The following is a 108,580-nucleotide window of genomic DNA, read 5'->3' as shown; positions in this document are numbered from 1 at the left end:
AAGAGCGGGAACTGGCCTTCGCCGCCGCCGGTCTGCCCGCCTCGATCAGCGATCTCCTGGGCGACGACGTCCTGACCTTCCTGCGGCGGGCCGACCGCCATTCCCTGGGTGCGGTGCCCCTCGAAGAGGTGGCACAGGCCATCCGGGAGCCGATCGAGGGCACCGGGCGCTCGATCGCGGAGGCCGACTGCCGCACCGCGGCGGAGGCCACGAACGGTTATCCGTTTCTGATTCAGCTTGTCGGATACCACATTTGGCGGCAGAACCGGACCGCGGCGGTGGTCTCCACCGGCGATGTCACCGTGGGTGTCGCCGCGGCACGCCGCCGGATCGGATCGTTGGTCCTCGAGCCGAGCCTCGCGGGGATCTCCGACGTCGACCGGAGTTTCCTGGTCGCGATGTCGCAGGACGACGGCCCGAGCCGGATCGGCCAGATCGCCGTCCGACTCGGCGTGGACGGCACCTATGCCAGCCAGTACCGGTTGCGGCTGATCGACGCCGAGCTGGTCGCGTCGGTCGGTCACGGGATGCTCGACTTCACCATGCCGTACCTGCGCGAGTACTTGCGCGAGCACGCCGCCGCGCTCGGGCTGCCGAGGCATTCCTGAACTCTGAGGTCGCGCCGCCAGCGGATCCATCGGTGCGCCCGAGGGCGCCGTGTGGAATGAACAACGCACGAATGCCGACGAACGTGCAGGTGAACCGCTGCGTCGGAATCTTGGCCGGCGGAGATGTTGGACATGCGACCGAGTGGCGCCGGGGCCGCGTACTCCGGTATACCTCTGCGAACAGGGTGACCGGTTTGCTCTCTCAGCACGGCGTGACCGGGACCCCCTGGCCACATGAGGGTCCGACGCCCCTTGTCCCGGCCCGGCGCTCCATTCCCGGGCTCGGAGCAACGACGGGCTCGGAAGAAACGGAAAGGGAATCGGCAGTGGCACCCGCAGGAACCGCACCGCTACCGGCCTACCAGACCCCGACTGCCGGGGTGGGGTGGCAGGAGCGGGCCGCGTGCCGCGGACTCGACGTGTCGGTGTTCTTCTCCCCGGACACCGAACGCGGCCGGGCCCGGGCCCGGCGCGAACTCCGGGCCCAGCAGATCTGCCATAACTGCCCGGTGCTCGCCGCGTGCCGTGACCATGCCCTGGCGACGGGTGAGCCGTACGGAACCTGGGGCGGGATGACCGAAACCGAGCGCAGGCGGCATGCCCGCCGCCGCGGTGGTCGCGAACGCCGATCGCTGCCACCGCGGCGACCGGCATCCGACGGTGCCGAACGCGAGTGGGCATCCGCCCGGTAGCGGACGCGGCACCGATCCTCGGATGCACCACGGGCGCCGGGCCGGCGGCCTCCCCGTGCCCTGCTGGAGGCACCCACCATCTGCGTAGGGTGTTGGATCGGCTCCGGGCGCACATCACCGGAGGCGGTGGTGGTCGGCTTCCACGCGGCTGGATGGGGCGGCCTTGCCGTCGCACCGTCTGTTGCCATGCGTCCTCGAGCCGCGCCGTAGCCGTCGTCGTCGATCATGTTCGGCGGGCCGGCACCACCGGGTGAGCGGTGGCGGTGGTCGTGGGCCGAGCAGCGCCTGGCCCGCGCGCAGAATACGGCGAGTTCCGCCGCGCACCACCCAGGCAGGGCGGTTCGGCACCCCCATCTCGGTCCTCACCCGTGGTGAGGTCGGTGTTCGTTCACTGCGTCGGATCGTTGCGACCACGGAGTCGGTCCCGGAAGTCGTGCAGCCGGACCACCGCCGAGGGCTCGGGGTCGACGAACAACAGACTCTCGTCCCGCAGGATCCGGGCGGCGACACGATCGCACCGATAGGCGAACACGGCGATGTGTTCGGACGCGGTGACGTCCTCCATCAGCCGCAGGGGAAGGCGCGCGATGCGGTAGCCGAGTCTGATCGCGTTCAGCGGTAGCGACCTCATCGTCGTCATTGCACGATGCTAGGCCGGCGCCCACACCAGTGGGCGAATCCACCCGCCGATGGTCGCCGGACCCGCTGTCGGCCACTGAGCTCGGCGGGGTTACCTGATACTTCCAGTACTGTCATCAGATCCGGACCGACGAAGAACGCGAGGAGTGAATCTGTGGCACGCAAGGTCGTGGTGGAGCTGGTCGACGACATCGACGGCACCGTGTTCGGTGACGACGGCGAGAGCATCCACTACGCCGTCGACGGCGTCGAGTACGTGATCGACCTGAAGGACGAGCACGCGAGGGAGCTCCGCGAGACGTTCGAGTACTACATCGCCCACTCCACCCGGGTCGGCGGCCGCAAACACCGCGCGGACCGGTCGGCTGCCCCTGCTGCGCGGCGGTCGTCGGACGAGACGAAGAAGATCCGGGCCTGGGCGCGCGGGCAGGGCTACGAACTGTCTTCGCGTGGCCGTATCCCCGCCGAGATCGAGCAGGCCTTCCGCGACGCCCACTGACCACGGGTGACCCGTCCTCGGGGTCGTTCACCGTCGGCGAACACACCGGCTGCGGAATACTCGCGCAGGGATCCGCTGTGGAACAGGCCGATGGTGGCGCGCATACCCCGGGTACCGCACCGGAACAGTCGCCGCGAGCGACCCACGCGCTGCACGTCGTGAAGATCAGGCGGTGGTGACGATCCGAATCTCGGGATCGGTACCGCCGGTGCGGATCCGGTAGTGCGGACAGCCGACCACCTGGTGGGGCACTCGGATCGGCTGCCGGTCGGTATAGAGGTAGAGCCGGTAGGCCAGTTGCCCGTCCCGGTGCTCGCCGGTGTCCGGGTCGACGGCGCCGAGGAAATACCCCTGCCCGGCGTCGGCATCGGCGAAGATCGCCCGCGCCCACTCGCCCGGTTCGGCGACCGGGAGATGCCGCGGCAGGCCCGTGGCGGTGTCGACGCTGTGCACGAGCACGGTGACCACGAACCCCGAGACCGCCGGAGCCCACGGTGCGGCCGCCACCTCGAACACCGTCAGCGAGGTGTGGATCCGCAGTGCGACGTTCGTACCGGTCCGGGCCGGGGTGGTGATGACATGCGGGCGCGCCGAGGGCGCCAGTGTGGTCAGTAACGGCAGCGTCTGGTGGTTGTTGGGGATGTCGCCGGAGGGAGCGGACACCAGCACAAGGCTACAAGTTCACCCGTTCACGGTGTCCCGCGCGATCACCCGCACGGCGGCAACAGCCCGTGCTCGTGGACACGAATGCCCACAAGCTGTGTGTGCTGCGCTGATTCTCAGGCCGGGTAGGCGGCCGCGGCCGGGAGATCAGGGCTTGGCGCTGATTGTCTCCGAGACCACCGGCCTGTCGGCTCTCCGCGAGGGGGAGGTCTCCGGGCTGCTGTGTGGCCTTCGCCCCGAACCGGGCTGCGACTGAGGACCGACAGGTACTTCGAACGCATGTTCGAAGTACGTGTTACGCTCTCCATTGCGGGGCGGGTGGAGGCCGAGCGCCTCGGGAAGCATCCGCCCCGCGCCAACTCGAGTGCCGAGGTGAGACCGATGGACAGTGTGATGCGCAAGGCCGACGAACTCGATCGCTTGGTGGGCGAGTTGGTGAACCTGGATGAGCAGCGCGTGTGTATCGGCACGAAGCTCGTCGATCTCGAGCACTATTTCCGCAAGGCCGGCTACCCCGAGTTGTCGCGGCGTGCGCTCGATGCCTTCATGACGCGGTACCTGGGACGAGTCCTCGAGCTCGCCGACGGGATGCGCGAATAAGGGTGGACCCCGCCCACGTTGGCCTGACCGCGGAACGTAGCCGCACGAAGTTCGTGTCGGTCGTGGTGTGTACTGTTGGCGCCGTTCCGGGGATCCCCCCCAAACTGGTTCTCGGAACCCCCGCCCCGGCGTCACCCCCCGACGTCGGGGCACCTTAATGCCCGGACCTTGGGGTTGGACGCCACACCGGCGACGACGCAGTTCGTGCAGCGGCGAGGGCCGGTGTCCCTGCCGTGCCGGGCGCTCCGGACGCTCTGACACCCGCGTCAGGTGCGATGCCCGATCCCCGTCAGCGGATCCCCTGTCGGACATGAACGTCCCGCGTCATCCGCCGGATCCACTACGTGACGATTGTTTCTGATGGGGTTGTGTCGACTGCGGGGTGTGGTCGTCGAGCTCGAGGGCGACCGCGCGCGTGAGGGCGTCCTCGGCGGGGAGCGCGGCCTGCTCGGCGGGCGAGAGATCGTAGCGGGAGACGGCGATCGGCTGGGTGGTGCCGGCCAGTGCGTACCGGACGACGGACTCGTTCTTGTCCGCCACCAGCAGCATCCCGACCGTGGGCTGGTGCTGCGGCCTGCGCAGCCGGTCCTCGACGAGGGCGACATAGAAGCCGAGCTGGCCGGCGTCGCGTGGGTCGAACTTCGTGGTCTTGAGTTCGATGACCACGTACCGGAGTTGCTCGACGTGAAAGAAGAGTAAGTCGACAAAATATTCATCGCCCTCGACATCGAAGTGGACCTGGCGGCCCACGAACGCGAACCCGGGGCCCAGCTCGCGAAGGGTGTCGATGATGCGCTCGACGAGCCGATCCTCGAGTTGCCGCTCGGCGGCATCGCCGTCGATGGCGAGGAACTCGAGCGTGAACGGATCCTTGGTGATCTGCTGAGCGAGCTCGGAGTCGGTGCGCTCGAGCGCGTGCGGGAAGTTGGAGGGGGCTGCACCCTCGCGCAGGTGCAGTCGGGTCTTGATCTGGTGTGCCAGCACGGGACGACTCCAGCCGTGTGCGATGTCCTTGGCGCTGTACCAGTCGCGTAACTCGGCGTCGTCGAGCTTCTCGAGCAACTCGATGACATGCCCCCAGGGCAATTGGTCAACGGGTCGTTGACCGATTGCCTCCTGGTCGGGCCACGCCTCGGCGAACCTCCGCATGTACTTGAGGTTGGCCGGTGAGAAACCCTTCGCATTGGGGAATTCTGTGCGCAGATCCGCGGAGAGCCGGGACAGGACCTTGCTGCCCCACGGTGCTGTCTTCTGTCGCTCGATGATCGTCGCCCCGATCTGCCAGTAGAGCCTGAGCAGTTCGGTGTTCACTCGGCGCTGGGCGATGTAGCGCGCCTCGTGCACGAGCCGCTTGATGCTCTCGAGCGTGGCGGCGTAGTCGGTAGGGACGGGGGAGGACATTCCTCGAGGCTAATGGAATCGGCTGACCCTGCTGGTATCGCGGGGATGCGACCCAGCTGCAGAATCTGGGCCACTGACCAGGGCCGTTCGAGGATCGATGACCGGTCGCGCTGGCTAGCGGATCGAGGACAGTCTGGCTACCCGTATCGGCGGTACCGCTGGCCGTTGCCCTGCTCGCGTGAAAGCCGACGATCGCGTGTCGTCGACCCATTCGAGTGACGCGCATTCGGGAGATGGGGGGAACCGGCGATCCGACCGGAGCCCAGGGCGCAGAGTTCAGCGCGCAAATCTGCGTGCAACACTGCGCGTAATCAAGCGTGTGATCGTGCGTGTATCGACTAGTCTGGGTCCAGCGGCGGCCGGCACCATGCGCGGCGGCCAAGGTGAGCGGGCAGAGGAGTGGGGTATGGCGCAGGTCGGAAGACGCGGCGGTAACTCGTCGCGGCCGAGCGGCGGGGGCCGAACGTCGAAGCCGCGCACCGATGCCCGAACCTCGGGCGGTCCCGTCGCCGCGGCGCCCACCGATGCGTTGACGTCGAAGCTCGAGTCCCGCAGGGGGCCGGTGAAGGTGCAGCTGAACACCTGGGTGTTGGCGTCGACGGAGGCCCGGTTGAAGTGGCTGGTGAAAAACCGAGGGTTCACGGTCACCAGCGTCGTCGATGTGGCGCTGCAGGAGTTGCTGGACCGTTACGACGTCCCGGCGGCCGATCCCGATGGCCGGATCCGGGAGCAGTGAACCGATGAGCCGTCCGTGGGAGCAGATCGCCCTGTTCGACCTGCACCAGCCCTCCGCCCCGAATCCTGCCACCGACGATGCCGCCGAGGTCGACGCGGAGGACACCGCCGCGGAAGAGTCGCCGACACTTACTGCTGCCGCGGAATCGCCGACATCCACCGCTGAGGCGGAACCGGCGGAATCGCCGACACCGACCGTTGCCGCAGAACCATCGGCTGCGCCCGAACCCGAGGCGACGGCACCGAGCCGGCCGGTGTGGGAGTCGCTACCGGTCGGTGTCGAGGCGGATGAGCACGCGGTGATCGTGACCGCCGACGGGACGTATACGCCGTCGGGGCGGGAGTTGACCGGCCCGGTCGATTCGGTCGAAAAGCTCGACAAACTGATTCGCTGGGCCGCCCTGAAACCGCTGGGTACCCCACCGCAGGTGTGGATCGTCAACCAGGGCGCGTGCGAGGTGTTGGGGTGGGTGATCGACCCCGGCGACGAGGACGACTTCAAGGACACGGAGGCGCTGCGAACCCGCGCCGCCACCGACCTGACCGCGGTCCTGCAGGCCACCCTGACACCGATGCTGAACGCGGGCTGGGAGCTGCGCGGCGATCCGGGGCACGTGGTGCACCTGTCCCGGACGATCGGCAAGTTCACCTCGATGGTCGATGTGGTGCTCGAGCCATACATGTGGACATACTGGAACAAGGACTTCGGCTGGAACAACCGTCTCGGCGACATGGGGATCCTCGGTTCACCCACCGCCGGAACGTATCTCCCCGACGACGACCTGCCCGCGGCCCGTGAACTCGGGCGCCGGTTGGCCTGGTGCGCGAAACACCTCGGCGTACTCCCCGGGCCGACACCGGCGCGGACCGGCGCCGCGATCGTCGACAAGATCAAGCGCGAACGCACCCGGACGGGCAAGGGCCTGGCGGTGGCGACCGCCGGACCGGTGCCGCCGCTGGACGGGGCCCCGCGCGGGGACCTCGAACCCGCGGCCGGGTGGACCCGAATGCCCGACGAACAGGATCTGGAGGGGGCGTGCCGGTTGGTGTCCATCGACCAACGCGCCGCCTACCTGGCGTCGGCCGGGATGCTGGAATTCGGGTACGGGCAACCCACCCACCTGACCGGCCACGCGGCGGCCGCGGCGGCGGTGGGGGAAAAAGGGGCCCCGTTCGGGCTGTGGCGGATCACCCTCCCGGCCGCGCAGACGCTGTCGCTGCCCGAGAAACTGCCGCCCCCGCACCCGCACATGCTCACCGATCAGCCGGTGCAGACCTGGGTCACCACGGTCAGCCTCGACGGGCTTAGGGAGCCGGTCGCGGATGGGGGGATCGGCGCCGACCTCGACGACCTGGACATCACGGAGGCGTGGGTGTTTCCGGAGCAGGGCCGGGTGTTGGACAAGTGGGCGAAAATTTTGCGTGAGGCCCGGAAGGTGTCGGTGGATACCGGGGATGCGGCGACGAAATTGTTCGTCGGGTCCTGCTACAAGGGGTACATCGGGCGGATGGTGAACCCGGACATGTGGACCGCGACCCGGATGGCCCATCATCACCAACCTGTGTGGCGGGCGGCGATCATCGCGCATTGCCGGTGGCGCGGGCGGCGGGTGGCGATGCGGATCGCCCGCGAACACGGCCGGTGGCCGATCCGGACGGTCACCGACTCCTGGGTGTACCTGCTCGCCGACGGGGAGGACCTCGCGGATGAGAGTGCGGCGTTGGGGAAGATGTCGGTGGAGAAGGACACCCCCCTCACCGACCCACTGCTGTCCGCACTGGCGTCGGCGGAGGATGTGCACGAGGTGAAACTGGCGATCAATGCGGCGTTCGCCGACGACGACTTCGCCGACGACGACTTCGCCGACGACGACTTCGCCGACGACGACGACAACACCGAGGACGGGGAGGGGGTGCTCTGATGGCACAGCATCTTCCGCGGCCGCGCACCACGAAGCTGCCGCAGCAGGCGGTCGGTCTGGACGGCCTCAAGGTCTCCGTTGCCGACGCCGCGACCAGCGGTGTCGAAAAATCCAAACAGGTCAAGTCTGGGGGCCTGGCCGGGCTGACCAGCAAGGTGTCGGTCACACAACTACGGAAGGAACTCGGGAACGAGGGCCTGCGGCAGGCGGCGATCGACGCCGGCCGCACCCCACCGTCGGCGCGCACGTTGCGGCGGTGGGCGCAGCAGGGCCGCATCCCGCACGCGGATGTGCTCGAGCGAGCCCAACGCCGTGCGGCGATCGAACGCCTCGGTGGCGTCGATGCGGTGGCCGCGATGATCGGGCGGTCCCGCTCCGCGGTGTCCCGGTACCGGTCGGGGGAAACCAGCGAGTTGCGGGCCGACGCGAGCAAGAAACTGAAATCCGTGAAGGCGCAGGACATCATGAAAAGGGCCGGGGTGCTGCGGCCGGACGGCACCCCGAAACGGGCGGTGATCCGGGTCCGGGGCGGTGTGATGGTCCGCAACGGCGCCGACGAGGGCTACGACTACCGGGTCCGGACCCTGGATTTCGCGAACTCCGACACCCCGTTCAGCACAGATGAGTCCCGCGAACTCGCCGCCGCACTCGCGAACGATGATCACGCCCGGGTCGTGGCGTTGCTGGAGCGGCACGCCACCCTCGACTACCCGGAGAACAAGGGTTTCGACAGGTACAGCGACCAGTTCGGGTTCCACTTCGACCACATCGATTCGGTCCACATCGACTGGATCTGACAATCCGCCGCCTACCTCGGCCGAGCGTAGGCAGCAATCGACAAGACCGAATCGACAAGATCGCTTCAGCGGCACGGTGCTCTCACCGCGAGTGTGCGCACTGGCACTGCCTACCGGGGCCCTCACCGTTCGCCATATGGAGTGCGAGTGTCAATCTGCCCGTGGGTCAACGTCGGTGGGTGAATATTCCGCCGGATGTGCGGAATAGTCGTGGCACCCGTGGACCCGGGCTGGGGAGCCCAAGAACTGCGCGCGGAAGCCTCTAATCGTCTGGCAGTGCGTTGGCTCGCCACTTCGTCACTGCTGGGTAGAGCCATTGGCCTACCTGCTCACCGTTTGCGGTTAACACAGTTCACGGGGCCGAAGGCGTCGCCATGCTCTTCATTGATTGGTACGGATCGCTAACTACGCATACATAACGCCGATTGTCGCGTCGTGGTGCTTCCCTCCGGCGGTCCCTCGGCGGCGCCGCATCCTTCGGAGGACTCGGATCACGCGGTGTTGGGCTTACTTCCGCCTAGCTTCGCGGTGACAGTCTCGGCAGCGGTGACGGCCGCCGGCAGATCTCGGCAACCGGAGCACCATGCGACGGCGCGGGCCGAAAGGGATGATCGTCGACGAGCATGCACCGGTGCGGCGGGCCGACGAGAAGATTCTCCTCGTCGGCGTCGGTGCCGCGGCGTACCTACTCGCCGACGACACGACGGCGGTGCCTGCCGCCTTCCTCCGTCGGCGGAGCTGCCCAGCAAATCACCTACCCGGGCGACGACTGCGGCGCGTGCCGGCGCCGCCCGTCGGGTACGCACTCCGGGTGATGTCAGCCGGTGCGATCGAATGGGGCACCCGTCCGCTGCACCGCGTGGGGTGCTCTCGCGTCGATCCGGTGCGACCGCACCGGCGCCGGCGAGATTCCCGGCCGGCAGCGACGCCGACCTCGACGCTGCGCAGGAGCGGTTCGGTCCTGTTGACTCGGCCGCTCGGGCCGACCTCAAACCCCAGTTTCGAGACGCTCGCCGGGAGAGGAGCGAGTCGCCGACCGGTGGCAGCCGCGGTGGCGATCCCGTAGCGAGTTCTCGACCGAAGCGTCGGTCCCGGGGTCAAGTCCCGTCCCGGACGAGATTACGGAGGGTCCCGACAGCGGTGTCGCCAGATCCGAAGCATTCGCCTCTGGCGTCGTTCGGGGGCGCATGTGAAGGCCCGCTATCGGCGGCGGGTCGGGCAGATCAATATCGGCGTGCGGCGTTGAAAGGCATCAAATCCGACGGTGCGCGCTCGACCGGCTCACCCGCGGTGGGCGCGTGGACGACCATGGCGTGCCCTCGAAGAGGCCGACATGTTCGTCGCCGTAGCACAGAACGAGCACCTGGCTGCAGCTCACCTCGGGCAACGGGAGTACCACCCTTCACCTGTTCGTAGGTGGTCTGCGGGACGGCGACGCCCGCCTGTTGGTGCGATCATTCGACCAGGCCCGAGCAGTCGAAGGCATTCGGCCCGGCGGCCCCATGTCGGGGCCCCGATCTTGGTCTCCGCGGCAGCGAGGGCGTGCCGCCCATGGGTGGAGGGAGTCGGGGGTGATTCCGGCGGCCGTCGCCGGCTCCTTGATCTGTTTCGGGCGAGCGCTCACATAAGGAATATTGTCCGCCCTCACCCGCTCGTGTCCTTTCTCATCGACTTGGCCGCCGGAGAAGGTCTGTTCTCGGGGTTCTGCTCGCCTGTGTTGGAGTGTTGCGTGCGGCGCGGTTTGCTGATGTGCACCATACGATCGCTCGGGGTGATGTGAACGTTGTCGACGCGTCCGAGTCGGAGTCTGTCACCGTCTGCGGCGGTTGACCGCCATGCCGCCGAGCGCGCCGTATCCGATCTGGCGGCCCGGGGAACGGGAAGGCGTCCTCGGTGTCCGCGGCGGTTTGGCCGCCGTGGTCGTCGTCGGAGGGGAGGGCTGGCCTCGGACCGGGCTGCCTGATCCATGCGTCCGACAACCAGGCTTGCGAACACCTGCACGCCCCGATCCCGCTGAACCAGCAAGTTGACAACACCCCGGCGATCTCGCTGGCCTGCACGACGGCGACGTCACTCTCCCTAGATCGGACGGGGTCCGCTGTTCGAATTGGAGTCATGCGGCACCCCACGAAGAACGAGCGCGGACCAGAATGTCGTAGCCTCAAGGTGATGACAATCTCAGCCCGGCGACACGGTCGGCCATCGCCGCCGGCCTCGCTCGAATCGTGTTGTCCATCTGGGACGGCAGGCCGGGCGATGCATCGAACCTTGACACATCCACGCCCACAGAACAATGGGAGTATCCATGAACGCACACGACTTTCCCGTCAAGACCGCTGACGGCGCAATCGAATACCTGAGCAAGTACAAGGGCCAGCTCTTGCTGATCGTCAACGTCGCGAGCAAGTGCGGATTGACCCCGCAGTATGAGGGGCTCGAGGCCCTGCACCGCGACAACAAGGACCGCCTGCAGGTCGTCGGATTCCCGTGCAACCAGTTCGGCGACCAGGAACCGGGCGATGACGCCGAGATCCAGCAGTTCTGTAGCGCCACCTACAATGTCACGTTCCCGGTATTCAGCAAGGTCGAGGTCAACGGCGACGACGCGGACCCGCTGTTCGAGTACCTGCGCGCGGAGGCACCTGGTGACTTCGGGCCGGACAGCGGTTTCTTGTACGAGCATGTCAGCAAGACCCGCCCCCAGTCGATCGGCACCGACGAGGTCAAGTGGAACTTCACGAAGTTCCTTGTCGACCGCGAGGGGGAGGTGGTGCGCCGCTTCGAACCGACCGTCACCCCCGAGCAGATCGCCGAGGAACTGGCCGAACTTCTCTAGCGGCCTACGCGGTCGATTGGGTCGCAGTGGTTCCGAGCCGCGAGGATCTCGTCGGCGGTCTCGACCCGGCCGTAGGTCGTGGATTCTCGTTCCAGGCACGAATGTCCGTGTTGAGGTGCGCACCGAGCGGTGGGCCAAATGCCGGGTCTTGATGGTTGTTCGGAGTCCCGCTTCGAAGTCCCCGTTTCACCACTCGCGGCGCCTGATCGAAGCTCGGTGGCCGGCCGTCTGCGCTGACTTTGCGCTTGCGGTCGGCCCCGTGATCGGACCTCGCGGGAATCACCGCGGGAACCTTCTGTCCTTCGGCGGCGGTCGTCGCACAAAGACCGTCACCGAAGGCGTCATCCCGGCCGCTGTTCGATTCGCTGCTCACCGCGCACCAGGGGTGTCACGTTGTCCGAGAAGGGGTCCGCAGAGACCCTGAGCTGAACCGGTGAAGTCGCGGGCCGTCCATGTACTCCCTCGCTTCGTCCGGCTGTGGGCCGGTGGTGCGCACTGCCGAGACCCTCACAGAGGTGCTGGAAGGGCGCGGCCATGTCCTCCATGTTGATCCCGCAAGGCGGTGGAGTTTGGCGATTTGCGTCGACCATCTCGGGCAGTGTCTATTCACCGTCATCCGAGATAGTTGTCGCTCCGCAGGAGAGCGCGTTGCTCTCCGGTAACCATCTCGAGCGAGGACATCTGGTGGTGTGATGTCCTCGCTCGGTGTTTCTGTCGGAATTCCACTTCTGTTGCTGCATGCACCGCGGTTCGGGTCGATCGAGTTGGTCGTCGCGTAGCGTCGCATTGTTCAGCGGGACGGAGCATGTTGCGGGATCTGCAGCAGCGTTCCGACACGAACGCAGAGCAGACGTCCCGCCGGAGCCCGGTCGACCTCGTTGGAGCGGTGGCAGGAGCGATACTCTGCGACAACTTGTTTGAGCGAGGACATGTCCCTGTCCGCGATATCTGGTTGGCGTCGTCCGAGATTGCTGTCGCATCCCGGCTCCGCGCCCTTGTGGGTGGGTTCGGAGTTGTGACCCGTCTCTCTGGATGAGTGCGCTCCTCAATGGGGGCAGCGCGTGTGGATCACCGGGTGGCGGGCATCTGTTCGATGGCCGGTGCGCGGAGGTCGTGGACGCTAGCCCTCGTCCGCGAGCCATCCCCGGACGCGCCAGCGTTGGCGACCGACTGAATGAAGCCGCGTGGATGCCCCGGCGGACGGGGATAGCAGTCGGCATTTCCTCGCCGGACTCACCACCTTCCGGATGAACGGGTATGCGGGGTCGATTTGGCAACCGATCTGGCGGACGGACACCCACGGCCCCGGCATGGTGGCCTCGGCCTCGCTCCTCTCGAATCAACGCACCTGCCGGCGCGAGGGTTCCCGAAGTCCGAAGGAAATCCGAACTGCTCGCCGCAGGGCGTCCCGCCGGTGACCCGTACTGCCTCGCATCCGGAGTCTCCGAGCCCGACAGCAGGTTCAGGAGAGTGGATTCTCCGGCGCCGTTCTCGCCGACGAGGCCCACCACCTCCCCTCGGCGGATTTGGACCTCACATCATCGAGTGCAACGAGGATGTCGTAAACCGTTGTCGATCGTCGTTCTTGAAGGATGGTGGCGGAATTCGTCACGTCGTGAGCCCAAGGGCCTTGAAGGTACCGAGTGCACCGCTCTTCGTCTCGGCCTTTTCTCGGACCGGGCCATATGGATCGTTGATGCGGTTGGCCCAATCCATGTTGATGGTCTCGATCTCGCCCGCGTCGAGCGCTGTTTGATAAGACTCGGGCCACGCGAAGTCGGCAGGTCGCTCGGCCTTGTTGACACCCGGCTTTGAGCCCCAGTCGAAGTTCTCGACATCGGCGACCTCAAACTTATGGGGGAACTCCCACTTGTCGCCTTGGAGGTGCCGCGACATCTTCGTGACGTCATAAGGAAACGGACTGTCCGGGCTTGTCAGTTTCAGCAACTCCTCCGCCGCGGCCGGCGTATCAACAATAAGACTGTCGTAGTTGAGGAAGGACTCGAGCGGATTGAACTCGACACCATGGGCTTGGTCGTAGATCCTCGCTGCCGCGTAGGCTCCTGCGACCGCGATTACCCCTGCCGCAGTTCCGACCAGACGGTCTTCCTTCAGCATTGCCTCGAGGAATGCGGGGTCGCCGTCGGCACCCATCAGCAGTGCTCGCGTGTTGCGCGTGGCCTTGAGAGCCGCCAATGCACCGATGGCGATGCCGTCGCTCAGGGTGATGATGAAGTCCACGTCGGGATACGTCGGAAGCAGGGCGGACAATTCGGATTGAGCCTTGGTGGTGTCCCAGTCGGTATACGCAGTTGCAACGACCTTGACGTCCGGATAATTGCTGAGAGCCTGCTTCACCCCGAACATACGGGCCTCGGATGAAAGGCCGCCCTTGACACCGCCGAGCACGATAGCAGTTCCCCTGCCGCCGCCCCGTTTCAATAGCAAGTCGGCCATAACGTATGCCTCTTCGGCAAAGGATGTTCCCATCGTGCCGAGGAAGTATCCGTTGTAGCGGGGGTCGTGCGGACTCGTCCAGGTGGGCCGGTTACCCAGGCTCAGGTAGGAGATCTTCTGGCGGGCAAGTGTCGATGCATACATGGGCACCGCGCCATCGGCCACGAGGAACGAGAGGACGCCGGTCGCTCGGAGTGCGCCGAAGAGCTCTGGCTGCGACATCATCTTCTGCTGGTCTCCGTCATATGATGTCGACTTGTACTCCCCGCCCAATTGCATGAGGCCTTCGCGAAACCCCCTCCCCGCGCCCTCCAGCGCCAAGAGGTTCGAGATATAATGCATCATTCCGATGATTTTGGAATCCTCACCGGAGGCGGCGGGAGCGCACGCCGTCAGGGATCCGAAAGCTCCGAGCAGCCCTAGAACGGCCCCTCCCTTGAGTACGCTCCTTCTTGAAGTCATTGGTGACGCAGCAGAATCGACGATCATGGCACCTCTGTTCGACAGTCTTCACGTTGAGTAAATTCGATTTCTGACGGTCGCCGGTTCGCGCCGGCGGCGAGTCCGTCAACGGATTGGGTTCCACGGCGCTCGAGCGTCTGACGCTCGGGTACGAAACGCTTCATCGCTTCACGGACCTTCTTCCCATGGGGCCGCTTCGGACGGCTCGTGGTTTTCACCCTTCGCCTGCTCGACCTCGTATAACTTCCGCGCCGATCAACCGGGCATCCGGCGTGTCGTTCCCAAGCTTTGGATGGGGCAGTAGATGCCATGGTCAGCACGAAGCTTGAGCTTTCCCCAGCAGGGGAGCGAAGGCCCGAGTTTTCAACTGGTCTCGAACTTGGCTCGGGACGGCGACGACCGCACGGTCAATCCGTCGCGTTGCCGGTGTTCGAGGCGGATCTCCAACCGCTCAGTTCCGTTTCCGCTCCATATGTCGTGCTCCGGGGGTTCTGGACAGGCCACGGTTGCTAGGTTGAGATGTCCCGGGTTAGAGACAGGAGTTTGCGGGCACGCTCGGCAACGGGGAGGTCGACGAATTCTCCACCGGGGAGGCTGACCGCGGATCCGCCCGCCTTCTCGAATGCGACGAGTACCTCTCGCGCCCAGTGGAGCTCGTCGTCGCGCGGGCTGAACGCTTCGTGGATGACCGGCAGCTGGGCGGGGTGAATCGCGGACTTGCCGAAGAAGCCCAGCGAACGGCTCAGGGAGGCTTGCCGGCTGAGTCCGTCGTTGTCGCGGATGTGGGGGTAGACGCTGTCGATCGGTGGGGCGATTCCCGCGGCGCGGGAGGCGACGACGAGGTGGGACCGCACATACTGCAGCGGGGCATCTCCGTCGCCGGTGCCGAGGTCCTTTTGCAGATCGATCCCGCCCAGTGCGAGGTGCGTGACGCTGGGTTCGGCGGCGATCGAGAAGGCATTAGCGATGCCCTTCGCGCTTTCGATGGCGCAGATCAACGGTTTTCCGGGCGCGTGGTCGGCTACCCATCGAACGTCCTCGGCCGACTCGACCTTGGGGACGCGGATTCCGTGAGCGTGCTCGCTGACGGCGGTGAGGTCCTCGCGGGCGAGTTCGCTGTGCGGGGCGTTGATCCGTACCCAGGCCGTGCGGACGGCGAGGATGGCGGCGACGTTCGTTCGCGCCCGGGACTTGTGGTCCGGTGGGACCGCGTCTTCGAGATCGAGAATGACGACGTCGGCGCCGGCGTCGAAGACCTTGGTGAGCAGTTTCTCGTTGTGGCCGGGGGCGAACAGGTAGCTGCGTTCCACTAGACGACTCCCTTTTCGATCAGTGCTTCCAGTCGATCCTGGTCGACTCCGAGGGCGTCCCGGTAGAACTGCTGGTTGTCCTGGCCGAGTCGGCGACCGGGGAACTTGATGGCCCCGGGGGTTCCGAGCATGCGGAGCATGAGATTCTGCATTTTCACCGGGCCGAGGTCCTCGTCGTCAATGGTGGTGATGGCGTCGCGGGCGATGACGTGCACGTCGTTCATGAGTTGTTCGACGTCGTAGATGGGGGCGAGTGCGGCGCCGACTCTGTCGAATTCGGCAGTGACCTCGTCCAGTGGGCGGTCGGCGATCCATTTCGCGACGGCCTCGTCGAGGAGGTCGCCGTTGCGACTGCGTTCACCGGCGGAGGCGAACCAAGATTGTTCGATGATGTCCGGTCGGCCGACTAGGTGCATGACTCTTTCGGCGATGGAGGTAGCGCTGGCGGAGATCGCGACCCAGCGTCCATCCTTGGTGAGATAGGTGTTGCGGGGGGCGTTGTTGGGTGAACGGTTGCCGTTTCGGCCGGCGATGGTACCGAGTTGGTCGAAGGCGGTGGGACCGGGGCCGAGGATCCCGATCAGTGGTTCGAGGAGCGAGAGGTCGATGACCTGCCCCTTGCCCTTGCCCTCGGGTGAGTTGCGGTGAAGCAGCGCCGTCGCTACACCGAATGCGCCGGCGATGCCCGCGACACCGTCGGCGAGACCGAACGGTGGCAACGTCGGCGGGCCGCTTTCCTCCCCGGTTTGGTGGGCGAATCCGCTCATCGCCTCGGCCAGGGTACCGAATGCACGCCGTGCGGCATAGGGGCCGGACTGTCCGAATCCGGTGACCCGCAACATGATAAGCCCCGGGTTGAGGGAGTGCAGTCGGTCGGGGGACAGCCCCCACTTCTCGATCACACCGGGCCGGAAGTTCTCCACGAGCACGTCGGCGTCGACGACGAGGTCGCGAAGGATCTGCTGTCCCTCCGCTGTGCTGAGGTTGAGGGTGATGCACTTCTTGTTGCGTGAGATGACCTTCCACCACAGTCCGTGGCCGTTCTTGTGCGCCCCATGTGTTCGGGCGGGATCGCCGGAGGGGTGTTCGATCTTGATCACCTCCGCCCCGAAATCGCCGAGCAGCATGGCGGTGATCGGTGCGGCGTACACGGTACTGATGTCGAGGACGCGGATGCCGTGCAACGGTCCCCTGGTGTGCGCGGCCGTGCCGGTCTTGCCGTCGCTCGATTGTGCAGCTGCATTGTCTGGATACGCACTCATGGATAGTCCTATGGGTTAGGAACGTGACGGGATAACGTGTGCCGAGACCGTTTTCGTGGACGGAATGAGGTGCCCCTGACTCCGGTGATGTGATCGCTCGCATGAGCGGGATGCGTCGACGTCGATCGTGAAAGACCGGAATCCCCGCCGGGTGGATGATCCGGTATTTGGTGAAGCCGAGGGAAGGCCGGAAGTCGGCCTGGGACGGGACCGCGATGTCGATCGAATCTCGACGATCGAAGGGGAACGTCGTTCACACCATGAAGACGAGGCGCTCGACAGACATCTCCCGGACCGCGTGTTCGGGGCCTTCTTTGCCGAATCCGCTGTCCTTCTGTCCGCCGAAGGGCATGCCATCCGAGCGTGTGCTGGAGGTTCCGTTGATGACCACGCCGCCGACCTGCAGGTTCAGGGCGACCTTCCGGGTGATGTCGAGCGAGTCGGTGAAGACGCCGGCTTGCAGGCCGTATCGGCCCGCGTTGACACGGGCGATGGCATCGTCGATTGAGTCGAAGGTCGTGATTCCCACGACCGGTCCGAACGCCTCCTCACGGGTGATCGGCATACCGTCGCGCACGCCGCCGAGGACTACGGGCTCGATCAGGGTGCCGGTACGGCCTCCGCCGGTGAGCGGTTGGGCACCGGCGGCCACCGACGCCTCGATGAGCCGGGTGACGTGGTCCGCCGCCTCGGTCGAGATCACGGGGCCGAAGTCGGGGTCCGAGCTCCACGGATCACCGGTGACGAGCGACTTCGTGCGACGGACGATCTCCGTCGTCAACTCGTCGGCCAGCGAAGTGTGCGCGTAGACGATCTGGACCGAAGTGCAAACCTGTCCGGCCTTGCGGAACGATCCGCGAACGATCTGCTCTGCGGCGTGGGCGACGTCCGCGCCTTCGCAGACGAGGGTAGGGGAAATGCTGCCCAACTCCAGCGAGACCGGCCGGACGCCGGTGGCGGACTTGACTACGGTGCCCACCGCGGTCGAGCCTGTGAACGTCGTGAAGCCGATCTCCTCGCGAGTGAGCAGCGCATGACCCGCGGTCTCGCCGCGGCCGTGGGCGATCTGTAGTCGACCCCGTGGTACGCCCGCGTCGTGTAGCGCAGAGACCAGATGCTCAGCCGTCAGTGGGGTCAGCTCTGCGGGTTTCAGGATCACGGCGTTCCCCGCGGCGAGCGCCGGTCCGATCTTGTGGCATGGAGTATTCAACGGGGCGTTGAACGGCGTCACCGCCAGGACGACGCCGATGGGCACTCGGACGGTGAGGGCCAGGCTATTCGCGAAGGCGGCATTGGCGGCGACAGGCACGATCGCACCCGTGATTCGGATTGCCTCCTCTGCGCAGAGCGACAGGGTCGACATAGCTCGAGAGAACTCGTTTTCCACATCGCGTCGGGTGTAACCGGTCTCGCGGATCATCGTTTCGAGGATATGTTCCTTGCGCTGCTGGAGCAGTTCCACGGCTCGACGAAGCGACCTCTCGCGCTGGTCGGGAGCCCAGGGCACCTCTGCCGCCGCAACTGCTGTGCGGACGATGGTGTCGACCTCGGCGCCGGAGACGGTCTGCCTTTCGGCGATGATTTCGCCTGTCCACTTGTCCAGGACAGTAATTCGCTCGCTGGCGAGCTGCAATCCACCCGTGTTGGTCGTGGTTTCGGTGATGGTCATCGGGCTACCTCGTGCTCGTGGGTACGTGATGTGCTGGGTCTGACGTCGATGCGGCTGTGCTCCCAGCCGGTGCGACGCCACGTAATGGCCTCGCCGGGACGACGCCGGTGACTTCCCGTCGTGATGGGCCGGCTCGGTGGCAGCTCATGCCCTGGTGAGGTGTGGCGATTGCCAGGGGGAATCATCGGTTTCGAGTCCGCTGTTTCGGTGTGAGTCCTCCCATGTTCGATGTGTTGCGTTGGCAGCGACGGCGTGGTCACGGTACTGGCCGCGAACGGGCCGGCGGTTCGACCGGCGTCCGGCTCAGTGGCGTACAACAATGCGACGTCCCAGGATCGGCAGGCAGCATGGTGCTGCCGGTCCCAGGATTCGGCCACAGGCCTGGGCAACGTCAAGGGGTTTTCGCGTTGCATCGATTCGGATCGATGCGGCGACGGTCGGCGAGCGGCGAGTGCTGTGCAAATAGTGCTTCAATCTACGGCTGTCCGGACCGCCGCCGCAGGCCACGCGTGACCATTCATGGGTGGTGGATCAGGTTGCGCGTCGGCGGGTTGGGATGACGTGCAGACCCGCGCCGGCCAGTGTGTTAGACCTGTTCACGGTGTTGCAGGCTGGATGGTGGTCATGCTCGCGTGGCCGCTGCCTCGGCTGACCCGTAGCCCGCAATCCGGCCGAAGACGGAACCGTTCGTGAGTCCGGAGCCGCCGGGGTAGTTGAAGTAGAAGATACCGCCAACCAACTCTCCGGCGGCGTAGAGACCCGGGACCGGGTTCATGTCGGTGTCGAGGACCTGGGCGTCGGTGTTGATCCGTAGGCCACCGAAGGTGAAGGTGATGCCACAGGTGACCTGGTAGGCCTCGAAAGGGCCCTCGTCGAGAGTGTTGGCCCAGTTGGTCTTGTTCACGTGCAGACCGCGGGTCCCACGGCCGTCCTTGACATTTGGATCGAACGGCGTCTCGGTGTCGATCGATGCGTTGTACGCCCGGACTTCCTCGAGCAGGCCCACCGGGTCGACGCCCTCGAGCTTCTCCGCGAGCGCCTCGAGCGTCGGTGCCGTGACCTTGGTTGCCTGGCGAATCTTGTACTCGTCGCGCAGCAGGTGCGTCACCTTCTGGTCAAAAATTTGCCACGCAAACTGGGCCGGCTGCTCGAGAATTCGGCGGCCGTACTTTGCATAGGTGTAATTGCGGAAGTCCGCACCTTCGTCGACGAAGCGACGTCCCTGGGCGTTGACCATAATGCCGAAGGGGTAGCTGTGCTTCTGGAATCCGTCACCGACGGCGAGATCACCGAACTCGGGGGCGTTGCGGTCCCAGCCGACGGCATGGCAGCCCGACCAGTTGCCGGTGGGGCTGGCACCGACATCGAGGGCCATGCGGTGGCCATCGCCGGTGTTGCACATCGTTCCGCGTACCTTGGCCAGGTCCCAGGACGGCCCAAGGTACCGGGTCCGCCACTCGGTATTGGCCTGGAAGCCGCCGCTGGCCAGGACGACTGCGTCGGCCTGTTCCTCACGGGTGCAGCCGTTCTGGTTGACAACCACACCGGTGACACCGTCATCGCCGTGCAGCAGAGAGACGGCACGGGCGCCGTATTCGATCTTCACCCCATCGCGCTCGGCCGCCTTGGTGAGATAGTCGACCAGCCCCGGGCCGCCGCCGTTGACCTCGACGGTAAGACCGCCCCAGAACTTGAACTTTCCGTCGACCTTGAACGCCTGGCGGCCGTAGATGGGCATGAAGCGCACGCCCTTCTCTTTCATCCAGGACAGCGTCGGGTAGCTCTGTTCCACGAGGAGGCCGGCCAGGTCTGGATCGGTGCGGTACTCAGTGACACGAGCAATGTCGTCGAGGAATGCCTCGGCCGGGTAGGCGCCGAAGTCGGTGTTCGCAACCTCCTCGTCGGTGAGATCGGGCATGAGCTGCCGCAGGTCCTCCACGCCGTTGTAGGCGACGCGCATCGCTCCCGCCGTGAACGCGGTGTTGCCTCCTCGTCGCTCCCGGTCGGCGCGCTCGAGAACGAGGACCTCCGCACCTCGTTCCCGCGCAGCCAATGCTGCGCACAGCGCGGCATTGCCGGCGCCCACAACGATCACGCGACTTCCTGACACGGATCCCACCTCATCTCATCGTTAACTTTGGTATACGACTGTATACCGAGGTGTCCAGGATGGCAAGACCTTGTTCGTTCCAGGGGAATTCGCCTCCGCGAACTCGCCGCTCGTCGCCGGATGGGGGCGGGTCGGCGACGACGCGGGCCGGCCGCGTAGGCGGGCCGAATGTGCCGCACCGTGCCGGACGGTCTCGTAGGGGACGATCCCGCCGCGGACCAGTATGAGTTCATCGACCTCGCCGCAAGCTCGGCGGGAAGCGGTCGAACGGCCGCACTCGCACCGCGCGATGCTTCCCGCGGATACCTGTAGCCGGTGTACGACGGCGAGAACGCCCACGGAGCGCTCCCGGTGACCTCACGGCCTGTCCCGCCGATCCTCCCAGCGGTCACGTTCACCTGAGTTGGCAACGCCTTCTTGCGGGTTGAGGAACGATCTGTCCGCGCGCGCGGAGGGCCCGGTACACGGTCGAGCGCGAGGGCGCGGGGTGATCCCCTGCGCTTCGAGCCGCCACACGATCGCGGTAGGGCCCTTGTCGAGGCCCTCGTCGGCGAGCTCCTGGTGGGCTCACGCGATTCCTCCGGGGCCTGGGCTGAGGTGCTCGAGCCGGGCAGGATTGATCGAGTGGTGAACGCGGCGGCGCCTTCGGCGCGAAACCTTGCCCACCAGGGTGGGGGAAGGTGTTGCGGGAGATACCCTGATCCCGGCGCAGGCGGGACGCGTTCAGCGGTATCCGCCTGCGGACCCGGCGACCGTGGCCATGATGTCCGGATTCATCGAAACCCTGTTCCGTCCATGCCCGACTGTCACGGGAACGGTCGCCGGTGTCCTCGATGCCCCGAGGCATCAACTGCCCTGCACGTCCCGAACTCGGACATGGACACCCTCGCCGGTGGTGCGATAGGCACGCCGGCCGCAGCACCTCGAGGTGTGCCATAGTATACGCTGGGATGCTACTGGAGTGGGCGCCGCCGAGGTGTGCCGATCTCTGCTGGCAGTGATGGGGAGGTAATGGACATGCAGGCACCGAACCGCCCTTCGCTGTACGACGAGATGCTGCGCGATATCACCACGGGGGAGTTCAGCGATGGGGAGCGTCTGGTCGAGCTGGCCCTTGCCGAGCGATACGGCGTCAGTCGCACTCCCGTGCGAGAGGCGTTGCGCAAGCTCGAGCAGGAAGGGCTCGCAGTCCGCGGTTCCCGCGGACTGGAAGTGAAAAGGCAGAGCTTGCAGGATCTGTTGGAGATTTTCCAGGTACGTGTGCCGCTGGAGAGCGTTGCTGCCGAGATCGCCGCAGCTCGCCACGATACCCGTGACGAGATCACGCTGCGCCGCATCCTGGCCCGCATGCACGAGCTGGGCGACGACAGCGTCTCGGAGCAGGCAGCAGAAAATCTCCGGCTGCACGGCGCGATATGGAACGCAACTCACAACAGCGCGCTGATCGACACGCTGGAGCGACTGACCTCTCAGCTCGGACGCTATCCGCTCAGTACATACGGATACCCGGGCCGTTGGCAGGACGCACTCGCGGAGCATGAAGCTCTGATCGAGGCCATCCTCGCCGGTCGAGCGGAGCAGGCGGGAGAGCTGGCGCGCACCCACATGCAGGAAGCGCGAGACACCCGCATCGCCATGTGGCCCGGTGATTGATCCGGCGTCTGCAGTGGGGAGGCGGCACACGTCCGTTCGGGACGGATGCTGTCGCAGATGAGTCCCCTCCGACGTTTGTCGCTTGCTCGGCTGGACCTCGGCTCATCCCGGCAGGGCCGGTGAGTGTCTGGACTCGGGGCATCTCCGACTCCGGAACTGCCGCAGCCCACCGAGTCTCGTCGTTCCCGCCGTTCGGGACCCCTGAAACGATCGAGAGCCCGCCCGGCGAGCCGCACGCGGAGCTGGAGATCGTGCGCACACGTCAGATCAGCCGCCCGCGGCGACCCGTCGCTGCCCCAATGTCGCGACGGTTGCGACGAACACTCGAGCGTGGCCGCATCACGTGCCCCCGTGATCATTCGGGAAGCGGCGCAGAATGTTGCCCGGCTCCCTGACGGCACTCCCCCGGGGGCGGAGATCTGTTGACCGGCCCGGGTTCGGATAGGTGCGGATACCGCGTCCTTCGTTGCGAGATGCGAATCCTGTTCGAGCGTATGCGGGTCGGGCAGGGGAAAATCTACGGTATGGCGAGCCCGCGAGGACGGACCGGTGTGCGCCACCCCCCCGGGGTTCCCGCGCTGCCGGCACTACCGCCGAGGCGGGACGAGCCGGTGGCCGTCCAGATCCTTGACACCTCCGGTACGGAACGGTATACAATGGGATGCAATCGAGTGCCGCGGTTTCCCGCGGTCATCATCTACGGAGGTCCCACGTGCGTGATGGAGTAGTGAAGGTTGGCGAACCCACCACCGTCGTCGAGTGTCTCCGCTCATCGACGCTGCTTTTTCCCGATGAACCCTTCCTCGACTTCGGCGGTGAAACGTACACGTACCGCGACGTGGATAAACTGTCGACCGATCTCGCGCGGGGACTCCAGGCGCAGGGCGTCGGGTCGGGGGACACGGTGGCCGCGGTTCTTGCCAACAACGTGTACGCCGTGGCCCTTTGGCTGGGAGCCAACAAGATCGGCGCGATCTATGTGCCCATCAATACCGCTCTCAAAGGCGATCTCCTGGCACACGTCGTCGAGGACTCGACCGCGCGGGTGGTCGTCTCCGACGCGCGATTCTCAGCCAATGTGGCGGAGGTCGTTCTCGGGGCCGGCCGTGAAGTCGTCCACTTCGTTCACGATGATCCGGATGCGCCGACATACGGTGCTCGCCCGATCGAGGACCTGCTCACGGAGGCGGGGCCGGAACCGGTCGTCCCGGCCGGTCCGGGGGACCTGAGCTGCATCATCTACACCAGCGGCACAACAGGCGTCTCCAAGGGTTGCATGGTCAGCCATGACTACGTCCTCCACGTGGCACGCCGTAGCAGCGAAGCGATCGACCAGACGCGAAACGATGTCATGTTCACTTCGTTGCCGCTGTTCCACCTCAACGCACTGGCGATCAACGTGCTCGCGACGATGCGCCTCGGCGCGAAGGTTGCCATTGCCGAGAAATTCTCCTTGTCCGGCTTCTGGAAGGAGATCCAGCGGTCGGGTGCCACCACCACGAGCCTGCTGGGGGCGATGATCCCGCTCGTGGCCAACGCCCCGGACTCGCCGGAGAGTCTCGCATGCCATGGGCAACTGCGGAGCGTCGCGGGCGCGCCCTGGACCGGCGACGACATCGCGAAGTTCAAACAACGGTTCGGAGTGCAGCAGGCCGGCTCGAACCGTTACGGGCTGACCGAGGCATGGGGTGTGACGGCCCGACAGAAAGGCGACCCCGATCACCCCGTCGGCTCGTCGGGACGGCGCCAGGGCGACTTCGACGTCCGCATTTTCAACGACGAGGGCCTCGAGGTCCCGGCGGGCGTCGTGGGCGAGATCGTCATCCGACCTGGCAAGCCGCACATCATGTTCGAGGGTTACTGGCGACGACCGGTAGAGACGCTCGACGTATTTCGTGGCCTGTGGTTCCACACCGGTGACTTGGGCTATTTCGACGACGACGGCTATCTCTGGTTCAGCGATCGCAAGAAGGACTACATCCGTCGGCGGGGCGAGAACATCTCGAGCTACGAAGTCGAGGCGGTGTTCCGCAAGCATCCCGACGCCCTCGACGTCGCGGTCGTCGGCGTCCCATCCCCATTGTCGGAGGAGGACGTCAAATTGTGTGTTGTACCCAATCCGGGGGCGGATGTGAGTCCCGCAGCCGCGGAGGCGCTGTGCGCCTGGTCGTTCGATCGGCTGCCGTTCTTCGCAGTCCCTCGATACATCGAATTCGTAGACGAGCTGCCGCGGACGGCGACGGGAAAGATCCAGAAATACAGGCTCCGCGAAAGGCACTCCACCCACGCAGTGTGGGATCGGGAGGCGGTCGGAATCGCGGTTCCCCGATGAGCCGCGCGGTGATCCTCGGCATCGGTCAAACGCCTCTGGCGAGGACCTCGGAATTGACGGACGAGGAGCTGATGCTCGACGCGATCGTCGAAGCAATCAACGATGCCGGTCTCGAGAAGGCGGACATCGACGGCCTCGCGATCGGCACCATGACACTCAAGGACGACTCACCGGCCATCGCGGAGCACTTCGGTATGGAGCTCAACTGGTCGATGAAGTCCGACTTCGGCGGCGCATCGGGCCTGATCAGTCTTTTCCGGGCGAAGGAGTCGATCGAGGCCGGCTCGGTCCGGGCCGTGGTCACCGTAGCGGGTGGCAACCGGGCCGACATGCCTTGGCTGCAGCATGACGCCAGTGCGCCCCCCAACGACTACGCCCACCGAAGCTGGATTCTGCCCTACGGCTACGGCGGTGCCAACACCTTCTTCGGGCTCATCCAGCAGCGCTACATGCATGAGTACGACATCACCTTGGAGCAGTTGGGGAAGATCTCGAGCACCTTCCGCAGCCATGCGCAGCTGAACGACGCCGCCCTCCTACGCGAGCCGCTGTCCGTGGAGGACTACGTCAACGGCCGGCTCGTCTCCGACCCGATCCGCTTCAACGACTGCGTCATGAGGTGTGCGGGTGCCGCCGCCGTCGTGATCGGCGTCGAGGAACTCGCTGCACGGTCGGATCACCGGCCGGTGCACATCGGTCCCTACGCCGAACGCATCAGCCACCAGGCGTCGAAGCAGACCGCCGACCGCATCGAAACAGGCTTCGTCACCATCGCCGACAAGATCTTCGAGCGCTACGGCCGGGACCGGATGGACTTCCTGCAACTCTACGACGACTATCCGATCGCGATCGTCAAGACTCTCGAGGACCTCGGGTTTGCTCCCCGCGGACGAGGCGGGAAGTTCATCGAGGAGCACGACATCTCGATCAACGGCGATCTGCCCATCAACACCGGTGGCGGCTTGCTGTCGGTGGGTCAGGCCGCGATCGGAGGCGGCTTCGTCCCCATCCTCGAGGCCGTCGAGCAGTTACGCGGCGAAGCCGGCCGTCGTCAGCTCGCCAAGGCCGACGTCGGCCTGGTGACCGGCATCGGTCTGCTGGCCTACGGCGGAAACCTCGCTGTCACGTCAGGGGCCATCTTCGGAAAGGAGCCGCTGTGACCGGACGACCATTCCCCACACCTGTCCACTGGGACAAGGAGTTCTGGGACCGTGCCCGGGACGGGGTGCTCACGGCGCAGGAGTGCCTCGACTGTGGCCGGCTGCAGCACTACCCCCGGCCCGGATGCGCCAATTGCTGGAGCAGGAACCGCCGCTGGCGTGAGCTCTCCGGGCGTGGACGCATCTACTCGTTCACTGTCGTCAGGCAGCCCGTGCACCCGGCCTTCACCGACGAGGCTCCCTACCCGCTCGTGGACGTCGAGTTGGAGGAGGGAGTTCGCATGCTCTCCGTCCTGAGGGGGACCCCCCTCGACCAGCTCTCCATCGGGATGCCGGTGGCGGTCGAGTTCGGCCCGGAGGTCGACGGGATCAGGCTTCCGTACTTCCGGACGGCAAGCTGAGCTCGTCGACCTTCCGGACCAGCCCACACCTTCGGTGTACATTTGCATACAATTGGACTCATAGATTGGCGGACCAGTATGACTGTCCTCGACGCTTCGCGCTCCCTCCTGTCGCCCGACCTGATTGCCGACCCGTTCCCCTTCTACAAGGAATTGCAGGAGCAGGACCCGGTGCACTGGAGCGGGCGGCATCGCGCCTGGCTCGTCACCAAGTACGAGGACGTACGTACAGCGTTCAACGACCCGAGGCTGTCGGTGAACCGTATCGGGCCGTACTTCGACCGCCGAGTGCCCGAGGAGGACAAGGAGCGGCTGAGAGAGGCGTTCGCCATTCTCGAGAGCTGGCTGGTCTTCACCGATGCCCCGGTGCATACCCGGCTTCGCGGCATCGTGCAGACAGCGTTCACGCCGCGGACGGTCGCCCGGCAATCGGAGGCCATCGCGAGCATCGTCGCCGACGCGGCGCGCAACCTGCGGCGCAACGCCCACATCGGCACGGTGGACGTCGTGCGCCACTTCGCTCGTCCCATCTCCGCGACCGTGATGGCGCACATGCTCAACATCGACCCGGCGCACAATGATCGGATCGACCGCTGGACCGACGATCTGGCCGTGTTCATGGGCGGAGACGTGGATGCGACCGACCGCAACGAGCGCGTGGCGGGCGCCGTCTCCGAGATGCTCCGGTTCCTCGAAGAGACCATCGAGAACTATTCAGGCGACGCCGAGAGCAGCGTCATCGGCGGGCTGATCGCCGCGGAGAACGAGGGAGAGAAGCTCACCAAGCACGAGCTCCTGGCCACCTGCGTCCTCCTCCTGTTCGGGGGTTACCGCACCACGGCATGCTCGATCACCAATGCCCTGAACCTCATCCTCCGCCACCCGGACATCCGCCAGCGCCTCGTCGACGATCCCGAACTGGTCAAGCCCGCCGTCGACGAGTTCATGAGGTATGAGGGACACGCACGCATCGTGCCCCGTTTTGCGACCGCCGACATCGAACTTCGGGACAGGACCATCCGAGCCGGCGAACGCGTCCTGCTGGTGACCGCGGCGGCCAACCGTGATCCGGACCAGTTCCCGAACCCGGACGAGATCGTGATCGACCGGAAACCGAACGCGCACCTGACGCTCGGTAGCGGTATCCACTACTGCCTGGGGGGGCCGCTTTCGCGCGCCGAGCAGCAAAGCGCCATCCGTACCTTCCTCACGGAATTCCCGCGGGCCCGACTGCACTCGAACGGCCCCGTGGACTGGGAGGTTCGCATGTTGACCCGCACACCTCAGTCGCTGCTGGTAGACCTCGGTTGAGGACCGAGCCCGGAGAGGGGAGTCACGATGAGTGAACCTGTGGCCGACAGTGCAGGCCACTGCATCCTGATCGATACGGAAATCTGTGTTGGTTCGACGTTGTGCGTCCAACTCGCGCCTGACACATTCGTGCTCGACGCACGGGGAAAGTCGCAGGTGATCCCGACCGGTGTGCCGGACGACGAAACGATGGACGACGTGATCGGCTCGTGTCCCACCCAGGCCATCGGTCTTGTCGAGGGAGCGAACCCCCGGCGGATCGAGCATTGACGAGCGCGTAGCCGTGCCTTCTTCCGACGGTTTGCAATTCGCGAACCTCCGGGCCGATAGCGGCAGCAGCGGCCCGTCGCTGTGAGAGACCGGCGGCAAATGCCCCACGACCTGGGGCGATTCCGGAGCGAGGACCTCCCCCGCGCGATGTTCTCATCGGCAGGAGTCCGCGGAGGGGATCGTGAAGGAGCAGTGACGGGGCTTGCGGACCTCCGGGAACAGGGGAGTCCGGAGAACCTCCGCCCCATCCCACGGCTGCTCGCGTCAGGTGATCGAGCGGCACGCCGAGGATCGTCACCGAGGGAATCGTCCGAGAAGGGCTCACGGCACACCCATCCGGCCGAGTCCGCGCGTCGGTGGGACGTGCGATGTCTATGTCCCACAGGTGATCTTCCGCGACGATCGCCGGTACGCAGCACCCGGTACACGTTGGCGCAGCCGGCTTTCTCCTGGGTGCAGTTACTGACGCAGCCCGTGGCCGATCAGGTGCGCTGACCACTACTCGTGGCGAATCATAATGCTCTTTTCGAAGATTCGAGTCCTGCGATCGGTTTCGTGGCATACGAGGCCACACTGGGAGTTGCCGTCCGTTGACGGATTGGGCGGAATTCGGTCCGTCGCGGTCGTGATTACGTCCTCGAAGAGTGAGCCGCACCATTGACCTGTTCCTTCGAGACGGACAAGCGCCACGAACAGAGCTGTGATCCTCGGCGAGAGGAGAGTTGCCGCCTGCTGCGGAAAGGCTTGAGACTGTGTCCGTTACGAGGGTTCACATCACGCCTCCGACCTCGAAAACATGATTGGGTGCTACCCTCGCCGCCCGCGCGGGACGGCTGGCCACCGACTCCGCCGCGCCCAGCGCTCGTTCGGTCGGGTTGCGCCGCCACGTTCGAACAAAAGCCCTCGCCACCGCGAAAACTATTGCATTGCATACAACGGTATGTAACGATATGCACAGGCCGAGTGATTGAGAACACACACGCCGCTGGTTGCAGAGCCGGGCGAGCTCTCGCGATGAGGCAGCGGGAAGGCCTCCTGTCACCCGAAAGCAAAGGACATCGACATGAAACCGTTCCTGAAGGCCGTCATCGACTGGGTCGAGGGGATCGACCGGGCGGCGAAGGCGACCGACGACCCCCACCATCGCGCCATCCTCGAAAACTACAAGACGCATGTGGCACTGGAGTTCTCGGGACGTATCGCGGACCTGCTGGGGGAGGGCCTGACCATCCAGGAACCGGTGTACCAGACCAAGCTCGACGGCAGTTCCGAGCGTATGACCCACGACGGGCATGCCGCGGTTGTCGACTTCTACCAGAAGATCAACGACACCACCGTCCTGACGAACCAGGACGAGAAGCTGGCGGTGGCGGACTGGGGCTTCGTCTCGCAGAACACCTGGAACATGTTCACGACAGGCAGGCACCTCATCGAGCAGGGGATCGAGGTCGAGGACCCCGACGCCACCTACCGCGTCCATCGACCTCTCCTGATGCTGTGGAACTACACCGAGGATGCCAAGCTGATCGGCGAGGAGGTCTACGAGATCGATGCTCCCAAGATCGAGAAGATCGACGCCTCGGAGGCTCCCACCTGGGCTGAGATTCGAGACGCAATGAAGCCGTTCCTTCCTGAGAACCAGTCCCTGTTGGTCTAACGACGAAGAAGTGGTGGACCGCCTCGCCTACGGTGCGACCCACCACCTTTCGGCCGCACCGGCCCACCGGGAGAAGGAGACTCACGTGAACAGGTACATCGAAAAGCAGGTCCGGTTCTTCGAGGAGATCGACGAGCAGATCGCATCCACGATGGATCCCCGCCACCAGGCGATCCTACGGACGTACATGTGGCACGCGGCATTCGAGCTGTGCGGTGAAGTGGACAGCCTTTTCGCGCCCGACATGATGGTCGACAATCCGGTCTACAAGATCCTCGGGCTCGGCACGGACACCTTGCAGGTCCACCGCGGCAAGGAATCGGTGCGAAAGCGCTTCTACGAAAACCTGAACGAGGCGATCGTCCTGGCCTACGACGAGACGAGAGCGGTCGCCGACTGGGGGCTGGCGTTCTTCTGCACTGTGGGCACTGTCGTCACCGCGCAGCAGCTCGCCGCCACAGGTCACGCCGTGGACGACCCGACGGCGACCTACCTCATCGAGCACTTCTGCGGCGAGCGCTGGCCGTTCGACGACAGAGCGCGGCTCGTCGGGGAAGAGGTGTACCAGATCGGAGATCCGGTCATCTCCAAGCTGGCACCTGAGGACGTGTTCACCGTCGAGGAACGCAACGCTGCGGTGCGGCGCTTCCTGCCGACTGCGAGTGCCCTGTCTTCCTGAGCCCCTCACGTTTGCCCCAGTCGGCGCCGCTCTCGGATCACGAGGGCGGCGCTGGTCTTTGCCGGAGGCCAACTGCCACTGAACCATTGACTGTGTACAACGGGATGCTAACGTGTACATAAGTGTGAGGCGAGTCACCGATGGGGCCTCACCGATGACATATCAGGCTGACCTACCAGCCACCGCAAGGGAACCGATCACCCGGGCCCGCGCTCAATTCGAATTGAGGTTTATCCCATGCCCAGTCTCGTTCCTACTCACGGGCCCAGCGGGCGGGTCGTGTTCGGGGCCCGCCCGGCCGAGCTTGACACCGGTGGCCTCCGCATTGGGGCTCACGCCGGGACCAGGGCCGTCGGGTCCTTCCAGAAGTGCGGACTCACGTCGTGAGTGGGGAGGATCTCGTGGTGCCCCCCGCCGTCCGAGCAGTGGGCCTGGGAAAGCGGTACGGAAATTTTGCCGCCCTCGACGACATCAGCCTGGAGATCCGTCGCGGCGAGGTGATCGGGCTCGTCGGCGAGAATGGCGCCGGGAAATCCACGCTGCTCAGCCTGCTGTCCGGGTCGGAACAGCCCGATGCAGGGCAGGTGGAGATCAGCGGTGCCCCGGTACGGCTGAACAGCTACGTCGAGGCCAACCGCCACGGCGTTTTTCGCGCGCAGCAGGACCAGGGCCTGCTTCCCAATCTCACCGTCGCGGAGAACCTGTTTTTCGGTCACGAGGGTCGGCTGAGCCGGTTCGGGTTGCTCGACCGCCGCGCCATCCGAGCGCTCACCGAGGAAGCGATCGTCAACGACCCTTACCTGAACGGGGAGGTGTCGGCAGATAGCAAGGTGGGCTCGCTTCCCCTGAACCTTCGTCAGTTGGTGGAGATCAGCAGGTGCTTCGCCGTCGCGCGGCTGCTGGGTATCGACCATCCCGTCGTGTTTCTCGACGAGACGACGGCGTCACTCAACTTCGACGAGGTCAATGAGCTCTTCGAGTACATCAACTCGAGGCGGGGGTCGGCGTCCTTCGTCTTTGTGTCGCACCGGATTCAGGAGGTTCTCGAACTGTGCGATCGGCTGTATGTCCTCAAGGACGGGCGGCTGGTCAGTGAGCACTCGTCCTCGAAGGTCACGGAGAGCCAGATCCACCACGCAATGGTCGGCCGAGAGCAGGAGTACACGTACGGACTGACCGAGGATCGGCAGCCACCGACCGACGAAGTGGTGCTGGAACTCGACGGTCTGACCTCCGCTACCGGCGTCCAAGACGTGCATCTCAGCCTCCGTTCCGGCGAAGTGGTGTGTGTCGGGGGGGTGACCGGGTCCGGCAAGTCCGAGCTGGCCCGCGCCGTGGCGGGGGACCTGCCGATCACCGGCGGGCACCTGTACGTGCGAGGTCGCAGGATCGCCCGCTCGGGCGCTCGGTCGCGCCGGGGCAGTGTGGCGTACGGCCCCCTCGACCGGCACGGCGAAGGCGTCGTGCTCGGCCACTCCGTCTCGTGGAACGTCACGATGGGTTCGCTGCACCGGCTCCGCTCGCGTTTCAGTCGTTGGATCGACAAGCAGAGGGAGTCGGATTTCGTCACCGCGGCAATCGAGGATTATTCGATCGCAACGACGACCCCGCGCAAGCTGGTCGGTCAGCTCAGTGGCGGCAATCAGCAGAAGGTGATGATCGCTCGAATCGCGAGCGACGAGTCACCCGTCCTCGTGGTCGACAACCCGACGCGCGGGGTCGACGGCCGCTCCCGGGAGGACATCTACCGGATCCTCAGGTCCGAGGCGGGCAAGGGGAAGGCAGTCCTGATCGTCAGTGACGACCTTCGGGAAATCATCGGCATGGGCGACCGCATCCTCGTCATGAAGGACGGCGCTGTCGCTCATGAGTGGAACTGCTCGCTCGGACGACCGTCCGAGGCCGAGCTCGTGTCAAGGATGGTGTGAAATGAGCAGCAGCACGCAGGACGTCCAGACGGCCCTCGGCCCAGATCCTTCGCCGCCCCCCGTGGCAGGTCCGCCGACGCCGTCGGCGACGCGGGAGGTCTCCCGGGCGTGGCATCACCGAGTGACGGGGGAACTGGCACGGAAAGTTGTGCCGTACCTTCTGATCGTCGGCCTCGTGATCTACTTCGGGCTGTCGACACCGTTGTTCCTCATGGAGGACAACGGCCTACAGATTTTGCGGGCGTCCTCGGTGCTGATGGTCATCGCCGCCGGGGCCACGCTCATCATCGTCGCCGGAAGCGTCGATCTCTCGGTGGGAGCCACGGCAGCGCTCGCCGGTACCGTCGCGGTGGACACGATGACCGATGGCGGTAATGCAGGAATCCTGGCCGCCCTCGGTACCGGCCTCCTGTGTGGAGCGATCAACGGGTTCCTGGTGGCCTACGCCAAGCTGCCTTCGTTCCTGACGACCCTGGGGACGTTGTTCATCTTCGATGGAATCGCTCTGAAGAGCACAGGGGGAGCTGCGATCCCGCTCGTGCACGAGCGATTGGACGAGGCGGTGAACGGCTCTTCGGTGGGATCGGTGCCCAACATCATCTGGTGGGCAATTGCTGTGCTGGTACTCATGTGCGTGGTGGCCTACAAGACACCGTTCGGGCGGCACGTCTATGCCATCGGTGGCAACGAGCGCGTTGCAGCCCTGGCCGGCATCCATGTGCAGCGCTCGAAGTTCCTCCTGTTCACGGTCTCCGGCCTCTGCGCCGGCGTCGCCGGGCTCATGCTGGTGGCGCAGGGGGGCGGGTCGTCACCGGGGATGGGTGACTCCTTCCTGCTCAACAGCATCGCGGCGATCGTGATGGGAGGTACGGCGCTCAGTGGTGGCGTCGGCGGTCCCGCCAGAACGGTCCTCGGTGTCCTCACTCTCGGCATCGTGGCCAACGGGATGACGCTGACCCAGGTCGACCCGAACTTCCAGACGGTGATTTTCGGAGTCATCGTGCTCTTCGCCGTCGCAGTCAACGTGCGTCGTTCCGAGAACGCCATCATCAAGTAAGCGAAGGCGTCGACAAGGGCGGGGGGAACTGTGACGACCGCGTATCGGCCGTGAGGTGGGCATCGGCATCGGCATCGGCATCGGCATCGGTCGGGCGCGGCTGGGATTCACTGCGCCCCTGTTCTGTTCGCAGGGCGAGAGACGTCGCCGACGCGGCGGCCGCCCATTGGGTCGCCGCCAACCCGCCCTGCCCTACCCCTCGTCGCGGCGCCCCGGACGGTGACGTGAGCTGAACCCGGCCTAGATGCCGTTGAATCCCAATCCCACCTTGACTGCATTCATTCGAATGCTAATGTATACCGTCTATGACGTTCGTCACGCCACGCTCCCTGCACATTGAGCGAGTGCTGAATAGCCGTTCGCCCGAGACCGATTCGAGGTTCACTGATGTTCGATCTGCCCGCCGTACACGACCTGAGTCGCCGCAACCTGCTCAAAGGGATGCTGGCGGTGGGGGCCGTCGGAACCTTGGGTGGCCTCACGGCCTGTGGGGACACCGCCAGCCCCGGTGAGAACGGGGGCGGCACAACGGGAATGATGCACTACATCGCCAACGTTCTCGCGCTCGAGTCGGCCTCACGCGGGCTCCAGGAGGGTATGAAGCAGTTGGGCGGCGAGTTCAAGTCCACCTCGTTCGACGGTGACCAGCAGAAGATGATGTCGCAGCCGCAGCTGTTCCGAAGTCTCGGCGTCACCGGCGTGCTCTCCGCGCTCGTCGCGGACGGTTCCCTCGGCCAGTACGCGGCAACCCTGAGCAAACAGAAGATCTCCTACCTCAACATCGGTAACCGGCCTCAGTGGTCGAGCCCGGCCGACCCGCGCTTCGACGGCTACTTCCTCGGCACAATGGGGGCCTCCTTCGCCGAGGAGACCTATGTGATGGCAAACCTTCTCTTCCGGCGCGGCGGCGGTAGGGGCAAGGCCATCCTTCTGGGCGGGGTGAAGGGAGGCCTCTCCTCAGATGCGAGGATGTTCGGCGTCCTCGAAGCCCTCAAGAAGTACCCCGACATCCAAGTCGTCGCGACCACCTACGCCGACTGGGATACCACCAAGGCACAGTCGGAGATCGCCGCGCTCCTGCCGGCGTACCCGGACGTCGACTACGTCGTCTCGATGAACGACGGCATGGCGCTCGGCGCGCTGGCAGCCCTCAAGGCGGCGCGGAACACGCGCGCGCTGCTGATGGGCGCCGACGGTGACCCGACCTTTCTGGATGCGATGGCCACGGAGGAGCGCCTGGTCGGCACGGCCGCCGGTGTCCTGACAGCCGTCGGGGCTTTCGCCGCAGCGAAGATCTACGACGCCGCCCACGGGGTGAAGTTCAATCCCCTCGAGAGCTTTCTCAACTACGACAGTCTCGTGATCGACACACCTGCGGCTGCGCAAGCACTCCTGGAGATCACGAGCCCGGACAGCCCGTTCCCTTTCGATGCCCGCAAGATGTCACGCCATCTCCAAGGCGACAACTGGGAGTTGCAGCACAAGTTCCAGGTGGCCGACGTGGAGAGCTTCGACTGGGGTTCGAAGCCTGGCGTCAACGCCGCCCCGCGGCCCAACGGGTTCGAATGGTCTGCCGACTACCAGGCCGCGCTCGACGCCGGCGGCATCAAGACACTCAACGACGACTGGACCAATCGGCTCAACGACCCCTACGCCGGGGTTCGTGCCAAGGCGGAAACCAAGACCGGAGTGCAGGGCACGTTCGAGGTCCTCGGGCTGACCGTCTGACCGGCACCGCCGACCACAGGGAGAAACCGATGACTCATGACTCCATCGTCGTCGGCACCGGAGCTGCTGGGTCAGGGCCGTCGAGGCGTGCGGCGCGTCGTCGACATGAACAGCACTGATGACGAGCGTGCGGCCTACATCACCTCCAACATTCGTAGAGGTGTGCGCGCGAGTGCCGCAACGGCGTTCCTCCGTCCGGCGCTCCAGAGGCCGAACGTGGCGCGGCCTGATGTCGTTCGGGGGCTACAACCTCGCGATGATGTACAGGTCCGACCCCGAGTCCCTGCGACCGGACACCCAGAGCTTCTTCACCCCATCTCCACCTCGGGCGTGAACGCGACGACCGGCCGAATGGCGGTCGACAAGACGCCGGGGGCCATGTTCCTGACCTATCCGATGTATCCGACCAGCTCGGGATCGATCCCCTTCACAGGACCAGCGGTCGACGATGTTCCGCGGATCGAACCCCACTTCCTCGCGACCGACCACGACCGTCGGCTGATCACCCGTGGAGTGGCCAAGGCACGCGAAGTGCTGCGAACCGAGCCCTTCGCCACCCATGTAGAGGCCGAGATCGCGCCGGGCCCTGATGCGGCAGCCGACGCCGACATCGTCGAGTACGCGATCAACAACGGTGGCAGCGGTACCACACCCTCGGGACGTGTGCCATCGGCCCCGACGACGCCGACGTGGTGGACGGCCGCCTCAGGGTCCGCCATGTTCAGGGACTTCGCGTCGTCGTCGCCTCTGTGTTCCCGCAAATGCCGTCAGGCAACAACAACGCCCCCACGTAGGCGATGGCATGGATCGCCGCCGAATTCATCCTCGCCAACAACCGGTGAGCCGGAAACACAACCCATGAGAGGAGACGCCCATGAACGCCATGATCTTTCGGGGTCCCAAACAGATCACCCTCGAGAACGTACCCGACCCGGCACTCGGTCCGGATGACGTCCTCGTCCGCCCGCTGGCAGTGTCATTCTGCTTCTCGGAGCTTGCACATGTACCACGGACTCTGGGGCCAGGAAATTGCCGGCACCATCCTCGGCCATGAGGGCGCAGGTGTGATCGAAGCAGTCGGCGCCGAGGTTGAGGGGCACTCGGTGGCCGACACCGTGGTGTACGACCCGACGCTCGGCTGTGGATGCTGCAACTTCTGCACCGGGGGTCTGCGCCGCGCCTGCTTCGACGGGCCTCCCGGCTACGGATTCGGGCTCTTCGCTGACCTGTTCGCAGCACCCGCCTACCGCTGGCGGCCGGTGCCTGACGGGCTGAGCCCCTCGGCGACCGCCAACATCGAGCCCTTCTCGGTGGGCACCCGCCACATGCGGCACTCCGGCGTTGCCGCGGGCGACAACGTCGTGTTCTTCGGAGCCGATGATTACGCGGGCAGCGCGCTGCAGTGGGCGGCCGCCTCTGCGTTGGGCAAGATCGTCGTGGTGGAGCGAACCGCGTCCGCCGCGAATTCGCGGAGTCGCGCGGTGTGGACCTGGTCCTCGACCCCTCCTGTGAGGACGTGCCCTCGGCTGTGAATGAGCTCATGCCGTGCGGCGCCGACGTGTCCTTCGTCTCTGTCGAGGAGTACATCCCCCAGGCACTCCGATACCTCGGTGACGCTTCGCGCGCCACGCGCCTGCAGGGCCGCCTCAGCATCACACGTTGCTACAACGGTGCCATCTTCGAGGATTTCCCCGGCATGGAGTTCTGGATCAAGGAGCAGACGCTCAAGGGCTCCGGCCTGGCGTGGGCCGACGAGAACTGGCGCGGGGGACAGGCCCGCGGCGACTTCCAGGCGACCATGGACGCCGCGATCCAGGGACAGATCGACATGGAAAGGGGGCTGTCGACCTTCGCCTGGGATGAGCTCGATCAAACCCGACTCGACGAGATCCTCAACGCCTTGCCGCACGAGATCTACAAGGCCCAGGTGACGTTCAGCAGCTAACGCCTCTGACTCGGCAATGCGCCGCCGGTCCCACTGGCGCATCTGGGGTAAGAATCGCACCGGCACCCCAACAATCGGGTACGACCACGGACTCGACGCCCGCGACGTTCCTCGCCTGTGCCCACTATCGGGTCGAGCCTTTCGTTCCCTCGGCCACCGGCGACAGACCTGGACAAGCGACCGGGTGGCGCCGAGGTCGGGTTCTCCGCTATATCTAACAAACAGGATAGTCGGTTTTGTTATCGGTAAACGAGGCGTACCCGATACCCGTCACCATGGAAAGGCTTCCTGGCGTGCGGATCCGTTCCGACGGCTCTCATGCTTCGGGAACGGAAGGAACCGCAGTGCTGCCCGTAGGACCCGCATCGCCGCCCGCCGAGGAGATCACCCCCGGTGCCGAGGACTGGCGGGAGGACGCCGCGTGCCGCGGCATCGAATCGTCGGTGTTCTTCTCCCCGGACGGGGAACGCGGTCAGGCCCGGGCCCGACGCGAAGCGCGTGCCCAGCGGATCTGCCAGGACGGCCCCGTCCTCAGCCGGTGCCGCGACCACGCCCTGGCCGCGGGCGAACCCTACGGAATCTGGGGCGGCATGACCGAAACCGACCGCAGGCGGCACGCCCACCGGCTACGCCGTGCCTAGCACCGGCTACGCCGCGGCACGCTCGACCGGCGTCCGCCGGCACCGGCGACGCGGCTCCCTGGTGACTATTCGGGACGAGCGCGGAAGCCCGGCGTCCGGCTTCCGGGGGGTGCCCGATGATGATGCGTATGCGGATGAAGTTTCACGAGCAGCTCGACGACCTGACCGACCGGCTGGCGTCGATGTGCCATCTGGCCGGGGAGGCCATCGAGGTGGCCACCGACGCCCTCGTGCGGGCCGACCTCCCGCAGGCGGAGCGGGTGTTCGACCTCAGCGAGCAGATCGAGCAGTTACACGGTCCGTGCGAGGAGCAGGCGCTGGCGCTGCTGGCGTTGCAGGCCCCGGTCGCCCGGGACCTGCGCCAGGTCGTCACCGGGGTGCATCTGGTGTCGGATCTGAGCCGAATGGGCGGGCTGGCGCAACACATCGCCGAGAGCGTGCGCCGCCGGCACCCCGACCACGTCACCTCCGGGGAGGCGGAGGAATTGCTCGCCCGGATGGGGCGGGTGGCGGGCGAGTTGGCCAGAGGCGCCGAACAGGTCCTCCGCACGCATGATCCCGAGCTGGCCGCGGAGCTCGGCAGACGCGACGACGAGCTCGACGACCTGCACCGACGACTGCTCACCCTGATCCAGGACCCGGCCTGGACCGGCAGCATCACCGCCGCGGTCGATGTCACCCTGCTCGGGCGCTTCTATGAACGCTTCGGCGACCACACCGTCGTCGTCGGACGCCGGGTGATCTTCCTCGTCACCGGCGACCAGCTGAGTCCATAGACGGACACACACTCGGGAGGCTCGGTGGTGCAAGTCCGCCGGCGGGGCGCCCCACGGTGGACACCCGAGATGCCCGGCCCGCCGCCCCCTCGTCGGCAGCAGCACCGGTGACGAGTCGATGCGCGGCATTGCGGTGGGCCGCGGGGCGCGCGTAGATTGAGATTCGCGGATCGAGAGAGTCATCGGTAACGGTGAAAAACTCGAGAAGCAGAGATCCGGCCGAGAATGTGAAAGCATTCCCGGCCGAACCCCTGTCTGGGGCATGTCCTGTCACTTCTCGGTGTCAGACACCCAGGTGCCGGGATAGCCAGGAGCAGTACGGACAGCCCGCGCCGTCCAACGGGTACCCGCAGCCGGGTACACCGCGACCGCAGGGGCGGGATGACACTGCCGCGCCCCGAACTACGGTCCCCCGCCGGTTGGCTCCGGGATGGCCGCCCCGGGAAGTCGGCAACAGCCCGTCGTGCCGGGACCCGGGAACCAGTGGAACCCGCAGCAATTTCCGTCTGGTGAGGACAATGCCGGACGGATCGCACTGATCGGTCCGGGCACTAGGCTGATGCCTCGGGGTGGAGAACCCCGTTATCGGAGGAGTTTCGGTTGTCGGTGAATCATCTCGATGGTGAACCCGTTGCGCTCGAGACGGGTCGGGTGTTCGACCAGGCCCGAGCCGAGGCAGCGGTCCGCGAACTGCTGATCGCCATCGGTGAGAACCCCGACCGTCCCGGACTGATCGATACACCGGCCCGCGTCGCGCGCTCCTACCGCGAGGTGTTCGCCGGTCTCTACACCGACCCGGACGACGTCCTGAGCACGACGTTCGACGAGGCGCACCAGGAACTCGTCCTCGTCCGCGACATACCGCTGTACTCCACGTGTGAGCACCACCTGGTGTCGTTCCACGGGGTCGCCCACGTCGGCTACATTCCCGGCTCCACGGGTCGGATCACCGGGCTGTCGAAGATCGCCCGGGTCGTCGACCTCTACGCAAAACGCCCGCAGGTCCAGGAGCGGCTGACCAGTCAGATCGCCGACGCCGTGATGCGCAAGCTCGACCCGCGCGGCGCGATCGTCGTGATCGAGGCCGAACACCTGTGCATGGCGATGCGCGGAATCCGCAAGCCGGGGGCGAGCACGACCACGTCGGCGGTCCGGGGACTTCTGCAGTCCAGTGCCGCCGCGCGCGCCGAGGCTCTGGACCTCATCCTGCGCACGTGACCATGCTCGAGTTGCCGAAGCCCGGGCGCACCGTCGTCTTGGGTGTACCGAACGTGACCACCGACTCGTTCTCCGACGGCGGCCGCTTCCTCGACCGGGACGCGGTGTCGACGTCGTCGACGTCGGCGGGAGTCGGCACCGCGCATGAGGGTGGATGCTCGTTTGACACCGTGAGCCGGCCGGGGGCGGCGGCGATCGGGGGAACTGGTTAGGGTGCGCGTCGTCATGTTGGTCGGGTGCTCGGGGTGCTGGTGGCGTCGATTGAGCGGACCGCGTATCCGCGGTTCAAGCGGTTGGTCTCGGCTCGGGAGCTGACAGAGGCATTCACGCCGACTGCCGACGAGGCCGGGTGGGCGCGGGGGCGTACGCAGACCGAGCGGAATCTGCTCGGGTTGATTGTGCTACTCGAGTGTTACCAGCGTCTGGGGTATTTCCCGAAACTGGTCGACGTTCCCGTCGCGGTGGTCGATCACATTCGTGGCGGGTTGGAGTTGGCCGAGGATGTCACGGCCGCGTATCGGACGCTTGGCGCCACCGCGAGTTCATGCGAGGGCGGCTCGGGGTGGTGTACGAGCCGATGAGGGTGCGGCAGGTGGCCGACACGGCGATCCGAAAGGCGAGCGACCTGGTCCTCGAGGACGGCCGCCCGGTCCTCAAGCGCCGCAAGGGCGCCGACCGGAGCCCGACCGGATCGGTGGGTGCCGCAGCGCGGCGCAATGCACCTCGCGGCTGGTCTCGAAACCGCCCGGCAGATCATCCTCCGGGTTGCTCCACCCGGCCGCGCCCTCGACGTAGATCTCGCGGCGACCCAACGCATCCCGCAACGCGACACACACAGCTCGCACGGAATCCGTTCCGTACGACCACCTCGGCCCGCGCCGGCGTAGCGGTGCAGCAGCTCGAGCGCCTGCATAACCGGCCGGTAGGCGGTGGTGTTGCAGCGAAACGTCAACGCCGCCGAAAACGGTGGCAGCACCCGACGGTAGTGATTGGATTGCGACCCGCGCAGCACGGTGTGCTTGGGACTCCCGGTCAGGTCGAGACGACGACCAGCTTCAGGCTGGTCATTTCCTCGAGGGCGTATCCCGGTCCCTCCCGGCCGATCCCGCTGTCACGAATACCGCCGTACGGTAGCTGGTCGAGCCGGAAGTTCGAGGACTTGTTCACCAGGACAGTCCCTGCGACGAGTCTCTCGGTCGCCTGGGCGGCTACCTGCAGGGAGCTTGTGAAGACCGCCGACTGCAGTCCGTAGTCGGTCGAGTTCGCCCGCTCGAAAGCCTCGTCGAGGCTTGTGTAGGTGCTGACGTACACCACGGGGGCAAAGACCTCGTCTGCGTCGAGGGCACAGTGGGTGCCGTGGGACCGGATCACCGTCGGCGTGATCACGGGGCCTTCCCGCCGGCCCCCGACAAGCACCTCTGCTCCCTGCTCGACGGCGTCTTGGATCATCCGCTCGACCCGTTCTCCCGAGGCCAGATTCACCACCGGTCCGACGTCGGTGGCGGGGTCGAGGGGGTCCCCGATGGTCAGCCCCGCGACCGCGGCACAGAGGGTGGGTATGAACTGGTCGGCGACGGCCTCGTGCACGAGAATGCGCTGGACCGAGTTGCAGCTCTGGCCGGCGTTGCGGAAACCTCCGACGACGAGTTCCTGCACCGCCTGTGCCAGGTCGGCGTCACTGTGCACGATGTTGGGCGAGTTTCCGCCCAGCTCGAGTGTCACGGGTTTCAGCGGCGCCTGCCGGGCCAGGGCCTCACCTGCCGCGACGCCCCCGGTGAATGTCACCAGCGCGATCCGACGGTCCCCCGCCAGGGCAAGCGCGGTCTGCGCGCCTCCGGGCATCACGTTGACAGCGGCCGGAGGGAACCCGGCCTCCGCCATCAGCTCGGCGAGCATGAACGAGGTCAGAGGAGCGGCGGGCGACGGCTTGAGCACCAAGGAGTTCCCTCCGGCCAGCGCCGGCCCGAGCTTGTGCAGGCTCAGGTTGAGGGGCGCATTGAAGGGCGTTATCGCTGCCACCACACCGACCGGCACCCGACGTACGACGGCCCGGATATGCTCCCCACCGGGAATCTGGTCGGGGATCGGCGAGTGAACGGTCATCGACTCGACCGCGGCCGCCGACAGGCGCAGCGTCCAGACACCGCGATCCGCTTCCCGGCGGGTATCTCTGATCACTTTCCCTGTCTGCCGGGTGATCGTTCGCGCGAACTCCTCCGCGCGCGCCTCGAGCATATCGGCGGCCGTACGCAGGAGCTCGGCCCGGCGATGGACAGGCAGCGCCGCTACCTGGCACTGTGCCTCGACAGATGACTCCAGGAGCTTGCTGAAATCCTCCTCCGAGGTCGGGCAAACGCGTGCCACCGGCTGCTCCGACACCGGACCCACCAGAGGCTCGCACCTGCTCTCGTCGACGTGGTAGCTGCCACCGATAAGCGGTCCTACCAGGGGAAGACCGCGCTCGTCGGTGTTCATGCGTCCACGCGCGAGAGGATCGCGCGTCGCAGCTCGCCGGAACCGAACGCCGGCGCAACTCTCTCCCACCATTCCGTGTTGCGAATGGCGAGCCACTCGGGGGAATCGATTAGCTCCGGCGCGGCAATGTCCCACACGTTGAGGAACGAGGTCGCAGACGTGATCGACTCGTAGCCCGCGACCGCCTGGACACCGGCCATGCCGCACTGACGCACGAAGTGTTCCTCGTCGAGCCAGCGCCGAAACTCCGCTACCCACTCCTCGGACGGTGACAATTGGACGACGAAAAGGTGCGCCGAAGGTCTGGCCGAGGTTGGTCCGACGGCCGACCGGCGGGTTCCGCTGGTCGGGCGCGTCGCCAGACCCCGAGCCGAGGCGGCCTCGGACAGGGCCTTGATCCCGGACTCGACGATCTGGGGGTCTCCGGCACCGCGCGCGCCTTGAGTGGGGTACAGAAAGAGCCTGCTCTCGTCGCCGGCGACGTCGTGGTAGTGATGGACCCCGGAGCGGAGTAGGTCACCGGCTGCACCGGCAGCGTGCGTTGCGGCCTCGTCGATGATCGCCGCGGCGGTGGCAGCGTCCAGCGCTGGCCGGACGGCGACCTCCACGATGTCGACTCGGGTGTCTTGCTGATGTGACATTTGCGATGCCTCCTGGTAATCAGCGGAACGTGGGCGCGGGCGCGGGCAGCGGTGGCAGGTCCCACGATCCCGCGGTCGGAGCCACGACGCTCGCGTCCACGCGGACGTCGAGCACAACGGGTCGCTGCAGCGCCAGCGCTTCCTCTACCCGGCCGGCGAAGTCCTGAGCGCGCTCCACCCGGAGACCGACCGCTCCCATCGATTCCGCCATCGCGGCGTAGTCCGGGCTCGTCGGTTCGCCCGTCCGGGCGTCCTTGAACCTCGTGGCGATCTCACGGTCCGCCCCGAAGAATCCTTTCTGCTGGCCGTAGATGGCCCCGTAGGCGAGGTCGTTCCAGACGACCCACACGACCGGCAACCCGTACTCGACCGCGGTTGCGACCGCGTTGGCGTGCATGAGGAAGCCTCCGTCGCCGCACACGGTCAGGACCCTGCGGTCCGGGGCGGCGAACTGCGCGCCGAGTGCGCCGGCGACACCGAACCCCATCGCAGCGAAGCCCCACGCCTGAAGGAAGCGGCCATTCTTCGGCGGTTGGAAGTTCTGCACCATCCAGTTGTGGTGTTGCCCCACGTCGGCGAGGACGTGAGCGTCGTCGGGGACCACCCGGTTCAGCTGTGCCACCAGAAAGTCGGGGCGGATAGGGGTCGAGGCGTCGCGCCGACCTGCTTCGAGGTGCGACTCCCAGCGCCGCCTCCAGGCATGGGCCTGGTCGCGCCAGGGCGCGGTGCGTGTCCGCACATCCTGAGCTTTGTCGTCCAACGCCTCGTCGATCTGCGCCAGTACCGCCGGGATCGAACCGATCACCGGCACGTCCGGCACGAAGTTCCTGCCGATCTCCTGCGGGTCGATCTCCACGTGAATGAGCTTGCTGCGCGCCATGTCGTAGGTCATCCCGGGGATCCACGAACTTGTGGAGCGGTCGTCGAAGCGGGTGCCCAACGCGAGGATGACGTCACCCTCTCTGGCCGCCGAGTTGGACGCGAACGTGCCGTTTCGGCCGGTCGGCCCGAGACACAGCTCGTGGTCTTCCGGGAGTGCGCCCTTCGCGATCGGTGTCGTGAGCACCGGGATACCGAACTTTTCGGCGAAACGCCGCAGCTGGTCCTCGGCGCGCGCCAGCAGGACGCCGTTTCCGGCGACGATGACCGGGCGCTCCGCCCCTAGCAGGAGCTCGCACGCTTGGGCGATGCGGGCCACGTCGCCCGCACCGCCGAACTGGGACTGCGCGAGCCATTCCTGCCGGGGCGGTGTGACGGCGTCGGTCTCCTCGACGAAGACGTCCAAGGGCACGTCGATGTGGACGGGTCCGGGGCGACCGGCCATTGTGAGCGCGTACGCCTGCTGCATGATGAGCGGCAGCATCTCCGGCCGATAGGCCTGGAAGGTTCGCTTGACGTAGGGCCGCATGACGTTGCTGAAGTCACCCTGGAAGTACCGCCCGGACTCCTGGAACGGGCCCCGGTTGAACTGCGAGGTCGGCACGTTGCCCGTGATGGCAAGGAACGCGGAAGAGTCCTGGAAGGCGGACGCCACAGACATCGCCAGGTTCACCGATCCGGGGCCGCACGAGGTGTACGTCGCGACGGGACGGCCGGCCACCCGGTAGTAGGCGTCCGCCATGAACCCCGCGACCCTCTCGTCGTGGGTGGTGATCGTGGTGAACTCGTCCTGTCTGTCGTACGCCGCGTCGAGGAGGCCCAGGATCCCGTGGCCGCAGACGCCGAACATGTACGGAACCTTTTCGCGGATCAGGTAGTCGAGGATGATCTCCGCGCCCTTGGTCATGACATTCTCTTTCTTTTGGTGAATGAACTGTCTTCGCGCCTCATGCGCTGAGAACCTCCTTGAGCGCGGGGCCGGGCCCCTCGAAGTCGGACCGAGTCCTGATGAACTTTTTCGAGAGCGCGCGTCGGACCTGAGCGAAATCCGCGGCCCGCCCCAGACAGTCGGCGGCGACCAGCACGTCATTGCGGAAGTGCAGCACGGTGAAGCTGGTCCCGTCCTCGTCGCCCAGCACGAGCAGATCGTCCGCGGTGTCCGAGATCCCTACGGTCTGGAGCTTCAAAGCTCCCTGGTCCGACCAGAACCATGGCACCTCGCGTCCCGCCTCAGGCAGGTCGAGCAGGGTCCTGGCGGCGGCCTTTCCCTGAACGTTGGCGTTGTGCACCGAGCCGATATGCTGGTTCCCAGGGCCGACTGGGTTGAAGGAGTGCACGGTGCAGTCGCCGGCCGCCACCACGCGGCCGTCACTCGTCGCAGCCCTCTCGTCCACCACCACACCGCCGCTCACAGCCAGTCCCATCTGCCGCGCGAGCGAGGTGTTCGGGATGATCCCGACGCCGACGAGGACGACGTCGGCGGGAAGGACCGTTCCGTCGTCGAGATGGACGCCAAGACGGCCACCTGGCCGCCTGCCGAACCGCTCGACGCAGGAGTCGAACAGGAAGCGCACGCCTGCTTCCTGGTGGTGACGGGTGATCGCACGGGAGACCACCGGCGAGACGGATCGCGCCACCACGCGGTCGGACGCCTCCACAATGGTGACGTCGATGCCTGCCGAACAGGCGAGAGCGGCCGCCTCGAGTCCCACGAAACCTGCACCGACGACGACGAGACGATGCGCGCTCGACAACGCTTCCCCGAACGCCGTGGCGTCGCCGATTGTCCTCATGTAGTGAACCTCGGGAGCGTCGGCGCCGGGGACGCCGATGCGGCGGACGGTGGATCCCGTCGCGAGTGCCAGTCGGTCGAACTCGACCACCCGTCCGTCGCTCAGGCGGGCCTGGCCCGCGCCCAGCTCGACCCGGGTGACGGCCACACTCGTCATCAGGTCGATCTTCTGCTCGTCGAAGAACTCCGACCGCCGCAGCCACAGGTGGTCGTGTCCGGTGTCCGGGCGCAGCAGGCTCTTGGACAGCGGAGGTCGGCTGTAGGGCAGGCAGGGCTCGTCCCCGACCATGGTGATCGGCCCTGTGTGTCCCAGAGAGCGGAGTGAGCTGGCGATCTCGGTTCCGGCCTGCCCGGTGCCGACGACGAGGATGCGGTCCATGTCACTGCTCCAGGGGCAGGTGGACGACGAGGCCGTCGAGCTGGTCGGTCAACCGGATTTGGCACGACAGTCTGCTGTACTCGCGCCGGTCCGCCATGGTGCCTTCGAGCATGTCGTCCTCCTCTGCCGACGCGGGCCCGCTCACCTGGTGCCGCCACCCTTCGTCGACGTAGACGTGGCAGCTGGCGCACGCCAGAGAACCGCCGCAGTCGCCGACTATGCCGTCGACCGTGTTGTCGAGTGCGGTCTCCATGACCGAGCGACCGACCTGGGTATCGACGGTGGTCTTCACGCCGGCGGCGTCGACGAAGGTGATGGACGGCATGGGTCCTCCTCGGGTTGGTGGTGGGCTGGGGGAACGTCAGATCATCAACATGCCGCCGTTGACGTCCAACGTGGCGCCGGTGGTGAAACCTGCGGCCTCCGAGGCGAGGTAGGCGACTGCGGCAGCAATCTCCGCGGGTCGACCGAATCGCCCGACGGGAAGCCGCCGGCGGTAGTCGTCATTGAGGGCGGTGTCCGACTCTGCGGCCATGAGAGACTCCACCCTTCCCGGAGCGATCGCGTTGACGGTGATGCCGAACTCCGCGTTTTCGATGGCCAGGGACCTCGTCAAGCCGAGCAGGCCCGCTTTCGAGGCCGCATAGTGGGTCCCGGGCACCTTGCTGGCCGTCCGGGCGGCCATGGAGGAGATGTTGACGATGCGCCCCCACCCTTCGGCCCTCATCTGCGGAAGCGCCCACTGGCACAGGCGAAAAGGCGCCGTGAGGTTGATCGTGAACACCTGCTCCCATTCGTCGCCTGAGATCTCGGTCGAGGGCAAAGCGAAACCGTTCACCTTGGGAGAGATCGCAGCGTTGTTGACGAGGACGGCGAGCGTCCCCAGCGTACGAACGGCCTTCGACAGCTCCCCGGGAAGCTCGACGTCGGCGACGGACCGTGGGACGGCGGCCATGCGTTCGTGCGCGTTCTCCATCTCGGTGAGGGTGGGGGCGTCCACGTCCACGGCGACGACCCCGTACCCGTCGTCGAGCAGGCGCTCGCTGATTGCTCGGCCCATCCCGTTCGCGGCCCCTGTGACCACGGCGACAGGGGTCTTCTCTGGCTTCGTCAGCATCGCACTCCTTCTGTATACAAATGGATACCACAGGCTTCGATTGGACTCAAGCGGTGCGCTCAATCGAGGCGTCAAGCGTGCCGATCAATGTATACAGTAGTATACTGATGCGAAGTGGGGGGCAAGTCGAATGCGTCTACGGTCCTGGCCGACCGTCAAATTCCCGTGCCTGGCCAGTGCTCCGCAGGGATGGGACCGCCGGCCTGACGGGCCACCCAGTGGACAGCCGCAGCGCCCGACCGTCGTGGTGATCGGGCGGTTTTCCGGGCCTTGGATCGGTGACCAACTAGCCGCTATGGAGGAACCCCTCCACGATTGTCGGAGGAAGCTCACTTGCAGTACTCCACTCCACTCCGGTGAGGTGTTGCCTGAGTCCACGCTCGAGCTAGTTGGCATCCTGCGCCGCTGAGGCGATCACATGGGCGAGTTCGGTCGGCTTGGTGAGCATGGCGCCGTGGCCGCAATCGATCTCCACGGCCTGGGTGGTGTGGGTGGCGAATTCACGCTGCAGCGCGGGCGAGAACGACTTGTCTTGGAGGGTGATCACGTAGGTGGACGGATGTTGCTGCCAGCCGAGCCTGGTGACCGGCTCGGCGAGGGTGGCCACTGCGTGCGGGCCGAGGGCGTCGAGGGTGGGGGATGCGTCTTCGTCGGTGGCGTCGTTGAACAGGTTGGCCTTGGCGCCGTCGCGGGTAAGGGTGGCGGTGCCGTCGTCCCCTGCCTTCATCGCGCTACCGAGGTCGCCGGGTTCGGGATCCCGGGCGAGCAGGGTGCTCACCGACTCGCCTTGCCCGGGGAGGGCGGCGCACACGTAGACGAGTGCGGCGACGTCGTCATTGTCGGCCGATGCTTCGGTGATGACGACGCCGGCGTAGGAGTGCCCTACCAGCACGGCCGGTGCATCCATGCCTTTGAGGGCGTCGCGGACGGCCTGGGCATCGGCGGCGAGGGTCGCGCCCGGGGCGCGGCTGGGCAGGTTGATCGCGGTCGCGGGCACACCGAGTGCGTCGAGTTCGGCAATCACCCGGTCCCAGATCCAGGCTCCGGTGAAGGCTCCGTGTACCAGTAGTACCGGTGTGGTCATCAGGTGGTCCCTTTCTGTGGAGTGATACTCCGCGTATATCTCGATGGCCTGCTCGTCGGCAGATCCGGACCAAATCCAGTGCGGTATCGGCACGTTGATACCGCGCGCTGTTGCGGTGCACGCATTCGAGCGCAGACCTACCCGGCGACCTGTTCGGCGCCGGGCAGGTCGCGATTCCCGCGTTCCTGCGTTCCGGCGTTCAGGGAGCTTGACCGACCCCGTTCCCCCTCGCGGGTCGGGAAAACGGGGTTCCGACAAGCAGTTTCCTTTTGATCCGCTCGACCACGCTCCAAATCCAGTGTTCGAGACGTGGTGTCGTGCCCGCAGGGTGAGAAATCCCGAAAGGTCCACGACTGCAAGGGTCTCGATGCGGTACCGCCGAGCCGCTCATCGACCGGACGGTGCCGGCGCGGTGTCCATCGCCACCCCCGGAGTGCAACGACCGTATCGGTCTGGCCGACGGGGTGACAACCCCCGCGGTAGGCGTGGGGTAAGACCCCACCCCGATGGCATCCCAGGGAGGACGGCTTCCTACTGCCAACGAATTCATACAGAGGACACCGTGCCGGCGAGCCGGTTCAGCTGGCGAACGTGAACTGCGCCTTGTAGATCTCGTGCGGCAGGGCGTTGAGGATCTCCTCGAGTTGCTTCTGCGAGTCGATTTCGTCCCAGGAGAACTTGGTCAGGCCACGTTCCATGTCGAGGTGACCCTTTACGGCACCATCCATCGTCGCCTGGAAGTCGCCACGGGCCTGACCGCCGCGCCAGTTCTCATCGGCCCATGCGATCCCGGCTCCGGTGAGCGTCTGCTCCTTGGCCCAGAACTCCATCCCCGGAAAGTCTTCGAAGATCGCGCCATTATAGGCCCGGATGATGTTCAGCCGGCCCTGGAGGCGAACCGAGCGCGATGCATCGCCGAGATAGCGGTAGGCGTGGGGGATGTATTCCTCGGCGGACACGAACGCCGCGTCGGCGCCGAAGGGCATGATCTCGCGGACTGCCGCCGGTACGTTCTCCTTGGACGGGTCGATGACACGGTCCACACCGAGAGACATCGCGTAGTCCTGCCGGATCTTGGTGGGCTCGACCACCGCGATCTTGCCCAGTCCCGACGCCGCGGCCCACTGAAGTGCGCTGCCCGCGTAGTCGTCGAGCCCGAAGAAGACGACGTTGTCGCCTGTGGTGATGCCGGAGTGACGCATGTGTCGGGTGCCGACGGAGAAGGGTTCGATGTTCGCGGTGCCCGAGACGGTCAGTTCCGCGGGAACCGGGCGCCAGCGATATGCCGGCGCGGCGAAAAGGTCCGCGAACAACCCGAAGGGCTGACCGGCGGGTCCGGTGAAGCACGCTCGGCGAAGACCGCCGTTGCACAGGTCACAGCAGCCGCATCCGAGCGTCGGGTCGTAGACGGCCTTGTCGCCGACCGACCAGCCCTCGACGTTCGATCCGATCGCTTGCACGACACCGACGCCCTCGTGTCCGAGGGTGCATCCGGCGAGCTCGTGCCCCCACAGGCCGTGGTACATGTGCAGTTCCGAGAAGCAGAAGGACACCGCCAGCGGTCGGACCAGGACGTCGTCCGGTCCTACCTCGGGTTCGGGGATGTTCTCGATGGTGACCTGTTTGGGGCCGCGGAAGATCATGGCTTTCATGGATTTCTCCTTATGTACCGAGGTTGTGATGTACCGAGGTTGTGGGTCGAGGAACCGTCACCGGTTGTCTTCGGCGATGAGTTCGGCCGCGATCCAGGCCATGGCCTGGGTCGGGGCGTTGTTGTTGCCGGACGGCATGGCGGGAAAGACGGAGGCGTCGACGACCCGCAGGCCGGTGGTGCCGCGCACCCGAAGGCGGCCGTCGACCACGTCGTCGTCGTCGGGGCCGATCGCACAGGTGCCCAGCGTGTGGTAGCCGGTGCCACCGTTGTTGATGGCGTAGTCCGCGATGTCGGCGTCGTCGGTGAGCGTGGGGCCGGGAGCGACTTCGGCCTCGAGGTAATCGGCAAACGGCTTTGTCGCGGCGATCTCGCGTGCTTTGGCGACCGCCTTGGCCATCAGCTGCCGGTCGTGCTCGGTGGCAAGGAAGTTCGGGATGATCCGTGGGGTGTCGGTCACCGCGGGGCCGGTGATGTGGATGGAGCCGGCGCTGGTCGGGAACATGGGGAAGGTGAGGAACATGCCCCCGGAGAACTTGTCGACCACCATCCGCCCGGTGGTGGGGTTGACCCCAGAGGTTGAGATAGGGGTAAAGAAACTCTGGGTGTCCGGCCCGGGCGATGCGGGGTCGGACTTGTACATGGCGACGAGGTTGTAGCCGCCGTACGAGATGACGCCGTCGCGGGTGAACAGGTACTTGAACCCGGTCCACAGCTGCTTGACGGCGCTGTTGATCTGCTGGTTGAAGCCGGCGGTCCCCTTGAGTCGGAACTGCAGCAGGATGCCGCGATGCTCGCGGAGGTTCTCGCCCACCTTCGGGCTCTCGACGAGCACGGGCACTCCGGCGGCCCGGAGTACCTCCGGGGCGCCGATGCCGCTGCGTTCGAGGAGCAGAGGGCTTTCCAGCGAGCCCGCGCACACGAGCACTTCTTTGTTCGCCGTGAAGGAGACCTTCCGGCCTCTGCTGTTCGCTTCGACACCCGAGGCCCGGGTCCCGGTGAACGTGATCCGGGCTACCTCGGTGCGGTCCAATACGGTGACGTTCTTGCGGCGACGCGCGCCGCGCAGGAAGGCGCGCGCGGCGCTCACCCGGGTTCCTCGCTTGACGTTCGACGTGACGTAACCGACGCGGTCGTCGCCGGTGCTGTTCATGTCCTCGGTGTAGGAGACGCCGAGCCGGCCGAGCGACATCACCAGTGCGTCGCTGACCTCCTCCCGCGGCTTGGCCACCGTGATGTCGACCGGCCCGTACCCGCCCCGGACGGTGCTGCCACCGAGTTCGTGCTTTTCCAGCGCCCGGAACGCGTCGAGGAAGCGCTGCCAGTTCCAGCCCTTGTTCCCGGCCTCTTCCCACGCGTCGTAGGCTGGCGCCCAGCCACGGTTCCACACCAAGCCGTTGACCGTCGTCGAACCACCGATGATGCTTCCTCGATGCCACGTGTCGACGTTGCCGTCTCCGTAGGGCTCGGTCTGGAAGAACTTCGAGAACTTGCGGTTATTCATCGTGAAGTAGAAGCCCTTGGGCACCAGGTGGATCGGGTTCCGATCAGACCCGCCCGCCTCGAGAACGAGGACCGTCTTGTGTGGGTCCCGGCTGAGCCGCTCAGCCAGCACTGATCCCGCCGCTCCGCTCCCCACGATGATGTAGTCGAAATTGTTCATGCCGTGTCCTTTACGAAAGTGCTGTGACGAAAGTGATTCGGGGTGTGTGCAGGTGTGCGGCCCCCGTGCCCGTCGAGTGCCGAGGCCGACGGTTCCGCTGCCGCGGTCTCGGCTGCATGGGCGGGCACTGTCCACGATGACGGGGGCGCCGACGGAGTCAGGTATCGGATTGCCCATAACTAAGGCTGGCGCACAAACCAATCCAGAATTCTCGGTGTGGTCGGTGCCCCCCGCCCGACCGGCGGGGGCACACGATGGCCCTGTTCCGCTTGAGATTCGCGACAAACGAACGCTGCGATGGCCACACGGCCGCGATCAGGCCGATGATCTGGAATGCGCCCGCCTAGGCGGAAGGCGTTCCGATACCGTTGCGGTGGCCGGCGGGAATCCATGGTGGAGGAGGCGTAGGCGACCGAGACGGTGAGCACGGCGGCCGTCGGAGCGGTGATCGGCGCGAGCGCGATCGGATGGCACCCGGCATGGTCACCGGTTCCTGTCGTCGGGCGTGCAAGCATGGGTGGCGGCACGCGGGCCGCACCGGGGTCAGCGCGGCCGGAACGGCCGCACGACCTCGGCCACCTCGTCGGCCGTCACGACCTCCTCCGGGGAGAGCTTGGTCACCTTCGGCAGCGCGGCCTCGTAGAGGTTTTCGCCGATCAGTCGGCCCTGCGAGTCGTAGTCCCAGAACATGCACAGTGGCCGGGTGACGGCGTAGTGGGCGGCGGGGTCGTCGACCTCGGTGCCCAGCTCGATGAGCTTCTCGCCCTCGATCGTCAGCTTGATCGTGTTGAACGCGGCGAAGCCCCAGTCGGCCACCGCCAGGCGTTCGTCGGCCATGGTGATGACGCCGTCGTTGAGCCGACCGTAGAAGCCGCGCACCGCATCCGCGCCGTCGATGACCACGGCCTCGTCGGCGCCGTCGAGACGTGCCCGGTACACCGGGTGCTCGATCGTCCGATCGGTGGCGAGCAGCTCGTCGAGGTCGCCGGTGAGCTCGAAGGCGGCGTGGTGCAGGTAGTTGTACAGGATGCCCTTGCGGCGTGGGTCCTGCTCGGTGTCGGCGGCCTTCTGGATGTTGGCCAGCCAGTCGTGGGTTTCTTGCAGGAACTTCTTCATCGAGCTTCCTCTCGGGTGATGGGTGAGGTGAAAGGGGATCGCGGCAAATGTTGATATTGAACTAGGCGATTAAAATTCTACATTAGCCCCATGTGATTTCTAGCACAAGGCAAATGGAGTGGTCAAGTAGATGCCGGCGAGTGTCGGTGACTGGAGATTTCTGTGGATGATGTTGTGCGACAATTGACCACAGGGGTCGGTTTGATTGATCGGCCCGCGCCGGAATTGACGGAGAGGCTGTGATGAGTCAGCAGCAGGGGGAGTCGGGCGACACCGCATCGGAGCGTCGGTTGCCGATCGGGCAGAAGGTGATGCGGCCTCGGCAGCAGGTCGAGGAGCAGATCGCGCAGTGGATCCTGTCCGGCCAGCTAGTCGGGGGCGAGCGCCTTCCGACGGAGTCCGAGCTCACCCGGCAGTTCGGGGTCAGCCGGAACACGGTTCGGGAGGCCCTGCGGAGTTTGGTGACCCGGGGCCTGATCACCAAGGTTCCCGGTGCGGGCGGTGGAAGCTTCGTCCGCAATGTCGACACCCGGTCGTTGGGCCGCTCGGTGTCCGACTCGTTGCAGAACCTGCTGAGCCTGGGGCGGATCGATTTCGAGGAGCTGTCGCTGGTACGGCAGCATCTCGAGGTCCCCGCCGTCCGGGGCGCCGCGGCCAATCGCAGCGACGGTGACCTCGAGAGGCTGGTCGAGATCATGGAGCGTCAGCGGGCGGCCGCTGTCGATGATCCTCAGGTGCCCGAACTCGACGTGCAGTTCCACTCGGCGATCGCCGATGCCTCCGGGAATCGGGTGCTGGCCTCGTTCATCGCTGCGCTGCACCAGCACACCGAACCCGTGCGGTATCTCGACATGTCGCCGGAGGTGGGCCGGATGGGGGTGCGCCAGCACCAGGCGATCGTAGATGCGATCACCGATCGCGATGCCGATGCCGGCGAGAAGGCCATCGTCGACCACTTGAGCTACCTGCGTGAGCACATCATGGCCCACCGCGAGCTGGGGCTGGGGGACGGCGGCCGCTGAAGCCGGCCGCCGCCCTCCCTGTAACGAGCTAGCTAGTCCGGGACTAGTCCATGACTAGTCCCGCGTCACTACCAGGCCCGCCTTCTCCCGGTCCCAGGTGGTGTCGGTGACGCCGGTTGCACGGAGCAGGAACTTCTGCACCTTGCCGGTCGGCGTGCGGGGCAGATCGGCGACGATCTCGATGTATCGCGGAACAGCGTAATGGGGCATGGTGTCCGCACACCATCGGAACACCTCCTCCGGGTGTAGCGTCGCTCCCTCGACAGGAATGACGCAGATCTTCACCTCGTCCTCACTGAGCTCGGAGGAGACCGGGTGTGCGGCGACGTCGTGGACCGCCGGGTGTGCTCGCACGGCCATCTCGACCTCCATGCTGGAGATGTTCTCGCCGTGCCTGCGGATGTAGTCCTTCTTGCGGTCGGCGAACCACAGGTACCCGTCCTCGTCGATGCGGCCGCAGTCGCCGGTGTGGAACCACAGGTTCCGGAATGCGTCGAGCGTGGCCTCGGGACGCTGCCAGTAGCCGTCGAACATGATATTCGGATGCAGGGGCCGCACAACGATTTCCCCGACCTCGCCGGGGGGGAGCTCGCGGTCGTTGTCGTCGAAGATCCGTACGTCGAAGTTGTCGTTGCGGCGGCCCGAGGAACCTGCCGGCGGCGGCGGCCCGTCCCCGTATCGGTAGCTGGTGACAGCGAACGCCTCGGTCATCGAATAGCGTTGCGAGCCGACCATTTCCACGCCGAACCGTTCGCGGAAGATCTGCTGGGTGTCACCCGGCCACGGCTGTCCGGCGATGTAGCGTAACTGCCCGCGGCAGGCGAGCGAGTCCGGGCTGTCGGGGGCTTTGGCGAGCAGTGGGATCATCCCGCCGAGCAGGCTGGTGCTGCGGGCCCGACTGTTGCGAATGTCGCGCCAGAACCCGGACAGGCTGAACCGGGGTGCGATCGTGATCTTCGACTTGGCGCCGACTGTGGCGAGCACGTTGATGATGGCCGCGTTGAGGTGGAACAGCGGCAGGCAGGTGTACGACGGTTCCGCGGAGTGCCGATCGCTCACGCCCAGTTCCTGGCGGGCGATGTGCACGGCGTAGTTGTGGCTGATCATGCAGCCCTTGGAGACACCGGTCGTCCCGCTGGTGTAGATGATCGTGGTGAGATCGCGGGGGGTGTTCGGATCGTCGAGCGGTGCGTCCGAATGGTCGAGGAGTTGCTCGATGGTGACCGGCGTCCCGGGCAGATCCGTGCGCGATCCGGCACCGACTACGACGATGTGATCGAGGTGCTGCAGTCCCGCGCCGAGGGCGTTGAGTCTGGCGGCGTAGTGCGCCTCCACCAGCAACACCCTGGCCCGCGAATCGTCGAGGACGTGCCGGAGGAACTCGCCCTTGAGCGCGGTGTTCACCGGGACGTTGATGGCACCGGTCTTGTTCGCCGCAATCCATCCCGCCACGGCGTAGATGGTGTTGTCGAGCATCGTCGCGACGGTGTCGCCGCGCCCGATGCCGAGCGTGCTCATCCCGCGTGCGAGCCGGTTCGTCAGCCGGTCGAATTCCCCGTAGGTGTAGCTCTCGCCGGCGGTGAAGTCGACGAAGACCTGCTCGCTCGCCTCCTCGGCGGCCTCGGCAAACCACTGGGTGACCGTTGCGGACCCCGCCTGATCCCATGATGCGCTAGCGCTCACTGATGTGTTCCCTTCGGTTCTTCTCTTGCGGCTCGCGGAGGACAGCCGGTCGATCGCCGCGGACTGGGCAGCAGTCCATAGCGTGGTCGACGGGCGGGTCTGGATCGTCTGATCGCGGCCGGGGCGTCGACGGTGATCGTCGGCGCGGTGTGTGTTTGTGACATGGCAGGGTCGGCTGCCTCTCCTAGTGCTGGGCCATTCGGACGTCGAGCCGAGCCAGTGCCCGGTTCGTCAGGAGCTTCTCCCATTGTCGGTCGGGACCGGCGGGTGTGACCGCCGGAAATTCGGAGAGGAAGGACCGGAGGGCGGACGCGATCTCGATTCGGGCCAGCGGCGCGCCGAGACAGTAGTGCATGCCCATGCCGAACCCGAGGTGCTGGTTCGGGTGCCGCCTGATGTCGAGGCGGTCGGGATCGGTGAACTGACGGGGATCGCGGTTGGCCGCGGCCAGCACGAGAAAGACCCGTTCGCCGGGCCGGATCGTCTTGCCGTGCAGTTCGAATTCCTCGGCGGCCCACCGGATGGCGATGCGCGCGTGGCCTTCGAACCGCATGAATTCTTCGACTGCAGCCGGCAACAGGCTGAGGTCCGCCTGCAACTGCTGATGCAGCGCCGGATTGCCCAGGAGCTGGTTGATGGCGTTCGCCGTCGAGCAGGCCGTGGTCCGGTAGCCGGCGAAGATCATCAGGATGCAGGTGGCAACGATCTCCTGGCGGGTGAGCCGGTCTCCGTCCGCCTCGGCGGCCAGCAGGGCCCCGACCACATCGGTCTGATCGCCGTCGTAGTTGTTGAGCACATCGGCGATATGGGCCGCCATGTTGGACACTCCGCGGTGGACCTTGCTGTTGCGTTCGGGATCGTCCACAGCACCCCCCATGAACAGCGACAGATCCGTCGTCCACGCGTCGATCAGGTGACTGTCCACGTCGTCGAGGTGCACCATCCGGGCCATCACCGTCGCCGGAAGCGGGCGCGCGTAGTCGGACACCAGATCGACCGTCTCGCCGCGGCGGAGCTTGGCCACCGCGTTCTCGGTGAGCGTCTTGGTGATCTGCTCCACGCCGTCGGCCTGCTTGGCCACCACGGCCGGTGTGAATGCCGCCTGGATGATCTTGCGCAGTCGTGTGTGGTGCGGCGGGTCGCGGAAGGGGAGGAACGACTCCATCAGCGAGAACGTATCGTGGAACGTCACCTGTTCCTCGGCGCTGAGCCGACGCTGGATGTACGGCCGGATCCGGTCCACCGACAGCCGAGGATCGCGCAGCCCGGCCTTGACGTCGTCGTAGCGGGTGAGGAACCAGGCCCGGTGCCGGGTGTTCCAGTGGACCGGGTCCTGCTCACGCAACGCGTTGAAGTAGGGGAACGGGTCCTGATTGATCTCCGGGTCGAGCACGGAGAAGTTTTCCTTGATAATCATCGAAATTACTGACCTTTCGTTCAGGGACTGGGGGTTGCTCAGGGTGCGAACCGCAGGAGTGCGGGAATATCGGCGCACCCACGCAGGGCGTCGTTGAGATGTGTGCAGGTGGCGGCCCCGCGGAGTTCCTTGCTCACATGCGGGCGAAGATCCGCCAGGGGGGTGCCCTCGATCCGGGCGGCGCTGCGGGCCGCGACCGGGCACTCCAGCCACGGCAGCACCTGTGGTGTCGCCTCGCAGCGGCGGATCACGTGTTCGGTATCGATCTCGAGTGAGATGCGGTATTCGTGGATCACGGTCTCCTCGCCGTCGGCGCGGAGGTAGGAGTCGCGGAACAGCACGTCGGCCGTGCAGGGCGGCCCGGGGTGAACGTCGATGCGGCGGGCTCGCCGCATCGCGTGCGGTGGCAGTGGATCCATCCGGTGCCAGCCGTTCGGATCGTCCGTCGCCAGGGGCGGCGCGAGGGGGCCGGTGACCAGCGGGGGTGCCCCGGACACGGCGATCTCCGTCATGATCGTTCCGCCGCTGACGAAGCCTGCGCAAATGTCGGGCACCAGGTCCGGGCGGGCGGCGGGAACCGGCGAGGGCAGACCGAGGTCGTGCGAATGCAGACGGTGCGCGAGGCCGGATATCAAGGTCACGCCCGGGAAGTCATCGAGCAGCAGGTGCAACCTGTTGTCCGCCGCGATCAGATCCGGCGCGACCTCGTTAAGCCTACGGCGAAAGCCGGAGCTGACGCGCGCACCGACGAGCCGCGCGAGCTCGGACCGGGCCGGCTCGGTGGACACGTCGGTCAACTCCCATCCGTGATGGAAATCGATGACCGCCCGACACGAGCTTTCGGACGAACGTCCGGTGGCTGAGTCGCCGAGCGTGATCAGGTCCCGCGCCCGCCCGAGCACGACCAGCGGCCCGTCGACGCCCTCGGGGCGCAGCAGGTCGAGGGTGGCGGTCCGGCGCAGCGAACCCGGCGTGCGTGGTGGTGTGCCCCGTGTCGGTCGGTGCAGTCCGTGCCGTGGGTGCAGGGCATTCGACATCTGCGCTCCCTTCCTCGTTTTGCTACTGGCGTCGCGCCGCCCGCTAATTGTAGAATATTTATCATCTTGTTCAAGAGGGAACCTCAGGCTGCTTTGATCTGAAGGTGCGAATCCCAAAGCGAAGACACCACTGGACCGTGAGTTGGGGATAGATATGACGAAACTTTCGCCACCCCTGCCGGAACTGAACGTCGACAACACGGCGTTCTGGACCGGAGGGAGTGCGGGTGAGCTGCTGATCAACAGGTGTGACGGCTGCGATCTCTGGATTCATCCACCGGTGCCCACCTGCCGTCGGTGTGGGAACGACGACGTCGTCGCCCGGCCGGTGACCGGTTCCGGCGAGGTGCTGACCTGCACGGTCAACCACCAGGAGTGGCTGCCGGGCATGGTGTTGCCCTACATTCTCGCCATTGTCGAACTGGACGAGCAGAAGGACCTTCGGCTGACCACTCGGCTGGTCGACTGCGACCCGGACGAGGTCGGGATCGGGATGCGCGTGCGCGTGACCTTCGAGCAGCGCGAAGATGTCTGGCTACCGCTCTTCCGGCCGGAGGCGGCCCGATGAAGCCCATCGCCGCCGTCACCGGCGCGGCCATCAGTCAGGTGGGAAGGCGCCTGGGGCGTTCCCCGATCGCGCTCACCGTGGAAGCGGTCCGACGCGCGGTGGACGATGCCGGCCTTCAACTGTCCGATATCGACGGCATCGCAACCTATCCGGGCGCCGGGGGGAAACCCTTTCCCGGGCACAACGGGGCGTCCATCGCCGAGTTGCGGCATGCACTGGGTCTGAAGGTCTCCTGGTTCTGCGGGGCCGGTGAGACGCCCGGGCAGCTGGGTGCGCTCTTCGACGCCGTCGGCGCCATCGCAGCAGGTCTCGCCGATCACGTGCTGGTCTACCGCTCGCTGTGGGAATCCACGGCGCAGACGCCGCAGCGACGCGCGTCCGTCGCCGGCACCGACGGAGGCAGGGCCAGTGGCGTACACCAGTGGACCGCCCCGTTCGGCGCCATGTCCGCGGTGAACCTGAGCGCGATGTTCGCGGCACGCCACTTTCACCAGTACGGCACAACTCGCGAGCAGCTCGCCCAGATCGCGCTCAACGGCCGCGCCAACGCGGCCAACACGGACTATGGCGTCTACCAGTCCCCGTTGACGCTCGACGACTATCTGTCCGCCCGGGTGATCTCCACGCCACTGTGCCTGTACGACTGCGACGCGCCCATCGACGGCGCCACCGCCGTGATCGTCTCCCGCGCCTCGGTGGCACGACAGCTTCGGCGCGACCCGCTCTACATCGAGTCACTCGGCAGCGCGTTCCACGGATCGGGGTACTGGGACCAGTTCGACGACCTCACGAGCATGGCCGCCCGGGATGCGAGCGAGATGCTCTGGCAACGTTCGGATTTCACCCCCAAGGATGTGCAGATCGCGGAACTCTACGACGGATTCAGCATCTTCACCCTCATCTGGTTGGAGGCGCTCGGCTTCTGCGGCAAGGGCGAAGCCGGCCAGTTCGTCGAGGGGGGCAAGCGGATCGCGCTGGACGGGGACCTGCCCGTGAACACCGGTGGCGGGCAGCTATCCGGCGGCAGGCTGCACGGATACGGCCTGCTGTACCAGGCCTGCCGACAACTCTGGGGACAGGCCGGACGAACGCAGGTGGCCGGGGACCCCAAGGTCGCGGTCGTCGGGGTGGGTGGGGGTCCGCTCGGTGGGGCCATGCTCCTGGCGAAGGACTGAGTGCGGCCCTCGCACCATCGACAACAGAAACTCTGTGAGCAGTGAGGACAACATCATGAAATTGCACTACATCGAAGACAACGGGCAAGAACACATCGTCGATGCCGAACTCGGGACGACGGTGATGTCCACCGCGGTCACCAACGGCATTCCCGGCATCGACGCGCAGTGCGGCGGCTCCCTGTCCTGCGCGAGCTGCCACGTCTACGTCGAAGCCCCGTGGCAGGACAATCTCGCGCCTGCGGGCGACGAGGAGTCGGAGATGCTCGAGTCCGCCGCCGCCGAGGTCCGGCCCAACAGCCGGCTGTCCTGCCAGCTGGAGCTGGGCCCGGACCTCGACGGCCTGACCGTTCGCATCCCGGAGACCCAGTGGTGACCGGCGGAGTGCTCGTTGTCGGCGCCTCGCACGCCGGCGTGCAGCTCGCGTCCACGCTCCGGGAGAACGGGTACAGCGGACCGGTCACCGTGGTGGGGGCCGAGCCGCACGCACCGTACCAACGCCCACCGCTGTCGAAAGCGTTCCTCAAGGGGCGGATCAGCGCGGACGCACTCGTCCTGCGCACCCCGGACTACTACCGCGACAAGGACATCACCGTCGCCACGGGCACGAGGATCGTGGACGTCGACCTCGATCGCGGACGAGCACGCGCCGACACCGGCGTCGAGTTCGCATTCGACAAGCTCGCGCTGACCACCGGGGCACGGGTCCGCAGACCACGGGTGCCGGGCGCGGATCTGCCGGGGGTGCACTACCTGCAAAGCCTCACCGACGCCCGGGCGCTGGCCGACCGACTGCCGCAGACGGACCGCGTCGTCATCGTCGGTGGCGGGTTCATCGGATTGGAGGCCGCAGCGACCGCCCGCACCTGGGCCTCCTCCGTGGTCGTGGTGGAGGCCCAGGACCGGCTGGCGGCCCGAGCCGTCGATCCCATCGTGTCCGGCTTCCTACTCGACGCTCACCGGCGGCGTGGCACGGATGTTCGGCTCGGCCGAACGGTAGTCGAGATCGACGGGTCGAACGACGGCGTCACCGGAGTCCTCCTCGACAACGGTGAACGGGTACCGGCCGACCTGGTACTGGTCGGGATCGGTGTGCAGCCGCGCACCGAACTCGCTGAACTCCTCGGGATCGAGATTCGGCAGCAGGCGATCGTGGTCGACCGGCACCATCGGACGAGCGAGGACCGGGTCGTGGCCGCCGGCGACTGCACCCTCGCACCGAACCCACTGCGACCGGATCAGCTCGTCCGGCTCGAGTCCGTGCAGAACGCCGTCGACCAGGCCCGTACCGCGGCCGCCACCCTGATGGACAGGGACGAGCCCTACTGCTCCGTCCCGTGGTTCTGGTCCGATCAGGGCGACGTGAAACTCCAGATGGCAGGTCTGAGCGACGGCCACGACGAGGTCGTCGTGCGTGGGTCCCAGACCGATGAGCGGTTCTCGGTCCTGTACTACCGGGCCGGCCGACTGGTCGCCGGTACATCGGTCAATTGCGCCCCCGACTACATCGCGGTTCGAAAGGCGCTGTCGGACGGTGCCACGATCCGCCCCGACAGCGCCCGCGACACCAGCATCCCTCTGAAGCGACTGATCGAACAGTAAGAGACCGCCGGCCTCGGAACGGCTCACGGCTGCGCATCTTCCATCACCGCCTCAACGACTGATCCCGATTCTACTAAGGACAAGAGACTATGAACGTCGAGCATGAAGGCCCCCTGTACGGGCTGCGGGTGGTCGACTTGACCACCTCGTACGCCGGCCCCACCGCCGCGATGTACCTCGCCGACCTCGGCGCCACGGTCATCAAGGTCGAGCGACCGGGGCACGGCGACGACACCCGCGGCTGGGGGCCGCCGTTCGTCGACGGGACCTCCGCCTGGTTCGCCTCGGCGAACCGCAACAAGAAGTCGCTGGTACTCGACCTGCGCTCCGACGAGGGACGCGAGGTGCTGCTACGGCTGCTCGACACCGCCGACGTGTTCCTCCAGAACATGAACCCCGCCAAGCTGGTACGTATGGGCATCGACGGCGAGACCCTCCGTGCACGCAACCCCCGCCTGATCTACTGCGCCATGTCCGGATTCGGACTGGACGGCCCGGACAGCGACCTGCCCGGTTACGACCTTGTCGCCCAGGCGCGCTCGGGACTGATGTCGGTCACCGGCGAGGCAGGGCGCAGCCCCCAGCGCGTCTCGACCGCCCTGTCCGACGTGGCGACCGGAATGTGCGCCGCGATCGCGATCAACGCCGCAGCGGTCCGTCAGGCCCGCACCGGCGAGGGCGAGATCATCGACGTCTCGCTGCTCGACACCGACCTGGCGCTGATGGCGCCGCGCATCGCCGCCTTCCATGCCGGCGAACCGAAACCGGCGCCCAGCGGTGGAACCGACTCGGTGCTCGCGGTGTACCAGCCCTTCGCGGCCGCCGACCGGAGCATCGTGATCGCGATCGGCAACGACGCGATGTGGCAACGCTTCTGCGCCGCCGTCGAGCTTCCCGAACTCGCAGCGGACCCGGCTCTCGCCGACAACGCCGGCCGCCGCGCGCACAGGGCACAGATCACCGGGCTCATCGCGCAGCGGCTGGCGACCCGGACCGCCGCCCACTGGCTCCGGATTCTCGGCGAGGTCGACGTGCCGGCCTCGCTCGTGCAGACGCTGTCCGAGGTCGTGAAGGACCCGCAGGTCGTCGCCCGCGGGACGCTGATGCCGGTCCCCGACTCCGCGGACGAGCTGGTCACCGTGCACAGCCCGTTCCGGCTCGCCTCGGTCACCCCCCGCAACGAGCGTTTCCCCGACCTCGGCGCTCACACCCGTGAGGTACTGCTCGGAATCGGCTACAGCCACGACGACGTGACCGCCCTACTCGCTACCGGTGCGGTAGCCGAGACGGTACCGGCCACACGTGCGGAGGCAGTCTCGTGAGTGTGCTGGACATTGAGCGCGCGGGCGCGGTGACGACGCTGACGATCAATCGGCCCGAGGCGTTCAACGCGCTGAACACCGACGTGATCGCTGCGCTGGTGAACGCCGTGACCGACGCCGCCACCGACCCGGCCGTGCGGGCCGTCGTATTGACCGGCACCGGCGAGAAGGCCTTCAGTGCCGGCGCGGACCTGAAAGAACTGGCCGGGATGGGCCCGGATCGGGCCCGGGAGGTGATGAGCTCCGGTCAGCGAGCCTTCCGCATCCTCGAGCAGGCGCCGGTGCCGATCATCGCCGCCGTCAACGGACTCGCACTCGGCGGTGGATTCGAACTGGCACTCGCCTCGACGTTTCCGGTGCTGTCGACGAAAGCGTCTCTGGGGCTGCCCGAGTCCGGGCTGGGGCTCATTCCCGGATACGGCGGCACCCAGCGTCTCCCGCGCGCCGTGGGGCAGCGGGTCGCCACGCACCTGATGCTCACCGGCACCCGACTCGACGCGGAGCGGGCCTACACACTCGGACTGACCCCGGTCCCACTGGTTGCACCCGAAGCTTTGATGGCCACCGCGACCGGTATCGCCGAAAAGATCGCAGAACAAGGCCCGCTGGCAGTGCGGTCAATTCTGCATGCGCTCGAGGTCGGGCGGGACGCACCGCTCGACGCCGGGCTCGGGGTGGAGACCGGGCTGGCGGCCCTCGCCGTGGCGGGCGAAGAATCGACGGAGGGTATCGGGGCTTTCCTCGAACGCCGACCGGCGACGTTCACCAACGTTCAGGGGCACCGATGATTTTCGAACCCAACGAGATCGACACCGACCCCAAGGCGTACCTGTCGCTGCACGACCTGCTCGACGAGCCGGCCGCGGACGCTGCTCTCACCGACCGCGAGCGGCAGGTGCGTGCGCAGACCCGTGACCTCGTGGCCCGCGAGGTCGCCCCCCGCGCAGCAGAGTTGGATGCGACACACGAGTTCGCCCACGAGAGCGTGCAGGCGCTCGCGGCGGCCGGGCTGTGCGGTCTGGTCTTCCCCGAACACCTCGGTGGCAGCGGGGACACCAACGTCACCTATGCGGTGGCGATGGAGGAGATCACCGCCGGCTGTGCGGCGACCAGCCTGGTGTTCATGACCCAGATGCACGCCGCGTACCCGATACTCATCGCGGGCAGCGACGAATTACAGCGCCGCTACATTCCCGGTCTGCTCGACGGGTCGCGGTACGGCTCGCTGGGTATCACCGAACCGGACGCGGGTTCGGACGTGTCCAGCCTGACCACCACGGCCACCCCGACCGACACCGGGTGGTCGCTGAGCGGGCAGAAGACGTTCATCACCACCGGCGACCGCGCCGACGTGATCATCTGCTTCGCCACCGTGGACCGTACCCGGGGACGGGACGGCATCACCGCCTTCGTCGTCGAGGGCGGCTGGGACGGTGTCGAACGCGGTCAGCCGTTCCACAAGATGGGGATGCACGGTTCCAGCACGGCCGAACTGTTCTTCGATCGCGCCGCGATCCCGCGGAGCAACCTCCTCGGCGAGGAAGGCCGCGGTTGGTCGGTGGTGATGAGCTCGGTGGTCAAGTCCCGGATCAGTGCCGCCGCGCAGGGTGTCGGACTAGCGCGGGCGGCGTACGCTCGGACCCTCGCCGCCCTGACCTGGCTGCACGGCAGCCGGCTCCCCGACGAGCAGACGTTCGCGCTCGCGGACCTGCGCGATGAAGGAGCTGGCATGACATCACTGAACGGCAAGGTCGCGATCGTGACCGGTGCCGGCCGCGGACTCGGCCGATCCATGGCGAAGGCCCTCGCGGACGCGGGCGCCGCGGTGACCGTGGCGTCCCGCACGTCCGCCGAGCTCGACAGTTTCGTCGACGAGGTCAAGGAGGCCGGCGGACAAGCGCTGGCCTGCCCGACCGACATCACCGACGAGGCCTCGGTGCAGCGGATGGTCGACGCGACGGTGGAAACGTTCGGCCGGGTCGACATCCTGGTCAACAACTCCGGGATCGTCGCGTCCACCCCGCTCGTCGACCAGTCCGCGGACGAGTGGGACGGGGTGATCGCGACGAACCTGCGCGGCACCTACCTCGCCACCCGCGCGGTCGGCAGGCACCTTATCGCGCAGGGGTCGGGCAAGGTCGTCAACATCGCGTCGAACTTCGCCCTGCAGGGTGTCGCCGATCACGCCGCGTACTCGGCGTCCAAGGCGGGTGTCATCGCGTTCACCCGTTCGATGTCGATCGAGTGGGCCCGCAACGATATTCAGGTCAACGCCATCGCGCCCGGCTATTTCGCGACCCCGCTGAACGCGGAACTACGCGACGACTCGGACGCCATGGCGAAGGTCGTTCGGGCCATCCCCGCCCGCAGGATGGGCGAACCCGACGAGCTCAAGCCGTGGCTGCTGCTCCTCGCCGGCAGCGACTCGAACTTCATGACCGGCGAGGTCATCGTCATCGACGGCGGCCAGAGCGTCCGCTGACAACGCTTCAGGAGATCCAGTGAGCAACGACAGCAAGACCGTCGCCGTCCTCGGTGCCGGCACGATGGGATCGGGAATCGCGACCGTGATGGCGCGCGCCGGGCACCGGACGATCCTCTTCGACATCAATGAGACCAATCTGAAGCGCGGAATCGACACCGTGCACGGATTTTTCGACAAGAGCGTCAAGCTGGGCAAGCTCGATGCGAGCGCCGGCCAGGCCGCCAAGGATGCCCTCTCGGGTGCCACCGACCTCGCCGACCTGGCGCCGTGCGACGTGATCGTCGAGGCCGTGTTCGAGGACCTGAAACTGAAGAAGGACATCTTCGGCAGGCTCGACGACATCGTGTCGCAGTCGACCCTCTTCCACACCAACACCTCGACACTGTCGGTGACCGGCATCGCCTCCGGCTCCCGTCTGCCGGAACGTGTGGTGGGTACGCACTACTGCAACCCGGCGCCGCTGATGAAGCTCGTCGAGGTCGCCGACGGCAGGCACACCGCGGACTGGGCACACAAGGCGACGATCGAGTTCCTCGGTTCGCTGGGCAAGACCAGCGTGGTCACCAAAGACCGCCCCGGGTTCATCGTCAACCGCTTCCTGATTCCCTGGGAGAACTCGTGCATCCGTGCGCTGGAAGCCGGCGTGGGAACGAAGGAGTCGATTGACGCCGCCGTGCTGGGATCGCTCGGGCACCCGATGGGCCCCTTCCGGCTCCTCGACATCGTGGGCATGGATATCCATCAGCAGGTCGCCACGCGCCTCTACGAGCAGTTGCGCGACCCGAAGTTCTTCCCCCCGCCGATGGTCGAGCGGATGGTCGCCGCGGGCGATCTGGGACGCAAGACCGGCCGCGGATTCTACGAGTACGACGACACCCGACTCTTCGGGTCCTGAGGAGCAACCATGAGTGAGTCCACCACCGACTTCCGCACGATCGGCCTCCTCGGCTTCGGCACCATGGGCGCCGGTGTCGCGCAGGTGTTCGCAGCATCGGGCCGAGACGTCATCGTCCTCGAAACCGACCAGGCACGGATCGACGCCGGCCTGGCCGCCGTCGGCGCCTTCCTCGCCGGGGGCATCGTCCGCGGCAAGGTCACCGACGAGGAGAAGGTCGCCATCCTGGCCCGGATCACCGGCACGACCGCAGCCACCGACCTGTCCACGGTCGACGTCGTGCTCGAGTCCGTCACCGAAAACGCCGAGGTGAAGAAGGCACTGCTGGCCGAGGTCGCCGGTGTGGTCGGAGAGCAGACCCCGATCCTCACCAACACCTCCGCGCTGTCAGTCACCGATCTCGCCGCGGCACTGCCGAATCCCGGCCGTGTGGCCGGGCTGCACTTCTTCAACCCCGCCCCCGTGCAGGCGACGGTCGAGGTCGTCCGCGCCCTGCAGACCGACGACGTGCTCGTCGACCGGCTCGTTGCGCTCGTCGACACCCTCGAGGGCAAGGTTCCGGTCGTGGTCGCGGACCGCCCCGGCTTCCTCGTCAACGCGCTGCTACTGCCCTACCTCAACGACGTCATCCAGGAGTTCGACGACGGCCTGGCCACCGCCGAGGACATCGACGTGGCACTCGAATTGGGCCTGGGCTACAAGACCGGTCCGCTGAAGATGCTCGACTCCATCGGCCTCGACGTACATCTGCACGCCACCCAGGCGGCGTACGACGCGACTGTGGACTCGCGGTACGCGCCGCCGCCGCTGCTTCGTCAGATGGTGGCGGCCGGACGACTCGGCACCAAGAACGGACACGGCTTCCGCACCGCTGCGGCAACTCAGGAGAGCAACTGACATGACCTACAACGACATCCTCACCACCATCGACGGCCCGGTTCTGACCATCACGCTCAACCGGCCGGACGCGGGTAACAAGTTCCGTCACCAGACCTGCCTCGAACTGTTCGACGCGCTGCAGAAATTCCGCCTCGACCCGCAGCTGCGCGCGGCGGTACTGACCGGCGCCGGGGAGAAATTCTTCTGCATCGGCGGGGAGCACGACCCGGTCACCTCCCTCGACCAGTCCCAGGTGCTGCCGATCATCGACGTCTACCAGGCGATCGACACCATCCCGAAGCCGATCATCGCCGCTGTCAACGGTTTCGCGGTCGGCGGCGGCAACGTCCTGCACACCGTCTGTGACCTGACCATCGCCGCCGACAACGCCGTGTTCCGACAGGTCGGCCCCATGGTGGGCAGCTTCGACGCCGGATACGGCAGCTGGTACCTCGAGGACACCATCGGCCGCAAACGCGCCAAGGAAATGTGGTACCTCAACAAGAAGTACACCGCGGAGCAGGCCCGCGAGATGGGCCTGGTCAACGAGGTCGTGCCTGCCGGCGAGCTCCAGGCTCGCGCGGTCGAGGTCGCACGCGAGATCACCACCCGCAGCCCGCTCGCCATCGGCGGCATGAAGGGTGCCTTCTCGGCCCGGCACAACGGTGTCTCCGGTCAGGCCCGAATGGCCCACGACCAGCAGCTCACCTTGTACCTGCAGACCCGGGAGGCCCACGAGGTCAGCGCCGCGTTCGGTGAGCGGCGTCAGCCCAAGCCCGAAAGCTTCTGGTCATGAGCTGGTCCAAAGGCTGGTGGGGTCCCGCACTCGGTGGAGACGAGCAGGATGTGCGGGCCATGCTCGACTCCTTCGTCGCCGCACACGAACTCGTCCTCGAGGACGACCCCGCAACGGTGGCGGGTTTGGTCGCAGAACTCGCCGAGCTCGGGATCTGGACCGTGGGCACGGCAGAATCCGCCGGCGGCGGCGGTGCTGGACGGGAGCTGTCGGTGGTCGCGCTCGAGCGGCTCGGCCGCGCCTGGCCGGCGTTGGGATGGGCGTCGGTGCAGGCACATACGGCAGTCGACGTCCTCGCGGGCGATGACCGCTTCACCGATCTCGTCGCCCGAGTCCATGCCGGTTCGGCCGCGGTCGCGGTCGTCGACGCCGGCTCGCCCCACGTACGCCTGGCATGGAGTGGCGACACGCTGACCGGCTCCATCGACCGCGCGGACGCCGCCGCCGAGGATCCCCATGTCCTGGTGCTGGTCGACGACGACGCTGCGGTGTTGGTGGCGCCCACGGCCCTGACCGCCACGCCGCTGCGCCGGACCGGACTGGGTGGCGCCTTCACTCGGTCGCTGGAGGTCCAGGCCACCGGTGGTGATGTCCACGAGCTGAAGTCAGTCGATGTCCCCTCGGCCCGGGCGCGGCTGCGCATCGGGGCCGCCGCGGTCGCGGCCGGTATCGCCGGGGCGGCCGCCGATGACGCTGCGGACTATGCGTCCGGCCGGCGTCAGTTCGGCGCCGCGCTCACGGCGATCCCCACTGTGCGACAGTCACTTCTCGGGCAGGCCACCCGCTCCGTGACCAGCTTGGGTGCGGTACTGGCCGCCGCCGACGACGCCGTGCAGACCCTTGCCGTCGTCCGCGAGGCGTGCGACGGCGCGATCGATGTCGCGGCCGCAGCCCTCCAGTCACATGGAGGCTACGGCTACCTCGACGAGTACGGCGCCGAGCGGCGCCTGCGCGACGCGGTCTCGTTGCGTGCCGCGGTAGACACCCAGAGCGCCGCCGTCGCCGCCGGGCGCACGCTCGTGGGCCTCGCGCCCGTCCCCACGGCTCTCCGGAAGGACGCGTCATGACCACACCCACACACGCACCACTGGCCGATGTCCTGGACGGCCAGTACACGCCCATCGACGACGAGACCGCCGCCGCGTGGCGGGCCGCCGGGTGGTGGGAGGGGCGGTCGATCCGGTCTCTGCTCACCGAGGCCGCCCAGACACACCCGGACCGAGTCGCGCTGGTCGGCTACCGGAGCGGTGGCGAACGGGTCAGCCGCACGTACCGGGAGTTCGACCGCAACGCCCACCACGCCGCCAGCATCTTCGCCTCACTCGGCGTCGGTGTCGGTGATGCCGTCGTGCTGATGCTACCGAACTGGGTGGAATACCCCGAAATGGTGTTCGGGATCAACGAGATCGGCGCCATCTACGCCGGTATCCCGGTCGCCTACGGGGAGAAGCAGGCGGCGGCGATCCTGCGGCGCAGCAAGGCCAAGGTGCTGGTGATTCCGCGCCGCTGGCGCAGCAACGACAACCTCGAGCTCACCCGAACCCTTCGGGCGGAGATCCCCACGCTCGAGCACGTCATCGTCCTCGACGAGGACCGATCGGCCCTGCTCGAGGGTGAGTCGTTGTGGTCCAGCCACGCCGCCGTCCCGACACGGGAGTTCCCGGAGCCGGACCCGAGCCGGGTCTGCTACCTCGGCTTCACCTCGGGCACCACCGGCGAGCCGAAGGGTGCCATGCACAGCCACGACACGCTGATCTACGCGGTCCGGAGGCAGGCCGAGCACGTCGGACCGAAGGTGTACGGCGATCCGATGGTCCAGCTCGTCGCCTCTCCGGTCGGCCACCACACCGGGTTCGTCTGGGGCATCGTGTTCACAGTCCTTCGGGTCGGCACCGCGGTGCACGTGGATCGGTGGGAACCCACCTGGGGCGCCCAGGTCATCCGGGACGAGGGGATCACCACGTTCTTCGGCGCCCCGACCTTCCTCCAGGACATGCTGCGTACGGACCTGGTCGGGGACCCGGACTGCCCGCTCGAGTGCCTGGTGATCGCAGGATCATCCGTGCCGCGCAATCTGCCGGCCCAGGCTCAGGACGCGCTCGGTGCCTACATCTGTCCCGCCTGGGGCATGACCGAATGCAGCATCATGATCTCCTGCACTCCGGACGAGCCCGAGTCGATCCAGCACACCGACGGCTCGGTCTTCGACGGCTCGCACGTCCGGGTCGTCGACGACGACGGCAACGACCTGCCGACCGGCGAGGTCGGCGACCTGCTGATACGCAGCCCCGGCGCGATCTACGGTTACTACGACCGGCCCGACGCCACCGCGAACTCCTTCCTGCCGGGCCTGTGGTTCAAGACCGGGGACCGCGCAAGTGTCGACGCACACGGCTGGGTCTCGCTGCGCGGACGCACCAAGGACATCATCATCCGTGGTGGTGAAAACATTCCCGTTACCGACGTCGAGTCGGTCATCTTCGATCATCCCGACGTGGTCAACGCCGCCGTCGTCGGCCTTCTCGACGACAGGCTGGGAGAGCGGGTATGCGCCGTCCTGGTCGTCAAGCCCGACCGCCCGGAGCTGACCGTGGACACCCTCGCGGAGTACCTGCTCTCGCAGGGGTTGTCCAAGCACTACCTACCGGAGCGGGTCGTGAATCTTCCCGAACTGCCGATGACACCGAGCGGCAAGATTCAGAAGTTCAAACTGCGGGAGATGATCGCGTGAGCAACCAGCCCCTGCCCCTCGCGGGTGTCAAGGTTCTCGACCTCTCCACACTTTTGCCGGGGCCACTGGCCACCCTGATGCTCGCCGACGCCGGCGCCGACGTGGTCAAGCTCGAACGGCCCGGCCGCGGCGACGAGATGCGCACGTACGAACCGAAGTTCGGTGAGGCCAGCGCCAACTACGCCGTCCTCAACCGCGGAAAACGCGCCTACGCGGTCGACTTCAAGGACCCCGACCAGCGCGACCGCGTCCTCGAGCTCGCCGCCGGGGCCGACGTGGTGATGGAGCAGTTCCGGCCCGGCGTGGCCGACCGGCTCGGCCTCGGATACGAGGCGATGAAGGCGGTCAACCCGCACGTGGTGTACTGCTCGATCACCGGGTACGGTCCCACCGGCCCCCACGCGGCGCGTGCCGGCCATGACCTCAACTACCTCGCGGAGTCCGGCCTGCTCGGCGTCGTCACCGATTCGACCGGCTCACCCCCGTTGCCGGTGACGGTACTTGCGGACATCGCCGCCGGCACATATCCGGCGGTGGTCAACATCCTGCTCGCACTGCGTCAGGCCGAGCGCACCGGCGAAGGCAGTCACCTCCAGGTGTCGATGGCGCACAACCTGCAGATGCTCGGCTACGGCTACTTCGCCACCCATCAGGCCGGCGGGGCCTGGCCGAGGCCGGGCGCCGAGCAGCTCACCGGTGGCAGCCCGCGATACCACATTTATCCGACCTCGGATGGTCGGCACATCGCCTGTGCCGCACTGGAACAAAAGTTCTGGGATCGACTGGTGGACCTGGTGGACCTGGACGAGAAGTTTCACGACGATGCCGGGCAGGAGCAGGCGGCTATTGCCGCTCTGGAGTCCGTCTTCGCGGCGCGTCCCGCATCGCACTGGCGAGATCTGTTGGATGGCGAAGACGTCTGCACCGTGGTCGTCGCCACCTGGGAGGAAGCGGTGGACGCCGGTCTGGTGGAGGTCGCCGGTCCGGATCAGGTGTCCCAGCCCGGCCATCCCGACCAGTCGTTCTCGACCTTCACCAGTCCGGTCGACCCCGCGCTGCGCAGGGTCGGCGGCACGGTCCCCTACCCCACTCTCGCTGCTCTGCCCGACGGCTCGCCCTGGGCCTGAGACACCTGCACTCGAAAGGAACACACACATGCGCGCTGCACTCGTCAAGGAGTTCGGCCCACCGTCCACGCTGGTGGTCGAGGAGGTCGCCGACCTGGTTCCCGGACCCGGTGAGGTGGTGATCGAGGTCGGCGCCGTCAGCATCAACTTCCCGGACATTCTCGTGGTGGAGGGCACGTATCAGAACTTGCCGCCGCGACCATTCAGCCCGGGCAAGGAAGCAGCAGGCCGGGTGATCGCAGTCGGCGAGGGCGTCGACCGCATCGCTGTCGGTCAGCGGGTCCTGACCCTGGTCGAGTACGGCGGATACGCCGAGCAATTGGTGGTGCCCGAGGAACTCGTAATGGAGCTACCGGACAGCGTCGGCTACGAACAGGCGGCGGCCGCCGGACTGGTCTACTCCACCGCACACTTTGGTCTGCTTCGTCGGGGCCAGCTCAGGCCGGGCGAGACCGTGCTCGTCACCGGAGCGGGTGGCGGTGTCGGGTCGGCCGGTGTGCAGCTCGCGAAAGCATATGGTGCTCGGGTCATCGCCCTCGCCCAGGATGACGCCAAGGGCGAACTCGCCCGTCGCCAGGGCGCCGACGTCATCCTCACCTCCAGCCCGGACACGTTGCGTGACGACCTGTTCGCCGCCACCGACGGCAAGGGCGTCGACGTGGTACTGGAAATGCTCGGCGGCGACTACCTCACCCAGATCATCCGCGCCACCGCGTGGGAGGGCCGGATCGTCATCGTCGGCTTCGCCTCCGGCGGGCAGAATCCGATCAAGCCCGGCCACATCCTGGTCAAGAGCATCAGCGTGGTCGGTCTGCAGAGCAGCGACTACCGCGATCGCGACCCCGCCCTGATGCGCGCGAGCATGGCCGAGATCATCGACCTGTTCGCCCGAGGCAAGCTCGACGCGGCCGTCGACACCACCTTCCCGCTCGACAAGATCGGCGACGCATTGCAGTACCTCAAGGACGGCAAGGTCAAGGGTAAGGTCGTCGTCACCACCGGGCTCGGCTGATGCGTCCGTGGTTCGACGACCCGACCGTCGGGCGTTCATGGCGCAGCCCGTCGCGCACGGTCACCGAAGCCGACGTCGGTGACTTCGCCGGCCTCACCGGCGACCACTTTCCGCTGCACACCAGCGAGGAATACGCGAAAGGCACACAGTTCGGTACCCGGATAGCCCACGGACTGCTCGGACTCACCTTTGCTCAGAGACTGATATGGGCCCGCACCGGGGAACTCGATGATTCGATGATCGCATTCCTCGGTGTTCGGGATCGGCAGTTCCTGGCACCGATCCACTTTCGTGACACCATCCGCGTCGACTACGAGGTGATCGATCAACGCGCCTCGGCGTCGAAACCGGACAGCGGCATCGTCGATTTCCAGGTGCAAGTGTCGAACCAGCACGATGACGTCATTCAGCAGGGTGTGAACTCCCTACTTGTTGCGAAGGAGACAAAGTGAGCTCGGCGTATCTGTATGCCGCTGCCCGTACGCCATTCGGCCGCTTCGGTGGAGCATTGGCCAGCGCTCGGCCGGATGACCTTGCTGCGGTCGCGCTGTCGGCCGTGCTGGGTAACGCGTCCACGCTCGATCCGGCGGAGATCAGCGACGTGGTGTGGGGGAACGCGAACGGTGCGGGGGAGGAGAACCGCAACGTCGGCCGGATGGCCGTGCTGCTGGCGGGGCTGCCGACAAGTGTGCCGGGCGACAACGGTGAACCGCCTGTGTGGATCGTCGCTGGATGCGGCGATGATCGGCTCCCGGACGATCGAGTCCGGCGACGCGGCCGTGGTCGTGGCCGGGGGAGTGGAGTCGATGACCCGGGCGCCATGGGTGCTGCCGAAGCCCTCGCGTGCGTTCCCGGCAGGGGATGCAGCGGCGGTGTCGACCACGTTGGGGTGGCGGCTGGTGAATCCGAAGATGCCCGCCGAATGGACGACGTCGCTGGGCGAGTGCAACGAAATACTGGCGGACCGATTCGCGATCTCGCGCGAGCGGCAGGACGAGTTCGCGGTCCGCTCGCACCGAAACGCCGACGCCGCGTGGAACGCGGGCCGATACGACGATTGGGTGGTTTCGGTGCCCGGTGTCGATCTCGCCCGGGACGAGGGGATCCGACCCGAGTCAACGGTCGAGAAACTGGCCGCGTTGAAGCCGTCGTTCCGAGAGATGGGGACGATCACCGCAGGCAACGCCAGCCCACTCAACGATGGTGCGGCCGCGGTGATCCTCGGTGACGAGGGGGCGGCGGACCGGATCGGGGTCACACCATTGGCGCGGATCGCGGATCGCGGGTCGGGGTGCGTTCGCGCTGGATCCGCAGGACTTCGGGTTCGCACCGGTCGAAGCCGCCAACACCGCGCTGTCGCGGGGGTGTGGGCTGGGCGGATGTGGAAGCGGTCGAACTCAACGAGGCGTTCGCGGTTCAGTCTCTGGCCTGTGTCGATGCGTGGAAGATCAATCCGGACATTGTCAACACCTGGGGTGGAGCGATCGCGATCGGACACCCGCTGGGCCCGTCCGGTGCCCGGATCCTCGGCACCCTCGCCCACCGACTGGTCGCAGATAGGCAGCGGTGGGGAATAGCCGCCATCTGCATCGGCGTCGGCCAAGCGTTGGCCGTCGTCCTCGAAAACGTCTCATCCTGATCGGAGAATCATGAATCTGCCCAACAAAATTGGTGTCTACGGCGGAGGCCGGATGGGTGCGGGAATCGCGCACGCATTCCTGCTCACCGGGGGCGAGGTGACGGTGATCGAGGCCGACGCTGCGGCCGCCGCGGCAGCGGGTCAGCGAGTCGGTGAAAGCCTCGCGAAGGCAGCCGAGCGCGGCAAACTCGCCGAGCCGCTCGAACAGGTCGCCAAGCGGCTCACGGCTACCACCGATCCGGCGGCGTTGTCCGCATGCGGTCTTGTGGTGGAGGCGGTTCCGGAGATCGTCGAGCTCAAGATGCAGGTCCTGGCCCGCATCGAAGAGTCCGCCCCGGAAGCAGTGTTGGCCACCAACACCAGCTCGTTGTCGGTCGACCAGCTGGCGTCCAAACTGGTCCGGCCTGAACGGTTCCTGGGATTGCACTTCTTCAACCCCGTACCCGCCAGTGAACTGGTCGAGATCGTCATCGGCGCGAAAACGGCGTCAGGACTGGTGTCGGAGGCGCAGAAGTGGGTCGAGGCGCTGGGGAAGACCGCAATCACGGTCACCGACTCGCCCGGTTTCGCGTCGTCGCGGCTGGGGGTCGCGATCGCGCTCGAGGCGATGCGGATGCTCGAGGACGGGGTCGCCTCCGCTGAGGACATCGACACCGCGATGACCTTGGGATACAAGCACCCGATGGGCCCGTTGCGGACCACGGACGTCGTCGGTCTCGACGTGCGACTGGCGATCGCCGAACACCTCGCCCGCGAAGTGGGTGAACGGTTCGAACCGCCGACGATCCTGCGGGAGAAGATCGCCGCCGGTCACCTCGGCCGCAAAACCGGGCAGGGTTTCTACACCTGGTGACTGCCAGTGCGAGGCGACCATCGGTGCGTCGTGCACTTACCGCACTTCCGCAACGGTTCTCGGGGCAGTTCGATCTACGGTGCGGTGAAGGCTGAGGCGTGCCGAAGCGACACGCACATGTGCGAATGCTCGGGTGTGATCGGATCTTCCACCAGCGGGGGGCCTCCAAAGTTGGGCGCCCCGAGCTGTCGCAACTTCGGGAAGTATTGCCGCAATGGCCCATTGGTATTCCACATAGTTCCGCACTGCCAGGGTGTATGCGGATCGCAGATGTAGATGTCGGGGCTGGTAGCCGTGATCTGGATGTGTTTTGCCATGCCCTGGGCCCAGGTTGGTGAGCGTCGTAGGGCTCGCGGCAACCCGGTCCATGTCGCTGTCGCCGTCTTTTGACCGACCACCGCTATCGGCATGCATCGGATTCGGATGCGAGGGTGGCGGGGTTGAGTGGTCTCCGAGCGCAGTCGGACGCAGCAGACGATGGGGTTCGAGCGCGTAACGCGATGAGTTCCTCGTGCAGGATGGCCGGGTCGGGGACGGCGATCGACTGCAGCCTTTTCATCGCACGGGTGCGTGCGATGACCGGGGGCATACTCCGGCGTGGACGGCGTGGATCGTGCGCCGTGATTCGGGTCAGGTGTTTTGCGCTTGCTCCGCGACCCAGGCCGCGATCTGGGCTCGGGCCGTCGACCGGTCATTCAGTGGGAAGGCGCCGGGCGCATTCGTCGGGGAATCGGTAACGGGGGCAGCGCGAACGCACCCGTCTGCTCCGCCCCGGGCACGGCACACTGTGTGCATGCTGCACCTGCGGATCCTGTCACCGACCACACTGTCCGACGACGTGATCGACATCCTCGAACACGATCCCGCGGTGAGCGGGCTCGCCAGGATGAAGGGAGCCTCGCTCCGCCCACCGGGCGACGTCATCCTCGCCGACGTCGCCCGAGAAGCCGTGAACGACGTCGTCGACCGGCTCCGCGGCATCGGGTTGCATCGCGTGGGCAGCATCGAGATCGAACCGGTCCGCGCCTGGCTCTCCCGCAGCGGATTCGAGGCCGAACTGGCCACCCCCGGCAGCAGCGCCGACAGCGTGGTGTGGGCCGACGTCGCCCAACGCTCCTACGACGAGACCGAACTCAACTGGACCTACCTGAGTTTCATGACACTGGCCACCGTGATCGCCGGCATCGCCATCGTCGTCGACTCGCAGATCCTGGTCATCGGCGCGATGGTCCTGGGCCCGGAGTTCGGGGCGATCGCCGCCCTCGGCGTTGCCCTGGTGCGCCGGCGATTCGTGCTGTTGACGATCGCCGTCCGCACCCTCCTGATCGGCTTCACCGTCGCGATCGTCATCACCACCGTCCTGGCACTGGCGGGGCGGGCGCTGGGATGGATCACCCTCGACGACGTGATCGGGCCGCGGCCCGGCACCGCCTTCATCTACACCCCCGACAAATGGTCGTTCATCGTGGCTGTCATCGCCGCGGCTGCCGGCGTGCTCTCCCTGACCTCCGCCAAGGCCGGTGGATTGACCGGCGTGTTCATCTCGGTCACCACCGTCCCCGCCGCGGGCAACATCGCGCTCGGGGCGGCGTTCGGAGTCGGCTCGGCGATCTGGGGCAGTACCCTGCAGCTGCTGGTGAACCTGTCCGGGATGGCCCTGGCCGGATGGGCCACGCTCAGTCTGCAGCAGGCGGTGTGGTCACGGATCTCGGTGCGCCGCGCCAAGGCCCTCACCCGCCCCCACCGCATGCTCTAACCCACCACCCGCCCCGCCCGGACTTCCTCGTGTCCGTTGACACAACCCCGCGCCGGCACAGCGCCGCCGTCGAGTGACCTTCGCCAACAGCGGATCCCACACGAGGGTATGATCCGTGAGGGCCATGGCAGGTCGCGAAACGACTGTGGCGCAACATGAAAGACGACCACGTGGCCGGTCTGCCGTCATGGCTTTCCGGCACCGCACGAACTCCGAGGCGTGTTTCGTGACCGACCCCTGGGGAATACCGCGGGCTCGCCGCGCGAGCCGGTGTTATCTGGACCCGATCGTCATGCCGAGGTGAGTGTCCAGTCGCGGCGTTCGGTGAGGACGCGGTGCAGGTGCTGGGTCCAGCGGCGGCGTTCGTCGCTACTGCGGTCGTGGGTAATCGTGATTCGCCGGGTCCATCTTTCGGGTAGCCCGCGGTCGTGGATGGCCAGTTCGATGACCACCCGAAGAGCGGGGTCGGGTGCCCCGGTCACCACGATGCGGCCCGGTTCGCCGCCCATCTCCATCCGGGCGCCGAGCACCGCGGCGACCACTTCGGCGACTTCGAGCACGGACTGTGCCCCGACCACGTCGAGGTGGTCGACTCCGGTCATCTCGGTCCTCCACTTCCGTGCCGGCGGGCCCGGAAGAATCACCGGCGCCGTGGACCGCATCACATCACGCAAGTCGCTCGGCGGTTCGGGTGGCACCGGCGGCACGTGCATGACCAGGCTGGATTGGTCAGTGGTGCGGCGGGTGCACGCGAGGCGCAATCCTATCGGTCTTTATAAAGGGACTTCTTATAAAGGCTGATAATGTCTGATGAATGGATCCCGTCCTCAACCCGTTCAAACCCGGTGCCGGTCTGCGCCCGCCCATCCTCGCCGGTCGCGACACCCTGTTCGGGGACTTCGACATCGTCCGCCGGCGGATCACCGAACTGGGGGAGGGGGACCGCAGCTGGATCCTCACCGGACTGCGCGGGGTCGGCAAGACCGTGTTGATCGGGGAACTCGCGCGCACCGCGATCAACGGGGGCTGGATCGTCGCCAAGCTGGAGGTCCGCAAGGGGCATTCCATGGCCGAGGAGCTCGCCACCACACTCGCCACCAGCCTGCGGGGTGCGACGCGGCGATTCGACCCACACAAGCTCACCCAACTGTTGGGCGTGTTCACCTCGTTCACGGTGTCGCTGAACGTGGGTGTGGTCACCCTCGGCGTCGATATCGACCCGGCTGCCGGATTCGCCGACACCGGCCGGTTGTCCACCGACCTGACCGACCTGTTCGTCGTTCTCGGTGAGACCGTGCGTGAGCTGGGTATCGGGGCGCTCATCCTGATCGACGAGCTGCAGGAGGCCACGGCCGAGGAGATGGCGGCGGTCAGCACCGCCCTCCATCAGATCAGTCAGACCTCGCCGGTGTTGCCGCTGTTCCTGGTCGGCGCGGGCCTGCCGTCGCTGCCGTCGCAGTTGGCCACCGCCAACAGTTACGCCGAGCGGCTGTACCAGTTCCGGGCCTTGTCGACCCTGAGCGAGCCGGACTCGCGGGCGGCGCTCGTGCAACCGGTCATCGAGCGGGACGCAGAATGGGACGAGGCGGCACTGCGGCTGGCGCTGGACGCAGCCAACGGCTACCCCTATTTCCTGCAGGAGGTGGGGAAAGCGGTGTGGAACAACGCCTTGGGTTCGGTCTTCACCGTCGAGGACGCGCAGGTCGGCACCGACATCGCGCGGCAGGAAGTCAATGCCGGTCTCTACCAGTCGCGGTGGGACCGTGCGACACCGGCGCAAAAGGACCTGCTGCGGGCCCTGGCGGAGGAAGGCGACGGCGAGGGTGTCGTCGTCCGGGACCTGGCACGGGCGATGGGCAAGCCCAGCGCGTCGGCGCTGTCCGTGCCGCGCGACGAACTAATCAAAAAGGGCCTCGTGTACGCGCCCGAACGCGGAGTCCTCGCGTTCACGGTTCCGGGTTTCCACCAGTTCATCGGCGACCAGGACTGAGCTGATCGCTCGATGCGGCCGCGGCGCGCCGCAGCACACCCCCCGGCGAGTGCGGGCCGGCAACCCGTCGGTGCCGGAACCGGTGAACGCGAGGGGCGCCGATGCCCCGTCACGCCGAACGTGGCCCGCAGCGTGCAGCCCGCTGGTTCGCGCGGGTTGTGGTGCGGTCCTTCATCTCCGGGGTGACCTCGTCATCCGGCGACTCGGCTCGACGTGGAGCTAGCCTGAACTTTTCGTGCAGGAGCGCGGATCAGGGTGGGTAGATAAGCGAAAGTGCCTGTCCTGCACGGCATAATGGGACTTCTCTACGGTTCCACAATGCCAACGGGAAGGCACTTCGCAGGTGAAGAGTACCGCAGCGGGTTCACGGGTGAAAGTATCGGCCGACGGACGGGGTGTGGTGTCGCATGCCGGTGTGGGGATGCTGCGGGAAATGGCGGACCTGACTGGGCTGTCCGCGCAGGTCACGGCGGTGCTGGCCGATACCTACCGCGGGCAATGGGCGCATGCCCCGGGTGCGGTGTTCGCCGACCTGGCCGCCGCGGTCGCCGACGGTGCCGACTGTGTGGACGTTGCCGCACGTGGTTGTGGTGGCCGCGAGCATGTGTTCGGTCCGTCGGCGTCGACGACCACGATGTGGCGGCTGGTCGACGAGCGGATCGATGCCGCGCACCTGCCCGGGATCCGCGCCGCGCGTGCCCGGGCCCGGGAGCGGGCGTGGGCGGCAGGGGCCGCTCCGAAGGCGGAGTGGCTGCGGATCGACATCGATGCCACCATCACCCTCGACCATTCCGATAACAAGGACAACGCGGCCGCGACCTGGAAGAAGACCTACGGATTCCACCCGCTGCTGGCCTTCCTGGACCGCCCCGACATCGCCGGCGGTGAGGCGCCCACCGGGTTGCTCCGACCGGGGAACGCCGGCAGCAACACCGCCGCCGACCATGTCACCGTCCTCGGCTGGGCACTGGACTCGCTGCCACCGGCGTATCGGCCCGATCCGACCGACCCTGCCGGGCAGAAGATTCTGGTGCGCAGCGACTCGGCCGGGGCGACCCACGGATTCGCCGACGCCTGCCGAACCGCGGGGGTGGGGTTTTCCTTCGGCTTCGCCGTCGACGACCGTGTCCGCGCTGCCACCGAAACACTCAACGCGAAGGCCACCTGGGTGCCGGCGATCGACTCCGACGGCGAGGTCCGCGACGGAGCCTGGGTCGCCGAGGCCACCGATCTGGTCGATCTCGACGCCTGGCCGGAGGGAACCCGGTTGGTGCTGCGCAAGGAACGCCCGCACCCGGGGGCGCAGCTACGGTTCACCGATTCCGACGGGCACCGGATCACCGCGTTCATCACCGACACGCCGAAAGGAGTGGTGCCCGGTGGACTGGCCGGACTCGAACTGCGGCATCGGCAGCACGCCCGGGTCGAGGACCGGATCCGGCAGGCCAAGGCGACCGGGCTGCGGAATCTGCCGTGTCAGCGATTCGACGCGAACGCCGCCTGGCTCGAGACCGTCCTGGCCGCCACCGACCTGGTTGCCTGGGCGAAGCTGATCGGCTTCGGCGACCACCCGGATCTGGCCCGCTGCGAGATCGACACCTTCCGCTACCGGGTGCTGCACGTCGCGGCCCGCATCACCCGCGGCGCCCGGGCGGTCCGGGTTCGGATCGATTCGAGTTGGCAATGGGCCCAGGCCATTGCCGCAGCGTGGTATCGCATCCGGACCGCTTTCACCTGACCCGGACCCCGTCCCCACGACACGAAAGGCAACCCCGGCCGGTGGAACCGGGCGCCCACCAGAGCGATATCGGGCACCCACCCACACTCACACACCGAAATCAGTCTCACACCATCACATCCCAGCCGAAATCCACGCCTCAGGCACACGGCACGAAAAATTGAGGCTAACTACGCATACATAACGCCGATTGTCGCGTCGTGGTGCTTCCCTCCGGCGATCCCTCGGCGGCGCCGCATCCTTCGGAGGACTCGGATCACGCGGTGTTGGGCTTACTTCCGCCTAGCTTCGCAGTGACAGTCTCGGCAGCGGTCAGCAAACGATCTCGGTACAGTTCGACCTTCGCGCCGGATAATTGATTGGGAAGCTGATAGAGACTCAATAGGAGCTCCGGCTGAGCGTCTACACCGAATATCGGTGCACTGATGATTCGGACATCGTATGTGGCAGCAGGGACGACCTCGGCCGGTTCATATCCTTCGAGGCTGAGCGCACGGGCAGCTGCGGTGACCTCCCCTGCCAGATCGCCCGTAGCGCCGGTCAGCGGAAGCCGAGCAACAGCCCCTTCGAATCGCACCTGTGCGTCGCTGCGAAGCACGAGCGACCAGCCACGGTCACGGACGCGGGAGGTTGCTTGCATGAGTAGGTCTCGATTGAGTGCCTGTCCGCCGCGTCCGATCCACTTGTCGAATTCGCGTCCTTCGGTCCACGCCATCAGTGGCAGTGCGAGCGGCGGTACGAAGGGCATCCGTTGACCGAGCCGGATGTGTGGTGACGTCGGGAGAGTGCTTGCCATGCTGCTCCCTACCAGGACCAATTGGTCCCTAATCGCGACGGAGGCGCAGCATTCGACACCCAGATCGCGGGCGACGGCTTCCATCTCGGGACGTGCCTGATCAACGATGCTGAGGGGGCGTAGCAGGTCAGCCTCTCCGGGGGCGGTGAGAGACGTCGACGAGAAGCAGCCGTAGCCGCCCTGGAAGAAGATGAGCGGTGAGGTCGCATCGTCGACCTCGAGTGATGCGACACGACCTATGACCAGGAAATGGTCACCGGCCTCATGGATGGTATCGATCACGCAGTCGATCCACGCGATGGAGTCGTGGATACGCGGATTGCCGTGCTGTGTCGGTGTCCAGTCAATCGACGCGAACTTGTCAGAACCCTTCAGTGCCAGACTTCGGCAGATGTCCTGCTGGCCGGCGCCGAGCACGTTCACACAGAAACGGCCGCTTTCGCGAATCTTTGGGAAGGTACTGGAGCTCTTGTCCGGAAGGAAGGCGACCAACGCTGGATCGAGCGAGACCGACGTGAAGGAGCCGACGGCCATCCCGACCGGTAGTCCTGCCGAATCGGTCGAGGTAATTGCCACGACGCCGGTCGGGAAGTGGCCGAGCACGGTGCGAAAATGCCCCGGGTCGATCACTGTGCTGGTCTCGGTGAGTGTCATCGGGTCGTCCTTCTCGGCGTCAGGGCATAGGTGCCTGTTCGTCCTTGGTGATCGCTGGTACGGCTCGGGCCGTTTGAGCGGTGCCTTCACCGAACTCCGAGCGCCGCCCGACCACCCGGTCCGCCAGAGGTGGAACTGCGTATGTCTACGTTGCGGTCGCGCATGTGACGTGCGTCGCTCTCCAGAGATGGTCGCACCGATCGCAAGGCGCGTCAACTCTAACGTTGAAGTTGATCTACGAGAATGTTGACAATAGAGATGGCATTCGCAAGTTGGTGGATGCTATGTGACATGCTGAGATGTCCGCATTGGAGGACGTGGCGAGACGGAATTGAAAGGACCGGGCGTCTACATTAATGTCAAATTGTCGATGGGAACGCTCCGCAGTTCGGCAGAGTTGGGATAATCCGTCGCCGAGCTTGCGGCGGCGGACCCGTATAGGCAGGACCCTGTGACGGTCCAGTTGCGCCGCGGCCGGTCTCGGACGTGATCAACGTCGAACTCGACCGGGCTACTACAACCCCCGGGCGTCACTGACATACTCGACAGCACCACAGGCGAAGCCGACAAATCCTCGCTGAACTGGTAGTTCCTTCCGGCAGCCCGGCGCCAATTTATCGCCGTGCGTCTCTGCCTACGCACTCGGGCAAAACTTGATCTCCCCGGGCGTGACCACGTTGACTTCATACTGGTCGACAAGGGAACTGGCGAATGGTGGTCGAACAGCCACCGGGTCACCGGCCGGGCTCACCTCGTTCGAGAAGATCCGTACCCTGTCCGGTCTGCAGGGTTGCTCGATGCAGACGACACGATCGTGCTTGTGGGGCCGCGACTGCAGTCGTATTGTCATCGCCGCCTTTCACATGTCCCACACCTCGCTCGCGGTGAGCGCCGACGATCGATGAACAGCAGCAGCACCTCACGCGAGCTTGCGTCGACGCGAGCACACCATTTTGGTCAGCGGACGGCAGCGAAGCCGCCGTCCACAGGTAGTAACTGGCCGGTGATGAAGTGCGAAGCATCGCTTGCCAGGAATACTAGAACCGGTGCAAGGTCTCTCTCTGCGTTGCCGAATGTTCCTCCGAGAGGAATATCTTTGCGTAGCTGTTCCTGGTATGCCGCGAGCTCATCCGCTCCTAGCGAGCTGGTGTACTTGTCGAACATTGGTGTATTGACATAGGGGAGAACGGCATTGACTCGGATTCCCGACGGGCCCCATTCTCGTGCAACTGTCCGAGTCCACGTGTGTACGGCACCCTTCGACGAGCCATATGTGGAGTTGGAGAGTTCGCCGGTGAAACCGGACATCGATCCGAAGTTGATGATTGCGCCGGTGCCGGAATCCTTCATGATCCGGAAGGCCGATTGGTTTGTGTGGATTGTGCCGAGTACGTTTACGCGGTAGATGCTGTCGAAAAGTTCGTCGGTTATGTCCTCGGCCATTGCGGATCGCTGGAGGCCCGCGATGTTGACGAGGACGTCGACACCGCCGAGGTCTTGTGCCGCGTTGCGGAATAGTGAGTCTGTGGAGGGCCCGTCGGTGATGTCAAGTCTATTGAATGTTGCGGTTCCCGGCCCGGTCTCGGTGGCTTCTCTGGCGACTGTGTTTCCGTCCTTTTCGTTCAGGTCGAAGGAGTAGACCTTGGCGCCTTCGGATACGTAGGACTTGACTATTGCGGCACCGATGCCCTGAGCGCCGCCGGTCACCAGAATTCGCTTGCCTTCGAGTAGCATTTGATACTTCTTTCGCTTTTGTGGGTTGGGGTGTACGCCTGCATACGGGGTGTGGTCAGGGAACGGCGAGGACGAGCTTGCCGGTCACGTCTCGGGTGTTGACTGGCCGGTTGTTCAGGTCCTCGGTCATGTCCAACCTGTCTGCAATCGTTGGGCGAGTTCGATCGACGAATGCGTCACAGTTCGAGTTCTTCGCGGTGTTGATTTCGCTGCGTTCCTCGAATAGTCAACAGAGCAACGGCACTGATGGCTGCACAACCGAGGGTGTAGTAGGCGGCAGAGAGGGGATCGCCGGTCGCGGAGGCCAACCATGTGATGATGTACGGTGCAGTGCCGCCGAAGATTGCTACGGACAGTGCGTAGGTCACCGAGACCCCGGTTGCACGATTGCGAGTGCGGAAACGCTCGGACAAGAACGCCGGCATGGGTCCTCCGACGACGCCGATCAGAATTCCTGCGATGATGAGCGCCACCAGGCCTCCACCGAATCCCAGCTTCAGCATGTAGTACAGCGGGTAGGACAGCACAACCACGGCAATGGAGCCGAACAGCAGGACCGGTCGTCGACCGATTCGGTCGGACACGGCGCCGAACAGAGGCATCGTCAGCCCCGCAATCAGTCCAGTCACCAGCGCCAGGAAGTACGAGCGCTCGAACGACATGTTGTAGCTGGTGGACAGAAAGGTGGGCATGCCGACCATGAACGTGTTTCCGACTGCGTTGTAGACCACCACTACGCCCAGGGTGGTCAGCAGGTATGTCAGCGGACGGCGTCCTGCATTTGCCGGTGAGGGGAGTTCCCCGGTCTCGGCCTCGACTTTGACCTGCTTGAAGTGCGGCGTCTCGTCGACCTTCAATCGCAGATACAACACAACGATCCCCATGGGGGCTGCCAGCAGAAATCCGATCCGCCAGCCCCAGGAAGCCATTGCATCCTCCGAGAGGAGGACCGCGAGCAATGTGGCAACTCCACCACCGAGAACGAAGCCCAGCGTCGTTCCCACGAAAGTCCAGGATCCGTATACGCCGCGCTTGTTCGCAGGTGCGGACTCGACCATCAGCGATACTGCACCACCCATTTCACCGCCCGCGGAGATGCCTTGAGCGATTCGGCACAGCGTCAGAAGCAATGGTGCGAGCACCCCGATTGCTTCGTGCGTAGGTAGGAGGCCGATACAGGTCGTCGCAACGGACATCAGGGCGATGATGAGCGCCAAGACTGGCTTGCGCCCGATTCGGTCGGTCATCCGCCCGAAGATGAGTGCACCGATGGGGCGGAGGAAGAACGCCAGAGCGAAGAGCAGGAACGTCGAGAGAATAGAGGCCGTCGGGTTCTCGGAGGGAAAGAACAACGGTGCGATGATCGGAGCCATGTAGGCGTAGATGGCAAACTCGTACCATTCGACGAGATTTCCAAGGGAGCCTGCTACCAGCGCTTTTCGTGACTTGCTGACATCCAGCACCAGTTCGGTACCTGGGGTTGAACTCGTGGTGTTCGACATGGATTCGTCCGTTTCAGGATGTGCTCCACCCATCCGGCGAGGTGGATGCAGCAGGGAAGACTGGTTGCTGTGACTCGAGCCACATCAACGTCAACGTGAATGTTGCCTTCGTCGGCGCCGAATGTCAACGCGTACGTGGAAATAATGGCAAGAATCAACTTCGACGTTGACAAATTCGCGTGCCTCCTGCCACGATAAGAGAGCGACTCGTCAACGCTCGCGTTGAAGGGTGAGAGTGATCTGGGCGAGGAGCGCTTGCCTCCGGTAGCCACATCGACACGAGAGGTACTCGAATGAAGACAGTGCAAGGTGAGTTCACGGGCCCGAATGGCGCAACCGAGGTGGGCTTCAATCCAGACAGGCTGACCGAAGCCGAGGTCCGAACGGCTGTTGGCCGCGCAAACATTCCCTCGCTGCTGATGGTCGTATTCCAAACCACCGGGGACGAGAAGTGGCTCGAGGAACCGTACCGACCCACCCGAGGTAAGGGCCTCGGCGATCACGACTCCGGCGGTCTTGACGAGGCGGTGCAGAACGAGATTCGCGAAGCTGCTGTCTCCGCCATACTCGACCTGCAGAACGGCGCCCGACCGGCCATCGAGGCGCCGTCCCCCGAGCTCACCGTACGCATGATGAGCGTGTGCATGGGTGAACCCGTCGGTGCGGAGTACGGACCGATGCTCTCGCTCGAGCTGGCTCGCCGGGCGGCCCCGGAGTCGCCGCATCTTGCCCTCGATCCGATCGACGCCCCGGAAGGCTTCTCGGTCATCGTCATCGGCACGGGCGTCGCCGGCATCGCCGCCGCTCAGCAGCTCGAAGAGATGGGGCTGAACTACGTCATCCTGGAGAAGCAGCCCGAGGCAGGCGGGAACTGGTGGCAGAACACTTATCCCGGCGCCGGCGTCGACACGCCCAGCCACCTGTACTCGTTCTCGTTCGCCAAGAATGATTGGACTACGCATTTCGAGCTCCGTAACGAGCTTCAGGGCTACTTTGCTCGGGTCCTGAAGGACCTGGGCGCGGGAGAACGTGTGCGGTACGGAACCGAGGTGCGATCGGCGACCTACGACGAATCTGCAGCCCAGTGGACCGTCGAGGTGCGAAACCCGGACGGTTCTTCCTCGACCTTGCGGTCCGATGTGGTGATCAGCGCCGTGGGCGTGTTGAATCGACCGAAGAAGCCCACCCTTCCTGGCATGGACCAATTCGAGGGGATCAGCTTCCATTCCGCCGACTGGCCGGAGAACCTCGAACTCGACGGCAAGCGCGTCGCGATCGTCGGAACGGGCGCGAGCTCGATGCAGATTGCCCCGGCGATTGCCGATCAGGTAGCGCAACTGACGATCTTCCAGCGTTCGCCCCAGTGGGTGGCTCCGTTCGAGAAGTTCAGGATGCCTATCCCCATGGAGCTGCGGCGGCTCATGCAGACGTGCCCGATCTATCACAGCTGGTACTGGATTCGACTGTTCTGGCAGTTCGGCGACAAGGTCATCGAATCGTTGCGAGTCGATCCGGAATGGGATCACCCCGAGCGTTCGGTGAACGCCCGCAATGACGCGCACAGGGAGTACTTCACCCGGTACATCACAGCACAGGTCGGTGACCGGGAAGACCTGCTCGACAAGGTCATGCCGGACTACCCCCCGTTCGGAAAGCGCATTCTGCTCGACAACGGCTGGTACTCGACCCTTCGGAAGGACAACGTCGACTTGATCGACAGGTCCGTCGCGGGTGTGCGGGCAGAGGGGTTGGTCGACGATCAGGGCACCCAAACCGACGTCGATGTGATCGTGTGGGCTACCGGGTTCGAGGCCGCACGGTTCGTCAGCTCGATGGATGTGCGCGGCGTCGGTGGACTCTCGCTCCGCGAGGCCTGGACCGATGACGACCCCAAGGCATATTTAGGTGTGTCCGTACCCGATTTTCCAAACTTTTTCATGCTGGGCGGGCCGAACTCGTTCCCCGGCAGCGGTAGCTTCATGTTCTTCATGGAGGTCCAGATGCGGTACATCCGAGGCCTTCTCACCGAGATGTTCCGCAACGGAATCAAAGCGCTCGACGCAACACCCGAGGCGAACCGTGAGTACAACGAGCTCGTCGACTCGACGCATGCTCGAACCGTCTGGACCCACCGCGGAATGTCGACCTATTACCGCAACTCAAAGGGGAGGGTGGTATTCGTGATGCCGTTCTTGAACGTCGAATACTGGCAGATGACCCAGCGCCCCGACCTGGAGAACTACACCGCACGCTAATTCACCCACGAATAATGCCCCGGCGCCGTACACGGTGCCGGGGCACTGTTCGTCGGAGGAAGGACCTAGTCTTGGACGTGTGTCGAAGGTGGTTCGGCTGTGGGTTTTCGATCAAGCGGGTTGTGTCGCTGCCGTTGAATGAGCGAGGTCTCCGGTATCTGGGGTTTAGCGACCAAGAAAAGGACCTGAATATCGGACACCTCGTACCCAGCGAAGCGGTGCCGGGCCGGCCGGGGACACTGTGGACGCCAGTGTGGACTCGACCATCGCGAGGGGCCCACCAGCACGCGGCCGGCGCCCGCTGGGATCCCGACTCGCAGTTTGAGCCGCCCGGCGGGGTCGAGACCGAGCCTGCCGACCATGCGTTGGGGCGCTCCCGCGATGGGTGGACCACCAAGACGCATCTGGCCTGCGAGCAGGGTCGAAAACCATGGTCGATCATCGGTCTCCGCAGGTCAGCGTGCTGACAGTCCGCAGATCACCGCGGTTGTCGAAGCGATCAGCGTGCCAGGGTCCGGTCCTGGGCGGTCCCGGAATCGGCCGGACTGCGTTCTCGCGGACAAGGCCTACAGCAGCGCCGCGAACCGCACCTACCTGCGCACACGTGGGATCTGCGCGACCATCCCGGCCAAGGCCGACCAGGCCGCCAACCAGAAGAGGAAGGGCTCGTCCGGTTGGCGGCCAACAGCATTCGACGTCGAGTGCTACAAGCAGCGCCATGCAGTCGAGTGTGGCATCAACCAACTCGAGTAGAACCAGATACAAGCGTGCGGTTCGCTACACCTGAGGCGCCGCTACCACGTATCGATTCGCCGGCGCACGCTGGACGGGCGGTCCGGCCGCGGCGTGCTGATCACCGAGACGATCCAAGATCTGGTCGTTACTGGATCGATGACGTCGTCGATCTCGAAAACCGACGCAGCATTGATCGCCTTACCCTGCTGTTCGTACTGCTCGAGGTGAGCTCGGTAGGCCTGGTCCCGTTCGTCGTCGTCCTCGATGGCGTCGAGCTCACGGCGGAAACCGAGCTTCACGGCGCCTTCCGGCCCCATCGCACCGAGTTCACCGGTCGGCCATGCCACGATCGCGTCGGGAACACGAAAACTGCCCCCGGCCATCGCCTGGCCTCCGAGTCCGTACGCCTTACGCACGATCACGGTGCAGAACGGCACCGTGAGTGATGGCGCGATGACGAACAGGCGGCTGACGTGCCGCACCGATGCCGTTTGTTCCGCGTCGGGTCCGACGAGGAAGCCCGCCGTGTCGCAGAGCGACACGATCGGTATCGCGTAGGCCTCGCAAAGCTGCAGGAAGCGCGCCATTTTGTCTGCTTCGGCGCTTCCGATGGTCCCACCGGCACGGCTTCCGTCGTTGGCAACCACGCCTGTGGGCTGCCCTTCGATCCGTACCAGTGCAGTGATGATTCCCGGTGCGAAGTCGCGGCGCAGCTCCAGCACGGAGTCTTCGTCTGCGATTGTGTCGACGACGGTGCGCATATCGAAGGGGCGGCTGCGACGTTCTGGCACGACGTGCCGCAGCTGCCGCTGATCGGGTGCGCTCCAGGTTGTCGTGGACCGACGAAAATAGCCCAAGTAGCGTCGTGCGACGGCTACTGCTTCGGCCTCGTCATCGACGAGCACGTCGATGACACCGTTGGGGCCCTGAACTGATACGGGCCCGATCTCGTCCGCGCCGAAGGATCCGAGACCACCCCCCTCGATCATCGCAGGACCGCCGAGGCCGATGGTCGAGTCTTGTGTGGCGATGACGAGATCACAGGCTCCGACCAGGGCCGCGTTGCCTGCGAAGCATCGTCCTGACGCGATCCCGACTGTCGGCACGACCCCGTTGAGGCGGCCGAGTGCGACGAACGTTCCCAGATCCATCCGTGTTGCGCGAGACATGTCGTCTGTGTCGCCTGGCCTGCCGCCGCCACCCTCGGCGAACACGACGACGGGGGTTCCTCGTCGGCCGGCGAGGTCGAACATCCGCTCGGCCTTCTTGTGGCTCTGGAGGCCTTGCGTCCCAGCCAGCACGGTGTAGTCGTAGGCCAATGCTGCAGTCGGATAGGCGTCGACAGTTCCGAAGCCGGCGACGAGACCGTCTGCAGGTGTGGAGCCTTCGAGTTCAGCAAGTGATTTACGGCGGCGCTGTGCAGCGACCACGAGCGATCCGTACTCGTGGAACGGTTCGGGATCGAACAGGTCCTGCAGGTTCTCCCTGGCGGTGCGCTTGCCTCGATCGTGGCGACGTTCGACGGCGCCTGCGCGGGCTTGGTCGAGGGTTCGTCGGTGTCGAGCCAGGATGTCGTCGAGGTCGGATCGCGTGGCGGTGAGGTCGATCCGGTCGATCACAGACGCTTCCTCGGGCTGATGTCTGTCCGGTTCGATGACGGCGAGCAGTGTTCGGGCTGAGACCGACTGGCCGATCTCCACGTCGACTGCGATGACGGACCCGGTAACGGGCGAGCGTACGTCGGTTTCCATTTTCATCGCTTCGATGGTGACCAGGACGTCGCCGCGCTCGACGGTGGAACCTGCTTTCACCGACAGCGCGACGACGGTACCGGTCAGTGGAGTCCGAACGTCGATCGATGCCTCATCCGACACCGCCTCGCTTGCCGGGGCTTCCGTCACCAGGTGGTCGTCGATCGTCCGTGTCGTGGTTCGACCGCAGCGAAACGCGTCGCTGCCGAGGAACCATTGGAGTGTGGAGATATCGGTGTCGAGGTCATCGAGACGAACCTCGTCGAGGGATGATTTCAACTTTGCAGCGGCAGTGGCGAAATCACCGTCATGCCGGTGAACTATCACCTTTGCGAGCAAGGGGTCGTAACCGGTGCCGACCCGCATTCCGGGATGCAGGTGGGACTCGACTCGAAGGTGCGGTCCGGTGGGAAAACGCACTTCCTTCAGTCGGTCCGAACCATCTGGTCTGGGTCCTCCGGTGATCCTGGCCTCGATTGCGATGCCACGGGGGGTACCGAGGGCGCCGGGGGTGAGGTTCAGGTCCGGGAGAGTCCGGTAGTGCGCAAGGTCGAGTTGCAGACCCACCAGGTCCAGGCCGGTGATTTGTTCGGTGATGCCGTGCTCGACCTGCAGCCGGGGGTTGGCCTCGATGAAATACCACTGATCGGGGTCATCGGCGTCGACGAGGAATTCGAACGTCGCTAAGCCTCGCAGTGATACTGCGGAGGCGAGTGACAACGCAGCGGTGAACAGTGCCTCGCGGGTGGTGTCGGGTAAGAACTGCGCCGGCGCGATCTCGACCATCTTCTGGTGGCGACGCTGTCCAGTGCAGTCGCGGTCGAACAGGTGCATGGGGAATTTGCTACCGTCGCCGGCCACCTGAACTTCGATATGGCGGGCACGCGGGAGATATGCCTCGACGTAGACGTCGGGAATGCCGAAGCTACGTTCGGCTTCTGAACGGCACCTGTCGATGGCTTGATCGAGTTTCTCGAGATCGTCGACTATGCGCATGCCGCGCCCGCCGCCACCGGCGGCGGCCTTGACTATGACCGCGGTCGCGCCCAGGGACTCGGCGAAGTCGCGGGCCGCTGTCTTGGTGGTCGGGCCAGCTGTGGCGGGCAGCACCGGAACCGCGCATCGGGTGGCCAGTGCCCGGGTGGTGGACTTGTCCCCGAGAAGGCGCAGGGTCGGACCGTCCGGGCCCACGAACGTCAGCCCGGCCGCGGCGCATGCTTCGGCGAGCTCCGCACTTTCGCTGAGGAACCCGTACCCGGGGTGCACGATCGCTGCCCGGGTCGACGACGCCGCACTGCAGATGTTCGCCACGTCCAGATACGCCGACGGTCCGACGCCCGGGATCGGAATCGACTCGTCGGCACGCGTCACATGCGGAGAATCAGGCTCGTCCTCGCTGTACACGGCAACGGTGCGCAGACCTCGTGCGGCGGCAGTGCGCATGATGCGGAGCGCAACCTCGCCGCGATTGGCGATCAGCAACCCCGTCATGCGGGGGTGTCGGTGGCGGCGAAGCCGCCGTAACCGCCTTGGAAGAAGATCAGGGGAGATTCCGGGGTGTCGAGTTCGAGATGATGGACCCGTCCCACGACGATGTAGTGGTCGCCGGCGTGGTGCACGGCGTCGATCTCGCAGTCGATCCACGCCAGGGAACCCAGGATACGAGGCGTTCCCGACGGTGTCGGTGTCCAATCGACGTCTGCGAACTTGTCGTCGCCTTTTCGGGACAAACTGTGGCACACGTGCTGTTGATCGTCCCCGAGCACGTTCGCGCAGAATCTCTGCGCCGCAAGAATCTTGGGGAAGGTCGTCGACGACTTGTCGGGGAGGAAGGCCACGAGTGGGGGTTCCAGCGAGACGGAGGTGAACGATCCCACCGCCATGCCGACCGGTCGACCGTCGGAGGCGATTGCTGTCACCGCTACCACCCCTGTGGGGAGATGACCCAAGATGTTGCGGAACAGTCCTGGGTCGATAACCCGATCGTCGTCGACTACCAACGATCCCTCTGCCACTCCCGGGGTCCGGGTGCCGGTCATTTGATCGTCAACCCGGCGTCGACGGGCAGCATCACGCCGGTGACGTATCTGGATTCATCGGATACCAGCCAGGCCACGGCATTGCTGATCTCCTCGGGTTCGAGGATCTCGATCGGCAGCAGGTTGCTGATCGAGTTACCCATGTTGGCCGGATCTGCCAATGCCCCCGCCAACGCGGTGTTTCCCACCACCATCGGTGTGCTCACCCCGGTCGGGTGTACCGAGTTGACTCGAATGTTGTGCTCGGCCAGCAGCACGGCGTACTGGCGCATCAGACCCACCACCCCGTGCTTACTTGCGGTGTAGCCGATGCCCGCACCGGAGCTTCCCCCGACAGCTTTGATTCCGGCCGTCGAACTCGTCATCACGATCGATCCACCGCGTCCCTGCGCGATCATGCGTTCCCGCGCGACCTCGACGGTATTGAAGACTCCGACCAGATTGACGCCGATCACGTCCGCAAAGACTGCATCGCGATCCGGTTCGTGCGCTTGCTGCGGGGCGATGCCTGCGTTGGCCACCACGATGTCGACTCCGCCGAGCTCCGTGGCACCTTCATCGAGTGCGGCCGAGAGTGCCTTCTTGTCGCGCACGTCAGCTGTTCGGGCCACGATGCGGCGATCAAGTTTTTCCACGAGCGCGACTGTCTCGGCAAGATCGTCCTCCGTTGCCAGTGAATACGGCACCGAGTCGATCGAGCGGCAGATATCGACGGCAATGATGTCAGCGCCCTCCTCGGCGAGCCGTACCGCGTGGCTGCGGCCCTGTCCGCGGGCCGCGCCGGTGATGAATGCAACCTTGCCTTCTAGCGTGCCGCTCATACGGAATCTTCCTTTCGAAATGGACCGGGCCGGGCATTGACGAGGCATGGCGCCCAGCCCGAAATTCTGGGGCGTCTCACGACTCCACCTGCGACGGACAGCCGTCGACGAGTGCCACCGCTCGGCTGTGCCGGATGCCACACCGAACTGTGACGTGCATCGCTCTCTCGAAGCCTGCCTTCACACGGCAATTCTGTCAACTCAATCGTTGATTTGATCCACAGACGCGTAGATTGCAACACTGTGTGCACGGACATTGGAGGTTGACATCTGTGGCACGGCGCATAATGATCGGACCAGCGATCTACACCGACGTTGATCGCGGCGCGTGCGGGCGACAACGGATGCGCACAACCAGTTTCGTCCCGAAGGAGTGCAGATGACCGACATCGAGACCAGGGTGCGACGGCTCGAAGATCGCGCCGAGCTTCAGGACCTCGCGGTTCGATACTTCTTGGCGTCCGACTTCGACGACTTCGACGCCATCGCCGACGCCTTCGCGCCCGAGGGGACCTTTTCCGCGGGAGGTTTCCCCGGTGCGACCGGCGGAAGCGGGATCGCCGACATGATTCGGCAAGCGCGAACGGCGTTCGGCACCACGATCCACACGCCGCACTACGTGCTGGTCGAGTTCGTCGACGACGATCATGCCACCGGCCTCGTCGGTGCCCATCTCGAAATCGCGACGGGCGGCACGACCGTGTTCGGTGCCGTGCGCTACGAAGACGAGTATATCCGAGTGGATGGCCGCTGGCGATTCGCTTCGCGCAACATGCGTACCGTCCACGTGGGCCCCTGGGACGACGTCGCATCGTCGTTGACCACGGAGTTGCCGGTCCGTTGGCCTGGTGCCGACGCCGCACCGTCCGACTATCCCGTCAACGCCTGACCCTCGCGGCGCGTCCGCACCCGAGGTGCAGTCGACTGCGGGGAGCCGCCCGCAAGTAATTCCGACGTCGCCGGAAATCTACGACGACGTTGACAAATCAAACCGGAGGGTCCAGTTCGTCGGATCGAACCGGGCCATACAAGTCGCATTGAAGGAGATCCTGATGACTGCCACCCGCGAGGTGTCCACCCGCGAGCTCACCGAGCTCGTCGAAAAGGGAAAGATCGAACGGGTTCTGTTCGATTACGCCTACAACCTGGACATGAACCTTCCTGATCAGCTCGCCGAGCTGTTCACGGAGGACTGCTACGTCGCCTACGGGCCCGACTTCGGCGCCGAAGGACGCGCTGCCTACCGCGAGACACTCGACGGCATCGGCACCTTCTTCACCGCCACCAGCCACCACGTGTCGAACGTCGTCGTCGACTTCTCCGAGGATCTGACCTCGGCCAAGGTCCGTTCGGTCCTCTACGCATGGCATCGGTACACCAAGGAAGGCAAGGCTGACGGCTACTTCTTCGGCCAGTACCACGACGACTTCGTGTACGACGACGAGAACGGCTGGCGCTTCGCGCGGCGGGAACTGCGTGCGTCCGGTGTCGTCGACTTCCACGTCAAGAAGCAGATTCCGATCGGACGGGCATGACAGCGGTCGCCGAGACCAAACCGGACGCTCAGTTCGAGAACCTGCGGATCGAGCATCGGGGCCCCATCAGTTGGATCGTCCTGAACCGACCGGACAAGGCCAATTCGCTATCGAATGAGCTGCTGGACGAGTTCAGTGCGGCGTTGGCCGCGCTGGCCACCTCCGGAGGTCCGGTCATCGGAATCCGCGGCGCCGGCAAGGGCTTCTCGGCCGGCTACGACATCGGTCAGGTCGGTAAAGTGGTAGCGGATCCGGATCCCGTGGCCGACCGAGAGCGTTTGGCTCGCAACGTCAACCGATTCCTCGCGATCTGGGATCATCCGAAACCGGTGATCGCCGCCGTACACGGCTACTGCATCGCAGGAGCCACCCAGATGTGCGTGTTCACCGATGTCACCTTCGTGGCACGCACCGCGAAGATCGGTGAGCCGGCGATCCCGCTCGGTGGTGGGTACATCGCCCCCCTGTGGGCCCCCCTGGTCGGCCCCAAGCGGGCCAAGGAACTGGCATTCGTGCCTGGCAATTCGATCGACGGCACGACAGCGGTCGAGTGGGGCTGGGCCAATCACGCCGTGGACGAGCAAGACCTGATCGGCGAAGTCGAAGCACTTGCTGCTCGCATGGCACGCACGCCGTCGGACATTCTGCGGATCAAGAAGCTGTCCATCAACAAGACGATGGAAGCAATGGGCGTGCGCACCGCGGCCCAGGGCGGCGCGGAAATGGATGCCCTGCTCCATCTGTCGCCGTCGGTGGCCGAGGTTCGCAGGTTCGTGGCCGAGGTGGGCCTGAAGGGCGCTATCGCTGCCTACCGCGAACCCGTGGAACTGACCGATCAACCTGTGGCAGAAAAGTACTGAGGAAGGACTTACCGTGAGCAGCGGAATCTTATTCGAGCTGGACAATCACGTCGCACGAGTGACGCTCGATCGCCCCAAGGCACTGAACTCCATCGATCCCGAGATGGACGCGGCGCTGTTCGAGGCATGGACCGAGATCAACTCGAATCCCGACATCTGGGTCGCCGTGCTCGGAGCGACGGGGGAGAAGGCCTTCTGTGCCGGCGCCAACGTCAGCGGAGGGACGGAAGGCGATGGCCGCAGGATGGCGCTCGGCGGTGGACTCACCGGCGTCGGTGGGCCCATGCTGACTCTTCGTAAGCCTCTGGTCGCGGCCGTTCAGGGCTACGCGATCGGCGGCGGTTTCGAACTCGCCATGTGCGCCGACATCATCGTCGCGGCGGACAACGCCCAGTTCGGTATTCCCGAGACCAAGGTGGGCATCATCGGCGAGGCCGGCATCATGCACCGTGCGATTCGGCAGCTGCCGCATCACATCGCGATGGCCTTGATTCTCACCGGCGAGCGCATCGATGCCCAGCAAGCCGAGCGTTATGGCCTCGTCAACGAGGTCGTGCCGTTCGAGAAGCTGCTCGAAACTGCGACGTCGTGGGCAGAGCGAATCGCCTCGGCGTCGCCCCTCGCCGTTCAGGCGGCGAAGGACGCTGTTCTGTCGCGCGCGGGTTGGCCGCTCGACGTCGCGCTGGCAACCCGGTACGAGCCGATCGAGGCCTACGCGACCAGTGCGGACAGGCTCGAAGGCAGGGCAGCCTTCGCCGAGAAGCGTGCAGCGCAATGGACGGGGCGCTGACAGTACCTTCGTGAGGTGCGCTGGGTCGGGATGATCGTTTCCCGGCCCAGCGCACAGTCAGGTCTTCGTCCTCGCGCCCTCCAAGAACAACGCGCAGAAAGCCTCGGTGGTCTGCTTGGCATCCACGTTGCGCATCCCGGGTTTGAGCCACCGATGTGTCCACTTCACCATCCCGAACAGCGACTTCGCCATCAGCTGCACCGGTACCTCGCCACGCAGGGTGCCCTCGTCGACGCCCTGTTGCAGGGTGTCGAGGACAAGTGTTTCGAAGCGTTTGGTCTTACGGGCCATCTCTTTGCCCCAAGAAGTTGCGTCCAGCTGCAACTGAGTCATGTCCTCCTGGATGTACACGTGGACGAAGGGATAGTTCTGGCCGTATGAGTTCATCTGTTGCTCGACGAGGCGGCGCAGCTTTCCGGTTGCGTCGTCGTCGCTGACGATGATGCCCTCGGCAACCGCGATGTTCTCATCGAGAACATCAACCAAGATGTAGTGGAAAAAGCCTGAAACAGCCCCGTCTTGCTCGCGAAGTAGTAATAGATCGACGCCCTGTCGGTCTCGAACCGCTCGGCAATCTCGTGGAGCGTTATCCCTTCGAAGCCCTTCTCCTTGAAGACATCGGCTGCGGTCCGCAACAGTTCCTGGCACTTGGCCTGATAGTTGGGGCTGCTGTCGTACTGAGCCCTGCGACGGCGTCGGCTCATGCCACTGGTGGCTGCGGTCGAAGTAGGCATTGTCGAACTATACGCCGCGGATCGCAGTGACTGATCAACATTGTCGTAGATTCCCGCGCGGATCGAATTGTTCAGGTGAAGAGAAGTTCCCGAGTAGTAGTTGTCGTTCGAACGCGGCCATCCGTTGCGATCGGCGAGGTCGACCCACGGCGGCAATGCCGCACATCGGTCTCGAACCTGTCGGGGGGCCGCAGGCGAGATCTCACTGCCGAGTACCGGTCGACGCAGAGCAATCTGCTGCATCGGTCATCTACAACAAGAGTAAGGAGTTCCTCGAGCCGGCATCGACAAAAATCAACTCCAACGTTGACAGCGGGACGTGGGTCGCTTAACGTTGACATCAACACGACCCTCTGCGCGCAGCACGCGAAGTCTGTGCCATGCATTCAGAATTCGGCAGCGCAATCGCTGACGACGACCGACAATTGAGGACGACATGACTGACTTCGGCGACTGGTGCACCGTCACTCCGCTCGGCGACCTGTTGGTGCGTGGAGCACACGCACATCCCGACCGCGACTTGATCGTATTTCCCGACGAGCGTTTCACCTACGCCGAAGTACTCGAGCGTGCCGTCGCGATTGCACGCGGGCTGTTGGCCATGGGAGTCCAGTCCGGGGACCATGTCGCGCTCCTGGCACCGAACGGTATCGAATTCGTCGAGGGATTCTTCGGATCGGCCTTGATCGGGGCAGTCGTCGTACCGCTCAATGCGCGGCACAAGGCCAAGGAACTGGGCTATATCATCGAGAACGCGGATATCACCGCGCTACTGACAGTGTCCAGCCCCGACGCCTACGTCGATTTCGTTCAGGTGCTGCACGAAGCGCTACCGTCGTTGACGACGACTGCCGGCGGCGACCTCGACCTACCCGAAGCGCCGCGTCTGCGGCGTGCGCTACTACTCAAGGGCGGGGACCAGCTCGGATTCACTTCCAGGGCGGACCTGGATACGGCAGCGGCGACCGTTGACCCGTCGATCGTCCATCGACATCGCCGACGGGTCAGGACACGGGATATCGCCGCGATCCTGTACACATCGGGGACGACCGCCCACCCCCGTGGATGCATGCTCACCCACGAATCGATGACGCGCGGCCCGGTGGAGCGCGCGACCGGGCGCCTGTCGGCGGGAGAGCGCCACATCAGCTGGGCCGGCGGACCACTGTTCCACATCGCTGCGCTGGCCCCCCTGATCGGCGCGATCGGTGCCGGGGGAACGTTCCTGACCGATACGTTCTTCGAACCTGGTCGCGCCATCGAGCTGATCAGGGCCGAGCGGCCGACCTGCGTCTGGCCCTGGTTCCCCGGACCGATGCAGATGATGATGTCGCACCCGGATTTCGACGCGGCCCAGTTCGACTCGATCCGGTACCTGTTCCTGATCGGCCCACGGGTCCTCATCGAACAGGTTCAGAATCTGTTCCCGGCGGCCGAACTGATGGCCGCATGCGGAATGACGGAAACGACCGGAATCTATGCGCTCAGCGAGCCGGACGAGTCGTTCGAGGATCGAAGCGGTGCACAAGGTAAGGCCGTGCCGGGCGTTGAGATTCGTATCGTCGATCCATTCGACGGTGCGGAGCAGCCGGTGGGGGTTCCCGGTGAGATCTTGATCCGAGGGTATTGCGTGACCGAGGGGTACTACAAGGATCCCGTAAAGACCGCCGAGTCGATCGATTCGGACGGCTGGTTGCGGACCGGGGACCTCTACAGTCGTACCGAGTCGGGGTGCCTGGTGTTCCACGGACGGCTCAAGGACATGCTCAAGGTCGGTGGCGAGAACGTCGCGGCCATCGAAGTCGAGTCGTTCCTCTGTGAGCATCCTGCGGTGTTGACTGCCGCTGTGATCGGCCGCCCGGACGACCGGCTCGACGAAGTGCCGGTGGCCTTCGTCGAGGTCCGAGAAGGCCATCAGCTCACAGAAGCCGAGTTGATCGAATTCTGTGACGGCAGGATCGGCCGGTACAAGGTTCCCCGCGCGGTCTTCTTCGTCGAGGCGGGGGCGTGGCCGATGTCGGCGACGAAGATCAACAAGCGAGGGCTCAAAACACAACTGGCGACGCCGGCTAAGTCAATGAGTACAGCCGGATGAGTTCCGTGACAGTCGGATTCGACACCCAAGATCTTCGTGTGTTGGCGGAAGAGATTTTGGAAGGAGTTCAGGATGGAGCCGGCCTCGATGAGCAAACTCGTGTGCTCACACATATCGCGGTTCGCGCGGTAGCAACGACGATGGATGTCGCGGGTACCGGCCGCTACATCGAGGAAGCTCTGGACCTGGGCCTCGACGCTGCACAAATTCAGGAAGCGTTGACGGTGGTATCGGGACTCGGGGTGCACACACTGTTCGAGTCGTCCAGACAGCTGTCGAGTGCCGTTCGCCGCAGAAACGGCGGCGAAGACGCACCGCTCGATCAGACGCAGCAGAACCTGTGGGATCGCCACATCGGCACCGACCCGTACTGGCAGCGCATGGAAGCCGAGCTTCCGGGCTTCTTCGACGCACTGCTCAGGATGTCACCGGAAACGTTCGTGGCGTTCTTCGACTACTGCGCGGTGCCGTGGAAGAGTCGGGCACTGCGGGCGGTGACGAAGGAATTGATCTCTCTGGCTGCCGATTCCACTCCAACCCACCGATACAAGCCCGGGTTCCTGCTGCACCTGAGAAACGCGCTCGACCTCGGCGCCGGTGCCCGCAGTATCCGTGAGGTTCTCGAAATCTCGGCGGCCGCTCCCGAGCACCGCGGCGTCGGCTGACCGTAGCCGTCTTTGCTCCCGCGGGTCGACACGAAAGGCACTACCGCTGCCGCGAACCGAGTGTTTCACTCCAGTCGGGCTCAGGTCGCTGCCGCGAGTGAGGCTGCCACTTGGGAGCGGCGGGCTACTCCCAACTTGCGGAGCATGTGCGCGACGTGCCCCTCGACGGTTCTGACGGACAGGACGAGCCGGTCCGCGATCTCCCTGTTGGTGAGTCCGTGTGCCACGTATTGTGCAATGTCCATCTCCCGGGGTGAGAGTCCGACCACCGGATGTGACGACGTCGACGGGCTGTCGTCGGGCTCCTCGTCCAGGGCATAAGCGATGAGTTCGGCTATCGACAGTGTCGACCCGCGACGACGCGCTGCCATGTAGACCTCGTCTCCGAGCGAAGTCCGCGCACGGGATTCGTACACCTCTCTCCGTTCGACCCAGTGCCGGGATCCGTAGAGCTGCATGCCGAACGATTCCCACATCGACGATGCTGCACCGAGAAGTACGGCGGCGCGTTCCCCGGAGCCTGCCGCGGCTTCTGCCCAGGCGAAAAGGTCGGTGACCAAGGTTGCTCCGACCGTGTCGTCGAAGGCGCGGTTGAGCGCGAGGGCGTTCATTGCGTGAGTGATGGCCCCGTCGTGGCGTCCGCGAACCAGCTCTACCAATCCCAATCCGTACACCGCGTACGACAACATCCATTTCTCTCCGGTAGCCGATGCCTGCGCGTAAACGAACTCGAAGTTCTCGGCAGCGCGTTCGGTCTCGCCGCGCGAGCTGCAGAGCATTCCCATCTCGATGTGAGCCGTCCACATCAGATCGGTAATGCCGGGGAGACGCTCGTATAGTGCCAACGCGTCCGACAGGTGGCGTTCGCCGGCCTCGAAATTACCGCCGAGGTAGGTGTTGAGGCCTTGCGTCTGCAGGGCGAATGCCAGTGTCGCATCGTCACCGAGTTCGCGTGCGCATCGCGCGGCAGCAGCGAGCGCTCGGGCCGCCTGGACTCTCTCGCCCTGCATCGTCTGCAGCAATCCCAATGTCGCGTTGAGCTGAGCTACGACATCATCGGCCGTGTCGTCGTGACCGAGGAACTCGGTCACCCACATCCGGTGTTCTCGTACCGAAAATGCCGACGACCACAGGAACCAGGTTGCGACGAGGCTCGACGCGAGGTGCAGCGTCTCGTGATTCCGGTCGCTCAGCGCAGTCTGTAATGCCGACCGCAAGTTGGCGCGGTTCTCGCGAAGCCGGGCGCTCACACGCTCCTGCTCGGCCCCCGTCCATGATCGGCGGGCGGTGCGCACCAGTTCAGCGCACCAACGCACGTGTGCCACCCGTAGCTCGGCCTTCTCGCCATCGGACAGTTTACCGGCACCGAAGTGCCGAATCGTTTCCAGCATCTTGAACCGGACGCCTCCCTCGCCGGTGGTGCGCTGTAGCACCGACTTGCCGATCAGACCGGTGATCGTATCCAAGATACTCGCGGCGTCGACAGGACCACCGGCACAGACACTTTCGGCCGCGGCGAGGTCGAATCCTTCGGAGAACACGGACAATCGAGCCCAGAGCACCTGCTCCTGCGCAGTGCAGAGATCGTAACTCCACTCGACCGTCGCATGCAGACTTCGATGTCTACTCGGCCCGCCGCGGTTACCCGTTATCAACAACGCCAGCCGGTCGTCGAGACGTTCCGCCAGATCTTCTACGGACAGCGCGGTCAAGCGAGCACAAGCCAGTTCGATAGCCAGCGGCATACCGTCCAGTTGTGTGCACACCCGGCGGGCAGCGTCCCGACTCGAATCCGTGATGAAGAATCCGGACAAGGCGGCCGAGGCGCGGCTCTCGAACAACTCGATGGCCGGACCCGGCCTGTCCGGGTCACGGTGGTCGGTCATGGACAGTGGATCGAGGACGAGCACGTGCTCTTCGGGAATCGACAGCACTTCACGACTGGTGGCCAGAATCTTCACATGTTCGGTGTTCCGCAACAGAAGCGAGATCAACTCGGCGCACGCGCTGACGAGATGCTCGCAATTATCCAGCACCAGCAACAGGTGCTTATAGCGGATCGATTCGAGGAGCGATTCGGTTGCACTTCGTTCCGGTGCATCTCGCTCGTCGAACCCCAGGGCGTCCAGAATCGTCTGGGGGAGCAGAGTCTCGCTCCGCAGGGACGCCAGCTCCACGAAGCGGACTCCATCGGAAAATGCCCGACGGTACGTAGCTGCCGCCTCTGCCGCGAGTCTGGTCTTGCCGATACCACCGGGGCCGGCGACAGTGATGAGTCGGCTGTCGCCGAGTAGTACCCGGATTTTGTCCAGGTCTTCGCTGCGACCGACGAAACTCGTCGAGAAGAGTGGAATATCGGTCCCAGTGGACGTGCGGATGCTCGATGTGCTGCTGCCGGTCGTTCGTGAACGCTCCTCCTTGACGCACCGGACCGCGCTCGCCAGCGTATTTCGCGACCCACTCCATTCGAGTTCCCGATGCAGTTGTGCCACTGTCACATTCGGATCCGCGTCGAGCGCCGCGGCGATGCGGGGTCGGAGGGCGTCGGCTGACGACCCAGACCGTGGTCGGTGGTCCCGCGGGGGTGCCTCGAAGTTCAGGGCGCGCCGCACCGTGTTGCGCGAGACCTTCAAGCGCGTCGCGATGCCCGAGACCGATTCACCGGATTGTCGAAGCTCGACTATCTCGCGCCACTCGTCAGCGTTCACTGTGCTCTTTCGTCCGCGTACATGGTTGTGATGGGTGACACTGCTCGATCATGCCCGTGCCGGGGCGCGTGGTCAAGATCTGACAACGCGCACATTGACAACTAGTGAGCGGTTCATGAGCGACAGCATGGCGTCTTGACCTGCATCAATCACGCCGCGCCGGGATAAGTGGTGAACCGAGTGCAACTACGGTTTCGTGCACGGCGCAGACAGTACACAGTGATACAGGTCATACCCGAACAGATCGCCGCACAGACGGAGCATCCATGAGCACGCCGGAACAGAACATCGCCTCAGCCAACAATTTCGCAAAGGTCTTCTCCACGGGCGACGTGGAACAGATCCTCGACACGCTCCACCCCGAGGCGACCTATTGGGTGTCCGGGGGTATCGACGGAATGTCGGGAAGCTATGACAAGGACGGTCTCGGTGCGCTGCTGAGCGGGGTCACTTCAATATACGAGAACGGCGCTCTCGAGATCACCCCGACTGCGGCGATCGCGCAAGGAGACAAGGTCGCCGTCGAAGCCACCTCGTACGCGAAGTTGAAGAACGGCAGGGTCTATCAGAACCAGTACCACTTCCTGTTCGAGTTTCGCGACGGGAAGATCCTGTCGGTCAAGGAGTACATGGACACCAAGCACGCATACGACATCTTCTATGCCTGACAAAAGGTCTCATACCAGCACAGGGCAATCGACCACAAATTCGTAGAAAGGCAGTTCACGATGGCAATGGAAACAGGACTCATCGTCCACCCGTACATGCGCCCCGAACGGACCGCGCGCCAGACGTTCGACTGGTGCGTCCAGCAGGCCATCGAGACCGACAAGATCGGCTTCGACTCGATCATGTTCTCCGAGCACGCCTCTCAACGTTGGGAGAACATCCCCAACCCGGAGCTGATCATCGCAGCAGCCGCACGCCAGACCGAGCGGATCAAGTTCGCGCCGATGGCTCACATCCTTCCCCACCACAATCCGGCGAAGCTCGCGATCATGGTCGGCTGGCTGTCGCAGATCCTCGAGGGCCGATACTTCCTCGGCGTGGGTGCCGGCGCCTATCCGGACGCCTCGTACATTCATGGCATCAAGAATGGTGAAAACACACAGTTCACCAACGAGATGGTCCGCGAGTCCCTCGACATCATGGAGAAAATCTGGAAACGCGAACCCTTCTTCTACGAGGGACGTTTCTGGAACGCCGGCTACCCGGAAGAAAAGCACGGCGACGAGGGCGACGACCAGCACAAGCTGGCCGACCTCAGTCCGTGGGGTGGTGCACCGGAGATCGCCGTGACCGGATTCAGTGCCAAGTCGCCATCGATGCAGTTCGCGGGCGAGCGCGGATTCCGACCGATGTCGATCTTCTCCGGTCTAGATGCATTGAAGATGCACTGGGACATCTACTCCACAGCCGCGGAGGCCAATGGGCACGTCGCCGACCGTTCGCGCTACCACGTGTCCCAGACGGTGTTCGTTGCCGACACGGACAAGGAGGCGAAGCGGCTCGTGATGGAAGGGCCGATCGGATACTGCTTCGAGCGCTACCTCATCCCCATCTGGTGGCGATTCGGCATGATGGACGGATTCATCAAGGACGCCGGAGCAGACAGGGCCGACGTCGACCTCGAATGGGTTGTCGACAACGTATTCTGTGTGGGCTCACCGGACACCGTGGTAGACAAGATCAATACGTTGTTCGAGGCCAGCGGCGGGTGGGGCACGTTGCAGATCGAATCGCACGACTACTCCGACGACCCGGCGCCGTGGTTCAATTCGCTGGCAATGATCCAGAAGGAAGTGGCTCCCAAGATCTCACTTCCTACAGCGGTGACGGTGTAGTCCTCGGATCGAACGAAGGACAGCAATGAACATAGCGGTGATGAGGGCACAGCAGCCCTCATCACCGCTACATCTCAGGAAACGGCCCATCACATCCGACGAGATAGCCCCGGTGGATATTCCGGGCAGGCGATGCCCATGCCCTAGTGAAGCTCCGTCGCGAGACGAAGGAGTTCGATCGGGCATCCATCCGACCCCGGTGCCCAGAACACCGATGTATCTCCAGGGGCGTGAACCGGGCAGGACGTCAGTTCACTGCGACCGTCTCGTGGGTGCCTTCCACATGCACGTTCGGCACGACCTCCGTCGCGAACAGGCGCAGCGACTCCACCCATGGTGCCGGATCATCCAGAGCGTCATGGGTGTTGACGGCCAGCTGGCCGTACCGGAAGCCTGCCAGCTCGAAGGTCTTCTCGATCTTGGCGATGACCGTTTCGGGGCTGCCGCACAGCCAGACGTGGTCGGCCAGGTAGTCCAGGTCGACATCGTCGATGTCGACCTTCTTGTCGGCGTCGTCGATGAAGCCCTGAAGAATCCGGTACTTCTGGTAGACCGGCATCAGGTACTTCTTCCACGCATGACCCAGGGCGCCGTTCTTGGCCTGCTCCTTGGCTTCCTCGTCGGTCTTTGCCACGTATACGTCGCGGGCGATCTTGAAGTTCGCACCCTGCGGCGTGCCACCGATGGACCGGACGGCCTCGGAGTACGTATCCCACTGTGACCTCAGTAGCGCAGACCCTCCGTAGAAGGAGATGGGGGTCCATCCGCGTTCACCGGCGAGTCGGTGGGAGGGGGAGTTCTTGCTCAGACCGGTGACGGCGATTTCGAGACCGTCTGCGCCGCCGTGCGGCGAATGATCTGCGGTCAGGTGGTACTCCTCGCCTTCCTTGACCTTGAATTCGCCATGCGATGCGACGCTACCGGGATCGATCTGTCCGTCCAGGCGTGCGGCCTTGTAGTACTTGCCTTCGAAGTCGAAGGGTTCCTGACGCCACACCTTGTCCATCACCTCGAGTCCCTCCATCAATCGAGGGTGGGCTTCGGACAGGTCACCGGGCTGACCACGCAGTACCGCCTCGTTCTCCCAGGATCCCGCGCCGACGCCGAGGAAGTAGCGGTCTTCGAGCAGCTGCGAGGTGTACCCGACCTGGATGGCGAGCGTCGACGGGTTGTGCAGCGGCACGATGTGCGCCATCGGCGCAAAACGCATCCGCTCGGTGATCTGCGCTGCCGCGACGATCAGCAACTCAGGGTTGGGAATATTCTCCCACGCCTGCATGCCGTGCTCGCCGACCATGAAGTCGCGGTAACCGAACTTGTCGGCGGCCGCCGCGAGCAGCAACGAGTACTCGAACGTCTCCTTGTCCTTACGCCCGGGGCGCATGTACGGGGTGTGAAAAATTCCGCATTCCATCTCTTGATCTCCCAATCTTTTGTCATCATCGACGTATCGGTCTCGGTCGTGTCGACGGTGCAGCACGTTCCGGTCGGACGCGAGAATGCTCCGTTCGTTCAGTCACTCGTTGCGGGATTGCATCGTTCATGCGAATCCGCGGATTCGCGCCGGCCCGATGGGCGATAAGCGCGAACGGTCGAACACGGGCTCTGGGCATCCATCCGGCAACGTGCCTCGGTGTGTTGCCGGGAGGCGCAGACCGATCACCGCACCCTCCAGGATAGTGGTGATCATCATCACTGTCAACTGCTACGTTGACGTTGATTCTTGGCCGATGGTCGCAAAAGTGCTGTACAACGCGCCTCGCGATTCGCTGCAACTGGCGGCGTGATGTCGGCATGGTGTCGATTCATCCGATGGTGTGCATCAGTGAACGGGTTCGTACCACGTCGGCAGAGAGTGCTGCGATCAGCTCTTCTTTCGACGCGAAGGCGGCCTGACCCCGCACCCAATGCTCCAGTTGCACAGTGACAGTGAGGCCGTAGAGGTCGCCGGAGAAGTCGAGTAGGTGAGCCTCGAGCAACCGGACACCCGACCGGCCGTAGAATGTGGGTCGCTTGCCGATCGAAATGGCGGCGGTAAAAACCGAGCCGTCCGGCAGCGTGCAGCGACCGGCCCACACTCCGTCTGCTATCGAGTTGGAATCCTCGAGTTCGAGGTTTGCAGTGCGGAAACCCAGTTCACGGCCGCGCTGATCCCCACGCACCACCGTCCCGACAACGTAGGTGGATTGCGGGTCGGCGTCTGCCCTGTATTGCGAGGGAAGGCCTGGGTCGGTCGGAGCGGAATCGAACGACTGACTGATGCTCATGCCGAAATGCCACATCATGGTACGAGCGTCGGGCGAGAAGTTGAGCAGAATCGGTGAGCGATATCCACACTCGCGCACGACCTCGACCAGGTCTGCATTGACGTCGGTCAACAGCACATCACCGTTGCGTCGGCGCGCCACGATCACTGTGCCATAACCATGTTCGGCGACCGCGGCCAAAGCCGTTGTGGCAATGTCGGGCGTCAGGTGCGGTGCTGGATCCATCTCGATTTCCAGCCGCACGATGGGCGTGGCGATACCCGGCGAGGAATTGAGAGAATAGGCGACATATTCGATATCGGTGACATCGCTGCGATATCCGACGCAATGCACATACCCCAGTGCCGTCTCCCGGACCAGCGTGAACTGTGTGTGAAGATGCGATTCGACCATGCGCCGGTAGGTGACTACGTCCTCGATGGAGACAACGCCCAGACCGTGGGCGGCGGCGAACCGCTGCGCCTCCACGGAACTGGAGATGCAGGTCGGATCATCATCGGAGACCAGCGCCGTGAAGGTTCCGGCTTGTCGTAGGCCCGCCACGCTCGCCAGGTCGACAGCGGCTTCAGCGGCAGCCCGGCGCGACAGGACGCCGGCGGGATCCGTTCGCACCGGCAACACATGTCCTGGCCTGGTGAAGGCATCGGCGGCGCTGGAGCCGTCCGACAGCATGCGTAGTGTCCGGGCCCGGTCCGCGGCCGATATGCCGGTGCCCGGCCCGACGGCGTCGACGCTCACGGTGTACTCGATGCCGGAATGGTCACGGTCCTCGCCAACCATTCTGGTCAGCTGCAGGCGGTCGCATTCGGTACCGGGAAGTGCAGCACAGATCAGACCGGAGCCGAACCTCACCATGAAGGCGATGGTCTCGACCGTTGCCTTCTCGGCCGCGAGTACGATGTGCGCGTCGTCCGCCGGATTCGTGCCTGTCAGCACAACTGGTCGTCCGGCGCTGAGATCGGACAAGGCGCGTTGTACCCGGGTGGTCGGACAGTCCATCGTCGGCCTCGCTTCTTCCAGGGTGATTGCCAATCCTCTGTGACGAGCGTCGCAAAGATGGCCGATTCTGTCAACATCAACGTGGACATTGAGAGTTTCTGTGGATCGCCACCGTGGCCATTCAGGATCGTTGCTGGTGCATGCCCGAGTGGCAGACCGGTGCCCAGAAGATCCGAAGTGGGCGAGCGCAGGTGTGTGTCCTTGGTGTATGCAGGGTTCGCCCGACGACGGTCAGGATCTGTCCTGCACTCATCTGGCCTGGTCGGGGTCTCGACATAGCACACGGCAGCGTTACGTCTCCGTCTGTGCGAAATCCTCCACAGGACGTTCATGAACTTCAGTTCTTCGCGGATCGCTTTGGTGGTCGTGGCACGGGGGCGATCGGTGGGGTTGCCGGGTCTTGGTTGCCGATAGCGTCATCATGCGTTGACGCGGAGTTCATTCAATGAAATGTGTACCAGTGAAGAACGTGTCGATGTGTCCGATTCAGGTCCGATCTCCGCATGAGCGCACCCGCGACAGCATCGGAGGGGAAGGAGCGCTCGGACTGTTCTACCGTCTGACGATCAGTGCGTTCCCCTGGCCACCGCCGCCGCACAGCGCCGCCGCGCCGACGCCACCGCCGCGGCGCTTCAACGCGTACGCGAGCGACAGCGCGAGCCGTGCGCCGGACATACCGACGGGATGCCCGAGTGCGATTGCTCCGCCGTTAATGTTGACCGTGTCGGCGTCGATGCCCAGTTGACGAATCGACTCGAGTGCCACGCCGGCGAAAGCCTCGTTGATCTCCACGAGATCGAGATCGTCCACCGTCAGAGCGCCGTCCTTCTCGAGAGCCTTCGAAATTGCGTTGGCGGGCTGGGGCAGCAGTGACGTGTCCGGACCGGCGACGAACGCGGACGTCCCGAGCTCGGCCAGCCATTCGAGACCGAGTTCCTCTGCCTTTGCCTTGCTCATCAGAACGACCGCGGCCGCGCCGTCGGACAGCTGTGACGCCGAACCGGCGGTGATGGTGCCGTTCTCGCGGAATGCGGGCCGGAGCTTACCGAGACTCTCCGCAGTCGTGCTGCCGCGGATGCCCTCGTCGGCGGTGACCGTCGTCGAACCGCGGCGTGACACGATCTCCACGGGAACGATCTCGTCGGCGAACGTGCCGTCCTCGGTCGCGGCAGCAGCCCGCTCGTGCGATCGCGCAGCGAAGGCGTCCTGCCCTGCGCGATCGAGGTCGGTGCCCTGGACGTAGCGTTCGGTCGCCTCGCCCATCGAGAGGTCGTCGAACGCGCAGATCAACGCGTCGCGGTCCAGTGCATCGTCGAGTGCGGCTGCACCGTACCGAAATCCGACGCGTGCTCCGCGTGCGAGGTAGGGGGCGCCGGTCATCGATTCCATGCCCCCGGCGACGACGATGTCGGCGTCGCCGGACTTGATGAGCCGATCTGCGTCGATGATCGCTTGCAGTCCGGACAGGCACCGGTTGTTGATCGTGACCGCGGGAGTGGTGAGTGGAATGGCTTCCGCTGCCGCTGCCTGGCGTGCCGGGTTGGGCCCGACACCTGCCTGGACGACGTTGCCCATGATGACCGCGTCCACCGCGCCCCCGTCGACGCCGGCCCTCGCCAGGGCCCCGCGGATGGCGTGCCCCCCGAGTTCGACGGCAGTCAGCGAGGCGAGCGCTCCGCCCAGCTTTCCGATCGGGGTACGAGCCCCCGCTACCAATACCGTCGCTGTCACGTGCGTCTCCTCTAAGGTCCTTCGACCGACCACCGGCCGCGTGGTCAACAGTAGCGTAGATTGGCCCGATGTCGCCGCTTCATCGGCCACCCCACCGGCACATGCGTTCGAGGGCCGGTGGGG

The 108,580-nt window shown here is 65.5% G+C and carries 90 protein-coding genes and 8 pseudogenes; 60 read left to right on the top strand and 38 right to left on the bottom strand.

Annotation, left to right across the window (positions count from 1 at the left end; all coding sequences use genetic code 11):
- A pseudogene (locus ACFTZB_RS00995) lies at positions 1 to 608 on the top strand (ATP-binding protein); the annotation flags it as partial.
- Positions 609 to 934: 326 nt separating this feature from the next.
- Entirely contained in the window at positions 935 to 1,300 is a 366-nt protein-coding gene (locus ACFTZB_RS00990; RefSeq protein ID WP_378429679.1) for a WhiB family transcriptional regulator, read from the top strand.
- A gap of 388 nt (positions 1,301 to 1,688) precedes the next feature.
- Here ACFTZB_RS00990 and ACFTZB_RS00985 read toward each other — a convergent pair whose 3' ends face one another.
- A complete protein-coding gene (locus ACFTZB_RS00985; RefSeq protein ID WP_378429678.1) occupies positions 1,689 to 1,940 on the bottom strand; it encodes a hypothetical protein in 252 nt (83 codons plus the stop codon).
- Between the two features lie 153 nt (positions 1,941 to 2,093).
- Between ACFTZB_RS00985 and ACFTZB_RS00980 the strand changes: the two genes are divergently transcribed.
- Complete coding sequence (locus ACFTZB_RS00980) at positions 2,094 to 2,438, top strand: Lsr2 family protein (protein WP_378429677.1); 345 nt, start codon at positions 2,094 to 2,096, stop codon at positions 2,436 to 2,438.
- A gap of 165 nt (positions 2,439 to 2,603) precedes the next feature.
- On the opposite strand, the gene ACFTZB_RS00975 is transcribed toward ACFTZB_RS00980, so the two are convergent.
- Entirely contained in the window at positions 2,604 to 3,101 is a 498-nt protein-coding gene (locus ACFTZB_RS00975; RefSeq protein ID WP_378429676.1) for an N-formylglutamate amidohydrolase, read from the bottom strand.
- A 381-nt stretch (positions 3,102 to 3,482) separates the two neighbouring features.
- Here ACFTZB_RS00975 and ACFTZB_RS00970 point away from each other — a divergent pair, with 381 nt between their 5' ends.
- A complete protein-coding gene (locus ACFTZB_RS00970; RefSeq protein WP_378429675.1) occupies positions 3,483 to 3,701 on the top strand; it encodes a hypothetical protein in 219 nt (72 codons plus the stop codon).
- Positions 3,702 to 4,025: 324 nt separating this feature from the next.
- Here ACFTZB_RS00970 and ACFTZB_RS00965 read toward each other — a convergent pair whose 3' ends face one another.
- Positions 4,026 to 5,102: a YhcG family protein gene (locus tag ACFTZB_RS00965; protein ID WP_378429674.1), complete on the bottom strand. Its 1,077-nt coding sequence runs from the start codon at positions 5,100 to 5,102 to the stop codon at positions 4,026 to 4,028.
- Positions 5,103 to 5,508: 406 nt separating this feature from the next.
- On the opposite strand from ACFTZB_RS00965, the gene ACFTZB_RS00960 reads away from it, so the two are divergent.
- The 3 genes from ACFTZB_RS00960 to ACFTZB_RS00950 are packed head-to-tail and all read left to right on the top strand — an operon-like array spanning position 5,509 to position 8,556.
- Positions 5,509 to 5,838: a hypothetical protein gene (locus ACFTZB_RS00960; RefSeq protein WP_378429673.1), complete on the top strand. Its 330-nt coding sequence runs from the start codon at positions 5,509 to 5,511 to the stop codon at positions 5,836 to 5,838.
- Between the two features lie 4 nt (positions 5,839 to 5,842).
- The gene (locus ACFTZB_RS00955; RefSeq protein ID WP_378429672.1) at positions 5,843 to 7,759 is read left to right on the top strand and encodes a hypothetical protein; all 1,917 of its coding nucleotides are present in this window, start codon (positions 5,843 to 5,845) and stop codon (positions 7,757 to 7,759) included.
- Complete coding sequence (locus tag ACFTZB_RS00950) at positions 7,759 to 8,556, top strand: hypothetical protein (protein ID WP_378429671.1); 798 nt, start codon at positions 7,759 to 7,761, stop codon at positions 8,554 to 8,556. Before ACFTZB_RS00955 ends, ACFTZB_RS00950 begins: the two co-directional genes overlap by 1 nt.
- A 166-nt stretch (positions 8,557 to 8,722) precedes the next feature.
- On the opposite strand, the pseudogene ACFTZB_RS00945 reads toward ACFTZB_RS00950, so the two are convergent.
- Positions 8,723 to 8,939: pseudogene (locus ACFTZB_RS00945) on the bottom strand (helicase); the annotation flags it as partial.
- 1,922 nt (positions 8,940 to 10,861) lie between these two features.
- Between ACFTZB_RS00945 and ACFTZB_RS00940 the strand changes: the two are divergent.
- Positions 10,862 to 11,392 (top strand): glutathione peroxidase, encoded by a 531-nt coding sequence (locus ACFTZB_RS00940; protein ID WP_378429670.1) that lies wholly within the window; start codon positions 10,862 to 10,864, stop codon positions 11,390 to 11,392.
- 602 nt (positions 11,393 to 11,994) lie between these two features.
- Here the strand turns inward: ACFTZB_RS00940 and ACFTZB_RS00935 are convergent.
- From ACFTZB_RS00935 to tcuA, 6 genes are all read right to left on the bottom strand, one after another.
- Entirely contained in the window at positions 11,995 to 12,918 is a 924-nt protein-coding gene (locus ACFTZB_RS00935) for an ATP-binding cassette domain-containing protein (protein ID WP_378429683.1), read from the bottom strand.
- 82 nt (positions 12,919 to 13,000) lie between these two features.
- Positions 13,001 to 14,338 (bottom strand): sugar ABC transporter substrate-binding protein, encoded by a 1,338-nt coding sequence (locus tag ACFTZB_RS00930; protein WP_378429669.1) that lies wholly within the window; start codon positions 14,336 to 14,338, stop codon positions 13,001 to 13,003.
- A gap of 482 nt (positions 14,339 to 14,820) precedes the next feature.
- The gene (locus tag ACFTZB_RS00925) at positions 14,821 to 15,621 is read right to left on the bottom strand and encodes an HpcH/HpaI aldolase/citrate lyase family protein (protein ID WP_378429668.1); all 801 of its coding nucleotides are present in this window, start codon (positions 15,619 to 15,621) and stop codon (positions 14,821 to 14,823) included.
- The gene (locus ACFTZB_RS00920; protein WP_378429667.1) at positions 15,621 to 16,883 is read right to left on the bottom strand and encodes a CaiB/BaiF CoA transferase family protein; all 1,263 of its coding nucleotides are present in this window, start codon (positions 16,881 to 16,883) and stop codon (positions 15,621 to 15,623) included. The genes ACFTZB_RS00925 and ACFTZB_RS00920 overlap by 1 nt, the downstream gene beginning before the upstream one ends.
- 253 nt (positions 16,884 to 17,136) lie before the next feature.
- Positions 17,137 to 18,552 (bottom strand): aldehyde dehydrogenase family protein, encoded by a 1,416-nt coding sequence (locus ACFTZB_RS00915; RefSeq protein WP_378429666.1) that lies wholly within the window; start codon positions 18,550 to 18,552, stop codon positions 17,137 to 17,139.
- A gap of 622 nt (positions 18,553 to 19,174) precedes the next feature.
- On the bottom strand, positions 19,175 to 20,647 hold the full coding sequence (gene tcuA / locus ACFTZB_RS00910; protein ID WP_378429665.1) for an FAD-dependent tricarballylate dehydrogenase TcuA: 1,473 nt from the start codon (positions 20,645 to 20,647) through the stop codon (positions 19,175 to 19,177).
- A 1,026-nt stretch (positions 20,648 to 21,673) separates the two neighbouring features.
- On the opposite strand from tcuA, the gene ACFTZB_RS00905 reads away from it, so the two are divergent.
- The 19 genes and pseudogenes from ACFTZB_RS00905 to ACFTZB_RS00815 all read left to right on the top strand — a co-directional run bounded on the left by ACFTZB_RS00905 (position 21,674) and on the right by ACFTZB_RS00815 (position 39,999).
- Entirely contained in the window at positions 21,674 to 22,315 is a 642-nt protein-coding gene (locus tag ACFTZB_RS00905) for a GntR family transcriptional regulator (RefSeq protein ID WP_378429664.1), read from the top strand.
- Between the two features lie 712 nt (positions 22,316 to 23,027).
- Positions 23,028 to 24,647: an AMP-binding protein gene (locus tag ACFTZB_RS00900; RefSeq protein WP_378429663.1), complete on the top strand. Its 1,620-nt coding sequence runs from the start codon at positions 23,028 to 23,030 to the stop codon at positions 24,645 to 24,647.
- 53 nt (positions 24,648 to 24,700) lie between these two features.
- Complete coding sequence (locus ACFTZB_RS00895) at positions 24,701 to 25,807, top strand: thiolase family protein (protein ID WP_378429662.1); 1,107 nt, start codon at positions 24,701 to 24,703, stop codon at positions 25,805 to 25,807.
- Positions 25,804 to 26,208, top strand: coding sequence for a Zn-ribbon domain-containing OB-fold protein (locus ACFTZB_RS00890; RefSeq protein ID WP_378429661.1), 405 nt, complete (start codon positions 25,804 to 25,806; stop codon positions 26,206 to 26,208). The genes ACFTZB_RS00895 and ACFTZB_RS00890 overlap by 4 nt, the downstream gene beginning before the upstream one ends.
- A 78-nt stretch (positions 26,209 to 26,286) precedes the next feature.
- Positions 26,287 to 27,519: a cytochrome P450 gene (locus ACFTZB_RS00885; RefSeq protein WP_378429660.1), complete on the top strand. Its 1,233-nt coding sequence runs from the start codon at positions 26,287 to 26,289 to the stop codon at positions 27,517 to 27,519.
- 27 nt (positions 27,520 to 27,546) lie between these two features.
- A complete protein-coding gene (locus ACFTZB_RS00880) occupies positions 27,547 to 27,789 on the top strand; it encodes a ferredoxin (RefSeq protein ID WP_378429659.1) in 243 nt (80 codons plus the stop codon).
- A gap of 1,063 nt (positions 27,790 to 28,852) precedes the next feature.
- Positions 28,853 to 29,446, top strand: coding sequence for a hypothetical protein (locus ACFTZB_RS00875; RefSeq protein WP_378429658.1), 594 nt, complete (start codon positions 28,853 to 28,855; stop codon positions 29,444 to 29,446).
- Between the two features lie 85 nt (positions 29,447 to 29,531).
- Positions 29,532 to 30,125, top strand: a complete 594-nt coding sequence (locus ACFTZB_RS00870) for a hypothetical protein (RefSeq protein WP_378429657.1) — start codon at positions 29,532 to 29,534, stop codon at positions 30,123 to 30,125.
- A 404-nt stretch (positions 30,126 to 30,529) separates the two neighbouring features.
- A complete protein-coding gene (locus tag ACFTZB_RS00865) occupies positions 30,530 to 32,053 on the top strand; it encodes a sugar ABC transporter ATP-binding protein (protein ID WP_378429656.1) in 1,524 nt (507 codons plus the stop codon).
- Between the two features lies 1 nt (position 32,054).
- Entirely contained in the window at positions 32,055 to 33,110 is a 1,056-nt protein-coding gene (locus tag ACFTZB_RS00860) for an ABC transporter permease (protein WP_378429655.1), read from the top strand.
- Between the two features lie 387 nt (positions 33,111 to 33,497).
- On the top strand, positions 33,498 to 34,838 hold the full coding sequence (locus ACFTZB_RS00855) for a sugar ABC transporter substrate-binding protein (protein ID WP_378429654.1): 1,341 nt from the start codon (positions 33,498 to 33,500) through the stop codon (positions 34,836 to 34,838).
- A 36-nt stretch (positions 34,839 to 34,874) separates the two neighbouring features.
- Positions 34,875 to 35,632: pseudogene (locus ACFTZB_RS00850) on the top strand (GMC oxidoreductase).
- A 207-nt stretch (positions 35,633 to 35,839) separates the two neighbouring features.
- A complete protein-coding gene (locus ACFTZB_RS00845; RefSeq protein WP_378429653.1) occupies positions 35,840 to 36,370 on the top strand; it encodes an alcohol dehydrogenase catalytic domain-containing protein in 531 nt (176 codons plus the stop codon).
- Complete coding sequence (locus tag ACFTZB_RS00840; protein ID WP_378429652.1) at positions 36,367 to 36,783, top strand: hypothetical protein; 417 nt, start codon at positions 36,367 to 36,369, stop codon at positions 36,781 to 36,783. Before ACFTZB_RS00845 ends, ACFTZB_RS00840 begins: the two co-directional genes overlap by 4 nt.
- Before the next feature lie 275 nt (positions 36,784 to 37,058).
- Entirely contained in the window at positions 37,059 to 37,424 is a 366-nt protein-coding gene (locus ACFTZB_RS00835; RefSeq protein ID WP_378429651.1) for a WhiB family transcriptional regulator, read from the top strand.
- Between the two features lie 128 nt (positions 37,425 to 37,552).
- Positions 37,553 to 38,200 (top strand): phosphate signaling complex protein PhoU, encoded by a 648-nt coding sequence (gene phoU / locus ACFTZB_RS00830; RefSeq protein WP_378429650.1) that lies wholly within the window; start codon positions 37,553 to 37,555, stop codon positions 38,198 to 38,200.
- Positions 38,201 to 38,806: 606 nt separating this feature from the next.
- Entirely contained in the window at positions 38,807 to 39,418 is a 612-nt protein-coding gene (gene folE, locus ACFTZB_RS00825; RefSeq protein ID WP_378429649.1) for a GTP cyclohydrolase I FolE, read from the top strand.
- Positions 39,419 to 39,420: 2 nt separating this feature from the next.
- Positions 39,421 to 39,526: pseudogene (locus ACFTZB_RS00820) on the top strand (dihydropteroate synthase); the annotation flags it as partial.
- A 128-nt stretch (positions 39,527 to 39,654) separates the two neighbouring features.
- A complete protein-coding gene (locus ACFTZB_RS00815) occupies positions 39,655 to 39,999 on the top strand; it encodes a DUF4158 domain-containing protein (RefSeq protein ID WP_378429648.1) in 345 nt (114 codons plus the stop codon).
- Between the two features lie 451 nt (positions 40,000 to 40,450).
- On the opposite strand, the gene ACFTZB_RS00810 is transcribed toward ACFTZB_RS00815, so the two are convergent.
- The 10 genes from ACFTZB_RS00810 to ACFTZB_RS00765 all read right to left on the bottom strand — a co-directional run bounded on the left by ACFTZB_RS00810 (position 40,451) and on the right by ACFTZB_RS00765 (position 52,215).
- Positions 40,451 to 41,893 carry an aldehyde dehydrogenase family protein gene (locus ACFTZB_RS00810; protein ID WP_378429647.1) on the bottom strand — a complete coding sequence of 481 codons (1,443 nt, stop codon included), beginning with the start codon at positions 41,891 to 41,893 and terminating at the stop codon, positions 40,451 to 40,453.
- Entirely contained in the window at positions 41,890 to 42,534 is a 645-nt protein-coding gene (locus ACFTZB_RS00805; RefSeq protein WP_378429646.1) for a hypothetical protein, read from the bottom strand. The genes ACFTZB_RS00810 and ACFTZB_RS00805 overlap by 4 nt, the downstream gene beginning before the upstream one ends.
- Before the next feature lie 19 nt (positions 42,535 to 42,553).
- Entirely contained in the window at positions 42,554 to 44,320 is a 1,767-nt protein-coding gene (locus ACFTZB_RS00800; protein ID WP_378429645.1) for a thiamine pyrophosphate-binding protein, read from the bottom strand.
- 40 nt (positions 44,321 to 44,360) lie between these two features.
- Positions 44,361 to 45,584 carry an NAD(P)/FAD-dependent oxidoreductase gene (locus ACFTZB_RS00795; RefSeq protein ID WP_378429644.1) on the bottom strand — a complete coding sequence of 408 codons (1,224 nt, stop codon included), beginning with the start codon at positions 45,582 to 45,584 and terminating at the stop codon, positions 44,361 to 44,363.
- A gap of 1 nt (position 45,585) precedes the next feature.
- Positions 45,586 to 45,909 carry a 2Fe-2S iron-sulfur cluster-binding protein gene (locus ACFTZB_RS00790; protein ID WP_378429643.1) on the bottom strand — a complete coding sequence of 108 codons (324 nt, stop codon included), beginning with the start codon at positions 45,907 to 45,909 and terminating at the stop codon, positions 45,586 to 45,588.
- 36 nt (positions 45,910 to 45,945) lie between these two features.
- Positions 45,946 to 46,701: an SDR family oxidoreductase gene (locus ACFTZB_RS00785; protein WP_378429642.1), complete on the bottom strand. Its 756-nt coding sequence runs from the start codon at positions 46,699 to 46,701 to the stop codon at positions 45,946 to 45,948.
- Between the two features lie 385 nt (positions 46,702 to 47,086).
- Complete coding sequence (locus tag ACFTZB_RS00780; RefSeq protein WP_378429641.1) at positions 47,087 to 47,785, bottom strand: alpha/beta fold hydrolase; 699 nt, start codon at positions 47,783 to 47,785, stop codon at positions 47,087 to 47,089.
- A gap of 578 nt (positions 47,786 to 48,363) precedes the next feature.
- Positions 48,364 to 49,437 (bottom strand): zinc-binding dehydrogenase, encoded by a 1,074-nt coding sequence (locus ACFTZB_RS00775; protein WP_378429640.1) that lies wholly within the window; start codon positions 49,435 to 49,437, stop codon positions 48,364 to 48,366.
- Between the two features lie 57 nt (positions 49,438 to 49,494).
- Positions 49,495 to 51,099, bottom strand: a complete 1,605-nt coding sequence (locus ACFTZB_RS00770; RefSeq protein WP_378429639.1) for a GMC family oxidoreductase — start codon at positions 51,097 to 51,099, stop codon at positions 49,495 to 49,497.
- 543 nt (positions 51,100 to 51,642) lie between these two features.
- The gene (locus ACFTZB_RS00765) at positions 51,643 to 52,215 is read right to left on the bottom strand and encodes a hypothetical protein (protein ID WP_378429638.1); all 573 of its coding nucleotides are present in this window, start codon (positions 52,213 to 52,215) and stop codon (positions 51,643 to 51,645) included.
- Between the two features lie 242 nt (positions 52,216 to 52,457).
- On the opposite strand from ACFTZB_RS00765, the gene ACFTZB_RS00760 reads away from it, so the two are divergent.
- Positions 52,458 to 53,237, top strand: a complete 780-nt coding sequence (locus ACFTZB_RS00760; protein ID WP_378429637.1) for a FadR/GntR family transcriptional regulator — start codon at positions 52,458 to 52,460, stop codon at positions 53,235 to 53,237.
- 54 nt (positions 53,238 to 53,291) lie between these two features.
- On the opposite strand, the gene ACFTZB_RS00755 is transcribed toward ACFTZB_RS00760, so the two are convergent.
- The 3 genes from ACFTZB_RS00755 to ACFTZB_RS00745 form a co-directional block, all read right to left on the bottom strand.
- Positions 53,292 to 54,920 (bottom strand): AMP-binding protein, encoded by a 1,629-nt coding sequence (locus ACFTZB_RS00755; RefSeq protein WP_378429636.1) that lies wholly within the window; start codon positions 54,918 to 54,920, stop codon positions 53,292 to 53,294.
- A 184-nt stretch (positions 54,921 to 55,104) separates the two neighbouring features.
- Positions 55,105 to 56,337, bottom strand: coding sequence for a cytochrome P450 (locus ACFTZB_RS00750; protein WP_378429635.1), 1,233 nt, complete (start codon positions 56,335 to 56,337; stop codon positions 55,105 to 55,107).
- A gap of 38 nt (positions 56,338 to 56,375) precedes the next feature.
- Complete coding sequence (locus tag ACFTZB_RS00745) at positions 56,376 to 57,374, bottom strand: DUF2889 domain-containing protein (RefSeq protein ID WP_378429634.1); 999 nt, start codon at positions 57,372 to 57,374, stop codon at positions 56,376 to 56,378.
- A 154-nt stretch (positions 57,375 to 57,528) separates the two neighbouring features.
- Between ACFTZB_RS00745 and ACFTZB_RS00740 the strand changes: the two genes are divergently transcribed.
- The 19 genes and pseudogenes from ACFTZB_RS00740 to ACFTZB_RS00650 all read left to right on the top strand — a co-directional run bounded on the left by ACFTZB_RS00740 (position 57,529) and on the right by ACFTZB_RS00650 (position 74,458).
- Positions 57,529 to 57,942, top strand: coding sequence for a Zn-ribbon domain-containing OB-fold protein (locus ACFTZB_RS00740; RefSeq protein ID WP_378429633.1), 414 nt, complete (start codon positions 57,529 to 57,531; stop codon positions 57,940 to 57,942).
- The gene (locus tag ACFTZB_RS00735) at positions 57,939 to 59,117 is read left to right on the top strand and encodes a thiolase family protein (protein ID WP_378429632.1); all 1,179 of its coding nucleotides are present in this window, start codon (positions 57,939 to 57,941) and stop codon (positions 59,115 to 59,117) included. The genes ACFTZB_RS00740 and ACFTZB_RS00735 overlap by 4 nt, the downstream gene beginning before the upstream one ends.
- A 55-nt stretch (positions 59,118 to 59,172) precedes the next feature.
- Positions 59,173 to 59,493 (top strand): 2Fe-2S iron-sulfur cluster-binding protein, encoded by a 321-nt coding sequence (locus tag ACFTZB_RS00730; RefSeq protein WP_378429631.1) that lies wholly within the window; start codon positions 59,173 to 59,175, stop codon positions 59,491 to 59,493.
- A complete protein-coding gene (locus tag ACFTZB_RS00725) occupies positions 59,490 to 60,719 on the top strand; it encodes an NAD(P)/FAD-dependent oxidoreductase (protein WP_378429630.1) in 1,230 nt (409 codons plus the stop codon). The genes ACFTZB_RS00730 and ACFTZB_RS00725 overlap by 4 nt, the downstream gene beginning before the upstream one ends.
- An 89-nt stretch (positions 60,720 to 60,808) precedes the next feature.
- Positions 60,809 to 62,041, top strand: a complete 1,233-nt coding sequence (locus ACFTZB_RS00720) for a CaiB/BaiF CoA transferase family protein (protein WP_378429629.1) — start codon at positions 60,809 to 60,811, stop codon at positions 62,039 to 62,041.
- Positions 62,038 to 62,829 (top strand): enoyl-CoA hydratase/isomerase family protein, encoded by a 792-nt coding sequence (locus ACFTZB_RS00715; protein WP_378429628.1) that lies wholly within the window; start codon positions 62,038 to 62,040, stop codon positions 62,827 to 62,829. The genes ACFTZB_RS00720 and ACFTZB_RS00715 overlap by 4 nt, the downstream gene beginning before the upstream one ends.
- Positions 62,826 to 64,523 carry a glucose 1-dehydrogenase gene (locus ACFTZB_RS00710; protein ID WP_378429627.1) on the top strand — a complete coding sequence of 566 codons (1,698 nt, stop codon included), beginning with the start codon at positions 62,826 to 62,828 and terminating at the stop codon, positions 64,521 to 64,523. The genes ACFTZB_RS00715 and ACFTZB_RS00710 overlap by 4 nt, the downstream gene beginning before the upstream one ends.
- A gap of 19 nt (positions 64,524 to 64,542) precedes the next feature.
- Positions 64,543 to 65,421, top strand: coding sequence for a 3-hydroxyacyl-CoA dehydrogenase family protein (locus tag ACFTZB_RS00705; protein WP_378429626.1), 879 nt, complete (start codon positions 64,543 to 64,545; stop codon positions 65,419 to 65,421).
- Positions 65,422 to 65,430: 9 nt separating this feature from the next.
- Positions 65,431 to 66,318 carry a 3-hydroxyacyl-CoA dehydrogenase family protein gene (locus ACFTZB_RS00700; RefSeq protein WP_378429625.1) on the top strand — a complete coding sequence of 296 codons (888 nt, stop codon included), beginning with the start codon at positions 65,431 to 65,433 and terminating at the stop codon, positions 66,316 to 66,318.
- Position 66,319: 1 nt separating this feature from the next.
- Positions 66,320 to 67,096 (top strand): enoyl-CoA hydratase-related protein, encoded by a 777-nt coding sequence (locus tag ACFTZB_RS00695; protein ID WP_378429624.1) that lies wholly within the window; start codon positions 66,320 to 66,322, stop codon positions 67,094 to 67,096.
- Positions 67,093 to 68,163, top strand: coding sequence for an acyl-CoA dehydrogenase family protein (locus tag ACFTZB_RS00690; protein ID WP_378429623.1), 1,071 nt, complete (start codon positions 67,093 to 67,095; stop codon positions 68,161 to 68,163). The genes ACFTZB_RS00695 and ACFTZB_RS00690 overlap by 4 nt, the downstream gene beginning before the upstream one ends.
- Positions 68,160 to 69,827, top strand: a complete 1,668-nt coding sequence (locus ACFTZB_RS00685; protein ID WP_378429622.1) for an AMP-binding protein — start codon at positions 68,160 to 68,162, stop codon at positions 69,825 to 69,827. Before ACFTZB_RS00690 ends, ACFTZB_RS00685 begins: the two co-directional genes overlap by 4 nt.
- Complete coding sequence (locus ACFTZB_RS00680) at positions 69,824 to 70,954, top strand: CaiB/BaiF CoA transferase family protein (protein ID WP_378429621.1); 1,131 nt, start codon at positions 69,824 to 69,826, stop codon at positions 70,952 to 70,954. Before ACFTZB_RS00685 ends, ACFTZB_RS00680 begins: the two co-directional genes overlap by 4 nt.
- Positions 70,955 to 70,982: 28 nt before the next feature.
- Entirely contained in the window at positions 70,983 to 71,966 is a 984-nt protein-coding gene (locus ACFTZB_RS00675) for an NADPH:quinone oxidoreductase family protein (protein ID WP_378429620.1), read from the top strand.
- A complete protein-coding gene (locus ACFTZB_RS00670) occupies positions 71,966 to 72,418 on the top strand; it encodes a MaoC/PaaZ C-terminal domain-containing protein (RefSeq protein WP_378429619.1) in 453 nt (150 codons plus the stop codon). The genes ACFTZB_RS00675 and ACFTZB_RS00670 overlap by 1 nt, the downstream gene beginning before the upstream one ends.
- A pseudogene (locus tag ACFTZB_RS00665) lies at positions 72,415 to 72,648 on the top strand (3-oxoadipyl-CoA thiolase); the annotation flags it as partial. The gene ACFTZB_RS00670 and the pseudogene ACFTZB_RS00665, both read left to right, overlap by 4 nt.
- A 58-nt stretch (positions 72,649 to 72,706) precedes the next feature.
- Positions 72,707 to 73,135: pseudogene (locus ACFTZB_RS00660) on the top strand (3-oxoadipyl-CoA thiolase); the annotation flags it as partial.
- Between the two features lie 122 nt (positions 73,136 to 73,257).
- Positions 73,258 to 73,605: a hypothetical protein gene (locus ACFTZB_RS00655; RefSeq protein WP_378429618.1), complete on the top strand. Its 348-nt coding sequence runs from the start codon at positions 73,258 to 73,260 to the stop codon at positions 73,603 to 73,605.
- Between the two features lie 10 nt (positions 73,606 to 73,615).
- Positions 73,616 to 74,458: a 3-hydroxyacyl-CoA dehydrogenase family protein gene (locus ACFTZB_RS00650; protein ID WP_378429617.1), complete on the top strand. Its 843-nt coding sequence runs from the start codon at positions 73,616 to 73,618 to the stop codon at positions 74,456 to 74,458.
- Positions 74,459 to 74,652: 194 nt separating this feature from the next.
- Here the strand turns inward: ACFTZB_RS00650 and ACFTZB_RS00645 are convergent.
- Positions 74,653 to 74,817: pseudogene (locus ACFTZB_RS00645) on the bottom strand (IS30 family transposase); the annotation flags it as partial.
- Positions 74,818 to 75,251: 434 nt separating this feature from the next.
- On the opposite strand from ACFTZB_RS00645, the gene ACFTZB_RS00640 reads away from it, so the two are divergent.
- Positions 75,252 to 76,214: a DUF389 domain-containing protein gene (locus tag ACFTZB_RS00640; RefSeq protein ID WP_378429616.1), complete on the top strand. Its 963-nt coding sequence runs from the start codon at positions 75,252 to 75,254 to the stop codon at positions 76,212 to 76,214.
- Between the two features lie 290 nt (positions 76,215 to 76,504).
- Here the strand turns inward: ACFTZB_RS00640 and ACFTZB_RS00635 are convergent, their stop codons facing one another.
- Positions 76,505 to 76,816 (bottom strand): hypothetical protein, encoded by a 312-nt coding sequence (locus tag ACFTZB_RS00635; protein ID WP_378429615.1) that lies wholly within the window; start codon positions 76,814 to 76,816, stop codon positions 76,505 to 76,507.
- Between the two features lie 212 nt (positions 76,817 to 77,028).
- On the opposite strand from ACFTZB_RS00635, the gene ACFTZB_RS00630 reads away from it, so the two are divergent.
- Both ACFTZB_RS00630 and ACFTZB_RS00625 read left to right on the top strand, forming a co-directional pair.
- Complete coding sequence (locus ACFTZB_RS00630; protein ID WP_378429614.1) at positions 77,029 to 78,204, top strand: AAA family ATPase; 1,176 nt, start codon at positions 77,029 to 77,031, stop codon at positions 78,202 to 78,204.
- Positions 78,205 to 78,547: 343 nt separating this feature from the next.
- Positions 78,548 to 79,942 carry an IS1380 family transposase gene (locus ACFTZB_RS00625; protein WP_378429613.1) on the top strand — a complete coding sequence of 465 codons (1,395 nt, stop codon included), beginning with the start codon at positions 78,548 to 78,550 and terminating at the stop codon, positions 79,940 to 79,942.
- Between the two features lie 256 nt (positions 79,943 to 80,198).
- Here the strand turns inward: ACFTZB_RS00625 and ACFTZB_RS00620 are convergent, their stop codons facing one another.
- From ACFTZB_RS00620 to ACFTZB_RS00610, 3 genes are all read right to left on the bottom strand, one after another.
- Positions 80,199 to 81,392: a flavin reductase gene (locus ACFTZB_RS00620; protein WP_378429612.1), complete on the bottom strand. Its 1,194-nt coding sequence runs from the start codon at positions 81,390 to 81,392 to the stop codon at positions 80,199 to 80,201.
- Between the two features lie 957 nt (positions 81,393 to 82,349).
- Positions 82,350 to 83,126: an SDR family NAD(P)-dependent oxidoreductase gene (locus ACFTZB_RS00615; protein WP_378429611.1), complete on the bottom strand. Its 777-nt coding sequence runs from the start codon at positions 83,124 to 83,126 to the stop codon at positions 82,350 to 82,352.
- 176 nt (positions 83,127 to 83,302) lie between these two features.
- On the bottom strand, positions 83,303 to 84,628 hold the full coding sequence (locus ACFTZB_RS00610) for an MFS transporter (RefSeq protein WP_378429610.1): 1,326 nt from the start codon (positions 84,626 to 84,628) through the stop codon (positions 83,303 to 83,305).
- A gap of 419 nt (positions 84,629 to 85,047) precedes the next feature.
- Between ACFTZB_RS00610 and ACFTZB_RS00605 the strand changes: the two genes are divergently transcribed.
- Together ACFTZB_RS00605 and ACFTZB_RS00600 are read left to right on the top strand one after the other, a co-directional pair.
- On the top strand, positions 85,048 to 86,883 hold the full coding sequence (locus tag ACFTZB_RS00605; RefSeq protein WP_378429609.1) for a flavin-containing monooxygenase: 1,836 nt from the start codon (positions 85,048 to 85,050) through the stop codon (positions 86,881 to 86,883).
- 360 nt (positions 86,884 to 87,243) lie between these two features.
- A complete protein-coding gene (locus ACFTZB_RS00600) occupies positions 87,244 to 87,636 on the top strand; it encodes a transposase (RefSeq protein ID WP_378429608.1) in 393 nt (130 codons plus the stop codon).
- A gap of 41 nt (positions 87,637 to 87,677) precedes the next feature.
- On the opposite strand, the gene ACFTZB_RS00595 is transcribed toward ACFTZB_RS00600, so the two are convergent.
- The 3 genes from ACFTZB_RS00595 to ACFTZB_RS00585 all read right to left on the bottom strand — a co-directional run bounded on the left by ACFTZB_RS00595 (position 87,678) and on the right by ACFTZB_RS00585 (position 92,229).
- Complete coding sequence (locus ACFTZB_RS00595) at positions 87,678 to 90,860, bottom strand: carboxyl transferase domain-containing protein (protein WP_378429607.1); 3,183 nt, start codon at positions 90,858 to 90,860, stop codon at positions 87,678 to 87,680.
- Complete coding sequence (locus ACFTZB_RS00590) at positions 90,857 to 91,288, bottom strand: flavin reductase family protein (protein WP_378429606.1); 432 nt, start codon at positions 91,286 to 91,288, stop codon at positions 90,857 to 90,859. Before ACFTZB_RS00590 ends, ACFTZB_RS00595 begins: the two co-directional genes overlap by 4 nt.
- Positions 91,289 to 91,404: 116 nt before the next feature.
- Positions 91,405 to 92,229: a mycofactocin-coupled SDR family oxidoreductase gene (locus ACFTZB_RS00585; RefSeq protein WP_378429682.1), complete on the bottom strand. Its 825-nt coding sequence runs from the start codon at positions 92,227 to 92,229 to the stop codon at positions 91,405 to 91,407.
- 379 nt (positions 92,230 to 92,608) lie between these two features.
- Here ACFTZB_RS00585 and ACFTZB_RS00580 point away from each other — a divergent pair, with 379 nt between their 5' ends.
- The 4 genes from ACFTZB_RS00580 to ACFTZB_RS00565 all read left to right on the top strand — a co-directional run bounded on the left by ACFTZB_RS00580 (position 92,609) and on the right by ACFTZB_RS00565 (position 95,414).
- On the top strand, positions 92,609 to 93,118 hold the full coding sequence (locus ACFTZB_RS00580; RefSeq protein ID WP_378429605.1) for a nuclear transport factor 2 family protein: 510 nt from the start codon (positions 92,609 to 92,611) through the stop codon (positions 93,116 to 93,118).
- 163 nt (positions 93,119 to 93,281) lie between these two features.
- Positions 93,282 to 93,764 (top strand): nuclear transport factor 2 family protein, encoded by a 483-nt coding sequence (locus ACFTZB_RS00575; protein ID WP_378429604.1) that lies wholly within the window; start codon positions 93,282 to 93,284, stop codon positions 93,762 to 93,764.
- The gene (locus ACFTZB_RS00570) at positions 93,761 to 94,624 is read left to right on the top strand and encodes an enoyl-CoA hydratase-related protein (RefSeq protein WP_378429603.1); all 864 of its coding nucleotides are present in this window, start codon (positions 93,761 to 93,763) and stop codon (positions 94,622 to 94,624) included. The genes ACFTZB_RS00575 and ACFTZB_RS00570 overlap by 4 nt, the downstream gene beginning before the upstream one ends.
- 13 nt (positions 94,625 to 94,637) lie before the next feature.
- Positions 94,638 to 95,414, top strand: coding sequence for an enoyl-CoA hydratase/isomerase family protein (locus ACFTZB_RS00565; RefSeq protein WP_378429602.1), 777 nt, complete (start codon positions 94,638 to 94,640; stop codon positions 95,412 to 95,414).
- A 57-nt stretch (positions 95,415 to 95,471) separates the two neighbouring features.
- Here ACFTZB_RS00565 and ACFTZB_RS00560 read toward each other — a convergent pair whose 3' ends face one another.
- On the bottom strand, positions 95,472 to 95,900 hold the full coding sequence (locus ACFTZB_RS00560) for a TetR/AcrR family transcriptional regulator C-terminal domain-containing protein (protein WP_378429601.1): 429 nt from the start codon (positions 95,898 to 95,900) through the stop codon (positions 95,472 to 95,474).
- Positions 95,798 to 96,118 (bottom strand): TetR/AcrR family transcriptional regulator, encoded by a 321-nt coding sequence (locus tag ACFTZB_RS00555; RefSeq protein WP_378429681.1) that lies wholly within the window; start codon positions 96,116 to 96,118, stop codon positions 95,798 to 95,800. The genes ACFTZB_RS00560 and ACFTZB_RS00555 overlap by 103 nt, the downstream gene beginning before the upstream one ends.
- Positions 96,119 to 96,584: 466 nt before the next feature.
- On the opposite strand from ACFTZB_RS00555, the gene ACFTZB_RS00550 reads away from it, so the two are divergent.
- A complete protein-coding gene (locus ACFTZB_RS00550) occupies positions 96,585 to 98,243 on the top strand; it encodes a class I adenylate-forming enzyme family protein (protein WP_378429600.1) in 1,659 nt (552 codons plus the stop codon).
- Positions 98,244 to 98,383: 140 nt separating this feature from the next.
- Positions 98,384 to 98,908 carry a carboxymuconolactone decarboxylase family protein gene (locus ACFTZB_RS00545; protein ID WP_378429599.1) on the top strand — a complete coding sequence of 175 codons (525 nt, stop codon included), beginning with the start codon at positions 98,384 to 98,386 and terminating at the stop codon, positions 98,906 to 98,908.
- 80 nt (positions 98,909 to 98,988) lie between these two features.
- Here the strand turns inward: ACFTZB_RS00545 and ACFTZB_RS00540 are convergent, their stop codons facing one another.
- Both ACFTZB_RS00540 and ACFTZB_RS00535 read right to left on the bottom strand, forming a co-directional pair.
- Positions 98,989 to 101,400, bottom strand: a complete 2,412-nt coding sequence (locus ACFTZB_RS00540; protein ID WP_378429680.1) for an ATP-binding protein — start codon at positions 101,398 to 101,400, stop codon at positions 98,989 to 98,991.
- A gap of 114 nt (positions 101,401 to 101,514) precedes the next feature.
- Positions 101,515 to 101,619 (bottom strand): annotated as a pseudogene (locus ACFTZB_RS00535) (helix-turn-helix domain-containing protein); the annotation flags it as partial.
- Positions 101,620 to 101,882: 263 nt separating this feature from the next.
- Between ACFTZB_RS00535 and ACFTZB_RS00530 the strand changes: the two are divergent.
- Complete coding sequence (locus ACFTZB_RS00530) at positions 101,883 to 102,284, top strand: nuclear transport factor 2 family protein (RefSeq protein WP_378429598.1); 402 nt, start codon at positions 101,883 to 101,885, stop codon at positions 102,282 to 102,284.
- A 60-nt stretch (positions 102,285 to 102,344) separates the two neighbouring features.
- Positions 102,345 to 103,460: an LLM class flavin-dependent oxidoreductase gene (locus tag ACFTZB_RS00525; protein ID WP_378429597.1), complete on the top strand. Its 1,116-nt coding sequence runs from the start codon at positions 102,345 to 102,347 to the stop codon at positions 103,458 to 103,460.
- 247 nt (positions 103,461 to 103,707) lie between these two features.
- On the opposite strand, the gene ACFTZB_RS00520 is transcribed toward ACFTZB_RS00525, so the two are convergent.
- The 3 genes from ACFTZB_RS00520 to ACFTZB_RS00510 all read right to left on the bottom strand — a co-directional run bounded on the left by ACFTZB_RS00520 (position 103,708) and on the right by ACFTZB_RS00510 (position 108,457).
- Positions 103,708 to 104,874: an LLM class flavin-dependent oxidoreductase gene (locus ACFTZB_RS00520; protein WP_378429596.1), complete on the bottom strand. Its 1,167-nt coding sequence runs from the start codon at positions 104,872 to 104,874 to the stop codon at positions 103,708 to 103,710.
- A 391-nt stretch (positions 104,875 to 105,265) separates the two neighbouring features.
- A complete protein-coding gene (locus ACFTZB_RS00515; RefSeq protein ID WP_378429595.1) occupies positions 105,266 to 106,759 on the bottom strand; it encodes a 3,4-dihydroxy-2-butanone-4-phosphate synthase in 1,494 nt (497 codons plus the stop codon).
- A 519-nt stretch (positions 106,760 to 107,278) separates the two neighbouring features.
- Entirely contained in the window at positions 107,279 to 108,457 is a 1,179-nt protein-coding gene (locus ACFTZB_RS00510) for an acetyl-CoA C-acyltransferase (RefSeq protein WP_378429594.1), read from the bottom strand.
- Positions 108,458 to 108,580: the final 123 nt, after the last annotated feature.

This window comes from Rhodococcus sp. NPDC057014, from assembly GCF_042673295.1.
In the GTDB taxonomy this organism is placed as follows: Bacteria; Actinomycetota; Actinomycetes; order Mycobacteriales; family Mycobacteriaceae; genus Rhodococcus_F.
Note: the sequence above shows the minus strand (reverse complement) of the source record. Positions and strands in the feature narration are given on the sequence as shown.

Bases quoted from the DNA above. Each gene is read 5' to 3' on its own strand.
- ACFTZB_RS00985 (WP_378429678.1), bottom strand. From the start codon at position 1,940: ATGACGACGATGAGGTCGCTACCGCTGAACGCGATCAGACTCGGCTAC.
- ACFTZB_RS00970 (WP_378429675.1), top strand. From the start codon at position 3,483: ATGGACAGTGTGATGCGCAAGGCCGACGAACTCGATCGCTTGGTGGGC.
- ACFTZB_RS00965 (WP_378429674.1), bottom strand. From the start codon at position 5,102: ATGTCCTCCCCCGTCCCTACCGACTACGCCGCCACGCTCGAGAGCATC.
- ACFTZB_RS00960 (WP_378429673.1), top strand. From the start codon at position 5,509: ATGGCGCAGGTCGGAAGACGCGGCGGTAACTCGTCGCGGCCGAGCGGC.
- ACFTZB_RS00955 (WP_378429672.1), top strand. From the start codon at position 5,843: ATGAGCCGTCCGTGGGAGCAGATCGCCCTGTTCGACCTGCACCAGCCC.
- ACFTZB_RS00950 (WP_378429671.1), top strand. From the start codon at position 7,759: ATGGCACAGCATCTTCCGCGGCCGCGCACCACGAAGCTGCCGCAGCAG.
- ACFTZB_RS00940 (WP_378429670.1), top strand. From the start codon at position 10,862: ATGAACGCACACGACTTTCCCGTCAAGACCGCTGACGGCGCAATCGAA.
- ACFTZB_RS00930 (WP_378429669.1), bottom strand. From the start codon at position 14,338: ATGATCGTCGATTCTGCTGCGTCACCAATGACTTCAAGAAGGAGCGTA.
- ACFTZB_RS00920 (WP_378429667.1), bottom strand. From the start codon at position 16,883: ATGAGTGCGTATCCAGACAATGCAGCTGCACAATCGAGCGACGGCAAG.
- ACFTZB_RS00915 (WP_378429666.1), bottom strand. From the start codon at position 18,552: ATGACCATCACCGAAACCACGACCAACACGGGTGGATTGCAGCTCGCC.
- ACFTZB_RS00905 (WP_378429664.1), top strand. From the start codon at position 21,674: ATGGACATGCAGGCACCGAACCGCCCTTCGCTGTACGACGAGATGCTG.
- ACFTZB_RS00885 (WP_378429660.1), top strand. From the start codon at position 26,287: ATGACTGTCCTCGACGCTTCGCGCTCCCTCCTGTCGCCCGACCTGATT.
- ACFTZB_RS00880 (WP_378429659.1), top strand. From the start codon at position 27,547: ATGAGTGAACCTGTGGCCGACAGTGCAGGCCACTGCATCCTGATCGAT.
- ACFTZB_RS00875 (WP_378429658.1), top strand. From the start codon at position 28,853: ATGAAACCGTTCCTGAAGGCCGTCATCGACTGGGTCGAGGGGATCGAC.
- ACFTZB_RS00860 (WP_378429655.1), top strand. From the start codon at position 32,055: ATGAGCAGCAGCACGCAGGACGTCCAGACGGCCCTCGGCCCAGATCCT.
- ACFTZB_RS00855 (WP_378429654.1), top strand. From the start codon at position 33,498: ATGTTCGATCTGCCCGCCGTACACGACCTGAGTCGCCGCAACCTGCTC.
- ACFTZB_RS00845 (WP_378429653.1), top strand. From the start codon at position 35,840: ATGTACCACGGACTCTGGGGCCAGGAAATTGCCGGCACCATCCTCGGC.
- ACFTZB_RS00835 (WP_378429651.1), top strand. From the start codon at position 37,059: ATGGAAAGGCTTCCTGGCGTGCGGATCCGTTCCGACGGCTCTCATGCT.
- phoU (WP_378429650.1), top strand. From the start codon at position 37,553: ATGCGGATGAAGTTTCACGAGCAGCTCGACGACCTGACCGACCGGCTG.
- ACFTZB_RS00810 (WP_378429647.1), bottom strand. From the start codon at position 41,893: ATGAACACCGACGAGCGCGGTCTTCCCCTGGTAGGACCGCTTATCGGT.
- ACFTZB_RS00805 (WP_378429646.1), bottom strand. From the start codon at position 42,534: ATGTCACATCAGCAAGACACCCGAGTCGACATCGTGGAGGTCGCCGTC.
- ACFTZB_RS00800 (WP_378429645.1), bottom strand. From the start codon at position 44,320: ATGACCAAGGGCGCGGAGATCATCCTCGACTACCTGATCCGCGAAAAG.
- ACFTZB_RS00795 (WP_378429644.1), bottom strand. From the start codon at position 45,584: ATGGACCGCATCCTCGTCGTCGGCACCGGGCAGGCCGGAACCGAGATC.
- ACFTZB_RS00790 (WP_378429643.1), bottom strand. From the start codon at position 45,909: ATGCCGTCCATCACCTTCGTCGACGCCGCCGGCGTGAAGACCACCGTC.
- ACFTZB_RS00785 (WP_378429642.1), bottom strand. From the start codon at position 46,701: ATGCTGACGAAGCCAGAGAAGACCCCTGTCGCCGTGGTCACAGGGGCC.
- ACFTZB_RS00780 (WP_378429641.1), bottom strand. From the start codon at position 47,785: ATGACCACACCGGTACTACTGGTACACGGAGCCTTCACCGGAGCCTGG.
- ACFTZB_RS00775 (WP_378429640.1), bottom strand. From the start codon at position 49,437: ATGAAAGCCATGATCTTCCGCGGCCCCAAACAGGTCACCATCGAGAAC.
- ACFTZB_RS00770 (WP_378429639.1), bottom strand. From the start codon at position 51,099: ATGAACAATTTCGACTACATCATCGTGGGGAGCGGAGCGGCGGGATCA.
- ACFTZB_RS00765 (WP_378429638.1), bottom strand. From the start codon at position 52,215: ATGAAGAAGTTCCTGCAAGAAACCCACGACTGGCTGGCCAACATCCAG.
- ACFTZB_RS00760 (WP_378429637.1), top strand. From the start codon at position 52,458: ATGAGTCAGCAGCAGGGGGAGTCGGGCGACACCGCATCGGAGCGTCGG.
- ACFTZB_RS00750 (WP_378429635.1), bottom strand. From the start codon at position 56,337: ATGATTATCAAGGAAAACTTCTCCGTGCTCGACCCGGAGATCAATCAG.
- ACFTZB_RS00745 (WP_378429634.1), bottom strand. From the start codon at position 57,374: ATGTCGAATGCCCTGCACCCACGGCACGGACTGCACCGACCGACACGG.
- ACFTZB_RS00740 (WP_378429633.1), top strand. From the start codon at position 57,529: ATGACGAAACTTTCGCCACCCCTGCCGGAACTGAACGTCGACAACACG.
- ACFTZB_RS00735 (WP_378429632.1), top strand. From the start codon at position 57,939: ATGAAGCCCATCGCCGCCGTCACCGGCGCGGCCATCAGTCAGGTGGGA.
- ACFTZB_RS00730 (WP_378429631.1), top strand. From the start codon at position 59,173: ATGAAATTGCACTACATCGAAGACAACGGGCAAGAACACATCGTCGAT.
- ACFTZB_RS00720 (WP_378429629.1), top strand. From the start codon at position 60,809: ATGAACGTCGAGCATGAAGGCCCCCTGTACGGGCTGCGGGTGGTCGAC.
- ACFTZB_RS00710 (WP_378429627.1), top strand. From the start codon at position 62,826: ATGATTTTCGAACCCAACGAGATCGACACCGACCCCAAGGCGTACCTG.
- ACFTZB_RS00700 (WP_378429625.1), top strand. From the start codon at position 65,431: ATGAGTGAGTCCACCACCGACTTCCGCACGATCGGCCTCCTCGGCTTC.
- ACFTZB_RS00695 (WP_378429624.1), top strand. From the start codon at position 66,320: ATGACCTACAACGACATCCTCACCACCATCGACGGCCCGGTTCTGACC.
- ACFTZB_RS00690 (WP_378429623.1), top strand. From the start codon at position 67,093: ATGAGCTGGTCCAAAGGCTGGTGGGGTCCCGCACTCGGTGGAGACGAG.
- ACFTZB_RS00685 (WP_378429622.1), top strand. From the start codon at position 68,160: ATGACCACACCCACACACGCACCACTGGCCGATGTCCTGGACGGCCAG.
- ACFTZB_RS00675 (WP_378429620.1), top strand. From the start codon at position 70,983: ATGCGCGCTGCACTCGTCAAGGAGTTCGGCCCACCGTCCACGCTGGTG.
- ACFTZB_RS00670 (WP_378429619.1), top strand. From the start codon at position 71,966: ATGCGTCCGTGGTTCGACGACCCGACCGTCGGGCGTTCATGGCGCAGC.
- ACFTZB_RS00650 (WP_378429617.1), top strand. From the start codon at position 73,616: ATGAATCTGCCCAACAAAATTGGTGTCTACGGCGGAGGCCGGATGGGT.
- ACFTZB_RS00640 (WP_378429616.1), top strand. From the start codon at position 75,252: ATGCTGCACCTGCGGATCCTGTCACCGACCACACTGTCCGACGACGTG.
- ACFTZB_RS00635 (WP_378429615.1), bottom strand. From the start codon at position 76,816: ATGACCGGAGTCGACCACCTCGACGTGGTCGGGGCACAGTCCGTGCTC.
- ACFTZB_RS00630 (WP_378429614.1), top strand. From the start codon at position 77,029: ATGGATCCCGTCCTCAACCCGTTCAAACCCGGTGCCGGTCTGCGCCCG.
- ACFTZB_RS00620 (WP_378429612.1), bottom strand. From the start codon at position 81,392: ATGACACTCACCGAGACCAGCACAGTGATCGACCCGGGGCATTTTCGC.
- ACFTZB_RS00615 (WP_378429611.1), bottom strand. From the start codon at position 83,126: ATGCTACTCGAAGGCAAGCGAATTCTGGTGACCGGCGGCGCTCAGGGC.
- ACFTZB_RS00610 (WP_378429610.1), bottom strand. From the start codon at position 84,628: ATGTCGAACACCACGAGTTCAACCCCAGGTACCGAACTGGTGCTGGAT.
- ACFTZB_RS00605 (WP_378429609.1), top strand. From the start codon at position 85,048: ATGGTCGTATTCCAAACCACCGGGGACGAGAAGTGGCTCGAGGAACCG.
- ACFTZB_RS00600 (WP_378429608.1), top strand. From the start codon at position 87,244: ATGCGTTGGGGCGCTCCCGCGATGGGTGGACCACCAAGACGCATCTGG.
- ACFTZB_RS00595 (WP_378429607.1), bottom strand. From the start codon at position 90,860: ATGACGGGGTTGCTGATCGCCAATCGCGGCGAGGTTGCGCTCCGCATC.
- ACFTZB_RS00585 (WP_378429682.1), bottom strand. From the start codon at position 92,229: ATGAGCGGCACGCTAGAAGGCAAGGTTGCATTCATCACCGGCGCGGCC.
- ACFTZB_RS00580 (WP_378429605.1), top strand. From the start codon at position 92,609: ATGACCGACATCGAGACCAGGGTGCGACGGCTCGAAGATCGCGCCGAG.
- ACFTZB_RS00575 (WP_378429604.1), top strand. From the start codon at position 93,282: ATGACTGCCACCCGCGAGGTGTCCACCCGCGAGCTCACCGAGCTCGTC.
- ACFTZB_RS00570 (WP_378429603.1), top strand. From the start codon at position 93,761: ATGACAGCGGTCGCCGAGACCAAACCGGACGCTCAGTTCGAGAACCTG.
- ACFTZB_RS00555 (WP_378429681.1), bottom strand. From the start codon at position 96,118: ATGAGCCGACGCCGTCGCAGGGCTCAGTACGACAGCAGCCCCAACTAT.
- ACFTZB_RS00550 (WP_378429600.1), top strand. From the start codon at position 96,585: ATGACTGACTTCGGCGACTGGTGCACCGTCACTCCGCTCGGCGACCTG.
- ACFTZB_RS00545 (WP_378429599.1), top strand. From the start codon at position 98,384: ATGGATGTCGCGGGTACCGGCCGCTACATCGAGGAAGCTCTGGACCTG.
- ACFTZB_RS00530 (WP_378429598.1), top strand. From the start codon at position 101,883: ATGAGCACGCCGGAACAGAACATCGCCTCAGCCAACAATTTCGCAAAG.
- ACFTZB_RS00525 (WP_378429597.1), top strand. From the start codon at position 102,345: ATGGCAATGGAAACAGGACTCATCGTCCACCCGTACATGCGCCCCGAA.
- ACFTZB_RS00520 (WP_378429596.1), bottom strand. From the start codon at position 104,874: ATGGAATGCGGAATTTTTCACACCCCGTACATGCGCCCCGGGCGTAAG.